The sequence below is a fragment of the Paenibacillus sp. FSL L8-0333 genome (assembly GCF_037965665.1).
In the GTDB taxonomy this organism is placed as follows: domain Bacteria; phylum Bacillota; class Bacilli; order Paenibacillales; family Paenibacillaceae; genus Paenibacillus_AQ; species Paenibacillus_AQ odorifer.
Map to the genome: position 1 here is coordinate 3,228,778 of NZ_CP150186.1, position 115,343 is coordinate 3,344,120.

Consider the following 115,343-nt stretch of genomic DNA (forward strand, 5'->3'; position numbering starts at 1 on the left):
CACGCCACTCTTTAATACCGACCCACATCTTTATGTCAGAACTGGACATCCGCTTGCCCAGAAGGAAAGGATTTCGCAGGACGATATTTTACCTTTTCCGTATATTACTTTTGAACAAGGTGAGAACAATTCACTTCACTTCTCGGAGGAAATGTTAAGTTTTTCTCAGATTGAGAAGAATATTAAAGTGAATGACCGGGCAACCTTGACCAATTTATTAATGGGCACGGACGGTTATACGGTGGGTACAGGAATCATGGCATCCGATCTGAACGGTAATGGACTGAAGACGATTCCATTTGAGAGTAATGAAGTATTCACGGTTGGTTGGATTGCACATAAAGATCGCAGACCTAGTGTGATGGCATCCAAGTATATAGAAATCTTAAATGACTTGGTTTCCGGAAGTTATTTTGATCTAAATCATTTTTTACTATAGCTGTAGGAGGATCGGTATGATTAGACCCGTAACTGGCACCCAGAGAAATGCTCCACCCTTTCGCTATGATATCGTCGGCAGCTTCTTGCGTACGGAAGAAATTAAAGCAGCCCGCCTCCAATATGAGAATGGTGAAATCACAGGAAGTGAGCTTTATGAAATAGAGAATATTGAGATTGCTAAACTACTGGAACTAGAAAAGGAAGTAGGATTATTAGCAGTTACAGATGGTGAATTTCGCCGTTCCTGGTGGCATCTTGATTTCTTTGTTGGAATTAAAGGAACTGAAAAAATTAACTTAAACCAAGGGAGTGGAAGAGCGGAAACGGTTCAGCGCGCGGAATCATTCCGAATTGTTGACCGAATTTCCTTTGAAGATCATCCGATGCTCCAGCAATTTATCAAGCTCAAGCAAATGGCGGGAGACCGAATACCCAAAATGACGATTCCTTCACCTGCATTATTTCACTTTGTGGAGGAGTTTAATGGAAATGAAGTTTACCCTGATAAGGAAACTTTATTTCAAGATATCATAGCGGTTTACCAAACTGCGATTCAAGCATTTTACGATGCAGGCTGCCGTTACCTCCAGTTAGACGATACAACTTGGGGAACGCTGAGCAGTGGTAGACATCGCGCACATTTACGCAGTAGAGGTACAGATCCAGATCAGTTAGCAAAGGATTATGTTAGGCTGATTAATGAGAGTATTGCGAAGCGTCCGCATGATATGACCATCGCTCTGCACGTATGCCGAGGTAATTTTCGCTCCACTTGGTTCGCTGCTGGTGGTTATGAGCCTGTTGCCGAGGTGCTTTTTTCCAATACAAAAGTTGATGCCTTTTTCTTGGAATATGATAATGAACGAGCTGGTGATTTCGAGCCTTTACGATTTATTAAAGACCAATTTGTAGTGTTGGGATTAGTGACAACCAAACATGGGGGTCTGGAGAGTAAAGAGCAGCTTAAGGCAAGGATCGAAGAAGCCGCGCAATATGTAGATATTGAGAAGCTGTGCCTAAGTCCTCAGTGTGGATTTGCTTCTACGGAGGAAGGAAATATTCTAACCGAAGAAGAGCAGTGGGATAAAGTACGCCTTGTGATCGAAACCGCCCGAGAGGTCTGGTTATAATTAAATAAGCTAATTTGGTGGCCTGCTATAGCGTAAGCTTATGGTAGGCCATAGTTTTTAGGAGTTACCCTGTCCTGATTGTACAGTGCTATAGTGAATTCAACAGAAAAGCACAGACAATGAAGGAGGACGAACCCCTATGAGTACCATCCAAAAAGGAAATCAAAGAACTGAAGTGCCATTCAGAGTAGATATCGTGGGCAGCTTCTTACGTCCGGAAACGATTAAGAGAGCTCGTGTCCAATATCAAAATAATGAAATCTCCTCTGATGAATTGCGCAAGGTTGAAGATACAGAGATTACCAGAGTCGTGAAAAGACAAAAAGCGGTCGGATTAAAAGGTGTAACGGATGGAGAGTTCCGCCGCTCTTGGTGGCATTTAGATTTTATGTGGGGCCTTGAAGGGGTAACAAAGAAAGTCAGCCCAGTGGGCTACCTGTTTAATGGTGTAGAGACTAGAGCGGAAACTGCAGAATTATCCGGAAAAATCCGTGGGACTAACCATCCGATGATCGCTGACTACAGACAATTGGTTAGCATAGCGGGAAATGATGTAGTAGCTCGCCAAACGATTCCTTCGCCAGCGCAGTTCCTTGCTGAACTTCAGCGCAATCAAAAGACTACTGTAGCGGTTTACAACAACCAGGATGAACTAGTGGCTGATATTGCTGCAGCTTATCGTGAAGTTATTCGCGACTTCTATGAGGCAGGTTGCCGTAATCTGCAATTGGACGACTGCACATGGGGGATGCTCTGTGATAAAGGATATTGGGAAGCTCGTCAAAAAGAGGGTGTAGATGTTAACGAAATCGCTAAGCTATACGCATTTGTAAATAACGAAGCGATAAAAGATCATCCAGCAGATATGGTAATTACGATGCATGTATGCCGTGGGAACTATGCGTCCACTTGGGCAGCATCCGGCGGATACGAGCCTATCGCAGAAGTGTTATTCGGAACGGTGGATGTAGATGGTTTCTATCTGGAGTTCGATACGGATCGGGCCGGAGATTTTGCACCCCTTAGATTTATTAAAGATCAACAAGTGGTTTTAGGTTTGTTCAGTTCGAAGTCAGGTGAGCTTGAGAATAAAGAAGAAATCATAGGACGGATTAAAGAAGCTTCGCAATATGTGGATATCAATCAGTTGTGCCTGAGCCCACAATGTGGTTTTGCCTCTACGGAAGAAGGAAACCATCTGACAGATCAACAACAATGGGACAAACTGCAGTTTATTAAAGGGATTGCAGATGAAATATGGCAGTAATCTATAAAAAATTAGCAGGCTCCTGATTGAATCAGAAGCCTTTTTCTATGCGTATTGTGACAGCTTAGAGGATTAACCTACTACTGCACTTTACTAGAGCTATCGAAGAAGGGTATAATAAGTAACAATTGTTTTTAATTCATGTTGAAAGAGAGCGGGAACAATATGGGTCGTAAGTGGAATAATATTAAAGAAAAGAAAGCTTCCAAAGATGCAAACACAAGTCGTGTTTATGCAAAGTTTGGTGTTGAGATTTATGTAGCAGCAAAGAAGGGTGAACCCGATCCAGAAGCGAACCGGGCTCTGAAAGTTGTATTAGAACGTGCAAAAACTTACAATGTACCAAAAGCGATCATTGACCGTGCGCTTGATAAAGCTAAAGGCAGCGCTGAAGAAAATTATGAAGAGCTTCGTTATGAAGGATTTGGACCTAGCGGTTCAATGATCATCGTTGATGCGCTCACAAATAACGTTAATCGGACAGCTCCATTGATCCGTTCAACCTTCAGTAAGAATGGCGGAAATATGGGTGTCAGCGGATCAGTAGCTTACATGTTTGACTCTACGGCCGTTATAGGTGTGGAAGGTAAAACTGCTGATGAAGTAATTGAAATGATGTTTGATGCAGAACTTGATGTGCGCGATGTGCTGGAAGAGGATGATGCAGTTATTGTTTATGCAGAGCCTGATCAGTTCAATGCAGTGCAAGAAGTATTCAAAAATGCAGGCATCACTGAATTTACTGTTGCTGAGTTAAACATGCTTCCACAAAACTATGTGGCACTCCCAGAAGATGCTCAAGCTCAATTCGAGAAATTGATTGATGCTTTGGAAGACCTGGAAGATGTTCAACAAGTGTATCATAACGTAGATTCAGAAGAAGAATAATTTAAGTTTTATAAAGGGCGATGGAGTTCGCCATAACTGTCTCTCTGAGACTAATGACTCCTACCAGTGTGAGCTTCCCTGGTAGGGGTCTGTTTTATTGTTGAGACTAATTTATTTTGTCCTTAGGAGCTGTCGAGATGAATCCATGGTCTACCCGATGGTTTGAAATCACTAAGAAGCGAAGTTATTTTGCACTTTGGAGTACTTTTATCAAATGGATTGTGCTTGGTAGTGTGGTTGGCATTTTATCCGGCACCGCCTCTGCTTTTTTTCTGAAAAGCTTGGATTACGTTACAGATGTACGTTTAGAGCATCCGTGGCTACTTTATTTGTTGCCTCTTGGGGGAGTACTTGTTAGTTTCTTATATATGCGATATGGCAAGAACAGTTCTAAAGGCAATAACCTCATTCTAGAACAAATTCAGGACGGACAAGAAACCATACCTTTGCGAATGGCTCCATTGGTGTTGTTCGGAACATTAGTAACCCACTTATTCGGTGGATCCGCTGGGCGTGAAGGGACAGCTGTTCAAATGGGCGGAAGCCTTGCGGAATGGTTCGGAAAGCTGATTAAAATCAGTCCTATGGATCGCAAAATATTGTTAATGTGCGGAATTAGCGGTGGTTTTGGATCTATATTCGGCACTCCACTAGCAGGAACTTTGTTTGGTCTAGAGGTAGTAACCATTGGACTTATTAGTCAACAGGCATTACTTCCATGTTTTGTGGCTAGCTTTGTTGGTGATCTGGTCACCACTCGATTGTGGGGCGTTCATCATACACACTATGTAGTGAATGAATTTCCAGCCTTAAGTTTAATGATTATTCTAAAAGTGGTATTGGCCTCTGTAATTTTTGGTCTCGTGAGTATGCTTTTCAGTGAACTGACTCATTTTCTAAAAAGAATCTTCACCGCCATGATAAGCAATCCAATGATAAAAGGTGCAGTAGGTGGATTAATTATCATTGCCTTAGTATTCCTTGTAGGGTCTCGTGATTACTTAGGCCTCGGAATTCCATTAATCAAGGATTCTTTTGAGGGAGATATCTCACCGTTCGCTTTTTTATGGAAGCTGATCTTTACTGCCTTTACCTTAGGAACAGGATTTCAGGGTGGTGAGGTTACTCCGTTATTTGTGATTGGTGCCACACTAGGCAATGCTTTGGCTGAAATATTACATGTGTATGGACCCTTTTTAGCTGCCCTCGGTTTTATTGCTGTCTTCTGTGGAGCTACTAGCACGCCTATCGCTTGCTTTTTAATGGGGATCGAGCTGTTTGGTTCGGAAGGAGCCATATACATGTTTATCGCTTGTGTGGTGAGTTATTTATTCTCCGGACATAGTAGTATTTATACTTCACAGCTTATCGGTGTATCGAAGAGCCAGTTCATTACAATTCCTCAAGGAACTAGGATCGGTACGGTCAAACGCACCCGCAAAAAATAAGAGGACCTCTCGGATGATGGTTGACAAGTAACTGCATGCGTTTTAAACTGTTACCAAACGAAGGGATGGTTCAACATGATTCATGTGGAAACTGAAAAATTATATACCAGAAGCTGCTCCGAACAATCGGATACAAACGATGAAACGTTGTCCGGAGCTTAATCAAAAAGCGAATCGCTTTTTATATCATCGAAAGATAGCTAGGTCATTTTAGTGTGATTATTCATGCTTATTTGATTATGCCATCTTCCGATGTTTATGATTAAGAGGCTGTAGACAATTTTCGTCTACAGCCTTTTGTGTTTATAATGTTCAGTTTCCAAACTGACAATTATCTATTTGTGCCGTCTATTCGTGCACGGATAAGCAGAAGGCTTGCGCCCAAGGGCGCGGTGTCTTCTGCTTTTTTTGTGCTTAAAAACAATTATAGAAAAGAGGAAAGTAAATGAGTTTACTTGAGGTTTCTAATTTATCACATGCTTTTGGAGATAAAGTGCTGTATAAACAGGTTTCTTTGGAAGTCTACAAAGGGGAGCATGTAGGTGTGGTGGGTCAGAATGGAACAGGGAAAAGCACATTAATTGGTATTCTGACGGGCGAGGTGATTCCTGATGGTGGAACGATTAAATGGCAGCCCAATATCAAAATAGGCCATCTTGATCAATACGCGGTTATTGATGGGTCAAGTACAGTTCAAAGTTATTTAAGGCGAGCGTTCACTGAATTATACAAAATGGAAGAAAAGATGAATGCACTTTATGCGGAATGTGCAGTTACTGGCAATGAAGTGCTTTTGCAGAAGGCAGCAGACCTTCAGGAACGACTCGAGGCGCTCAACTATTATTCTATCGAGAGCAATATCAGTAAAGTGGTTACGGGGCTAGGATTAAACGCATTGGGGATGGACCGTCCTATTGATCAGCTTAGTGGGGGGCAGCGAACCAAAGTTATATTGGCAAAGCTGTTGCTTGAACAACCTGATGTGTTATTGCTCGACGAGCCCACCAATTATCTCGACACCACGCATATTAACTGGCTTGCTGAATATCTGATAGCGTTCGATCAAGCCTTCATTGTGGTCTCTCATAACTATGCTTTTCTCGATAAAATATCAACAAGCATTTGCGATATTGAAGGGGAAACGATTAAGAAATATCATGGCAAATATGCTGATTTTTTGAGACAGAAGGAGCATTTTCGCGAGAGCCATATCCGGCAGTACCATGCACAGCAGAAAAAAATTGAAGCCACTGAGCAATATATCCGGAAAAATGGTGCTGGTGTTAATTCTAGAATTGCCCGTGGCCGTCAGAAGCAGCTGGATCGTATGGAGAGAGTCGCTGCACCGACGTTTGTCACTAAAGCATCTATCCATTTTCAAGAGCTTCCTGTTAATGCACAAGTTGCGCTTAGAGTAGACCATCTGGTGGTTGGTTACGTCAAACCGCTGCTGCCCAAATTAACATTTTCGATTCGAGGAGGACAAAAGATAGTCATAACAGGCTTTAACGGCATCGGAAAATCAACATTGCTGAAAACATTAGTTGGTCAAATCCCCTGTGTTGCCGGGTCTTTCCGCTTTGCCGAACAAGTCTCTATTGGTTACTACGAGCAAGATTTAATTTGGGAAAACGATAACATGACACCTATTGAAATCGTCTCATCGTTTTATCCAAAATTGACTATTAAGGAAATACGTCGTCATCTAGCATTATGTGTTGTAAAAGATAGTCACGTTACACAGCCTATCCGTACACTCAGCGGTGGCGAACAATCTAAAGTTAAGCTGTGTCTTTTATTGCTTACAGCATGTAATTTCTTAATCTTAGATGAGCCCACCAATCACTTAGATGCCGAAACAAAAGATGCTTTACAGAAAGCTTTAATCCAATTTAAAGGTACAGTGATTCTGGTTTCTCATGAGGAGCAATTTTATCAAGGGTGGGTGGATCGTGTAATCAATATTGTGGATGAAAATAGAAATAGAGAACTAAAGTATAGCCATAGATAAGGTTAACTAGTAACATGAAGCTGTTCCAAATTAATACAATCGTCTTCAAATGGCTTCCTGGTTTAAGTGGTTTAAGTGAATATTAAGGAGGGTTCCAATCAGACATGTACATTAATAAATCTTCGTTAGCTCAGTTTGCTCAGGGCAATAAGATCTCAGATGTAACCATGGATAGATATCTTACACAATATTTAGATCTTTACGATAAGGTAGAACCACACGTGCGTGCTTTTGTGCCAGAGGAGAACCGAGCAGATAGAATAAAAAATGAAGTGGCTGGGGTAAGAGAGAAGTATTCAGAAATTCCTAAACCATCGCTATATGGAATACCTGCTGGAATCAAAGATTTAATTCACTTAGATGGGTTGCCTACCCGTGCAGGGTCGAACCTCCCCTCACAAGCTTTGACGAAGTCTGAAGGCAGTTTTATTCAAAAGCTTCGGCAAAAAGGGGTTTGGTTCACCGGCAAAACAGTGACGGAGGAATTTGCTTATGCCGGACCTATCACAACCCGCAATCCTCATCAGCTGGATCATACGCCTGGCGGTTCTAGTGCAGGCTCTGCTGCTGCGGTTGCCGCGGGCATCTGTCCATTTGCGATAGGTACACAAACTTTGCGTTCTGTTATGGCACCTGCTTCATTTTGCGGAGTGGTCGGCTTTAAACCTAGTTATGCGCGTATCCCTATAGATGGTGTCCAATTGATGTCGCCATCTTTTGATACGTTTGGATTTTTCACTCAGGATATGGAGGGTATGGACTTTCTCGCCGCTGAGCTTGTAACGGGATGGAGACCTTTTAAAGAAGCTCGTAAACCTGTACTGGGGATACCCGAAGGTGTGTACATGACATTATTGGAGGATGACACCAAGATAACCTTTCAGAAGCAGCTTAAGAAGCTTGAGGAAGCAGGGTTCAGCATAAAAACAGTTGCGATGCCGTGGGAAGATAGCTTTATCTACGGAGATGCCATGGTGAGGTTTGTACATGGAGAAATGGCGCAAGTCCATGATCCACTATTTGATGTTTATAAAGATCTTTATGATGATACCGTACGGCAGGCTATTTTATCTGGACGAACCATTACTGAGGAAGAACTGGAAGGATATCGTAGCGGACAACTCAAGCTCAGAAATGATCTATTAGATGTGCAGAATTCACAGGGGATTGATCTGTGGGTTTCGCCGGCTCAGGCAGGAACAGCTCCGCTGTGGGGAACACGAACCGGATGGACCGGAATGACGGCCATTTGGTCATATGCTGGAGCGCCTGCGGTGAGTATTCCAGCTGCCACTATAAATAACATGCCATTAGGGTTTCAATGTATCGGGGCATATGGTAGGGATGAAGAGTTAATTTATTGGAGTAAAGATGTTTCTTTAGCGCTTCAGTGATTTTATTGCTGTAGAAATGGAAGGTGTTAAGTTGAACAGTCAAAGTGTTGTGTTTCCTGCGTTGCATACAGAAAGAATTGAATTGCGGATTTTAAATCTAGAGGATGCAAATGTAGTCTTTAGACATTTTTCTGATGAAGAAGTAACTAGATATATGGACATTGAGCCCTGCAAAGATCTAAAAGAAGCTGAAGAGATCATTCAGTATCATTTGGACGATTTGGGTTGTAGATGGGGAATGTTCGAAAAAGCGAATAATGAGTTTATCGGCACCTGCGGATATCATTATTTAAGAAGAGTAGGCAATGAATTTACAGCAGAGGTAGGCTATGATTTATCCAGAGCGTTCTGGGGCAAAGGCTACATGTACGAAGTGATGAAAGAGATTATTGATTTGGGATTCTTGAAATTGGGGTTTACTAGTATTGACGCTACAGTTGAGCCAGAGAATGTTAGATCCTTAATGCTGCTAGAGCGATTAGGGTTTGAGCAGGACGCTGAACTTCGTGATCAATTGTTGTATTTTGTTCTAAAACGTAATCGGTAGATTACACAGTAGGTCTTCGTTTTATTTGAAGATCTACTTTTTTTTGTATAAAGTGAGAGTTTTTTAAATAGGGATCGTCTATAAAGTATCGTGCTTCAAGGAGGCTTCAGGGTGAAGGGACATGTATCGAAAGTTGAAAAAGAGGATGAGAGGCTATGGATCCAAAATATTCTCGATGGACATAAAGAAGACTATTCGTATCTTGTAAATCGATATAAGAATAAAATTTATGGGCTTATGCGAGGAATGGGAGCCAATCATCAAGATGCACAAGACATAACGCAGGAGACTTTTATTAAAGCTTACCGCAAGCTGGCCTCACATGATTTGGATAAGAATTTTGCGGCGTGGCTATATGCTATCGCGACTAATTTACTGAAGGATTTGTGGAAAAAAGACCGACCGACAGCGAGTTTGCCGGACAACAATGCCGAACATTCTCTTTCGGATAATCCAGAAGAAGAATTAATGCGATCGGAGCATCGCACAGAGCTGCTTCACCTGATGCAGAAGCTCCCGTCTAATTATCGTACGGCTTTACTGCTTCGTTATACCAATGATTTAAGCTATGAAGAAATGTGTATGGTTCTAAATGTTCCATTAAGCAAGATTCAAAATGATTTATACCGGGCTAAACAGCGTTTGAAGCAGCTAATTACACTCCAGGAGGTGAAGACCGATGAGGTGCTTAAATTCCTATGAGATCGAAGAATATATTTTAAGCAAATCTATCTTACGAGATCAAGCCGTAGCTGAACATATGGCAACTTGTACGCATTGTAATATGATCTACGAAGCAGAGCTTGAAGAACAAGCAGAATGGTCGCAGGCTATGTATGAAGAGCGCTTACCAGATTCATTTACTGCTCAAGTAATGGCTTCTTTGGAACAAGTAGAGCTAGAGGAATTTACTCCAACACAAAGGAATCGCAAGCATCCGAAGCGCAATAAGTTGCTGAGATTATTTATGGGCGCGGCGTTGTTACTGGTTGTACTAAGTGCCGTGATCTTATATTCCGTTCCTACACTGGCAGAGACTTTACGTTCTCTTTTTGTAAAAAACAACATGGACATTGGCCTTCTACGAGCACAAGAATTTGGGTTAGTAGAACATCCTAATATTAAGGTGAAGGATAAGGGCTACACTATCAAAATAGATGAAGCGGTGGCAGATCCTACACGGGTAATTGTTGCGTTACAGTTGTTTGGACCGGATGGAAAGCATGATAAAAAACGCTTGGCCCTTAATGATGGGAACAGTATTGCGATTAAGGATGATCAAGGGAAGGTTGTTGGGGAGTTATACGATATAGGATTTACCAGTGACTTTTACTATTTGATCGCTAATTTCACTGAACCTCTGCAAACTGATCGAATTACGGTCGAAGGTCATATTACTGAATTGGGAAGTGAACGCAAGAACATCCCTACTCTTAAAGGCGATTGGAATTTCAATTTTTCGATGGATATGACGGAAGCGAATAAACAAACGACCTCCATGCCACTAACGGGTAGCTACACCTCCCCGGACGGTTTAACTGTGACCTTGAAAAAATTAACTCATATGGTGCAAGGTGTTCGTTTTGAGTTCGATACTCAATTGAGTGAAGAGGCGTTGACCCGTTCTCCAGGCGAACTATGGAAGCAACAGGGCTTGAAATTCCATTTTGAGGATACAGCAGGAGAAGAGATTCACAGTGTTAATGCTAGAAAGTTTCCTAATAAGAATAGCGTGATGTCCTACTCTAACATTCCCGGGGCAACAAAGGGACTTATGCACTGGAGCTATACGTTTAAATATTTACCACAGGATACGCCTTATACTTTCGTATTGGATGGATATTTTATCCCAGAGAAGGATGGTTCTAGTGTGCAATTTGAGCCAGCCAAGTTGAAAGAACATCCGATTCCCTTTGCTTTTGACGGGGATGAGCTGATGTTAAATGATTTTATAGTGGAATCGTCTCCCGATAACAATGTATCAGCGAAGGAAGGTGTATTACATTTTAGCGGAAGATTGAAAAATGAATTTATGAATGATGAATGGATGTTCAAGACAATGGATGGCAAGGAATACAAACTCACTAAACAAGGAGCGCATTCTATCAAAGGGGAAGGATGGAAGGATGGTTATATTATAATTGTTCAATCTCAGTCAAATAATCAAAAGAAATATTTCCAATTTCGTGCCGAAGGCCTTACACAAATTCCCGAGCAGCTTCAATTAATACGCACGATAAACAATCGAATGTATACTAATGTAGACTGGTCCGTTCCTATCATGGAAGCTAGCAAAAAAGAGTAAATATAGTTATTTGGTTTCCGGATTGTACAAGCAAATAAGGGGGAATAAGCATCTCATATACTATCACAATCGAAAAGAGGTGGTAGTTTATGACTGCTGCAGAGAAGAGAAAAATTCAAAGAGCTTTGAACGCATTGCGTAAGCAAAGAGTGATTCTGAAAGAAAGTCTTAAAAGAATTGAAGCCATTCTTTGCAGGTTGCCTATTGGCAGTCGTGAAAGATTTGAATTGTTAGCAGTAAGAGACTCAATAGTAGAAGCGCTTCGACTAAATGCAATTGCCATTAGAAATTTAAAAGATGCTACTTGTTCTTGTTAATTACCCTAATACCAGTTCTACGCAGCTTTTGCGTGGAGCTGGTTTTTTTGAAATAATAAGATTCACACTATCCGTTATGATACTATAAACTTAATATGTCGATAACGTAAAAAGAGAGGAAACCATTTATGACCAACAAATTATACTACAATTCAACATACCTGACTGATTGGCAAACCCGTGTGACTGAAACCATAGAACGAGAAGATGGTCTTTATGTTCTTTTGGAGGAGACGGCTTTTTATCCGCATGGTGGTGGACAACCCTGTGATCTAGGATCTATTCAGGGAATTCCTGTGCTTGATGTAATCAGTGAGGAAGAGCTTGTACTACATAAGCTGGAACGTTTACCTAATGATGAATCGGTAGCTTGCCAGCTCGATTGGAATAGAAGATTTGACCATATGCAGCAGCATAGTGGGCAGCATTTGCTCTCAGCGGTTTGTCTAGAAAAACATAACTTTATGATCTTAAGCTTTCATTTAGGTGAGGATTATTGCACCATTGATATAGAAGTGCCAGAACTGAATGCTGGTCAACTGTCCTCGATAGAGAGAGAAGTTAATCGGCAGATTTACTTAAATCACAATATTCTCAGCTATTTCGTAACAGGGGAAGAGGCTTCACAGCTTAAATTGGTTAAACAGCCAAAAGTGACAGAGAACATCAGGATTGTTGAGATCAAAGATGTTGAATACAACGCTTGTGGGGGGACACATGTGTCCTCAACAGGTGAAATTGGAATGATTAAGCTTCTGAAAGCTGAAAAAATAAAAGGGAATACGCGGATTTATTTTAAATGTGGATACCGGGCTTTAGAGGAATTTAATACCAGTCAGCAAATCCTTGGTACACTATCTTCCAAATTCAATACAGGCAAAGATGAAATTATCGATCGAATTGAAAAATGGGAAAATGAACAAAAGCTTCTGCAAGCTGAAATTAACCTGCTTAAAGAAAAAAATGACGACTATGTCGTGCAAGAGCTTTTAAATGAGCAAGCGGGAAAGATAATCGCACAAGTATTTGAGGATAAATCGCTAAAAGATCTACAGAGCTTAGCTAATAAGTTGACTTCGAAATGTGATCTTCCTGTATTATTAGCTACTTCTGCGGAGAATAAGGTTGTGTTTGCGCAGAATGGGAGCCTGGAGATTTCCTGTGGAGCTTTTTTCAAAGCTCATCTAGGCAGCTACAACGGTAAAGGCGGGGGCAGCGATAAACTGGCGCAAGCAGGATTCCCAACTTGGGAGGATGCTTTGGCTTTTTATGAGTTTGCTAGAGAGTGAAATGAAACTTTTTCCATTATCTTCCGTCTAATTACATATGATTATAATGTCGAAGGAGACGGATAGAAATGAATAAATGGAAAGTAACGCTAGGGATCTTTGCTGTTTTGATTTTAAGTACTGGGTATGGATCGGCATCTGCGCAAGCAGACAAGCAAATTCAATTCAACTATAAAGAAATTGGAATCAGCAGTAAACAAGTCATCGCGGAGAATACAACTTTTGTACCTTTGAAATCACTTGCAGATGCTATGGGTTATACGTTATCGTGGGATCAAAAATTAAAAACGGCCAAGCTGGTACGTCCAGAGCGTGAAGTCATCTTCACTGCGGGTGCTGCAACGTCAAAAGTGAACGGGGGAGCGATGGGATTAACAAAATCTCCGCGTATCATAAAAGGTTCATTGTACGTGCCATTGGTCTCTGCGGTCAGTGTACTTGGGGGTAAAGCGGGGCTAAATAAAACGGATGGAATTATCCACATCGTAGATGAACCTAGATTTGTTGCCGCTTCTGTAGAAGGAAGATCCTATTGGATATCTCAAAAAAACGGTGATTTATATTACCGGGCTACAGCAGCTGGGAAACCAGTAATTATTGGCCAACTACCGCTCAAGGGATCCGCTTACAATCATGGATTTGAGATCAAGAAATTTGGAAATGGCAAGTACTTGCTCCAGTTAACAGACAATCACTATGCTATGTTTAATGATTTCAGCAACAGCTATCAGGTACTAGTTCAAGCAGGTACAATAATTCAGCAAATGGATTATCATTATATGATCTCTGCTTATCCTCATGCGCCTCAAGTGCCCTCCACTCAGGTGTATATGACCGATGGGAAGAACGTTCAGTATATTACTAACGATGGCGGTTTGGGCAAGTTGTTTGAGATGGAGAAATTAACCGGGGCAACCGGTGATTTCATAGTGGAGTACGCCGCGGAGGATGTGGCACTCGTTCGCTTATTAGATACAACACAATTATATATTGTCTACAGCAGTACAGGAGAAATCGTCAATCTCAGTGAACAACTGATTACTAGTGAGGATCGTAAAGAATGGGATAAAGTAAATGATGGCAGAGATCAATACATTCTGAGCAGAATGTTAGGGATGAAAAGCCGTAAGGGGAATGTACTGACCTTCACCTACACGCCAATCCTTGAGGAAAAAGCAAAAACAGTGACATATACACTTCAAGCGAAATAATTCGGAATCACATCAATATAATTAGTACAAAAAAAGAGCGATGTTGAACATCGCTCTTTTTTATGTATTTATGATTATTTCGTCGTCATCATACTTCCACCCTTAATCTGAACGGGTTGATCATTTATAGATACCCAAACATCTATGGCAGAATTGTTGCGGATAATCGTTTTGTCGGCACTTAATTTCAGTGAATACAGGGCAGTGACATAATCATAAATCTCAATATTAGTAGCGTACCAAATATCTGTATGTCCACCTGCTTGTTGGCAAAAGGTTTCGATTAGCTCCCAATTGTTCTGCTGTGCGAACTCATAGCTATGGCCCCAAACATAACAGAGTCTTAGTTTCTGGGAGGGTCCTTCCATTGTGAATCGCTCCCAAACCTGATGCAGATCTTCAATATGGTGGCAGGTTGGATGCCATTCCATGAAATTAAGAGGCATATCAAATTGTTTAGTAGAGTGAACAGTGCGGCTGTATTCAATTCCTACGGACTGAAGTGGTGCAATTATCTCCTGAGAGTATGTACCGTAGGGGTAGGACATGCCTCGCACTGGATAATCCACCAGCTTTTCCAATCGTTTACGGTCTTCGAACAGCTCTTCAATTACCATCGGTAAAGGAAGACGCTCTAGATGTGGGTGAGTAACGGAATGGGCGGACACTTCATGATTCCTGAGCGAATGCTTAACATCAGCGGGCGATAAGAACCCAGGTGCATTGATCATTGCACTATTTAAATGGAAGGTCCCTTTGATTCCATATTGATCAAAAATACCAGCCAAGCGGATATCGTGTTTCTGGCCGTCATCATAGCTCATAGTGAGCGCCTTAGATAATCCGCCTGGGAATAAGTTGAATTGAAGTTTCATGAATTCACACTCCTATAATTTGGTAATCTCGAAATTACTTCTTCCAATTATAAACAATTAACGTTATAATCAGATTCCACGTTTAAAAAGGAAAGAGTTTTCAGTGAGAAATATACACTTAAGGAGAGATGCTATCTGCCTGACTTTCTCTACGTTGTAAAACTGCTCTATGTAAAAGACAAAAGAAACTCACTTTTATATTTTATCACTAACCTGCTGAGCCCACCAATTCTATTTGCAGAGCTGTTCATAACGAAATATGTGGTTGACCTCATTCAGAACTTCACGACTAACGCCTACCTACATATCTTACTATTGGTAAGTTCACTGATGTTAATTTTATATCTGGCTGGCATCAATGGTTCTCTTCGAGCCATTTCTGTAACCAATTTAACGGCAACCAGTATTTATGAACTGGAACATAGTATTTTGGCTAAGACCTCTAAATTATCGACGGCTTTATTGGAAGACCCCGCAACAAAAACGATTAGAGAAAAAGCAAAACGGCTTTCCCTGATCGATTTATTAGATCAATGGACCGGAGTGACAATCCACTTTATAACATTAATCGCACTAATCGTAGTTCTATCCTGTTATGGCTTTTATATCCTGGCAGTGTTCATTTTAGTTGTACAAATTCTGCAGCTTTACCTCATGAGATGGATGTCTCGGAAAGTAGAGGCCATTTCAGCGAATCAAACCTCCTCTGTACGAATGATTAATTATATCGTTGATTTGCTGGTTAGTAGAAATACCCTCCCGGAAGTAAGAATGTACGGAATGTCCTCCTACTTGGTTACCACAATGAAAGAAATCTTCAATGGAAATTTCAAACAAATGCACCGAAAAGTTATTTTATCTGAGACCTTAAGCTTCTCCCAAAGTATAATAATGACTTTATTAAACGGGCTTACGATTGCTATTTTAGCAATTACGCTTGGAGGTAGCGGGCAGAGCGCCGGACTTTTCGTATTATTACTTCAGATATCTAGTCAAATATTTATTGTCATACCTGCACTAACAAGGATGTATTCTGATCTGACCAAAAGTCGTTTGCGCTTCAATGAGTATAGTGCGTATTTGGAACTTGAAGAGCAAGTTCAAAGAGATCCGGAAGATTCCATAAGGAATACCGATGCGATGCAGATCACAATTCAGCAGTTGAATTTTCGTTATGCAACCAATGCACAGGACACGCTTAATAGTATAAACATGACTCTCAATCCTGGTGAACGAGTTGCCTTTGTAGGTGAGAATGGTTCCGGAAAATCCACGCTCATCAAGCTGATAGCAGGGTTATATCATCCAACAGCGGGAAACATCCAGTGGTTTAATGGAGAGCAGGAAGTGCTGGCTCATAACGTCACAAAGGGTGTGAGAGTTGTTTTTCAGGATTTCACTAAATTACATAGACCAATTCGAGAAAACATAGCCATGGGGAATATTGCTGCCATGTATGACGATTCAAGATTATTAGCTGCGATGAGAAAAGTAGAAGCTGATTCCTATGGTGTTGCGTTGGACACTTTAGTAGGTCCACAGTTTGGGGGGATCGATCTGTCTGGTGGACAATGGCAAAGACTTGCGATCGCACGTGCTTATCTCAACAACGGCTCGCTTACGATTTTTGATGAACCTACTGCAGCCCTCGATCCTTACGCGGAACAGCAGGCGTTTGAAACCTTTATGAAATTAGGAGAGCAGCAGACCTCCATTATTGTGACACATCGGCTATATATGTCCAAATTCGTAGATAGAATTTTTCTGTTTGAGCATGGAGAAATCGTTGAAAGTGGAACACATGAAGAATTAATGAAGTTGGATGGTAAGTACAGGGGAATGTTTAACCGCCAGTCCTCTTTATATGGCTGAGAAAGGAGAGATTCTGCTGAGAAGAGACCTTAAGAATATTTTAACGATACTGGCACGGATGATTGGAAAAAGTCCAGTAATCTCAATAATAACGATCATAGTTCCTATAATCAGTGGATTATTAACTTTTTATTCGTATTCTGTTCAAGTTCATATCATTAATGCAGTAGCTGCTGGTGCGATAACCTTTATTCCGATTCTATGGTTTGTTTTAATTCATGGAGTACAAGCCTGTTCATTGAGTATAACCAACATAATGAAAAGTCGAATGAATGCGGAACTAACTCTCGCTTTCCAATCCGAGCTGATAGATATTGCAAACCAAGTTGACTTTGAGGATTTTGATGATGAAGAGTTTGGGAACAAGCTGCAAAGAGCTAAAACAATAGTTGGAGAAGATTTAGAGGGAATTACTGGTTTTTTGTTGTCCAGTGTAGGAAATATCTCAGGACTTATAAGTATCATCTGGTTATCGGCTACAAGTGGATATTTTTTAGTCACACTGGTGGTGGGTTTAATGATCGTATCTACTTTATCTTTTCGAATGTTTACAGAGATTAAAGTTAGAAGAACAGGGCGAGAGCTTACTTTTGACGGCAGAATGGGGGATTATCTAGCTGTAACTTTGGAAGATCCTAATGCGATTAGGGAAATGCGAATCTATAACTCTATCTTCTATTTTACGGATCTCTGGGCAAAGCTTATGAAGAAGCAGCATGATAAAAGGTATAGTGCGAGGAAATTCGAAATCAAAACAGGGATGATTGTGGCTATGGTTCAGACGAGTGCTATTTTTATCGTATTGGTCTATCTGTTAAGTAAAATGGGGGAGTCAAATACAGTTACTGTGGGGACAATCTCAGTATTATTTCTGGCTTTGTTAACTTGTGGTGGTAAAATCATGAGTTTGACCTGGCCGCTAAGCAAGCTTTACATCAGCAGCAGTAAATTATATGACTTAAATGAAGTGCTTACCTATAAAAATAGAGATTTCCGAAAAAATAATATCAATAATAGCTCTGAATCTATGCTTCCTATTACCGTTTCAAATGTTTATTTTAAATACGCCAAATCCAGTAAGTATGTTTTATCTAACATCAATATGGTCATAAAGCCCGGTGAGAAAATAGCCATCGTTGGAGAAAATGGAGCAGGAAAGTCTACCTTGATCAAATTGTTATTAGGGCAGTACACTGCTAGTTCTGGATCTATTTACTGGAAAGACAGTCCAGAACCTCAAGGTAAAGTATCCGTCGTGTACCAGCATTCTATTAAATTCGAAATGACACTAAGAGAAAACATCCTGTTGGGTGATGCCAAATCTTCGCCGGACGATGTGAAAATACTAAGTATTCTGGAAAAATGTGAGCTGATGGATTTGTTTTACGAATTAGGGGGACTAGATGTAAGGTTAGGTCAAATGCTTGAAGGAAGCAGGCAGCTATCAGGCGGACAGTGGCAAAAGCTGGCGATAGCGCGTGCGTTATATAATGATGCGGATCTTATAGTGTTTGACGAACCTACTTCTGCGATTGATCCGAATGCTGAGATGCAGATCTATACACAATTATTAGATATCTGCCAAGATAAAGCTGCGATCTTCATTTCACATAGACTGGGCTGGGCGAAAAATGTTGATACGATCTATGTTATTGATAATGGAAGTATAGCTGAAGTGGGGCAGCATCAAGACTTAATAAATAATAAAGGGATTTATGCAGATATGTACGCTTTACAATCATCTTGGTATAACTAAAAATGCTTAGCATTGTAGTTTTTACCTTAATTATATCCATGAGGTTTACTAAAAAAATCCACAGCAAATTTCCGGAAATGTATAGCTGCTTGCGATAAAAAGTGCTTTCTGCTCCATGCGATGCCAAAAGAGCGTTGACATAACGGATCTGTTATTTTTAATTGAACAATTTCGGTATTTTGACTTCTTCTGCCTAAGGAGAGAGGGAGGGTGAAGGTGATTCCTAGTCCCATTTCTACTAGGGTTTGAATGGCGCTTACTTCTTCAAGCTCGAACGTAATTTGAGGTTCAAATCCAGCTTGTCGGCAAAATTCATCTGAAATTTCACGGAAATTATATCTAGAAGATAAAGAAATGAAATTCTCACCTGCTGCTTCTATCAAAGAAATACTCTTTCGATCAGCAAAGCGATGATTCTTGGGCACAGTCAAACATAATTCTTCTTCTGCTAAGGTAAGCCACTCGATATCTGGTCCGGTAACAGGTGTAGATGATATGCAAAAATCAATCGCTGCACTCTCTAAATCATTTCTCATTTCTAACGCAGAGCCAAGCTGGCGTTGGATGATCCGTACATGCGGATGAAGGGTAAGAAATTCTTTTAGTAAAGTGGGCAATACATACGGGAGTGTGGCCGCAATGGAAATTACTCCATGTTCAAGTCCAGCCATATCTGTGAGCTCACGCTGTCCTTCTTCAAGTTCCATAAAAGCTTGCTCGACGCGTTGCAGATAGGTTTTGCCGAATTCGTTCAATTTTATATTTCTGCCTTGTCGCTCGAATAAGGGAACACCTAAGTTTTTCTCTAAACGCTGTATGGAATTACTAAGGGAGGGCTGAGATACATTTAATTCTTTTGCGGCCTTAGTCATGTGTTCATGGCGTGCAACTGCCTGAAAATATTGAAGCTGAAGGAATTCCATAACAAAAACCTCACTTTACTTATAACTCTAATGTGATCTATCGATCATATAATATGTATTTTACTTAATTAATTTTCAGTCCTATACTATTGTAACATATAAAAAGTTATAGGTAGGATGGAGAGAGTCTGTTGTGATTAGAGAGAAAATATGGACCCGGAATTTTATTGTTGTTTGCTTAAGTAGTTTTTTTATGTTCCTGACCTTTTACATTCTGGCAACTGCATTCCCGTTATACGTAAAGGAAAGTTTGCACGGGAATCAGCAGCAAATGGGGTTAGCGATTACTATCTATGTAATAGGGGGAGTATTGATCCGTCCTTTTTCGGGACAATGGGTCGATAAATTCGGTAAAAAGAAAATGGCGGTTATTGGCCTAACCATTTTTCTAATCGCCTGTATTGGTTACTTCGGATCTAATGGAATTGTATTATTCCTGGTGATTCGTTTCCTACACGGAATGAGTTATGCTGTTGCCTCTACAGCTACAAGTACAATAGCCTCGACGCTAATTCCTTATTCACGTCAAGGAGAAGGCATCGGTTATTTTAGCATGTTTATGAGCATTGCTATGGTCATTGGACCCGCATTGGGGCTTTTTCTCTGGAAAGATGAGAATATTAATGTATTACTGTTAGGTGTATGTGTGATTGCTGCTCTTTCGCTGTTATTCACGTTAGGTGTTCGGATGCCAAAAGAAGATAAGGCTAACGTTATTGAAGCTATTAAGGAACCTGCGAAGACGCGAAAAGGGCTCCGCTGGAGAGACGTAATCGAGCCAAAAGCCTTGCCGATTTCACTTGTCGGATTTACACTTGCTTTTTCCTATAGCTCATTGTCTGGATTTATAGCTTCTTTTACGAAAGAAATTCATCAATCACAGCTTACTGGTTATTTTTTTGTGGCTTTTGCAATTATGATTGTATTGTTTCGTCCGGTTATAGGTAAAGTATTCGATAAATATAATGAGCATATTCTCATCTATCCCGGAATTCTTATCTTCGCCGTTGGATTGCTTAGTTTAAGTCAAGCTCGGTCTGGTTTGATGTTAATGATGTCTGGTGTCATTATGGGAATTGGATATGGTGCACTTATGCCATGTTTCCAGACTCTTGCGCTTAAATTAGCGGCTAAAGATCGTAGAGGTAGTGCGAATGGGACCTTTTTCTTGTTATTTGATTTGGGTTATGGAGCGGGCTCCTATTTCATGGGTTTAATTGCTTCTTATACGGATTACCGAATGATGTATGAGGTTGCAGGGGGAGTAACACTTCTTTCTCTTGCTGCGTACTATTTGCTCCATCATGTACCTCAGGCCAAAGCTAAGCTGCACATACAAAAATCAAATATAGACGTTGTATAAATAGATGGTCTTGGCTGTATGATATAATTATCAGAAAAAATATGGGGAGAACTGTATGACTACTATCATTGATAAAATTGCATGGATTCATATTCAGAATGGACAAGTTTTGTGTGCGCGTTCCACAGGGAAAGATACCTATTATTTGCCTGGAGGAAAAAGAGAAGCTGGAGAAACAGACGAGGAGACGCTCGTGCGCGAAATCGAGGAAGAGATCTCTGTTCGTATTAAACCAGAAACCATCTCCTATTTTGGAACCTTTGAAGCGGAAGCTCACGGTAAAGAGGAAGGCGTCATAGTTAAAATGACATGTTATATCGCCGATTTTGAAGGTACACTTAGTCCTGCGTCGGAAATTGAAGAGTTATCCTGGTTATCTTATAAGGATCGAAATGGTGTTTCAGTCGTTACACAGATCATTTTTGATCAATTGCATGAGCATAAATTACTTTCCTAATCCACAATTTAAAGTTCTGAAAGCCCGTTTTAAGCCTAAGAGATGGCTTGAGGCGGTCTTTTTTTTGAAAATATATGAAAGGCTTATAGGGGCAACAACATCGTTTATTTTGGTTTAGGACAGATGTCCTTTTTTAAAGGCCTGAATTGCTTTTTAATATGTAAGAGATCGAAGTTGAGGAGAGAGAGAAATGAGAGGAATTATATTTGCGTTTTTAGCGGGGGCTTGTATCACTCTGCAAGGAGTATCTAATGCTCGAATTAGTCAAGATATTGGGACTTGGCAAGCTGCGACAATTACACAGCTAACTGGGTTTATAATGTCCTTATTAATCCTGCTATTCGTCCGAGATGGCAAATCACAGGGCTTTAAACAGGTAAAACCTTTATATTTGATTGGCGGCGCCTTTGCCGCAGTCATTATTTTCAGTGAGGTAACAGCTATTCAGCAGATTGGTGTAACGTTTACGATATCCACATTGCTGATTGCTCAGCTATGCTTGACCTTCATCATCGATATTAAAGGCTGGTTCGGGATGGAAAAACGAAAGATGAGACTGCCACAATTTATCGGTATCGCGTTAATGATTGCTGGCGTCGTGATCCTGAAATTCTAAATGATCCTGATGGACAATCGATAAATGGAGGAATGAAGTTATGATTATAGGTTTGATATTAGCGCTTATCGCGGGCTCACTAGTGAGCCTGCAAAATATATTTAATACGAAGGTTAATGAGAAGGTTGGATCTTGGGCTACAACGACATTAGTGTTAGGCATGGGATTTCTGGCTTCTTTTATCATGAGTCTTATCTTTGAAGGCAACCGTATATTTACTTTGCGAAACATGGAGCCCTGGTATTGGATCAGCGGATTGATCGGAGTGGGAGTTGTAATCTGTCTCGTGCAAGGGACCAAGCGGCTTGGACCAACCTATGCGATCTCTATCGTGTTAATCTCTCAGCTTGGATTCGCTTTATTGTGGGATTCCCTCGGCTGGTTAGGGCTTGAGAAGGTTCCTTTCACTTGGAAGCAGTTGGTCGGAGTACTTGTGATTGTTGGCGGTATTCTAGTGTTTAAGCTAGGCGGTGCCCGGGAGACTCAAAAGTCGGCTTAAATCAATCCTCTAAATAGAGCTAATAAATTTGTAAGCGTGAACCCATAGGGTTCATGCTTTTTTTTGTTATGGATAACCTATTCTCGGACGCATGACTGTCAAATTAGAAGTGATGGCAGTCACACGAGAGGAGAAGAAAATCGATTTATACTTTGCCAAAGCAGTAAATCTGGAGCATAGAAGGAAAGGAGAAATTATCTAATGTCGGGAGCGGAATTGTTAGTTGACTTGTTATTGAGGAAAGGTGTTTCAACGATTTTTGGTTACCCCGGTGGGGCCGTACTGCCTGTATATGATGCATTGTTCGATTGTGAAGGATTAGAGCATATTTTAGTACGGCATGAACAGGCTGCAGTACATGCCGCAGATGGTTACGCGAGAGCGACTGGAAGTGTAGGCGTTACACTCGTAACTAGTGGTCCTGGAGCCACCAATGCTATAACTGGGATAGCGACAGCTTTTATGGACTCCATTCCACTGATTGTACTAACTGGTCAGGTCCCCACGGATATGATTGGATTAGACAGCTTTCAGGAGGTTGATATTTATGGCATGACCATGTCCATCACGAAGCATAATTACATAGTAATGAATAAGAGTGATCTCCCACGCATCATTGATGAAGCTTTTTATTTGGCAACTACAGGACGTCCTGGCCCAGTTCTTATTGATCTGCCTAAAAATGTTATGATGGACACAACTCCAATAATATACGAAATTCCCGAACAACAATCATTTGTTTCTATTCGTGGATATTCAGTTGCTAATCAGTCTAATGGGAATGACTTGGATACGATGGCGGAGAAACTTCGGAATGCTGCCAGACCCTTACTATTGATCGGCGGGGGATGTGTAGCAGGTGAAACCCCTTCCTTATTGCTTAATTTGGCAGAACGCCTCGATCTTCCAGTTGCTTCTACTCTGATGGGTATAGGGGCGTTTCCATCTGATCATCCATTGCACTTAGGAATGGTAGGTATGCATGGAACGGTGGCCGCGAACCGCGCTATACAAGCAGCTGATGTTCTAGTTTGTCTCGGCGTCAGATTTAGTGATCGTGTAACAGGAAAACGCAGAGCGTTCTCTCCTCATTCGTATAAAATCCAAGTGGACATAGATGAAGCTGAATTTGATAAAAATATAGAGATGGATCTAGCTCTTTGTGATTCTATAACAAACGTATTACAGGAAATGCTTAATCGCTTATCAGATAGAAAGATTCCTGAATGGCATGACCAGATCAATAAATGGAGCAGATGTCCAATTCAACCATTTAGAGATCATCATGAATCGAGATTGACACCTCAAGACGTTATTCGGTACGTTGATCATGCAACTGTCTCCGATGCTATTATTTCCACGGATGTAGGACAACATCAAATCTGGACAGCACATCACTATAATTTTAAAAAGCCGCGTACCTTTCTAACCTCTGGAGGATTGGGTACTATGGGTTACGGGTTTCCTGCAGCTATTGGAGCAGCAGTTGCTTTTCCGGAACGGCAGGTTGTATGTATAAGTGGGGATGGAAGCTTTCAAATGAATATGCAGGAAATCATGACAGCTGTAGATTTGCAGCTCAATGTAAAAGTAGTTATTTTGAAAAATGGTTATTTAGGAATGGTGCGTCAGTGGCAGGAACTATTCTTGAACAAAAGATACTCAGCCGTACAGATTAGTTCACCTGACTTTGCCGCACTCGCTAAATCCTTTGGTGCACAAGGTTATCAAGCCAGCACTAAAGAAGAGGCTAAAGCCATAATCCAACATGCTATGAATACCGAAGGTCCTGCTATTATGGAATTTGATGTCATCGAAGAAACAAATGTCTATCCAATTGTCCCGCCTGGGGCAAGCAACGATGAATCGATTGAAGGGTAGTCTAAATTACAAAATAAGGAGTAGAGTATCTTATGCACATAGAACTAAACGCACTAACAGTAGATAAGTTAAAAGAGAACCTTGGGGAACGGCCAGGTGATTTTAAATTGTTCTTCGATACAGAGGGTTGTGGTTGTAATGGCGTGATCGTAATTCAGATCATTAGTGAACCCTATGCTACAGATATTGAAGTTCAGAAAGAGCCTTTTACATTTTTTGTTGATCGTCAACAGGAATCTTTATTTGATGAACAGATGCGACTTGAAGCAGATGCAAATTACCCTACATTTAAATTAAGTAGTGATGCCAGTCTGTTAGGAAATAATATTCGAGTAAAAGATATTCGCTGAGTAGAGCACTGCTACACTAAAAAACCAGAGCATTTGAGATCATCTCTCAATGCTCTGGTTTCTTGAATTTTTGTTTCCGTATTAGCTGCTTGCGTTTCGTTTCTTATCCATTTGATTTTTTCATAAACGCTATATGGTCTATTTTGCTGTTAACCAGTGTAATTAACTGTTCTGCCATATAGCTCGCCGAATATTTGAAATTGACTTCAGCCCAGTGCATAATGACACCTACTGTAGCAGACATTTGGTAACTCAACATAATTTCATAATCCACGGGAGCAGCATCAGCTTCTATCTCAATCCGCATATCCTCACGCATGGATTCCCGTAAACGGTCGAACAGTTCAACAGTCATTTTCCCACGTTCCACAGCGGATAAGGCCAAAAACTCAGCTTTATGCCCCTCAATATATTCGAACAATTGCAAAATGGAAGGGAAAACCTCTGTTGCCTCAATACGATCCAATCCCTCATAAGGGTCTATTAGCGCTTCACCTATGCCCTGTAGAAATTCATCATGTATTTCCTTAAGCAAAGCCTCTTTACTCTCAAAATGCTTATAAAAAGTCCCTCGATTGTAATCCGCTCGATTAGTCACGTCCAATATCGTAACTGAATCATAACTATTTTCCAATATTAGTTCAACGAATGCAGATTTCAGAGCTTGGCGTGTTCTTCTGGTTCTTCTGTCTTCATGCTCTTCCTGTATCAAAAAAAACTACCCCCAGCTATGATCTTTTTATCGTTCATTTATAATTCCTACTTTAAAAGTAACAAAAGATCAGCCAATGTTCAAGATTTAGACATAAGTAAACACAGAGATCAGTTCTGTTGGTTAGGCGACATTGATTAAAATTCTGATTATTGAACAGATTAACTAATGGGGTGTACTCTAGTAATAGAGATAGGTTATCCCATCTCCTAAGACTATAATATATAGCCAATTCATAACAAAGGATGCGAATATACAATGAGTGAATCATATGTAAAAACTGCTGTAATTACTGGAGCTGCAGGAGGAATCGGTAAGGAGCTTGCCCGTCGATTGTCTGATCGTAAACTGAATCTTGTACTTGTCGATCTGAATGAAGAAGCGATAAAAAATGTTATCCAAGATTTAGGCTTAAATGAATCTAACTCTTTAGCTGTAGCTGCGGATGTCTCTAATGAAGAAGACGTTCAGAATTATGTTAATAAAGCGGTAGAAAAATTTGGTGCCATTGATTATTTTGCAAACAATGCCGGAATTGAAGGTCCAGCAGGTCAAATCGAAGAGCTTAACGTCAAAGCACTTGATCTTGTATACAACGTCAATGTACGTGGTGTATTTCTTGGACTACACTATGTAATTCCTGTGATGAAAAAACAAAACTCAGGTGCTATTCTGAACACTTCTTCTCTGGCAGGACTCATGGGCGCACCAGGCATGGCCCCTTACATTATGTCTAAGCATGCTGTAATTGGTCTGACTCGCGTAGCTGCAAATGAGCTTGCACCACTTGGCATTCGTGTTAATGCGGTACTGCCAGGAACGATCAATACACAAATGATGCGTAAAATTGAGAATAATTTCGGAAGTGCAGAAGAATACAAGGCAGCTAACGAAGCTGCAACACCAATGGGTCGCTACGGTGAACCGCAAGAAGTTGCCGCTGTGATGAACTTCCTTCTGTCGGATGAGGCTTCATTCGTAACGGGTTCTCTATATACAGTCGACGGTGGTATGATAGGTCAATAATGCAAGCTGATTTCGGTCATCATGGATACTCCAAATAAAGGATTGGGCCTGTGCGTTAAGCATTGGGTTCAATTCTTTTTTATTTAGGATACCCGGATCGGATTTAATAATAAGCAATCTGTTGAATTATCTTATAGAATATACAAAGGGGAATTATTCTTTTAAGTATTGCTCAGTTATTTAGATAAATTGTTGGCGAGGAGTGTTCATATGCTTGAATTATCTCAACAGGATTTTATTGAAGTGAAACCGTTACTTACAGGTGCTCCTATTCATCCTGAAATTCTCTCCATCATCGAGGGAAATAATCCGGGCTGGATTTTTGTAGATCAACTTGTAACACCGAAAAGCGCGTTGGTATGGAGTAAGGGGATGCAAGGATTTTATATTATAGGCGATCACACCAATGAGATATTTATCAAAAGCTTAGATAGTTATGTATCCAGTCATATTGCACCGAGGATGAAAAAGCTTGGGCTGGAGTATTTTGAAGTCTCAGGTCAACACGATGAATGGAATCTGGCATTGATGTTTCCTTCTAGGAAGCTATATCCTTTTGAACAAATGGTGTTCAAGTTATTCCACAAGCCCGCTGAGTCCCTTAATAATGGGATTAGAACTATAAATCTTAAAATACAGGATTGGGAGAACTTAGATTTAAAGCACATGGAATTTGTACATGAGAATATTGATTTATTCTGGTCATCGAAAAAAGGCTTTAAGGCAACAGGCTATGGATATGCTGCTATTGAGGGAGCTGAGATCATTGGTGTATGTTATTCTAGTTTCGTTACTGTGGATACTCATGCTATCGGAATTGAAACCCTCTCCAAGTATCAGAATAGAGGAGTGGGGACCCATTTAGCGGCTTTAGTAGCGGGAGATATACTTGCAAATGGTTTTACACCTTATTGGGACTGTTCATTAGATAATGAAGCTTCCCAAAAGCTAGCTCTTCGTTTAGGATTTCAGCAAATTCATCAATATAAGTGTAGCGCTTTTTCAATATGACGGTTTCGCAAATTATTAGGTTAGGATGAACATATATGAAAATATTGCTCGTAGAGGACGATAGAACCATTGCGTCAGGACTTGAATATTCCTTGCAGCAGGATCATTTTGAAACTATTTTATGTTATGATGCAACCTCTGCTAGGAGGGTGTTGGCGGAGCAGATATCTGAAGTAACACTTTGCATTTTTGATCTCTCTCTACCGGATGGCAGCGGATATGATCTGTGTAAGATCGTGAAGGAGCGGAGCGATATTCCGGTCATCTTTTTAACTGCGATTGATGATGAGGTCAATGTAGTGATGGGACTTGATATGGGAGCAGACGATTACATAACTAAGCCATTTCGGATTCGTGAGCTGTTATCACGCATTAAATCGGTGTTAAGGAGATATAACAAGCAGGCTCAGACCCCGTCTAATTTTGAACTAGAGAATGTACGGATTAATACGCTAGAAGGAAAAGTGTATAAGAACGGCAATGAAGTTCTGCTAACAGCATTAGAATATCGTCTGCTTCTGATATTTGCTAATCATGTGGGACAAGTCCTTTCCAGAAATCAATTGTTAGAGCGGATTTGGGATGTCGCCGGAGAATTTGTAAATGATAATACATTGTCTGTGTATATTAAACGCTTACGGGAAAAGTTAGAGGATAACCCGCAAGAGCCCACCTTAATCAAAACAGTACGCGGTTTAGGGTATAAGGTTGGTGATTAGGATGTTACGTAACAAAGAATTTAGATGGTTATTACTAACGATGTCTACGATCAGCCTTCTGGCGATTATAGTAACGGCATTTATTTCATCAGGGGCGATGGGGATCACGGCGGTAACTTCAGTTCTGCTTATAGGTTGTTGTTTATTATTTACCCGCTGGAGATACCGCGAAATTGAGAAGCTTTCAGGGTATCTACGTCAAATTAGCAGCGGTAATTATTCGCTCGATGTTCGTGATAATCAGGAAGGCGAGCTTAGTATTCTGAAAAATGATATTTATAAGGTGACGTTGATGTTATCGGAGCAGCGTTTGCTGTTGCAAGAGGATAAAATAAAGCTTACCAATGCGATCTCCGACATCTCCCATCAGCTCAAAACACCACTTACCTCCATGACCGTGATGGCAGATTTATTAAGCGACCCTGAACTGAACGTTGAGAAAAGAATGGAATTTACGCGGAAAATCAGTCTTCAGCTCGATCGGATTGGCTGGCTGGTTTCTTCATTATTAAAGTTCTCAAAGATCGATGCCGGAACCATTCAATTTAAAAAAGATTCAATAAAAGTAAAGAGGCTTGTTCAGAAATCTATGGAGCCCATACTGATTCCAATGGATATTAAGGAGCAACGGATCCAAATCGAAGGAGAAGACGCTACCTCATTCATAGGCGATTACAATTGGACAACTGAGGCGATGATTAATATTCTGAAAAACTGTGTAGAGCATACACCTGCTGGGGGAGTGATCACGATTTCTTTTGCAGAAAACACGCTGTTCACGGAAATTGTCATTACTGATAATGGCAAAGGAATTCCTAAGGCAGAGATCCCCTATATTTTCAAACGATTCTACAAGGGGACAAATGCAAACGAAGACAGCATTGGAATTGGACTTGCCTTGGCGCAAAGTATTATCACTGAACAAAACGGAACGATTGATGTGATGAGTGAAGTAGGGAAGGGTACACAATTTCAGATCAAATTTTACAAGCAAGTGATTTAACACTTATAGCTTAGTGACTAGAATGTCACTTAAGAGTCACTGGAGAGTCATTGTAGACAGATATACTGATCTCATCAACAAATGGAGGTCTAACAATGGATATTTTAAAGATTGAACATCTGTCTAAAACATATGGTAAAGGCGAGACTGCAGTAAAGGCTCTGGATGACGTATCGTTTTCAATTAAAAAAGGTGAATTCGTAGCGATTATCGGACCATCCGGCTCAGGAAAATCAACCATTTTGCATTTATTAGGTGGAGTGGATAGACCGACAAGCGGCAAAGTATTTGTAGATAACACGGATATTTACGATTTGAATGAAACACAACTGGCGATCTTTAGACGCAGACAAATTGGTCTGATTTATCAGTTCTATAATCTCATACCGGTGTTGACGGTCGAAGAGAATATCACACTACCGTTACTGCTCGATCAGCATAAGGTGGATAAGAAACAGTTTGCGGATACCGTGAAGGCGTTGAATCTGGACAATCGTTTAAAACATCTGCCGAATCAGCTATCAGGCGGACAGCAGCAGCGGGTATCCATAGGCAGAGCGTTAATTAGTAATCCTGCAATTATGCTGGCAGATGAGCCAACTGGTAATCTAGATAGCAAGAATAGTAGTGAAATTATTGAATTATTAAAAATGTTTAATAAAACGTATAATCAAACACTTATTGTTATTACTCACGATGAACGTATTGCCTTGCAAGCAGATCGGGTCATTACTATTGAAGATGGAAGGATCGCTAAAGATGAGGTGATTCGTCCGTGAATATCGTAAACAAATTAACTATAAGACATTTGAAACAGAATAAGCGAAGAACATTGGTTACTATCATTGGAGTCATTATTTCTGTAGCTATGGTAACGGCTGTCGCGACCTTAGGTTTTTCTTTTATGGAATTAATGAAGAAGCAAAGTATCTCGACAAATGGAGAATGGCATGTCCAATATAGAAATGTTACTAAAGCTCAGCTCAAAGCGATAGAAACAGATGATGCGACAAAAGCACTAGTGATCTCCAACGATCGTGGTTACGCCCCTTTAGAGGGTGGGAAGAATGAGAATAAACCTTATTGGTATATCAAGGAATATAATGCAGCTGGTTTTAAACAATTTCCGATTGAACTGCTGGAAGGTAGACTCCCGAAGACAAACCACGAAGTAGTCATTTCTGAGGAGATTGCAAAGAATGCAAAAGTCACTTACAAGATGGGGGAAACTTTAACGCTTGATGTTGGTGAACGTGTCACTAGCGATGGTGAAAATAGTGGCCAACCCCTATCTCAGAATGAACGATTACGGACTGAAGAGGACACCCTGCTTGAAAAGATTATTCATAAAAAAACAATGAACTATACGATTGTGGGAGTGATAAAGCGTCCTACTTGGGAACCAACATGGTCTCCGGGCTATACTGCCTTAAGTTATGTGGATGAAAGCTTGATTGGAGCAGCCGAAAAAACCACAGCGACGGTAGTATTAAACAAGGTGGATAGCTCCATATACAAGCATGCAGAGGAATTGGCAAAAGAAAACAATATCGAGTCGATCTCTTATAATAATAGTCTGCTCCGCTACTATGGTGTGACGAATAACGATGGCTTACGTAACACACTTCTTTCATTGTCAGTGATCATTATGGTTGTGATTATCATTGGTTCCGTTTCATTAATCTATAATGCTTTTGCGATCTCTGTCTCGGAGCGTGCACGTCATTTAGGGATGCTCTCCAGCGTAGGGGCTACAAAGTGGCAGAAGCAGAATTCAGTGTTTTTTGAAGGAATGATTATCGGTTTAATTAGTATCCCCATTGGGATCATTTGCGGAATAGCAGGCATCGGGATCACTTTTATGTTTATCAATTCGATGATTCAAGATGTATTAGGCATAACAGAAAGATTAACGTTGGTTGTTACACCTCTGTCTCTACTAACCGCTTGTTTAGTTTCAATACTGACAATTTTTATATCCACCTATCTTCCAGCCAGAAAGGCTTCAAAGATCTCGGCTATTGATGCGATCAGACAAACAACCGATGTTAGGCTCTCTGGTAAAGCTGTGAAAACATCCAAGTTCGTGCGCAGATTGTTTGGTATTGAAGCAGAAATTGGTTTGAAGAATTTAAAGAGAAATAAACGCAGGTACCAAGCAACCGTGTTCTCACTTGTCATTAGTATCGTTTTGTTTTTATCTGTATCAGCGTTCACTTCTAATATGACAAGGTCGGTAGAACTCTCACAGGATGGGTTGAACTATGATATCCAAGTATTTATGGGGACTGAGGACGCTCAAAAAGTGGATCGGTTGACGAAATCGATATCCAAATTACCTAATATAACGGAATATAATGTGACTAGGGAACTTAGTGTGAGTTCATGGATTGATGAAAAAAATATGGCGAAAGAATTGCAAGAGATTGTGCAGGCGGATAAGAGTGTTCTAAAGAACGGGAAATATCCTTACTACATTCAGATTTATGCACTAAATGAACAGAGTTTGAAAACCTATGCAGAAACGGTCGGCACAAATTATGAACAACTAACGAAGCTTGATCAGATGACTGCTATTGTGAATGATACGGTTACTTTTGAGGATGAGAAAGCCAAAAAAATTGTCGAGACCAAAGCTTTTCACTCTGAAGTCGGCCAAAAGCTTGATCTTTTTTATACGGATTGGGATACAAAAAAAGAGACGGATTTATTACCCGTAAAAATTGCCGCTCTAACTGATAAACGTCCCATGGGTGTACATTCAGCAATGGTTGGTGGAATAAACATCATCGTCTCTGAACAAGTCTTCGATAAACTAACAAATGATACGATGAGTAAAGATATTCAAAGTCGGCTTAACTTGAACAGCACAGACCCATTAGCGACACAACAAGCCATAGAGGAAATGAAAGAGCGGAATATCTATGTTCAAAATGTGTATCAAAATAGACAAAATAGTGAGCAGATGATCATGTTAATGTCTATTTTCACCTATGGTTTTATTGCTTTGATTACTTTAATATCAATTGCGAATATTTTTAATACGATATCAACCAGCATATCCCTTCGTAAAAGAGAGTTCGCAATGCTGAAGTCTGTGGGGATGACACCAAATGGTTTTAATAAAATGATTAATTACGAAAGTGTTTTTTATGGAATAAAGTCACTACTATACGGGCTTCCGATTAGTATCGTTATTATGTACTTGATCTATAGATCAATGATGAGCAGCTTCTCTTATGGATTCACACTTCCGTGGATGAGTATCTTGTGTGTCATAGCGGCTGTATTTATCATCGTTAGCGCAGCCATGTTATATTCAAGCTCAAAAGTGAAAAAAGAGAATATTATTGATGCATTAAAACAGGAAAATATATAATTATTAGCCCATCATTGCCGCGTTTAACGCGGCTTTTTTGTGTCATATCTGACACGTGGGTATGTAAATTCTTATAAATTCCTATGATATAATGTACACAATTGAATTGATACAGATTATAACCACGAGGTAGGTGTCAACGAATTGAGAACAGTTGTCGTGATTGGCGGGGGAATTACTGGATTGTCTACCGCTTACTATTTACAGAAATCTATTGAGCATAACAAGCTAGATGTAAAAATTATTTTGGTTGAAGCCAGCGATAGACTGGGCGGCAAAATCAGAACACTAAAACAAGAAGACTTCATTATGGAGTCTGGGGCAGATTCTATTGTCACTCGCAAAACGAATGTTGCACCTCTGATTGAAGAATTGGGTATACAACATGAGGTCGTATATAACGCGACAGGAATATCCTTTATTTATACGGAAGGTAAGCTGAAGCAAATTCCTAAAGATGCAGTCTTTGGCATTCCACTCAGTATGGAGTCGCTTGCTACAACAGAACTGATCTCAGCTGAAGGAAAGGTTGAAGCACTCAAAGATTTCTACACACCCAATAATAAGTTTACGAAAAACGATTCCGTGGGTGATTTTCTAGAAGCTTTTTTAGGAAAGGAACTTGTCGAGAAGCAAATTTCACCTGTTCTTTCAGGTGTATATTCCGGGAAGTTGAGTGAACTTACAATTGCTTCGACACTGCCTTATTTGATTGATTATAAGAATGAATACGGCAGTATTATTCAGGGTTTATCCGCTAATAAAGCCAAATTTCAAGGAAATGGCGATAAGAAGTTCATGTCATTCAAGGGAGGTGTATCTGCCTTGATCGATTCTATGGAAGAACATCTTTCTAATTCGGAGATCATCAAAGGGATTCGTGCCGAGAGAATTGAGAAACGTGGAGAGCAGTACCGGGTAACTTTGGCAGATGGACGAATCATAGACTCCGATGTTGTCGTACTTGGAACGATGCATTCTACAGCACAAGCGCTACTTCAAGACGAAGAACTAAATGAAGATTTCAATCAGTTATATAATAGTTCAATGATTAGTGTATATTTAGGATTTAATATCCCTGATAGTCAGTTGCCTGCGAATGGCACAGGGTTCATCACTGCCAACAGCGATGATGTTCTATGTAATGCGTGTACGTGGACAAGTCGCAAGTGGGAGCATACGTCAGGACAACAGCGTCTGCTTGTCAGACTCTTTTATAAGAGCTCAAACCCTCATTATGATTCGTTGATCAAGCTATCTGAAGAGGAACTATTGAAGGTGGCTTTGAAAGATATACAGACCAGTCTCGGGATAACAGGACAGCCAGCTACCTATGATGTGACCAAATGGCATGATGTAATGCCAAATTACCATAAACTTCATCATCAAATTGTAGTATCCTTAGAGAAGAAGATGACAGATAGGTATCCTAATGTTATCCTTGCCGGATGCTCTTATTATGGAGTTGGTATTCCGGATTGTATTGCGAATGGAGAAAAGACAGCTGAGCGTATTTTGGAACAAGTAACTATACAATAAAAAGGAGGGTGTACAATCGTGAGAAGATTAGCGATCAGCTCTATGCAAAGTCTAGACTTATAAACAACGGCGGTTGTTTGTATAGAGCGAAAAATTGAGTTTACCGCTAGTGCAGTGTGCATGGGTTGTTTACAGAATAGACTTTGCTACCTTCAAACTCATTAAAAAGTTTAAGGAGCAGAGCGATTATGAAATATGTAAATGCAGATACGATTTTCCCAAAAGAATTATTAGAGGAAATTCAGAAATATATCAACGGTGGTATGGTTTATATCCCTAAGCCTGAAGAATCACATGTAAAATGGGGCGAAAAATCAGGGAGCAGAAAATACTTAAGATCTAGAAATATCGAAATCTGTCTAAGATTTGCTGTTGGTGCAACGGTTGACCAGCTTTCAGATGAATATTGCCTTTCTAGAGATAGTATCAAGAAAATTGTTTATTCAAAAAAATAGCTTATCATCCAAAAAAACCACGTTAGAGGAAACTCTGACGTGGTTTTTGGAATTTGATTATAATTTAATCTTAAATACCATATTTTTTCCGATATTTATTGATCCCATCTACAAACTGTCCTTCATACTTCACGCCTTCATCCATCTTTTTATTTGCGGCATTAATAGCTGTACTAGAAACCTTTGTTTTGTATAGTGCTTCTTTCATCATTGTCATTGCTTCTAATTGCAACTTAATCGCTTTTAAATAGATTTCATGTAACGCCTGCAATTCTGTATTGGGTGCTTTGATCTTTTTCGCCTCTATTACCAACTTAGTGTAATTGGGAATGATCACATTATTAAACGCTGTATAGCGTTGTTTTCTATTGTTACCTGTATCTATTCTGTTCTTTACATATGCCTCAGAGGCAATTTCGTCAAATTTAAAAATCGCTGCTATTTGATTAGAATAGGTTGTGAAATCTATTACTTCTTGTGGCGTTTTCATCTTTTCTTCATAATCTGCCTCAGATAGAACGGTAATAGGGAATCTTTCTTTAGACCAACCAGGAATGTTGAAGACTACTTCTGCAGAACCTTCTTGAACTCCTGTAATAATATAATCTGAGTAACCATCCAATTCAATGGTAAGTATAGATTCATCAGAAACTTCAGGTGTCAATTTTGCATATGTAAGACTGGTCATTTCGGCTAGTAAGCGAACTTTTATTTTTGTGGTTCCACCCACGGGAATAACATCACTAGACAAAGTAATACTCGCTTCGTTGAGCAATTTCTTATCAGCAGCAAACACAGTGGATGGCATTAATAGAGCAATAACCATAGTGCATAGTATCAAATATCGACCAAACCTTTTCATTTTCAATCATCCTTATCTATTGATTTTGTATTTACTGGTAGCAATCCCGCATTCCATAAACTTACTATTCCTCCCTGAGTTTTACTATAAAGTGTTTTTTCTCAAATACCAACTACTTTTTGTGCTTTAAATCTCTATACATCGATTGGGAATGGATTACTGAATTAAATGAAGTCAAATATAAAGATAGATAGGGCGACAACCTGTATTTTTTGATACAAGTTGCCGTCCTATCCATTAAATATGTAATGCTATACGATTTGTTTATTCATATTCAAAGAGGCTTCAAATGCATCAATTATATACAGGAATCGTTCTGCTTCTCGGAATACATGATCCGCAAGTAATGGATGGATGATGCTCTTTATTCGACATTCCTCAATAAGATCTCGTGCCGTTTTCTTAAAGTCACGGAGAGATTTAACTGAGACTTTATTCTCGTCAAGTTGCTGACTGAGCAGGGGTTTGGTTTGGGATTGAGGACGCATGGAGCTAAGATCAATAGCTTGATACAGCAAAACATCAAAGTCATGGCTGAAATTTCTTGCTTGTTCAACAAGTTGACGTTCAGAAGGGTCCAATAAATGACCAATGAATTTAGCATGGTCTGCCATTATACGTAGGAAGAATACATTTTCATTAATAATTGCGTCTGGTAAAGGATCTAACCTACCCTGATTCAGTTCTTCCAGTCGATTTCGAAAATAGTTGGCTTCCCTACTGACATGATCCACTAATAAGGGGAAGTTCGTTCCGCCTGGAAGCTTACATTGTAGAATTAGACCTAGTATTTTTCTTTTGAACGCCCAGATATGTGAAGCTGCACTATGAACTTCCTCATTAAACTTCCGTATTACTGCTGGATCAGAATCCACAGTAAATCCGAGTGATCTATTCTCTATGGCTTCGAATGTGGCATAGAAATGGTTTGCTTCATTAATTAGTTGCGTGTCTTCACAACGAAACCCTAATTTAAGAAAAAAAGAGTGTTCTTTCATGATTCGTGACCAGAATCGTATTTCATCTAGAGATCTCGAAACAAAAGGATCCGGCATATCTGAGCACACCTCCCATTTTTATACAATTATAATATGCTAGAGGTTTGTACTATATCCGCAAAAGTTAAGGCGAGTCGAGTATATAGAAGTACAGGTACGCTTAACTTAATTATCAAATATAAATGGTGACATTATATAAAAATTAATTCTAATCGAATATGGCATATAACTAGAGCGAGGTCGTAATTATACTGAGAAAAGAAGTAATTATTGAGAAGAAATTGTGGGGGATGATGGAGATTAAGTTTGTTCCTGAACCGTTGAAGATAAAAAGTTATTCTGCCATAATATTTTAACGGAAAGTACTTACAGAGTATACAAAAGATAATTATACAGAATGTTATTTGAGTGATCTCCATTAATATATTCAAAAATTCGATAGAAGGTAGGAAGGTAACGATATGAATATCACAATCACCTTAACTGATAGTGCCTCGAAGTTTATTATTAACAACCTCTACCCACTATACTTACACGATCTATCAGAAATATGGGGGACGATTCCTAATCGATACGGGGTATTCGAGGAGGACGAGACACAGACACTGAAGGAACAGAATAAAGTCTTCGACATTTGGTGGGAGAAAGCTGGCGTTTTGTATCCTTATTTAATAAAAGAAAATGATATTCCAGTAGGGTTTGCATTAGTTGCTACACCGCCTTACACACCGTCTGCTTGTGAATTCTATTTGAATGAATTTTTTATTCTACGGCCCTTCCGTGGTAAGGGAATTGCTGAATATGCAGCTAAGGAAGTCTTTAAGCTTCATTTGGGTAACTGGGAGTTGCAAACAAATCTCACGGGCACAAATAGGAGAGCACAGCATTTTTGGAGGAAAACTTTAAAAGAATACACTGGTGATAGTTATTTAGAGGAATGCGGGAAGTCATATGATGATGAATTAAAGATGATTTTTACATTTAGTAACCAATCAAAATTATCGAATCCATAAAAGGGGATTATTTCGAAGTTATGTTTAAGAATTCATTCCTAAAAGCGAAAGCTTATAAGTACAGTTCTTTGCAATATTTGGATGTTGAAGAGCTGGAACTACAGGCGCCTGAGGATATTCTTATTGATGAACCTGGTGTGTTTATATTATGTAAATCGGTTGATGAGGGTCATAATATTCATTGGGCTGCCGAGTCTACAGAATTATTTAGGACTGCACTAATAGATCTGACTAGTAAGTTTATTCAATTACCTGTGGGTGGAACTCATAGAATGTATATCGAATTTATACATCTAGATCTCATGCCAGTTATGGAGTCTTTGGGGTTCAAGGTAGTTAGTCAATTTATTGATTTCTGGAATGAGGATATCTCAAAGAAGATCACCGATCAAGCAGAATCACCATTCATAAGAAACATTGAGCCTAAAGACTATTTACAGGTTAGTATGATCACCAAAGCATGTATAAATCTTTCAAGAGGTTTCTATGGTGAAGAGTTGGATTTCATACAAACATGGAATGAATCGGATCATTCTTGTATTCTTGTAGCAGAATTGAATAAAAGCATTGTTGGAGTATGTTTATTGAACATCTACGGATTTGAAAATGAAATGGGACCTGTGTTATGGATTAGAGAATTAGCTGTAGATCCGAAATATCATAACCAAGGTATCGGACATAAGTTAGCTGTTGAAGGTATACGCTGGGGGAATAACAATGGTGCTAAGCGGAGTTTTCTAGCAGCAGATAAAGAAAATCGAAATGCGATCAGAATCTATAATAAATTGGGGTATAACCATAAGGACGAAGTAGGGCAGATTAATATGGCTTTAGTGCTTGGAATTGAAGAGCCGATCTAACTATCATAGTTAGATCGGCTTTTGTTGATCTTAGCTATTTGATGCGTTTAACTCGCAAATATATGCTTACCAATTTTTAAGTTTTGCGGACGTGACCAGATCCATGCACTTGTTGCTGTATCCGGATTGAAATAATAGATTGAATGGTTTGTGGGGTCCCAACCTCGAACAGCATCAAGAGCAGCTAAATAAGCTGTCTGATTTGGTGTAAGCCAATACTGGCCGTCAGATACGGCTGTGAAAGCTCCTTTTTGGAATACAACTTCTTTAATATTATTAGGAAATTGACTTGATTGTATACGATTCATGACTACTGCACCCACTGCAACTTGTCCTACATAAGGCTCACCGCGAGACTCACTGTAGATAACTTTAGCCAAAATATCCATTTCATTAATATTAAGCGTGTGTTTTTTTAAAATATTCCAAGTTTTTGTCCCCGAAATTCCATCAGCGCTTATTCCATAGGCCTTTTGAAAACTAGTAACCGCTGCTTTCGTTTGTGATCCGTATACCCCATCTAAGGGCTCAGTATAGAAATCAAGGGTTTTTAATCTATATTGTAGATCCCATACATCTCCTGAAGAACTTCCTATGGTTAATACCGGAGCTGCATTAGCAGAACCGATCATAGTAGCCATGCTCACCAGACCCCAAAGAAGCAACAAAGTGAATATTTTAGTCTTCATTATAGCAGCCTCCTTTCAGAAAACATTATAAATATAGTTTAATCATTGAGACAACACTCATTTAATGGAAAATAAATTACTGTTTTACAAACTGTGAATCCTTAGTTCAGTTTGTGATTTTCTGAAATGGGTAAAATAATACTTATAGGCAGATAAAATTTCGGAGGTCTTTTATATGAAAAAGCAATTATTTCTACTAGTCGTCGCAGCTGCTTTCAGCTTAAGTGCTTGTAGTAATGACAATAGCTATGGCAATCAAATGTCTTCTAACGATACACAAATGGAACATAACTCACATTCAAGTTCAGGTGAAGTTCCAAAAGATCTGCGGGTAGCGGAGAATCCTACTTACAAAGTAGGAAGTGAAGCTGTGATCCAAACAGACCATATGGAAGGGATGAAGGGAGCCATTGCGACAATTGTGGGAGCTTATGAGACGACAGCATATAATGTTTCCTATAGACCTACTACAGGAGGTCAGCCGGTCACAAATCATAAGTGGATTATTCATGAAGAAATAAAAGAAGCAGATGATATATCCTATCAACCAGGCTCAGAGGTTATTATGGAATCTGATCATATGAAGGATATGAAGGGTGCAACGGCTCAGATTAACTCCGCAGAAAAAACCACTGTCTATATGATTAATTACAAACCTACTACGGGTGGAGATGAAGTGAAAAATCATAAGTGGGTAACAGAAGATGAGCTTTCACCTGTAAAATAATAGATCAACACAAAAACTGCAACTTACTCAGTTACGCATGAGTACGTTGCAGTTTTTGTTGTTTTATAGTCAGCTTCAAAGTAATTTGCGGTTAGGCTTTATCCACTGCAAGTTTTGAAGATTTCATGTTTGACGGGTCCTGTTCAGCTTCTTCAGGAACTGGCATTTGGTTAGAAGTACGAAGTGGAAGCTCCTTCAGGAAGAAGACAAGCACGAAAGCTACAACAAGCACAATGGTCCCGGTTAAGAACACGGATGACAATGTCTGTCCTAAAGCGTCACGGATACCCTCAATCATTTGTAAGAAGATAGGCTGTACATCGGTTGGCAGACTAGCTTGAGTCTGTTCAAGCAATGGTTTGTTCATTAATGCCTGTGGATTAGCGAAGGAGAGCATTTGCTCAGCAAGTTTTGGATCTATCTGTGTGAAATCCGGTGCTGATGACGATTGCAGAGCTTCCTTCAAGTTTTTGGTAAGACTATTTGACATAACGGTACCCATGACTGCGATACCGATCGTACCGCCTAAATTACGGAATAATTGTGAGGAGGCCGTTACTACACCCAGTTCTGTGTGTGAAACCGCATTTTGAGTAGCTAGTGAGAATACTGGCATTCCCAATCCTAACCCAAGACCAAACACAATCATACTTAGGACAGCCATCGGTACATTATTCATAAATACCATTATTGTCATACCAGCAATCATAATGGGTATTCCAATTAATGCGTAACGTTTATACTTCCCTTTTTTCGCCATCTTTTGTCCGGTAAGGGCACTGGCTACAACCATAACGATCGACATTGGCATAGTAACATACCCTGCATATGTCGCGGAGATCCCCAGAACACCTTGTACGAAGAAGGAAAGATAGATCATAGCTCCCATCATACCGAAGTTCATAATAAAACCAATAATATTAGATATGGTAACTACGCTATTCTTAAATAGATGAAGCGGAAGAATTGGATTTTTAGCTTGAGATTCGACAAAAATAAAGAGAAGTGCCGAAACGACCGTTCCCGCCAACAGGCCGAGAATTTGCGAAGAACCCCAATCATATTCTGTACCTGCCCAGGTGAAGGCAAGCAGTAGAGGCACGATGGTAGTTGTCATTAGCAAGGAACCTAAATAGTCGATGCTTGTTGACTCCCCACGTTTGCCTTTAGGAAATAAGGTAAGAATCATCACGAAGGCTACTACACCAAGCGGTAGGAAGATCCAGAACAGCCAATGCCAATCCATATTGTCAATCAAAAAGCCACCAAGCGTTGGTCCAAGCACACTGGAGAAGCCGAATACTGCCATCATCAACCCCATCCATTTACCACGTTCACGCGGAGGGAATAAGTCACCTACGGCAGTAAATGCGGTGGATTGAATAATACCTGCACCTACCCCTTGAATCCCACGGTAAATGATAAATTGATAAACATCGGAAGATGTACCTGTCAGAAAAGCCCCAACCATAAATAAGAGAATACCTGCTAATAGAAAGGGTTTACGTCCGAACATATCAGATAACTTACCGACAAGAACGGTTGCTATTGTTGATGTTAATAAGTAAATGTTAATAGTCCAAGTATAGTAATCCATGCCATCAAGAATTGCGATTATACGCGGCATAGCAGTACTTGTAATTGTCTGATTAATCGCTGCGAACAGCATTGCAGCCATTATTGCTATCATAATACTAAGTTTTCGTTTGCTGGATAAATGTTCCATTTGATTGTTTCCCCGCCACTTTTTAAATTTTATCTCTTGTCTAAATCAGAAATTATTACTGCGAAAATTCTTCTTAAATGCTCAATATCTTCATCGGGCAGTATCTTAAAGTAAGATTCCATAAGTTCTTGATGGCGTTCCTGCACCTCTTTAATCGTTGCTTCTCCTTTCTGCGTAATGGTGATGTGTACAACCCTTCGATCATCTTTGGCGCGTTCCTTATTTACGTAATCTTCAGCGATTAATTGGTCTGTTACGCCTGTAATTGCTGCTGAGGTAATACCCAGAGCTGCAGCAATCTGTGATACGTTTTGTGGACCGTTCTTAGATAAAGTCCTGAGGGTTTTGAACTGTGTAATATTTAAGGGGTAGTCTTGTTTGTTCCAATCTTGGGAGATTCCTTTTAAAAAGGATTTGAACATAGTAGAAATCTGAAGAAAATCTTCATTATTAGCCAAATCACGCCTCCTAAAGTTATGAAATAGGGCGGAATAAGTAATTCCATTAAATTTTAGATAACAACTAAATGATTAACTACTTAATTATTAAAGCGTGAAACAATATATCATCCTTTTTTATATCTCGTCAAGAAAAGGTTTGTTTTTTTCGAATGAAATAGAGTGTTGTTGTTGAAGTTCGTTCCTGAGCTAATGAATTATTTGTTATACTGTGTATAGTTATCTTTATTATTATTTCATTAAAAAGGAGCATTTATTTGAATTTAGCAACTCCTGTAACACCTATTCAACTTATGCAAGTACTTCTAAACGTTTCTGTGATTCGCCCTGTTTTTATCTGGGGGGCGCCTGGTATTGGGAAATCTTCGCTAGTAGAAGCTTTTGCTGATCAGGTGGGTCTTCCTTGTGTGTCACTATTAGGTTCTCAATTAGCACCTGAAGACATCATTGGAGTCCCGCAAATCGTTAACGGTAAGAGCCAATTCTGTCCTCCAAAAATGATTGCTCGGGATGAACCATATTGTTTGTTCCTAGACGAGCTTAATGCCTGTTCTCAAGAGGTGCAAAAAGCTTTTTATAGTCTCATCCACGAACGCCGCATCGGCGATTATCACCTACCTGAGGGCTCTATAGTAATAGGAGCTGGTAACCGTGCACAAGATAGTGCAATTGTTAAACCTATGTCCTCCGCGCTTATCAATCGGATGTTCCATATACAGTTAAATGTATCGTTTCAGAATTGGATCTCTTGGGCATATGAGCATAGCATTCATCCTATGGTTATTGAATATCTGGAATTGCGTCCCGATCATTTGTGGAGTGCACCTCCAAAGACTGAAGAGCCTTTCTCCACGCCACGCTCTTGGCATATGCTTAGTGATGCACTACATGAGTTTGGCGATGATGTAAATGTGGATACCGTGGGGATTTTAGCGAATGGCTCACTGACACCTTCTCACGCCACACAATTCAGGGCTTTTTATAAAAATCTAACTGGAAAATATGAACTTAATCAAATTATAGATGGTAAATCCTCATTTCCAACGGCTCCAGAAGATCGGGATCTCCTGTATTTTCTGGCGCAATCCTTGCGTGCCCAGATTATCAAAGAACTCCCTCCGATTAAAGATAACGTACGAGATGGACATCGCCAATTTGCACATACGGTTAAAAAGCTGATTAAAGACTTGTCCGTCATTAGCTTCGAAATTGCACAGCTAGTAGTTGCTAAGCAGGAGCAAAGTGATAATATTCCAGATTGGTTAATGGTTGAAATTGTACGTGATTTACCACGTCTTGCAATAAAAGAGCGGGGGTAAATATGGCTAAAAAAACAACTCCAGATAATCCCGCTTTGAAAAATTTTAATGAAGCATGTTCGTTAATCGCGGATCATCCTATTTTTGCGCCGTTATCTGTTCGAGCTTCGATTATCCATAATGAAAATAGTCCCTATCCTGAAGACGGCTGGGCAATTGTCACTAATAACGGTTATATTTACACTCATCCTAAACGGCGTGGCGAGGTTGCTGAATGGATGTACGTTTTGGCACATTGTTTTCTTCATTTAGGTCTTGGACATTTAAAGATTAAAGAGAATCAAGTGGCGTGGAACGTTGCATGTGATGTGTACATAGCAAAGTTTTTAAATGACTTGAAGTTTGGGAAAGTACCCGCAGATATGGAGTCGCGAATTGATCTTACAATTAAAGATGAACAACAGCTTTACGAGCAATTTATGATAAAAGGAATTCCGGACAACTCCAGATATTTTGGGACTGCGGGTGTTTCAAAGCCGGACATGAATGTTCGAGAAACCACCAAAAGATACTGGGGAAAAGCGCCGGATTGGGAAGCCTATTTTGCTTATGGGTTATCTAATGCTGTGACGAATGCAGTAAGTGTTGCTGGAGGACATGCTAATACTATTAGTGACCCTGCACTTTCTTTAACAGCTCCACAACGGGCAAAACGATGGTTTATGGACAGATATCCTTTATTAGGAGCGCTTGCCGCCGGCTTTGAGATTATAGAAGATCCAGCGATATGTCGGCGATTAGATATTTCCATAGCTGCCATTGACGTTATTGATCGCAAAATATTCATGAACCCTGCAGCTGGACTAAACGATGAGGAGTGTATTTTCGTGATGGCGCATGAGCTTCTGCATGCAGGGCTTCAGCATCACGAGCGGTGTCTTGGCCGGGATCATTATCTTTGGAATGTGGCTTGTGACTACGTTATAAATTTATGGCTAGTGGAAATGAGTGTAGGGGAGTATCCGCGAATTGGACTCTTATCAGATCCTGAGCTTAAAGGTTTATCTGCTGAAACGATTTATGATCGTATGGTCGGAGATATCCGCACTTATAAGAAACTGGCAACCTTGAGAGGGAATGGACTCGGTGACATTTTAGATAACGGTTCATCAAGTTTTTGGGATGCGAGAGAAGGACAAACGTTAGATGATTTCTGTAAAAATGCTATGCAACAGGGACTTATGTATCATGAAGAGCAAAGTCGCGGTCTTTTGCCATCAGGCCTAGTTGAAGAGATTAGAGCGCTGGGCCAGCCACCTATTAAATGGGATGTAGAGCTTGCACGGTGGTTTGATCATTATTTTTCACCGCTTGAGAAGACCAGATCTTATTCACGAATTAGCAGACGTCAATCTTCTACGCCTGATATCCCTCGACCACAGTGGGTTCATAGCGGTGCTGCAGATGATGGCCGTACTTTTGGAGTTATTTTAGATACCTCAGGCTCAATGGATAAAAAACTTCTGGCCAAAGCATTAGGGGCTATTTCAAGTTATGCGCAGGCTCGTGATGTTACTTTTGCACGGATTATCTTTTGTGATGCTTGTCCTTATGATGCAGGTTACATGCCCCCCGAGGCTATCGCGGATCGGGTACAAGTGAAGGGAAGAGGGGGAACGATCTTACAACCAGCTATTGATTTGATTCAACAAGCTGAGGATTTCCCGAAAAAAGGACCGCTTCTAATTATTACAGATGGTTATTGTGACAAGCTGATCCTTAAAAGAGACCATGCTTATATTTTGCCCAAGGGTAATGACTTGCCTTTCTCACCCAAAGGACCTGTATTCAGAATTAATTAGGGCTTAGAATAAATTTAGAGCGAGGTAACAATGGATATGAATCCCCCCAAACATATTCTTTCAGCAGCTACAGTTGTATTCAATGATCAAGAAGAAATCTTATTAATAAAAGGTCCACGTAGAGGCTGGGAGATGCCAGGCGGACAGGTTGAAGAGGAGGAGTCCCTTATAGAAGCAGCAATCAGGGAAGCCAAAGAAGAATCGGGCATTGATATAGAGATTAATAAGTTCTGCGGAGTTTTTCAAAATGTTGATCGATCTATTTGTACTAACCTATTTCTAGGGAAAGCCATCGGCGGCGAACCTGCTACTAGTTCCGAGAGCTTAGAAGTTGGGTTTTTCTCGATAGAACAAGCATTAGAAATGGTCACATGGAAAAACCTCAGACTGCGGCTGGAGTATTGTCTAAATGATGAGGTACAGCCTTTTTACGTAGAGTTACGGGGTACAGAAGTTGAAGAAATTATATTTAATAAATTAGAAAACCAGCAAACTTTTTAGAGGTCCTCCTGCGTCCTAGCTAATGAGTGTCATCGGAAGGCACTTATAAATAGAGATGGAGGATGACGAGATATGAACAAAAGAACAAAAAATCTATTTAAAATGAGTGCAGTTGGATGTGTAGCCATTATGGGAGTGAGTGCAGCTTCTTTACCGGTTCATGCTATGGTTCCCACACAAGTAACAGCTAATGTTTCTGCGGCTTTACCGTCCAAGACACCAGCCCTTGCTGGCATTAAAGTACAAGAAAAAGTACTTAACACAACAAGTAAATACCTGATTGCAGATTTAAAAGTACCACAGCTAACAGGAATGCTGGATACTCATTATCAAGATGAACTGAACGATATTATCCTCTCTCATGCTGAAAAGGATCTGGCACAGTGGGAGAAAGACGCTGCAGAAATGGGCAAAAAAGCACAGGCTGATCAAATGGAATTTCATCCTTATACTCTTTACATTACTTATGATCTGAAATCAGATGGAACAGGTTCTCCAGCAGGCGTTATCTCCTTGACTGTTACTACTGAAGGCTCTGAAGGTGGAACAAGCATGCCGCGGATCGATACTTATAATGTGAAAAATATAGCTGAGGCAGAACCTGTTACACTAACGGATCTACTGGGAGCTAACTACAAAGAGAAGCTCGATGCAGACATTCTGGCAGAAATTAAAAAGGATTCAGATAAGTATTTCTTAGAAGAGTACACAGGAACTTCAACTGAGCAGTCGTTCTATATCGATAAAGGTAACTTAGTAATCGTATTCCCTAAATACAGCATTGCACCAGGTTATGTAGGTTCACCAGAGTTTCGGTTCAGCTTAAATCATAGTTCAACGGATACAACCAAGCTAGATTTGAAAAAAGTAGCTACTTTCACGAATAAGAAAGGCGTGCGCATGGTATCGCTTCGTGATGTGGCCAGTCAACTAAACTATGAATTGAAATGGAATCAGTCTACCAAAACCGCTGAATTGATGAAAGGTGCACAGTGGACAAGTGTTACGCTTAACAAAGATTCTTACTTCTTCGCAAAAACGACTCCTAAAGCTTTAGGTGCTGCCCCTGTTCTGCAAGATAACAAAACCTATGTACCTGTTCAATTCGTATCAGAAATTCTACAGGTTGAAGTTCAGAAATAACCTTTTAGAAGTTTGTGAAAGTAGTTAGATTTTTTAAAAACATCCCGCAGGGTAATTCTTGCGCGGGTGTTTTTTTACTTTTGATAACAGAATAACCAGTTAAAAGAACTTTTTGTGCTACTCCTGCGTCCTGCCTATGAACAACAAATTAAGGGTAAGGACTGAAACAGAATGAATGACAACAAGCGTTATATGCCTGGAATTGATGGACTAAGAGCTTTTTCTGTACTCGCTGTCATAGCCTATCATTTGAATTTGAAATGGGCTGGGGGTGGACTGCTGGGAGTGGGAATCTTTTTTGTGATCTCGGGTTATCTCATCACAGACCAAATCATTAACCAATGGGAGCGTCATCGAAGATTGGACCTTCTGGACTTTTGGATACGTAGAGCACGGAGGTTGCTGCCGGCGACGATAGTCATGCTGATCGTTGTCACCTTATGGCTCTTAATCATAGATCCCACGAGATTAAATGGGCTGACAGGAGATTTCATGTCATCACTATTTTACGTTAATAACTGGTGGTTAATATTTCATGATGTTTCGTACTTCGAAAGCTTTGGACCTCCTTCACCGATCGGACATTTATGGTCACTTTCTATTGAAGAACAGTTTTATATTCTATGGCCGCTGCTGCTCGTATTAGGACTAAAGATCATACCTCGTCGAGGTAAACTTATTGCCTGGATTCTGGCTTGTGCTGCTGTCTCAGCTTTAGCCATGGCTATGTTCTATGTACCGGGCACAGATCCAAGCAGGGTCTATTATGGAACAGATACTCGCATATTTGCACTTCTAGTTGGAGCGGCGCTTGCCGTTGCATGGCCTAGTCAGAAACTTAAAAATACAGTCACAGAAAGATCTCGTTATATGTTTGATATCATTGGTGCTCTGGGACTGCTGGTATTAATGGTGCTAGTTTACCGGATTAACGAATTTGATGAATCACTATATCGTGGTGGATTTTTGATCATCTCTATCATTACTGCAGTAGTGATTGCCGTGCTTGCTCATCCTGCCAGTTCTCTTGGCCGGAAAATAGGCTGCAAACCTTTGCGATGGATAGGTGTACGTTCATATAGCTTATACCTTTGGCATTATCCCGTAATTATTCTTACCAGCCCTAATGGGAATCCAGATGAGAGCGGCGTGCTTCGTATGATCCTTCAGTTAGCAGGAAGTTTTCTACTGGCAGCCTTATCATACAAATATGTGGAGGAGCCGCTCCGGCGGAAATCATTAAGAAACATTTGGAACCATTGGAGTGCGAAACAACGCCGCAGCTACCGCCCAGTCTTTCTTATGACCATGATCTTTTTGATTCTTATTCCGATTGCCTGCAATGGATATTTATCCAATGCTGAATCTGACACGCGTCCAATCGAAGTTGCAGATAAGGAGAATGTACAGCAAGAGGGAACAGTGCAAGATCCAATAGATCACAACTCATTGGCACCACCCGTAGAAAAAGATACGACGGATGTTGAGAAGCAAAAACCTGACACTGAAGAGAAACAAGCTGAACCAGAAAGAAACATAGCGGTAACCGAAAAAAATCAAACCGGAAAGAATATTACGGCCATTGGCGATTCTGTCATTTTGGATGCGGCACCATTTTTGGTAGAAAGTCTCCCTGGTATTGTTATCGATGGAAAGGTCGGCAGACAGATGATGCAGGCACAGGAGGTGGTTGATCAGCTTAGAGCACAAGGACGGTTAGGGAAGCGGATGATCATAGAGCTGGGGACGAATGGAGCTTTTAACTCCAAGCAATTACGTAAACTATTAAACTCGTTAAGCGATGCGGAGCAGATTATTTTGGTCAATACACGTGTGCCGAGAAAGTGGGAGCAGACTGTGAATTCCACCCTTTCAAAAGTTTCCAGTGAATTCAGGAATACGACCATAGTAGACTGGTACTCAGCTAGTGAAGGAAAAGACGACTACTTCTACAAAGATGGTGTTCATCTGAAACGTGAGGGTGCCAAGTATTATGCATCAATTCTAATTAAAGCTTTGGAAAAAGAAAATAAATAATTTATTTGGAATCTCCAAACTTTTTTATACTCACCAAACGTCTTACTCCTGTTACAACACCAGATCACAAACAGAGAAGGATAATCGACCATGTTGAATAGGAAAACCGAGAAAATATTGACGCGATGTATCAAAGAAAACAAAGAAAATGTATACCGGCTTGCTTACAGTTATGTGAAAAACAAAGAGGATGCCCTCGACATTGTGCAGGATTCTATTTATAAAGCGATGACACGAATGGATTTGCTAAAGGATCACGATGCCGTGAAAAGCTGGTTTTACAGGATTGTCGTGAATACCTCTTTAGACTTTTTGCGCAGAAACAAGAAGGTTCAGACGATGGAGCCAGAGATAATAGAAACCTATAGTCCGGCTGTTGAGGATAACTATACAGATATGGATTTGAAAAGAACACTGGAAGAGCTGCCGGCGAAATACCGAAGTGTGATCGTGCTTAGATATTTTGAGGATATGAAGATTAATGAAGTGGCTGAAGTTCTTAATGAGAACACCAATACAATAAAGACAAGGCTGTATCAGGCCCTTCAGTTATTGCGGGTGAAGCTGAATGATGAAGCCTTAAAGGAGATAAAGTAAGATGGACGAAAGAATACAAGAATTACATAAAGAGTATACCGATATTCCCATTCCGGATGAACTTGATTTGATTGTAAACCGCTCTATAAAGCAGTCACTTAAAGCCAATAGAAAAAAACACACGACAACTAAGTGGGTGGCTAGTGTTGGTGCGGCCGCAGTTATTTTTCTAGTAGCCATAAACACCAGTACAACCGTAGCTAGTGCATTATCTTCCATTCCAGGCGTTGATCGGATAATAAAAGTGCTGACTATTAAAGAATACGTTGTAGAAGAAGAGAACTACGATGCAAATATCAAGGTTCCAGCCGTTACGGATATGGAAAACAAAGAACTGGAGCTTGGATTGAACAGCAAATATTTAAGTGAGAATAAAGCACTATACGAAAAGTTCCAAGCGGAGATCGAAGCGTTGAAGGAACAAGGTGGGGGCCATTTGGGGCTGGATGTAGGTTATGAAGTGAAAACGGATAATGAGCGCATTTTCTCCATTGGCAGATATGTTGAGGAAACCGCTGGTTCATCTTCAATGGAAGTTACTTTTGATACGATAGACAAAGTGAACCAGATCCTTATTACATTGCCAATGCTATTTAAAGATGATCAATACATTGAACGCATTAGCGAAAATATTAAAGAACAGATGATTGCTCAAATGAAAGCAGACTCTGAGAAAGTTTACTGGATCCCTGAGTATGGCGATGATGTGCCAACGGATCAGTTTACCTCCATTACGAAGGATCAAAGCTTTTATATCAATACCGAAGGTAAGCTTGTGATTGTGTTTAATAAATACGATGTCGCACCGGGTTATATGGGCTCCGTTGAATTTGTGATACCCACCGCGGTGCTTGCTGATGATTTAGTCAGTCAGAAGTATATTCAATAAAAGAATTCTGGGAATAACGTCATCTGCGTTCCGAAACTCTGCGCAAAAGTTGATAAATGTGGAACTAGCGTCATCTGAGTCCAAAAGTTTAGCCAAAACTCTTTGTCAAAGCCTTAAACATCGTTTGATGTCAATATTTTACGGGGGACGCAGCAGCTATCGGACTCAGCTGACCCTAAACGCAGCATTATCGCACTTTTGCAATCCTAACGGACCGCATCGTCGCTATTGGCACGAAAAACACTCCCCAAGCACTCTTTTCTAACGAATAGCTGCACTGGGGTCCGAAACTCTGCGCAAAAGCTGATAAAAGCGGAAATAACGTCATCTGGGTCCGAAAGTTTAGACGTAAATAAATCGCTCTACTGCCGCAACGGTAGCATTAATATCCGGGTTAGAATTATCGATCAACGCAATATTTTCAGCCGGGAGCGGCCATGCTACCGTACGGTTGCCAAGAGAAGTGCGGAATTCATTCCAATGCTGGAACTTCCATTCATCTAGTGGTGATTGTCTGTCTTGAATTCGTTCCCGGTACAATTCCTCGTTGGCTAAACCTACCAAGACAACCTTGACTTCAACATCAAGGAGGGAACGTCCGATCCGAACTAACTCATTGCTGATCCAGTCAGGATTGGCCGCCTCTTTGGTGAAGGGACCAACCACAAAAGCATCGACGTACAAGCCTATATTATCCAGCGCAGCATCCATAGTGATTCGATAACCTAAATCGCGGCATAACCTTTTGTACTCTGCTGAGTCTCTATCTGCCGGATCCAGTCCGTGTAAAGTCATTATGGCGTCGGCAGCAGGCCGTAGCAGAATATCCATATCGAAAAATGGTATTTTGCGCCGCGAAGCAATCGCTTTAGCTAACGTTGTTTTGCCTGCTCCAGCTGGACCAAGAAAAAATACAAGTTTATTCATTTCTAATTCTCCTTAGTTCTCAAGTCAACTCCAAAGTGTATCTATGCATACTATCATATAAAAGATGACGAGCGATCGCCAGCGCAAACCTAATCTCGGCAAGTGACGGTCCACAAAAACTAAAATTGTTCGCAAATTAGCCTGAAAAATGATAATTTTTTGCTTCTCCATTGAGTTTTTAGTTAATCCTGCTTATAATATAGCGAGAAAAATAAGAAAAAGGTGTCCATAAATGAGCATATTAAATGTTGAAGGATTAAGTCATGGCTTTGGGGATCGTGCGATTTTTAAGGATGTTTCATTCCGTCTCCTAAAAGGCGAGCATATCGGATTATTCGGCGCTAACGGCGAAGGAAAATCCACTTTTATGAATATTGTTACAGGCAAACTGCAACCTGATGAGGGTAAAGTCGAATGGTCCAAGCGGGTGCGTGTTGGCTACCTCGATCAGCATGCTGTGTTAACCAAAGGAATGACGATTCAAGACGTACTCAGAAGTGCCTTTCAATACCTGTTTGATCTGGAGCAAGAGATGAATGATATGTACGGCAGAATGGGTGACGTTTCACCTGAAGAGCTGGAAAAGCTGCTTGAAGAAGTAGGTACCATCCAAGATACACTTACAAATCAAGATTTTTACATGATTGATGCGAAAGTACAAGAAACTGCGCGTGGACTAGGGATCACTGACATTGGATTGGATCGTGATGTAGCCGATCTTAGTGGTGGTCAACGTACCAAAATCTTGCTTGCGAAGCTATTGCTTGAAAAACCAGATATTTTGCTCCTCGATGAGCCTACCAACTATCTGGATGAGCAGCATATTGAGTGGCTGAGACGTTATCTTCAAGAGTATGATAATGCCTTTATTCTGATCTCTCACGATATGCCATTCTTGAACAGCGTTATTAACCTGATCTACCATATGGAAAATCAAAAGCTGACCCGCTATGTGGGTGATTATGAGCAATTCCAACAAGTCTACGAAATGAGAAAACAACAGCTTGAATCTGCTTATAATCGTCAAAAGCAAGAAATAGCAGAGCTGAAGGATTTCGTAGCTCGTAATAAAGCCAGCGTGGCAACCCGTAATATGGCAATGTCCAGACAGAAGAAGCTCGACAAGATGGAGATCATCGAGATTGCCAAGGAGAAACCGAAACCACAGTTTAACTTTAAAGAAGGTAAAACTGCGGGCAAGATGATTTTCGAAGCAAAAGAATTGGTTATCGGCTACGATTCTCCATTGTCCAGACCGCTTAATTTGCTGATGGAGCGTGGACAGAAGATCGCGTTGGTTGGGGCAAACGGAATTGGTAAAACAACTTTGCTGCGCAGCATTTTAGGTGAAATCTCTGCATTGTCCGGTTCGGTAGAACGTGGATACCATCAGGAGATTGGCTATTTTGAGCAAGAGATGAAGGAAGGCAATTACAAGACTTGTATTGAGGAAATCTGGGACACGTTCCCGTCTCTGTCACAATTCGAAGTACGTGCTGCCCTTGCTAAATGCGGATTAACTACGAAGCATATTGAGAGTAAGATTGCTGTTCTAAGTGGTGGGGAAAAAGCCAAAGTGCGTCTATGTAAGCTCATTAATAGCGAAACCAATATTCTCGTATTAGATGAGCCGACAAACCACTTGGATATCGATGCCAAAGATGAACTGAAACGCGCTCTAAAAGCATACAAAGGAAGCATTCTTATGATTTCTCACGAACCCGATTTTTATCAGGACATCGTAACAGATATCTGGAATTGCGAAGATTGGACGACGAAAGTATTCTAATTATACGAGTTCAATTAACGAATCTTAAATAGGATACCTTACTTCGATTCTCCGAAGGGTATCCTGTTTTTTTATCCCGAGGCACCATCTGCATTAACTGTGACGATTAAAATTGGCGTCTGAGGCAATGATTCCATCTCTCTGAGAAATCTTGAACAGTAACGCAAAAACACCACTGAGGATGGATAATGTAACTACACAAGGTTACTAGGATACCGATGATCCAGCCTGCAAGATGGGAGACACTTTCAATGCAGATGCCTTTTATAAAATCGACTGATTTATATTTCATCCGTACCTCAAGATAGGCGTAGATGATTACAAATAGCATAAATAGACCACACCAGAGGTAAAAGTATTTTGGCAGATTCCCAGATAACAAATCCGTCAAAAATTGAATGGCCGTCTTCATGATTTCCATAATTAACACAAACAATAGATCACTCCTCAAAACTTTCCGCCGGTAAGCAAACTTTAGGCTTCAAACTTCAGATTCTGCGGTTCCGTCGGAAATTCTTCTGTCCGTGCACGGGAATCAGTGACGGGAACGTCCAGGCCTACTTCTTCAAAGGTGCAGTCATCCAGCCAAATCTTTCCGGATCCGGATAGGAGAATACCTATGTTGATACAATCCGCCTCTGCCGGGATATCCAGCACACAAGCGTAAAAATTCCAGGAAGCAGTTCCTTTAATACTTCTGTACTGCATGTTGTCAAAACCCAGCATATTCTGGAGCTTGTCATCAATACGCATCCATAAGCCGCACCAGTCGCTTACTTCTTCGGTCCGGATAAAGCCGGCAAACCGCATCCGTTTCCCAAGATAATTTTTTGCGTCAAACTGCTGCATTAGAGTACCGAATTCGTTCCCTTCGAGTGGTTCAGTTTCTGCGCATTCCAGTGATACAGAGTTCCTTCCCTTATGGTAAATCTGCATATCTAATGATGCCTTATATTTGCTGGGAGATGTTCCGGTGATGAACCAACCTTTAATTTCGGACATGGTAAATTCCTCTCTTTCCTGAATCAATAGTTTTATCTGTGACCTGTATTGGGCTGGGGGGAGAACATAATGTCCTTTAAAAGCTCTTGTAAAAGCCTCTTGACTATCAAAACCATAAAGAAGTGCAATATCTAGAATGCGTTCTTCGGAATAGAGCAGCAGTTGGGCAGCAGAACTCAACCTACGGGAACGAATGTATTCAGCTACACTTTTGCCGACATATTTCTGAAAGAGCCGATGGAAATGATATTTGGAGAATCCAGCCTCTTTCGCAATTCTGTCCAGATTCAATTCTTCTTCTTCCAAATGGTTCTCAATAAATTCAATACTATTGTGAATCATCTTGTAATACAGCCTGATCACCTCCTTGTTCTGGTCTTAATATACCTCATCTATTTAAAGGGATTTTGATAATTCTTGCTTAGTTGTACTTCAGTATGTAGAAATTTGCACCTGAATCTAATACTATCAGCAGAATATATAAAAGAAGAGTATTAAAACTATAAAACACAAAAAGGCGAATTCTTACTCATAATGGAGTGAGAATCCGCCAATATCTATTTGGATGCATTCCTACATTAAACCTCAATGATGATTGGAAGGATCATTGGACGCCGTTTCGTTTTCTCGTATAGGAACTTACTTAATGATTCTTTGATGGTCTGCTTGATGATATTCCATTGGCCGAGATCAGTTTCGTTCATCTTTTTAAGGGTCGATGTTACATGCTGGTTGATCTCGTCCATTAAATTATCGGAGTTACGGACATAAACGAATCCCCTGGAAATGGTGTCCGGCTCATTTAATAGACGTCCATCGGTTTGGCTCAGTGTAATCACCGTAATCAGTATGCCGTCTGCTGACAGCTGGCGACGATCGCGAAGCACAACATTTCCAATATCACCGATCCCAAGGCCATCCACTAGAATTTGCCCAGCAGTCACTCGACCGGATTGGCGGACAACACCAGACGATGACTCGACGATGTCCCCATTTTTTAGAATAAAGATATTTTCTGGTTTGACGCCTACCGCCTCCGCTAACAAGCTGTGATGATGCAGCATGCGGTATTCACCATGGATCGGAATAAAGTATTCAGGTTTCATTAGAGTCAGCATTAGCTTAAGTTCCTCTTGGCTACCATGCCCTGAGACGTGAAGCTCACTGCGTGAACCATAGATGACTTTAGCACCCAGCATATATAAATTATCGACAATCCTTGAAACATTTCTTTCATTTCCTGGGATGGGATTGGCTGCGAGCAGAACCGTGTCCCCAGCCTGGATCTCCATCAATCGATGGCTTGAGTTCGCTAAGCGTGAGAGGGCGGCCATGGGCTCTCCTTGACTGCCTGTACATAAAACAGTTACCTGAGCCGGAGGAAGCTTAGCAGCTTCTGCAGGTTCGATCAGCATATTGTCCGGAATGTTTAAGTAACCGAGCTCTTGGGCTACTCCGACTACATTAACCATACTTCTGCCGAGTAAGGTCAATTTACGTTCAGTTAAATGAGAAGCATCAATGATCTGCTGTAGACGATGTACATTTGAGGCGAAGGTAGAAATAAAAATTCTACGTTCTGCTTTTAAAAAGGCTTCTTCTATGTGAGCGCCAACAAGCTTCTCAGAAGGGGTGAAGCCAGGGCGCTCAGCATTGGTGCTTTCTGAAAGCAGGATCTTTACACCCTTTTTACCGATATCGGCCATTTTATGTATATCTGGATACTGCTTGTTGACGGGCGTCATGTCAAATTTGAAGTCTCCCGTATGAACTACGGTACCTTCAGGTGTATCGAATACTACGCCAAGGCAATCTGGAATGCTATGATTTGTATTAAAAAATGTTGTAGTAATGGCACCCAGGGTTAAAGTAGATTCTGAATCAATACAATTGAGTTTCGTTTGTCGTAAAATCCCATGTTCCCTAAGTTTATTTTCGATTAATCCTAGGGTTAAACGGGAAGCATATATCGGGATATTCAACTGTTTAAGCAGGTAAGGAATCCCACCGATATGATCCTCATGTCCATGAGTAACCACCAATGCTTGTACCTTATCAATATTATTTAATAAATACGAAACATCAGGAATAATTAGGTCAATTCCTAAAAGACTTTCATCTGGAAATTTAGAGCCGCAATCAATAACGACAATGTCATCTGCGTATTGCAGGATATACATATTTTTACCGATTTCATGAACCCCGCCTAATGCTGCAATCGAGAGCTGCTTAGCTGCCATTTTCATTGAAGCCCCTCCTAAATAAATTTCTCTATATTATGTTTGATTCCCATTATAATTATCCATTCTGAAGGCTGATACAATATAATAACTGAAGAAAGCTAATCGAAAGATAGGAGAACGTTACTCATGAATATCCGACTATTACAAATGAAAGATAATAGCTCCATTGAAAAGGTCATCAGGGACTGCCTAATTGAGTTTGGCGGGAATCGCGCGGGTCTCGCCTGGGAGGATGACAGCCTGCATCATTTATCAGATTATTATAATCATAGTGAGAATCGGGCTTATTGGGTTGTTGAAGAGGGAGGGGAAGTATTGGGAGGTTGTGGAATTGCTCCTTTCGGGAATGATGACAAGATATGTGAGTTGCAAAAAATGTATTTATCTCAGTCGATTAGAGGTAACGGGATAGCCAACGAACTTTTAAATACAGCGCTGGACTTTGCCAAGCTTCATTACAACCAATGTTATTTGGAGACACTGCAAAACATGCACGCAGCCAACCGTTTCTACACAAAAAATGGATTTGAGCTTTTAGAAAAACCACTTGCTGGGTCGGAGCATTTTGCTTGTGATGCTTGGTATATTAAAAATTTAATGTAATTGATTTAAAAATGTTGGAGGCCTGGATTACCAGGCTTTTTTTGCTCTAAGATAATGATTTTTTATTTGACAATAAAACCGTCCAGACGGTATAGTAAATAACAGAGGTGATTATCGTGAACAGTAATTCAAAACGAAGTAGTATTTTATTAGCAGCTTCTATTGTTGTTAAAAATAATGGGGTGGAGAAGCTTACGCTTGAAGCTGTTGCCAAAGAAGCCGGGGTCAGTAAAGGTGGACTGCTGCACCATTTTCCGAATAAGGAAGCTTTAATAAAAAGTATGGTGGAAGAGTTAACAAGCGATTTTTTCAGTAATGTTCAAGAAAGAGTAGCGAATGCATCTAGAGAAACGGGGAAGTGGGGACGAGCGTTTGTTCAGGCGATTGACGACGATCTTAAGGAAGAGCAGGAGATTAGCACAGCGCTTTCGGCTGCTCTTTTTACGAATCCGGATATCCTTAAGAAATTTCAAGATCAATACTCAGTATGGCAAAACAATATAGAGAACGATGGAATAGATCCTGTACGTTCAACGATTGTCAGGCTGGCAGCGGACGGTTTATGGTATTCAGAAATGTTCGGATTAGGAGTTTTAGATAAGGAGTTACGCAGTAAAGTGATTCAAGAATTAATAAACATGACGGAGTAAGGAGGGGCTATTGTTGAATTCATATCTGTTACTGGCAACAGCGATTATCTGCGAGGTATTTGGTAGCTCCATGCTTAAGGTTTCTAACGGGTTTAAAAAGATTTTACCTTCAATAGGAGTCGTACTCGGCATGGGTTCAGCCTTTTATTGTCTTTCTTTAGCGCTTTCAACGATTCCTCTAGGGACGGCTTATGCTATTTGGTCGGGGGTAGGTACGGCTTTAACTGCGTTAATAGGAGTAATCATTTATAAAGAAAAATTCAATCTGAAGAAATTACTCGGTCTGATTCTTATCATTGGTGGAGTAGTCATTATGAAACTTTCTGGTGGATCTCATTAGAGCTTGGAGGAATTATTATGAACAAGAATAAGGGTTTTTTGGTACTAGGGGTAGCTATTATAAGCGAAGTAATAGGTACAACTATGCTGAAAATGTCAGAAGGGTTCACACAAATATTGCCTACTATAGGTGTTATTATTGGTTTTATAATCGCATTTTATAGTTTGTCTATAAGTCTCAGAGTTTTACCTTTAAGCTTAGCTTATGCGATTTGGGCAGGTGTAGGTACAGTTCTAACCGCTATCGTTGGCAAAGTAATATGGGGGGATCCATTTAGTGTGCTTACACTTGCAGGCATAGTATTAATAGTTGGAGGTGTAGTTTTATTAAACTCTCCAGATTCAGCTGATGAAAAAGAACTTAAAACCACAAGCTAATCTTTATAAAAAACAAGGGCCTGAGAAATCAGGCCTATATTTGATTGGCGTGATGTTGATAGATTCCATATTTAGGGTAGTTTGGCGATATTGGTATCACATATCTTTTCCGTAGAATTACATCTTATAGCTTGAACTGTTCTTTCTCTATAATGAAAGTGTCTCACATTGAAAGGAGGATCGGTTGTTATTTAATGTGCTCTGAGATGAATTTGAATGTAAACGCTATCATTTGAGCACTCAGATAGGGTGACACGTTAGTGATAATCTACATTAAGAGGAGGATTATAATGCGCAACAAGTATGTCGTATGGTCGCTTGTAGTAACCCTGTTGATTTCAAGTTTATACCTGGCAGCGGGTCCGTTCACATTTGTTAGTGCCTCTGGTGGCGCGAATTTGACGCTGGGCAAAACTGTAACGGCTAGCGGTCAATCACAAACGTACAGTCCAAACAATGTGAAAGACAGCAATCAAGAGACGTATTGGGAAAGCAGCAATAATGCATTTCCGCAATGGATCCAAGTTGATCTCGGTACAGAGACAAGTATTGACCAAATCGTATTGAAGCTGCCAACGGGCTGGGAGACGCGTACGCAAACACTCGCCGTTCAAGGCAGCACAAATGGATCTACATTCACTGACATTGTTGGTTCAGCTGATTATGTGTTCAATCCTTCAGCAGGAGGGAACACCGTTAAGATTGATTTTTCAGCAACCAGCACTCGTTATGTACGCCTGAATGTAACAGGCAATACGGGTTGGCCGGCAGCGCAAGTATCTGAATTCGAAATTTATGGAGCTAGCACACCAACACCGACGCCAACAGCCACACCGACAGCCACACCAAGTCCAACAGCCACACCAACGCCAACTGTCACACCAACGCCAACAGCCATACCGACAGCAACGCCAACGCCAACAGCCACACCGACAGCCATACCAACGCCAACAGCCACACCAACGCCAACTGTCACACCAACGCCAACAGCCATACCGACAGCAACGCCAACGGCTACGCCTGTTGCGGGCAGTAATATCGCGGTTGGCAAATCGATTACCGCATCCTCTAATACGCAATCATTTGTGGCAGCAAATGCTAATGACAACAACACCAACACATACTGGGAAGGTGGCAGTAATCCTAGTTCATTGATACTTGACCTGGGGTCAAACTACAATGTTTCCTCAATCGTTCTAAAGTTAAATCCAACCGCTGCATGGGGAGCACGTACCCAAACGATTCAAGTGCTCGGTCACAATCAAAACACAACGACATTTGGGAATCTGGTGTCAGCACAATCGTATTCGTTTAATCCAGCTTCAGGAAATACAGTAACCATTCCTGTTACCGCAACTGTCAAACGTCTACAGCTTAATATTACTGCCAACTCGGGTGCTCCAGCTGGACAGATCGCCGAATTTGAAGTGTACGGTACTCCAGCTCCGAATCCGGATTTGGTGATTGCTGGCATGTCCTGGTCACCAACGAATCCGGTTGAGTCTAATGCGATTACGCTGAATGCAATCGTAAAGAATATCGGCAATGCCAACTCATCAGCTACTACTGTTAATTTCTATTTGAATAATGAGCTTGTAGGCTCAGCTCCGGTAGGTGTACTAGCAACTGGAGCATCGACAACAGCATCGATGACACTTACCGCAGGAGTTAAGCCTGCCGCAACGTATTCAGTTAGTGCCAAAGTTGATGAAGACAACCTAGTTATCGAACAAAATGAAGCGAATAACAGCTACACGAACCCAGCCTCACTTATTATCGCTCCAGTGTCCAGCTCTGACTTAGTGGGAACTGTTACATGGACGCCAAGTAATCCTGTTGCTAATAACAATGTAACGTTCAATGTAAATCTTAAGAATCAAGGAACCATCACCACTGCAAGTGGTTCACATGGTCTAAGCGTTGTTCTTAAAAACTCTGCGGGTTCCACTATTCAAACCTTTAATGGATCTTATAACGGTGCCTTAGCAGCGGGGGCATCAGTTAATGTTGCGATTCCAGGGACTTGGACAGCGATTAATGGTAACTACACAGTCACCACTACTGTTGAAGTGGATGCTACTGAGATAGCTGCCAAGCAAGCGAATAATGTAAGTGTTTCTAATCTCGTTGTCTATGCTGCGCGTGGTGCAAGCATGCCGTATAGTCGATATGATACCGAGGATGCTACTCTCGGGGGTGGCGCGACATTGAAATCGGCGCCAACCTTTGATCAAGCATTAATCGCTTCTGAAGCTTCTGGCCAGCGTTATATAGCTCTTCCTTCGAATGGTTCGAACTTAGAGTGGACGGTCAGACAGGGTCAAGGCGGCGCAGGTGTAACGATGAGATTTACAATGCCTGACTCTGCAGATGGGATGGGATTGAATGGTTCACTGGATGTGTATGTGAATGGAGCGAAAGTAAAAACAGTTTCCTTAACCTCATACTACAGCTGGCAGTATTTCTCAGGTGATATGCCTGGCGATACACCTAGTGCAGGACGTCCACTATTCCGTTTTGATGAAGTTCACTGGAAGATGGATACACCCCTCCAACCTGGGGACAAGATTCGAATCCAGAAGAACAATGGAGATAGCTTGGAATATGGTGTGGATTTCATTGAAATTGAATCTGTTCCAACAGCAATTGCCCGCCCAGCTAACTCCGTATCTGTAACAGATTACGGTGCTGTGGCAAACGACGGACAAGATGATCTGGCAGCTTTTAAAGCTACTGTAAATGCAGCCGTGGCAAGCGGAAAGTCTATTTATATTCCAGCAGGAACCTTTAATCTTAGCAGTATGTGGGAGATTGGTTCTGCTAGTAATATGATCAATAACCTCACTATTACTGGTGCTGGTCTCTGGCACACCAATATTCAGTTCACCAATCCTAATGCTGCGGGCGGTGGTATTTCACTCCGTATTTCAGGTAGGCTAGATTTCAGTAATGTATATATGAATTCTAATTTGCGCTCACGTTATGGGCAAAATGCAATTTACAAAGGTTTTATGGATAACTTTGGAACCAACTCTATTATCCATGATGTCTGGGTAGAGCATTTTGAATGCGGAATGTGGGTAGGCGACTACGCTCATACACCTGCGATTTATGCTAACGGGCTGGTAGTTGAAAACAGTCGGATTCGGAACAATCTTGCAGACGGCATCAACTTCTCGCAAGGTACTAGCAATTCAATTGTACGCAATAGCAGTGTGCGAAATAATGGTGACGATGGTCTTGCAGTATGGACCAGTAACACAAATGGTGCACCTGCTGGTGTGAATAATACCTTCTCGTATAACACCATTGAGAATAACTGGCGTGCGGCAGCGATTGCTTTCTTTGGAGGAAGTGGTCATAAGGCTGATCATAACTATATCATTGATACAGTTGGTGGTTCCGGCATACGTATGAATACCGTTTTTCCAGGTTATCATTTCCAGAATAATACGGGTGTAGTTTTCTCAGATACAACCATTATTAACAGTGGCACGAGTAAAGATCTTTATGGGGGTGAACGTGGCGCAATTGATCTTGAAGCATCAAATGATGCTATCAAGAACGTTACATTTAACAACATAGACATCATTAATACCCAGCGTGATGCGATTCAATTTGGATATGGTGGTGGATTCGAGAACATCGTGTTCAACAACATCAATATTAACGGTACAGGACTTGATGGAATAACAACTTCACGGTTCTCAGGTCCACATAAAGGTGCAGCTATTTACACCTATACAGGCAATGGTGCGGCAACCTTTAATAACCTGACAACTTCCAACATTGCTTATCCGAATCTGAATTATATTCAGAGCGGTTTTAATCTAACGATTCATTAATTTTATGTACGAGGTTAAGGGAGAAGCTCTTAGGAGCTTTTCCCTTTTTAGCTTGTAACGAGCTGGATATCTCTAATTTGCCAGAAGGATAATGACTACATGAACAAGAAATTAATATATGGGGAATTTAAACTATTAAATTTTTGAAATTCTTTTGCAGATGTGTTGATTTCATCATCTTATGTTCGTCATAGCAGATGCGTCGGATCTCAAAGGACCTCCTGATTTTGTTAAACAACTTACTGCGCTTATTCAGGCAAACCATTTAATTACTTAAAGGGAGAGATGAAAAATGAATCAGGAAGTAATCGATTTTATTGAAGCGCTAAAAGAATCATGGCAGGTGGAGTTGTCCACCTCACTACGTGAGGTTGTTCATCAGGCTATACCGGATGTGCAGGAACGTATTCAGTATAAGAAACCTCATTTTTTGAAAAATGGAAAATACGCTGCGGCCATCTCGACATCAAAAGACGCAGTCAGCTTTGTAATCTTTAATACAACCGAGCTAACGCTTCCAGAGGGAGCATTTGAGGGACCACCTGAAAGGAAAACCTTAAAGCTTCGAAAAGGAGACACATTTGATTCTGCACAGTTGGTCTCTTTAGTTGCTCAAGCTTCAGCTTCTCTTTGATCCATACTTATATTAAAAGGACGATATCTCAAAGTCATTTGACTTCATGGGATATCGTCCTTTTTTGATGATTATACAGTTTTAGTTACTAGTTGTAGTGCTGAGATAATGAATCTGCTCTTCCAGGATGGTACTTGCTTTGCCTAAAAATGTTGTTATCAACTCAAGCTCCTGCTCAGTAAAGGAAGACGCCAGTTTAACCATCTTAGTGTGCAAAGGAAGGTAGGCATTTCCAACCTCGTTATTCTCATATAAAGGGACAATGATCACCTTACGACGGTCATTTGGGTCATGTTCTCTGCGAACAAAGCCGTTTTTTTCAAGTCGATCAACTAATGTGGTAATGCTGCCTGTAGTAAGTCCAGTTAATTTGGATAGCTCGCCGGCGGTGATAGGACCTTTTTCCTGAAGGATATCTATAGATAGAAAATCGTTATTGTATAACCCCAAAGAAGTTGCTACTTTTTGCTGATACAAAACCGTTCGGCTGCCTAGGCCCCGCATGCGTAAAGTTAAGTCTTCCTGCTGAATTGTAACTTGATTGTGTCGATCTCTTGACAAAAGAGGACCCTCCTTTTAAAATGTTTATATCTTGATAGTCAAGATAATTAATAAACAAGATGCTTGATGAACATCTAATTAATTGTCTTGATTTTATCGAATTATTCACTAATTTGCAAAGGATATAACATCACGTGGTTTGGAATGAAGCCTGTGCACAATCCTTTAACAATTAGAGTAGAACTAAACATTTGGGAAAAGTGGAGGAGAAAAAGGAGCATGGAAAAGAAAAATAAAGTTGGGGTTATTATAGTAGCTCTATTGTTGGCCACCCTTATGGCATCAATGGATAATACTATACTTGCAACCGCAATGGGAACCATTGTAGGTGACCTTGGCGGTTTTGACAAATTGATGTGGGTTACGTCCGCTTATATGATAGCTGAGATGGCGGGTATGCCGATTTTCGGTAAATTATCGGATATGTATGGACGTAAGCGATTTTTTATTTTCGGTATTATTGTCTTTATGATTGGTTCAGCTTTATGTGGTACGGCAAATTCTATTGTCCAGCTTAGTATTTATCGGGCAATTCAGGGTATTGGTGGAGGGGCACTCGTTCCTATTGCATTCACGATTATGTTCGATGTAGTGGCCCCAGAAAAACGGGGGAAAATCGGGGGGTTATTCGGTGCTGCCTATGGTATTTCCAGTATTTTTGGTCCTCTTATTGGCGCTTATATAGCGGATTATATTCATTGGTCTTGGGTCTTTTATATCAATTTACCCATTGGTGTTATTGCATTCTTTATGATCGCTTTCTTCTACAAAGAATCTGTTGAGCATTCCAAAGAGAAAATTGATTATCTTGGGGCTTTTACACTTGTAGCTTCAATCCTTTGTCTCATGTTTGCGATTGAGCTCGGGGGTAAGAAATATGCTTGGGACTCGACAATGATTCTGGGATTATTTATGGCTTTTGTTGTGTTTTTAATTGGTTTTATTTTTATTGAACGTCGTGCAGAAGAGCCAATCATTACCTTTGGCATGTTCAAGAATCGTCTCTATTCTACGAGTAATGTTATGGCGATATTTAGCGGAGCGGCATTTATTACAGCCTCGGTGTACATTCCAATTTATATTCAAGGGGTTCTTGGCGGGTCTGCCACAAATTCGGGGCTTGTTCTACTTCCGATGATGATTGGTTCTGTTATCACTGCTGCTGGCGGAGGATTCTTGCTCTCTAAATTTAATTATCGCACGATCATGATTTCTACGTTAGTACTCCTTGTTGCAGGTATTGCTCTGCTTACCACACTAACACCAGACTCCTCCCGGTTTATGGTCACTATTTTTATGTTTCTGGTGGGTCTTGGCATAGGTTCATCATTTTCTGTTCTAAGCAATGCAGCGATTCATGGATTTACAGCAAGACAACGGGGTTCTGCAAGTTCGACACTTAGCTTCACACGGGAGCTGGGAATGACACTTGGTATTACGGTATTTGGTATTATTCAAAGTCACATTTTTTCGAATAAATTAACTTCCATGTTCAGTAAAGGAGGCGCGGCACCAGAAGGTGTTAATCTAAGTGATCCAAGTACAATTTTGACTCCCGACACACGGGCCAAAATTCCCTCTGAGGTTCTTGATAAAATCACCGAAGGATTATCTTCTTCTCTTGTTCATACCTTTGCTTGGGCGATTATTCCATCAGTTATAGCTCTAATGGCAGCATTTGTGATGAGCAGGGAGAAGTTTGATCCTGCTTCTGAGCTGGAAGAATTTACGGCATCGCATTAAGGAAATAAAAGATAAAATAAAAGCCTAAGTCCTTTGTTAATAAAGGCTTGGGCTTTTTTGATAAGAAGCTCGGCGATCCTATTTCTCTGAAATGCTATATCGAGAATGTAAATGCCAGATAAGCTCTCTACGGCTGCTGACACCTGCTTTAGCGAAAATGGATTTTAAATGATCCTGAACCGTGTAAGCAGAAATATGTAACTCAGCAGCCAATTCTTTAGTAGATAATCCACGAATTACTCCTTCAAGTAAATGCTGTTCCCGTTTCGTCAGATCATACGCTTCTGCAATGATAGGAAGCATATCTGCTGGACGTGCAGGCTCGAATGAAATAGCGATTTGCGTCTGACCGTCGTATGCATGAAGCCGGCTAGCCCGGATCACTAGATAAGGTCCTTCTGACATCCGGATACAGGACTTAGCCATCCCCGAAGATTCAGAGGGACTATTGATTGCTTGTGTGCTCACCGCCCGAATTGGACGTGGCAGGATATGGTGATCAATTTTTTCTAATGAACGAAGTTTCTCTAACCAGCGGTCTGCTGTAGGATTGGAGGAGAGGAGCACTAGTTGATCAGAAAGGACAGCAATTCCGGAACCGTAATCTTCTTCCAGCCAAGTCTGATTTCTCTCAGGCAACTCAAGACTGAAAGCCCGCATTCTTGCGGCAATCTCAGGAAGCATTAAGGCTATCCACTCACAATCCTCCCGCGAAAATACAGGCTGACCCGACTTTCTGTAAAGTGTCAGATACCCCCAACACGCATCTCCATGAACAAGTACAGCGCGTAATTCATCCTCAAATCCTGCCGGAGACAGTACTTTTTGATAGCGGGCACTCAAATCTGGCTGCCCTTCGGTTGCTTCATATAAAGTAGCTACGTGCACTTTACTATGAACCATTTGCTCATAGGGATTAATATCGTCTTCACCGTATTCGATCTGGAACAAGTGATGGTGAATGGATTCCACGTTATCTTCTGTAACTGCACCTGTCGAGAGTAGTGTACGTGGATCAACATGGGTACAGCAGGCAGCATCAAAGGGTACAGCATCGCGTAAAATCGACAGTAATGAAGTACGGTAGCTATGTGAAGAATCAGAAACAGCACCGAACCTTATGATTTGTTGTTTAATATGATTAAGTTGTCTTATGGTTTTCATAGGTAAGCCCTCTAGTCATGGAGTATAAAAACAGGTATCCCACATTTATGGGATAGTGAATGTAAACCATATCCGTATAATTGAGAATGGTTCTTAATTATTTCTATTATATAGGATGCGGTGATAAAATGCAGAGAAAAGAAGATATTGTAGTCGTCGGTGGATATGGCCATGTAGGGCGTACCATTTGTGAAATCTTAGAGAAAAAATATCCTGGAAAGGTATATGCTGCAGGGCGAAGCCTTGTAAAAGCAAAGCAATTCAGTCAAGCAACTGATGGGAAAATTAAGCCGATGCAGGTGGATATTAATAAACCTTTACCTACTGATAAGTTAGAACGAGTTAAATTAATCATTATGTGCTTAGATCAAACGGATACAGATTTTGTAAGAGCTGTGTTTCGAAGCGGTATTCATTATGTGGATGTATCTGCGAACGGTTTGTTTTTGAATGAAATTGAGAAATACAAGAGAGAGGCTGAAGATAATGGGTCAAGTGCTGTCTTAAGTGTAGGACTTGCTCCCGGCATCACTAATCTCCTGGCCCTTGAAGCAGAGCGGCAGATGGATCAGATCGAGGAGATAGAAATTGCAATTATGCTCGGACTAGGTGATTCTCATGGCAAAGCGGCGCTAGAATGGACAGTCGACAGTTTAGCAGCTAAGTTCGAAGTGAAGCAGGGTAATCGCCAGGTTGAGGTGGAGAGCTTTACAGACAGAAGGTTATATCATTTTGGTGATAAGATGGGTAATCGATATGCTTACCGTTTTCCATTCTCAGATCAACAGACACTGAGCAGAACACTGAAAGCATCGTCTATCTCCACACGATTTTGTCTTGATTCAGCTATGGTTACTAAAATACTGGCAATAACGAAAAAAACAGGAGCCGTTCGCTTACTGCAAATAGGCTGGCTGAAGAATTTAATTGTTCGTGCTATGGGGCGGCTGCATTTGGGGGATGATGGGTTCGCTATTAAGGTTGAGGCAAGTGGAAGAAATTTAGAAGGTAAATTACTTCATGCGGATTTTTTATTACAAGGAAAGAATCAATCTATCATTACGGCAAAAGTAACAGCGGCAGTAGCAAAACATCTATATGATTCACCACCCCCAGGTGGAGTTTACCATATTGAGCAGCTGACTGATATAGCGTATATACAGAAGGAATTAGGATCAGCAATTTCTCTCAAGACTGCGGTAAACTAGTATAATATTAATCATATAGAAAGGGGCGTCATAGAATGAATAGAAAAGATTGGGAGCTGTTGAACGGTCATAAAGCGGGCGTGTTTTGGTTCACAGGATTATCAGGTTCAGGAAAAAGTACACTAGCACAACAAGCTGAAAAAGAATTGTTTAAGCAAGGCATAAGATGTGCTGTGATCGACGGCGACCAGCTAAGAAAAGGTTTAAATATCGATTTAGGTTTTTCAGAAGAGGATCGTAAAGAAAATATGCGGCGCGCGGCCGAAGTAGCGTCTATGTTTTTGGACCTTGGCTTTATAGTGCTTGTCCCGATGATTTCACCTTCTTCAGCTGCTAGAGAAGCGATTAGATATCGTTTTCAGTCTGGCGAGTTTGCAGAGATTTATGTGCAATGTTCATTAGAAACCTGCGAACAACGTGATCCTAAAGGGTTGTATAAGAAAGCTAGAAAAGGTGAAATTCGTGAGTTTACAGGTATTGATGCTATTTATGAACCCCCTAAACATGCCGAATTGACAGTTGACACAGAGATTTACAATATGGAGAGCAGTGTGAATCTGCTAGTTGATTTTGTTACACATAATTACGCTAAAAAGATATAGTGGGAAGTTAACAGAAGCCTAATTAAGTAGGGCTTCTTTTTTTGCATTCTCAAATGGAATTTTATCGCATAAAGGGAATCAAGGTGCTACAATATGAATGAACAAAAATAAATTCATTCATATTTATCGGGATTATTCAAAATATGCGATATATGGAGGACTCCAAATGAAAAAAGTTACTGCATTTATTGGGAATCAGCAAAAGCATGCGACCTTTGAAGCGGTTTGTGAATTTGGCAATAATTTAAAAGCATATGGTGATATTGAATTTGAGTATGTCTTTTTAAAAGATTATCGGCTTGAATATTGCCGGGGCTGTAAGATATGTTTCAATAAAGGTGAGGAGTATTGTCCACTAAAGGATGATCGTGATGTATTGATGGAGAAAATGATTCATTCTGACGGGGTTATTTTCGCTACCCCTAATTATGCATTTCATGTATCGGCACCGATGAAGAACCTCTTGGATCGGCTTGCCTTTGTATTTCATAGACCTCGTTTCTTCGGAAAAACCTTCACGGCTATTGTCAATCAGGGGATCTTTGGAGGCAACAAAATTGAAAAATATCTTAGTAATATGGGCGAGAATTTCGGATTTCAAGTCACAAAAGGCTGTGTCTTGACTACTTTGGAACCAAGAACAGAAGTTGCGCAGAAAAAAATGACGAGAGAAATTAAGAAAGCCTCCGAAAGATTCTATAAGGACCTCATGTCACCTAAGACTCCGGTTCCTTCATTTTTCAGGTTAATGCTGTTTCGAATGTCACGTACAAGTATAAAAACAATGCTTGATGATCATTCCAGGGATTACCGGTATTACAAAGAACAAGGCTGGTTTGAGTCTGGTTATTATTATCCTGTTTCATTGGGTCTTATAAAAAGGACAGCGGGTCTGATCTTTGACTTTATTGGGAAACGTATGGCGAAGAATTCGTAACCATAAAGACACTTCCCCGTATAAGATATGAACATGACCGACAATTAACCAAAAGAGAAGTTGAGGTAATCCACCTATGAATGTAAATTTAACCGATCATGCCGATTCAGCCTATTCGCTAGCCGAGCAGAGGGCGGCTCAGTATTTTGTTTCACTGCATATGCAGTTCAAAGAAAAAACGTATGTATCTACTCTGACTGAAGATATTCAATTATGGAAAAAACATCATATTCATCACCGCTCATGGTTGTCCTTTTTCTCTAGAGGGAAGAGGAAACCTGATTCTCAGGATTATCATAAGTATATAGGGTGGCTGAATCTTTCCGGTAAATTGGATGATTATTTAGATCGCAGCGTTTCCTATTTATATATGAGAGATCTGGGCAAAGCCTTGGATTCTCCTGACACACAAAACAGGATTAAGCGAATGGTTGCTGACATTAGATCTCAATTGATCCCAGACGGTTCAACAATGATAAGAGAACAATCAGAATTTATGAGCTTGGCAGGAGTATATCGCTGGGCGCAAAAAGAAGGCGTCGAGACCGCCACCATCTGGGTGATCGACAAGCTAAAGAACGTATCAACCCATATTCCGCAGGAAATGAATGCCGAACAAGCGCAGCGTAAGTTAATTAAGATCATTATCGGGGTCATTCTGCATGTAATGGAGGAAATGGGGGAGAGTACCCCACCTTTGGAACGTTCTAAGAAGCTTAGTGAAGCCATTAGACTTGGTTATTCTTATGGGCTGACTTACCCTTTTATTGATGATCTTCTCGATTCCAGTGTCTTAACGCTTCAAGAAAAAGAGCAATATTCCCTCATGATACGCGACGCTATCCTTACTAGATCTGTGCCTGAGCTTGGAGAATGGTCCGGAGAGAACATGGAATTCATTCGATACGTACATTCGGAGCTTAGTGAAGCTTTCCAATATATTAAAAGCTATCAACGTCCAGAAATGCAGAACATATTTTTCGAGCAATCCTTTGTGTTTTTTCAATCTCAGGAGCTGGACCGTGTTAAGGAACTCTCCAACGCTAAATACACCAATGAAGAGCTTTATATCCCCATTATCTTAAAATCCTCTTCTTCCCGTTTAATTGTCCGATCCGTTATTAGTGCTCCTACAGATGATGGATTTGATCAACGTACTTTTTATTATGGTCTTTACAATCAACTGGCTGATGATTTTGCGGATATGTTTGACGATATGAAAGAGGGAGCGGTAACGCCGTATACCTATTTTCTGAAATACCGTGATCAACGTTCAGAATTGATAAACCCTTTTGAATTATACTGGACCGTCATCTCTCATCTAATCCATTCCGTATATCACTCCGATGCCAAAACCCGTGAAGTGATTCTAGATCGAGCAATTAACGGTTTGAAGCGTTGTAAAGAACGTGTGGGTACTGAAAAGTATAAAGAGATTATGCAGATCTTTGCTTCGGGTCAACCCGAATTTAATCATCTCGTGCAGCAAATGGTGTTGAAAGCTGATGATGTGGATTTTTTTGACAAACTACTAAGAGATCAACTGCTTACGAATTTAAAAAACAACAAGCAGGAAAAGGTGGATTTTCACAATACGATTCAAAAGGTTCGTGGTGAAATCAACAATCAATTGCCGATTAATAAACCTGTTGGGACACCAGCTATGAAAGAAATGTTAATTGATGCAGCCAATTATAGTTTAGAGGGTGATGGCAAGCGAATACGACCTATCCTGACTTGGGTTATGGGTGTGAACGAATACGGATTAGACAGCGCAGCAATTGTGCCGCTTTTGAGGTCTTTGGAATATATGCATACTGCATCCTTAATTTTCGATGATCTGCCCTCTCAGGATAATGCCCCCACTCGAAGAGGCCGTTCAACTCTACATGAGGTGTATAATAGCGCTACGGCGGAATTGACAGGACTCTTTCTAATTCAGAAGTCGATTGAGGAACAGGCATCCCTTCATACATTCGATGCTAAATCCGTAATTGCTTTAATGCAATATTCAGCTCAAAAGGCGGAAGATACCTGCATGGGGCAAGCGATGGATTTGAATTCTAAAGGAAAAGCATTGACGCTAGAGCAATTAAATATGATTTGTTTCTATAAGACGGGCATTGCGTTCGAAGCTTCACTAGTTATGCCAGCGATTCTTGCACAGGTTAAGGAGACAGAAATAGAAGCTTTGAAGAAATTCGCTTATCATGCGGGGATTGCTTTTCAGATTAAAGATGATTTACTCGACTTGGAAGGGGATTTACAATTACTAGGTAAGCCGACAGGGCAGGATGTTGAGAATAACAATGCAACGTTTGTCTCCATTCTGGGTTCAGAAGGTGCTAGAAAAGAGATGTGGGAGCACTATTGTCTTGCCATGGAGGCGTTAAAAGAGATCCCCCGCAATATCAATTTTTTAAAACATCTATTGAATTATATGGTTAATCGTGATCGATAAATATGAAAATGGAGTGTTGGCATCTTTGCCAGCACTTTTTTATGAAAAAAATCAATCGTTTTTACGTTCAGCTCCGTCTTACTTATAAGAACATCAGAACGATGACTTTATCCTAATACCGACACTGACAAAAAAAGAGGGGGTGTAGTGAGTGGTGGATAGGACGATGGACGAGGTCAGAATGGTTGATTTTGCCCGTATGGATGAGGAAGTTTTCTTTAAACGCCTGTATGTGGAGCATCGGAAAATGTACACCGTCGCTTATAGTTATCTACGAACAGAAGCGGACGCGTTAGAAGTTGTACAAGAGGCTTCATGTCGGGCCTGGATGAAACGTAAGAAGCTTAAAGATGAACAGTCATTTACACCTTGGTTGATTCGAATTACGATCAATTGCTGTATGGATGAACTACGACGAAAAAAACGAGTGATTCCTACGGAGAAGCTGGCAGAGGTTGCAACTCAGGAAATGAAAAGCAACGACCGGATTGATCTGGAACGCGCTATGAACAGGTTAAAGCCCAAATATCGGCATGTGGTACTTCTTAAATATTACAATGACATGACTACAATCGAAATCGCAAAAGTGCTAAAAAAACCAGAAGGTACAATCAAAACCTGGTTACGTGAGGGACTTAAACAGCTTCGTAATGTGCTGAAGTGATATGGGAGGTGAACAGAGTGACAGATAAAGAAGATCGTATTTTGCAGAAAAATGTTGATGAAATGAATCAGAATACTGAAACTTTACAGGAAATGAAAATATATAACGCGATGCGAAAGGGAATTATGGAAGGAAAAAAACGTGAGAAACGCCGTGTTTATACCGCAGGTTTGGGAGTGATTGCAGCTGCAGCCGTAGCCCTATTATTTACATACTCTTCAATCGGATTACCGGCCAAGGAAGTGGCCCAACCTTCAGTTCAAACCGCCAGCCCTAAAAATACAGATGATTTTGCAGCTTATCGCTCATTTTCAAGGTTAGAACCAGCACTTGCAAGTGCTCTGGAACAGAATCTCGTGATGCCGGTGGGTCAGAGCGCGGAAAACAAGGGGTACCGAGTGGATGTAACTGGTGCAGTAACAGATGGAAGGAAGGTGTATATTCTATACAGTGTTCAGAACAATACAGACAAAGAAGTTATACATGCGGATTTTGCGCTTCAATATGAAGGCATACAGGAGTCGAATCTACATAAAGGTGCTGCACTAAGTATGCTTGCCAGCGATAACCGAATTCAACCAGGCCAGTCTAAGGATTTTATATACACCACTAGTCTTTCACCAACGATTAAATATCCAAAGGAAGTAAACTATAATGTCATTCTCACTGAAACTTCAGATAAGGCGCTACAATCCAGTAGTAATAAATACCGGACTAATCTGGATGTTGCTTTCGAACTTAATCCTGATATGCTCAAAGCACAGGAAAGAATTCTAAAAACGGATAAAACGCTGACAGTTGACGGGCAAAAGATTAAAGTGAATCTAGTGCAATATACACCGCTTAGTACCTATGCAGATTTGGAGTATGATCTGAACAATGATAAACAAATTTTCCAATTGATTAATCCAGTTCTGATTAGTACAAATGGGGGTGCTACCGAAAAATTATTTTACCCCGACATCGTCAACTCTGACAATTCTGAAGTCTATTCGGACAACACCAAGTTTACGCTGGTGTTCAGGAACAGCCAGAGCGGCCTAAAGCATCAGCCAGACACCGTTTCATTAAAAACCTTTGGTATCTCGGCAGTCGAAAAAAATAAAATGAAAATTGTTGTCGATCTCAATAGGCAGCAAATCATTGAAGCACCGGGAAGCGGCCTTGAGCTTGTTGCTCCAACGCAAGAGAATTATGCAGATGAAGGAGAGATCTTGTTGCGGCATACAATTACTGATGCCGAATATTTAAAATACTACACTAGACTTGCTGAGACTTTTACTGATGCGGAAGGAAATGTGCATAAAAGAGCAATCAAAACAACTTCGGCAGGAAACTTCGGTGGCTACATGACTTCAAAGGATGGTACAGCCGTGGATGAAATGCGTTATACTTTTGGAAAGGGAGCGAAAGATTATCCTCAACCACTAACGATTACGCTAGAGAAATATATCAATCCGATTATGGATACGCAAGCCGTAGAGTTATTTTCTAAGTAATAGATTAAGCTTAACGATTAATAATCTTGTATTTGTTGTAATCCTATAGGAGGTAGTTATGCGTAAATATAACACTGTAATCTTTGATGTGGATGGAACCTTAATTGATACAGAAATTGCTGTTTTGAGTTCTCTGCAAAAGATGTTAAAGGTGGATCACAACAAAGAGTATGAATTGTCAGAGCTTAATTTTGTGTTAGGTATTCCAGGTTCAGCTTCATTACCGCAACTTGGGATCGAAGATATTCATGAGGGCAATGAGAGATGGAATGTTTTCATGAAAGATTTCTATGATACTATTAACATCTTTGACGGAATTGTAGATGTAATGAGTTCATTACAGTCAAAAGAGATCGTTCAAGGAATTGTGACTTCCAAGACAAGAGATGAGCTAAATGACGATTTCGCTCCATTTGGCTTAACTAAATATTTATCATATACCGTTATCGCAGAAGATACAGCAAAGCATAAGCCACATCCAGACCCCTTGCTAGAATTTATTAGAGTATCAAAAGCAAACCCTGAATCATCTATTTACATAGGGGACACGATTTATGATTATGAATGTGCACGAGATGCTGGTGTCGATTTTGGATTAGCTTTATGGGGATGCAAGCAGCATGAGCATATTCCCGCGAAATATAAATTTGAAACTCCGCAGGATATTTTAAAGCTGCAATTGTAAAGTGAATAGGATGAATATAAAGCAGAGCGGCATTTTGCCCTCTGTTTTTTAATGGAAAAACCTTCATTGTATGTTCTTAACATTGACTCTTCTCTATCTTATCGTTAATATTACCTCTGTGCTTCATTGCCCAAAAGCCTAAAAGCTTAAAAGCTTAAAAGTAAGGAAGCGCCGCATTCTTCGGATTTTATCCCAATCACAATGTTAAGGAGCACTATCGTTATGGACCGTCAGCTTAGTTTTTCAAAAAGTATGATTATCATCGCCTTTATTCTTGCATTTCTTTTTGTATCTATTTTCCTATTAAAAGCAGAACCTCATATCCCGCTTCTCGCAACCACAGTTGGCACAGCAGTCTTATTGGGTTTATTTGGTGTGTCATGGAAAGATATTGAGGCAGCTATCATCAAAGGCATACAAACAGCTATAATGCCCATTCTTATTCTCATGCTAATCGGAATATTGATCGCTGTATGGATGATGAGTGGTACGGTGCCTACACTTTTATTTTATGGTATGGATTATATTAATCCGAACTACTTTGCAGTAAGCGCGTTATATGTCACAATTGTCGTCTCTATGTTTACTGGAAGCTCATTCACCACCGTTAGCACGATTGGTGTAGCTTTGATGGGTATTGCTTTGACGACAGGGATTTCTCCAACACTTGCTGCTGGAGCGATTATTTGTGGAGCTTGTTTTGGTGATAAAATGTCACCTTTATCTGATACTACAAATTTCGCACCTGCAGTGGTAGGTATATCCTTGTTCACACATATTCGTAATATGATGTACACAACGATTCCAGCGCTTATTATAACTACTGTCTTTTTCTTGTTCGCACCAAAAGCCGATGCGATTGATTTATCGTCGATTCAGGGGATTAAGTTTGCTCTACAGGATGGATTTAGTATTCACTGGTTAACGTTGATCTCACCACTTGCCGTTATTATTTGCTCAATCAAACGAATCCCAATCCTTCCTACACTGATGGTTGGCATTGTCACTGGTCTTCTGGTGACCGCTATTATTCAGCAGCAGACAGAAATCGGTGTCTGGTTCAGTGTGATGCAGAATGGATACGAAAGTACTATTGCCAATGAAACCGTTGCTTCTATCGTTAACCGAGGTGGAATGCAATCAATGATGAGCTCCGTTTCACTTATCTTGATTGCTTTATCATTAGGCGGGCTAATACAATATTGTGGTGTCATAGAGGCTTTTTTTCGCAAAATCATTCAACCTCTCAAACGTAAAAGCAGTATCGTGCTTATGAGCGGCGCATCATCCATTGCGGTTAATGGGATGACTGGTGAACAGTATCTTTCTATTTTGCTGCCCGGTCAAATGTTCAAAGATGAATATAATCGCCGAGGCATTCCAGCAAAGACACTATCCCGTACGTTAGAGGATTGTGGAACCCTTGTTAATCCTTTAATTCCTTGGGGAGTTAGCGGTGCTTTTTTCGCAGCTACACTAGGTGTACCGGTAATTGAATATATACCTTATGCCACCCTTCTGTGGTTAAGCCCATTCATCACGTTTGCGTATGCTTTGATCCCGAAGCTGCAAAAGAACTCGTTAGGCTAACCTTCTCTGAAAGAATGTATTTATTGAACGGATATAAAGAATAATAAGAGTGATTTCTGATTTATATCTGGGTAATTCAGCGGGGGTATTGATAGTGAGTCGCAATAAGTTGCAGGATAGAATCAGGTTAGCAAATGTCGAGACTAAACATGCAGAGCAATTTAATAATTTATTACGTTATGTATTTCAAGTGACGAATCGTGATTTACAAATCTTTGGTTGGGAAAATCGTGAAATCACCCAAGCGAAGCTGCCAGTTCTAAAGTATGCTGATGTAGTCGGTTGGTTTGATGGTGATAAATTGATTTCACAGTTAGCAGTATACCCATTTCAAGTAAATATTTTTGGGCGAATTTATGAGATGGGTGGCCTGACGGGTGTTGGAACCTATCCCGAATATGCTAATTTAGGTTTAATGAATAAGCTGATGCTGCATGCATTAACTAAAATGCGGGGCCGCAAGCAATCAATTTCTTATCTATTTCCGTATTCCATTCCATATTATAGGCGGAAAGGCTGGGAGATCATTACCGATAAAATCTCATTTGAAGTTCCGGATACTCAGCTGCCGAAAACTAAAAAAGTTCCTGGGAACGTGGAGCGGGTAACTATTGAACATCCGGATATCAAGGAGATATATGATCAGTTCTCCATGCAGCATCATGGAGCTATGCTTCGAAATAAGTTGGCTTGGGAAGAATATTTACGCTGGGATCTGGATGAAATGACGGTAGGCATCTATTATAACAATGATGATTTGCCCACGGGGTATTTGTTGTATTGGGTTGCTGAGGAGATCTTTTATATCAAAGAAATGGTATATATTAACGAAGAAGCTCGGGTGGGATTATGGAACTTTATAAGTGCACATTTTTCGATGATTACTCTTGTCAAAGGGGATATTTATAAAGGGGAGCCGCTTTCCTTCGTTTTAGATGATGGTGACATCAAGGAAACCATTGCTCCTTATTTTATGGCCCGGATAGTGGATGTACAATTATTTATCGAACAGTATCCGTTTAAAAAACAGGATAAAGAGGGTTGCCTTATCTTCACCTTGAGTGATCCGATGCTGGAATGGAACCGGGGTACATTTACGCTTAATGTGGATAAAGATGGAACAGGTGTTTTGCACGCAGGAGGGACTAACCCTTCCTTGTTGATTGACATTCCGACTTTAACCACGATGTTAATGGGCTATAAGCGACCTACCTATTTGGCTAGGATCGGTCGGATCCAGGCAGATGAAGCGACAGTTCAATTCCTGGAAGGGTTAATCAGGCCAGAACATCCTTATTTCTCTGATTATTTTTAAAAAGCATACTCTAATGAGTGTGCTTTTTTGTTCTTTTATAGTAGAATTGATTCTCGGCAACACTAAATGATATGGGGTGTAAGAATGGCGATTAATTTCACCAAACCAATGATCCAAAGGTTAGAACAAGAAATCATAGAGGTAGAGAGCAAGCTCAAAAACGTGAAGAACAAAAAGGAAAAATCCAAATTCAAAATTAATCAATTAGAACAGGATATGAAATTTAGCAAGTCTCACACAGATTTGAGCAGTAAAATGACGCGAATCAAAAAGCTTAACGATGAAATTAAAAACATGAATCGCCTGCAAGCTGATCTTTCCAAAGAATTAACAGCAAAGAAAAACTCGTTAAAAAAACTCCAGGTAAATGGAACCGCGCCTACTACAATTGATTCCACAAAAGGATAATCGATGATGGTTGCACAGATAAAAAACCGCGTAACTGGCGGTTTTTATTTTTTTACCAGCTCATCTGTATCTCCCCTTAACAAGGAAATCTCATGCTTATAGGGTGCGTTTACATATTTCTTTTCACCGATGGAGGGAGTCTCTAAGAGTTTGGGAATAGCTGGAAGTTATTCAAAAGAGACTCCACATTCACTACCTTTTCCAGCCATAGTTTCTAATGAAACCTGAACATTTCGTTTATCTGTTAGCACTTCGTTTAAGCCTTCCACGATCCGAGAGATGCCGGCTTGAGAGCCAGGATGTAGGACGATTTGGGTTGAACCCAAAGCTTCTGTTCTTATGATTTCTGATTGAAGAAACTCTATACTATGCTCAAAGACCTGTGCCGAAAGTGTATTTCCTAAGTTAACAATAAATGGAGCGTGTACAATAATATTAGAAATACCGTTATCTCTCATATGAGCATGTCCTGCTTCAATATTCAAAGCTTCAATGGGTTTGCGGCGTGTATTTTGTGGGGCTCCGGTATAAAAAAGGAAGGTGGTCGCTCCATAAGAAGCTGCCTCTTCACTAGCTCGAAGGAGCATTTTTGTTCCGGTCATAGACACATGAGAGCCTAGGAGTAAAGACATCGGGGTTGACACTTCCTTTCCTCAGAATACAGGAAGTTTTTTAGGGAAGATCAAGGTTGTCTTATCTGATCTATTATTTATGAGAGACAACCTTAGCGACCCGGAATTTAGCGCTAATTAGCGGCGAAAATAGTCTCGCCTTGAATTGGTTTTAAATCTTGCTCCCATTTAACTCTGATTGCCCGGGAAGTGAATAGATCAGCTCCATCTGAGATTTGGAAGTGTAGATGGGCCTCGCTCGTATTACCAGAATTACCTGTTAAGCCAATAACCTCCCCTTTTTCGACTTTATCCCCCGGTTTTACAGTAACTGACCCTTGTTTGAGATGCGCCAAATGACTATATTCCCCGCCATGATCAATGACAACGATATTTCCGGTAGCTTGATTCGGATTCATGACCCCAACTGGCTCATTGTCTTTAATGTCATTCACAACCGATACAACGGTGCCGTCCGCTGGAGCGAGAATGTTTTTGCCAAAGGCATAATAGCTTTCATTTCTTAGTGGGTCTCCTTTATAGGAATAGTTATCTTTGGTTTGGATAAAATCGTAAGCGTAACGCTGGATTTCTAACTCATAATGATAATTCACAAGCACATTCTCACCACCCCAAAACACATACCAATCTCCCTCAAACGGCAGCGCGTATTCATGTTTACTTAGTACATTGTCGGTTTCAGGAGAAGGGATAAGCTCTTGAACTTGAATTAATGTAATCATCCCATCCGGATCAAACATCCCGACGAGCCCCTTATTGCCAGCATCACTAACCCATGTGCGTCGATCAAATCCATTAAGCTGCATGGTCGATGCCTTTTCCAATGTATGGATACCCTTAGTGAATTCTTTTCCTGTCTCTGCTAATTCTGCTTCACTTATTTCATCTTTTAAAGGCTGGTTAAAGCGGGCATACAACTCCTTATACTTCCCGTCCAGTAGAATCTTTGATAGTTCATCTGGAGCAAATCCGCTCAGAATGGCAGCTGTGGCCGGGTTTGTTGTCTGCTCCGCCTTTTCAGTAGTCGGCACATCAGCATTCTCTCCTCCACAGGCAGCCATTAATAAAGACAATGACCCTACAGCCAAGACAGTTCTTGTATTCAAAATAACTTTATGAATGATTTTTTTAGGTTTTTTGTTCATATATATCGCCTCCCAGTATTACGATTGTAGCAGTCTATCCTTAGCTCTTCTGAAATTCTATATTAACACTTACATAATTTACTAGCTATTTAATGAATACGAATTAAGCTTCCGTTAAGATTAGTAAGATTGCTAGCCAAAAAAATCATGCTATGATGATAAAAACGTCTATTGTGAAAGGGAAAATTTATATGAATGAGGCTTCAATTTTATTGGTTGATGATGAGGTATCGCTTTTAGACATTATGGAGACAGTGCTGCGTAAGGAAGGCTACGTCAATATAGATACAGTGCAAACAGGTGAAGAAGCAGTAAGTGCCTGTGAATCCAAAAAATATGATTTAATTGTGCTGGATGTAATGCTGCCCGGACGAAGTGGCATCGAAATCTGCCCTTTTATCCGGCAGACGACGGATGCTCCTATTCTTTTTCTGACTGCTCGGACGTCTGATTTCGATAAATTAACGGGCTTTGCTATAGGTGGAGATGATTATATCACCAAGCCCTTTAACCCGCTTGAAGTGGTGGCTCGTATAAGAGCACAGCTGCGGAGATATTTTGCTTCTGCTAACCAACAGGCTACTGGCAAGAGTGTAGAAATAGTCCCCCATAAATCTGCAAATGTATATGATTACGGAAGGTTTAAGCTAGATGAGACAGCGGGAGAACTCCTGGTAGAGGGTCAGTCTGTTGCTTGTCCGGCACTTGTATTTCAACTGCTGGTCTTCCTATGCAAACATCCCAATCAGATTTTCAGCAAAAGTGAGTTATATGAGAAAGTATGGGGCGATGAAGCACTGAGTGATGATAATACGGTCATGGTTCATATTCATCGAATTAGAGAACGTATCGAAGCAGACCCGTCCGATCCAAAATTTATTGTTAACGTTAGGGGCCTTGGTTATAAGCTGGTGAAGGTAGACCGCCAGGAGTTGTCCATGCCATGAATATCAAACGCCGGTTAACGTTAAGGTTCGTTCTACAGCTAGCAATTACGGGAATGGTTGTTCTCGCTATTGCAGCAGTAACGTTTACTTGGATGCTGTTGCGTTTTCTCGATATCAGTATTACGCGTGATTTTGCTAATGTTGGCTTAGAGCAACTGGTTGAATCCTCCAAAATTGATGAGAAGGGCATTCAATTTTCCCCGAGCTTGCTGGAGCAAGTGAAGAAGAATAAGGGCTGGCTGCAAAACATCGATGAAAATGGAAAAGTTGAAAGTGCCTACAACACTCCAAAAGATGTCCCAATTCAATATGGACCGGGTGAAGTAGTTGCCTATTGGACAGGGACTCAGCCTTTTCCGTATACTCTGGCTGTATGGATTCAAGAGAAAAATGGGAGACAATTCACGCTTCTTTATGGCGCGCCAAATATACTAGATCCTCTGTTAAAAAAAATGAGCGAAGGTACATTTGATGCAGTAGATGGAGATCTGGTTCTGCCTGATTCGATTGAAAGAGAAATTAAATCATCACAGGCTTTTGTTCAACTCATTGATTCATCGGGTACGGAGCTGCTCTCCTATAATAGGCCAAAGATGATTCCCACCAAGTACTCAGTGCCAGAGCTAGCACTACGCACTCTCTACAGTGAACGTTACGGCTATCATGTCCGATCTTCTTTTGATAAACAAACCGGCCAAACATGGATCGTTGGACAACCAAACGTAAAGGGAGCAGATACAGGCCAAAAGGTATGGGTACCTGAAGAGGTTAAAATTGTCATTAAAGGCTCATTAGCAATGCTCGCGGCTTTATTGCTTGCATTTATATTGCTTTCTTTATGGCAAGCTCATAGGTTTGGAGCGCCAATGCTGCATATGCTTGTATGGCTCGATTCCATTGGAAATGCCATATATACAGAGCCTATGGACCGTAAAGGAAATCGTCGTAGTCGAACACACGTAGGTAAATGGAGACGGAGATACCGGGTTTTTTCTGATGTTATGGTATCCATAGAGAAATTATCTGCTAATTTGCAGAGAGATCAAGCGTTGCGGCAACAAACAGAGAATTTGAGGGAAGAATGGATCGCAGGTGTTACTCATGATTTAAAAACTCCTTTATCTTCTATAACTGGTTATGCCCATTTACTGGCGGAGCCTTCGTATGATTGGTCGAAAGAGGAAGTTCGCAAGTTTACAAGGACTATGCTGGATAAATCAGCCCATATGGACATGCTTATTAGTGATCTTGCCATGACCTATCGGCTAAAAACAGGGATCAAGCCACCAGAGCTGATGGAGGTGGAATTGAACACTTGGCTACATCAAGCCCTTGATCAAGCTGCTGCAAATCCCGAATACGGGAAGCAACGAATTATATTTGTGCCGGCACCAAACGAAGTGAGAGCTCGATTGTATACTCCATGGCTAGAGCGGGTGGTCAACAATTTGACTGCGAATGCTTTACTTCATAACCCCTCAGATACGATTTTAACGGTTTCGCTTACTATGAATGATGAGGACAGTGGATTTACTATTCAATTTTCCGATGATGGCGATGGAATGGATGAAGTCACACTTAACCGTCTATTTGAACGTTATTATCGAGGAACGGACACCGTATCTAGCTCCAACGGATCCGGCCTTGGCATGGCGATCTCCAAGGGATTAATCGAATGTATGGAGGGCAGGATTGCTGTTGAGAGTAGCCCTGGACAAGGGACCATTATTAAGTTGATATGGAGCTGATCATAGAACCAGCGTTTTTCCTAACGGAAATGACGGTGGTTTTTTTGTTGTGAATATAGTTTTTTAATTCTTCTGTGTATTATCCAGCCAGAGTTGGGATCATAAATAAGTTGACATCTAAACTGATTGTAACTAAAATAGTTACAGGTAGTGGTTAAAAATAAATTTATCATCCTAATTTGAGGAGGAAGTAAAAATGAAAATAGCAATAACAGGAGCAACAGGTCAATTCGGATCATTGGTGATAGAAGCTTTACTTAAAACTGTACCCGCAGGTGATCTTGTAGTTAGTGTGCGGAACCCAGAAAAAGCAAGTGATCTTCAGGCGCGTGGAGTGGAAGTCCGTCATGGTGATTTTGATCAACCTGAGACGCTGGAATCAGCATTTGCCGGTGTGGATCGACTATTAATTGTATCTGCAGATGGTGATAATGAAACCCGGATTCGTCAACATAAAGCAGCTGTTGCTGCTGCGGAAAAAGCAGGCGTTGGCTTCATTGCCTACACAAGTGTAGGACAAGCAGACAATAGTGAACTATTTCTTGCTGAAGTTCACCGCATCACCGAAGAAGCTATTCGCACAACAGGCATTCCTTACAGCTTCCTCCGTAATAACTGGTATTTGGAGAATGAGATCGGCTCCATTCAAGGCGCTCTAGCGGGTGCCCCATGGGTGACTTCAGCAGGGAATGGTAAAGTTGGCTGGGCTACACGCGGAGATTATGCAGAAGCTGCAGCAAATGTTCTGACAGGTGACGGACATGAGAACACAGTGTATGAATTGTCTGGCAACCCTTTAACACAAGAGGAATTGACTGAGATCATAGGCAGTGTAATCGGTAAAGAAATCAAAGTAATCCAGGTTGACGACGAGGCTTATGCCAAGACCATGTCGGAGGTGGGTGTCCCAGAAGCTGCGCTTCCAATAGTTGTAGCTATACAACGTGGGATTCGTGAAGGTTGGCTTAATATTGAAAGTAGCGATTTAGAGAAACTGCTGAAACGTTCAGCTACTCCTCTTGCGGATGTCATTCGTGTTATGGTCGGTAATTTACAAGCATAATAATATAAAAGATAAAAGGCTTCCTCGAGGTTGAAAAACCAGTGAGGAGGCCTTTTTTTTGTGTTGATAGAGGATGAATCAAATACATAACTTTTCACTATTTTGCCTTGTTCATAATTGTGTTAGTTTAGTTTAACTAGTTATACTAAAAGAAATGGAAGATACTTTGAGGGAGTACATAATCTGGCGAATAAGCGAAGGAGATGATTACAAATGAAAAGAAATATCTTGGTGGTATCGGGAGCGGCGGTTGTTGCATTAGGTGCGTATTTGTTATTGGGAGGTATCGATAAGGATACGCCTTCAGCACAAGATACAACCGACATTAAGCAATTAGTGCAAGAATATAGTTCAAGCAGTATGGAAAACCTGTCCGCTTCTATCACTTCTGAGCAACTTATTGTAACCGATAGTAACAATAAAGAGAAAACTTACGACTTGCCTAAAGATGAGTTTTTTGTTTCTATAGCTCCATATGTGGAGAATACGCATCCTTGCGCAACACATAGCTTGACTGGCTGCCAAGGGGAATTAACGGATGATGAGTTTAAAGTATATATCGAAGACAGCGAAGGCAATGTGATTGTGGATCAAGAAATGAAATCGCTATCTAACGGATTTATTGATCTTTGGTTACCCCGGGACAAACAATATAACGTAACCATTGAGCAGGATGGAAAAGCAGCAAAATCTGAGCTTTCCACTTTTAAGAGTGATAATACATGTGTTACCACTATGCAATTGGCAGAAAGTATCTAAAAAGTTGTAGAGAGAAGACTTGGAAAGCGAATGCTCAGGAGGATGTTTCTTAAGCGATGTCGAATTCGTTATTCATAATCCGATTTGATCTTCCTTCTGATGTATTCTGTGTCGGACTTTCGCCAAATGTCCATCGTATCGGACTCCATTGCAGCTATTTTAGATTTTCGCAGCATTTTTCAAGCTTATCGGACTGCATAGCTCTTATTGGGTTGTAATGGCACAGAATCGGAGTGTTTTTAGGGAAATAGCTGCATCTGGGTCCGATAACCTGGTGAAATGCCATAAATCTTCGAAATAAGAGCCCCACGGTCCGATCCAGCGGAGAGTTAGAAACTGTTTGGGAAAAGGAACAAAAGTATCACACGAATGATCAAAAGAAATTGCTTTACAGAAGAGAGGAGAGGGATGAATGGTTAAAGAGCTGATCATTGGGGATGTTTTGCAGGAGTTGGCTGGTACGCGTCGGATACTGGAGAAGCTGCCTCAGGAGCATATGACATGGAAACCACACTCTAAGTCAATGAGCCTGGGTGGGCTGGCCACACATCTTGTTACCCTTCTGAGCTGGCAATCCGCAATTCTTCTTTACTCGGAGTTTGATTTGGCATCCGTGGCATACCGACGAGAAGCACTGGAGAGTCCCGATGCGGTTCTACAAGAGTTCGACCTGAAAGCTCGTGAGATTGAGGAATTAATTACTGCAAGCAATGTGGAGATGCTCGGCGCCGAGTGGACCTTGCGGAACGGGGAGCAGATCATCCGTCGTCAGACCCGGGCTGCTGCGCTTCGTACCATCGGATTGAATCACATGGTTCACCACCGGGCACAGCTTGGAGTATATTTGCGGCTGCTTGACGTGCCGGTACCTGGTCTTTATGGACCCTCGGCTGATGAATTAGAATTAGCAAACGGGGAAGTTTGATTAGTGAGGAAGCCCTACACTGCCAAGTAAGTTCAAGATATAGCTCTTACCTTATATATTGGAGTATTAAGTTACTTCCAAACATACGGTAATGGGCTTATTTGCTTTTTTCTAGCACTACACTAAATAAAACTCATGGAGGATCGGGAGGTTTGGGTTGACACTTTAGTTAATTTGGAGATATTATAGATTCATTAAATCTATGATGTAACAGATATTTTTTTGATTTAATAATAGATAAAAAGAGTCTTTAATATCTGCATATAGGAGATGATTCATATGATTTACGATTGCATTATTGTTGGTGGTGGACCCGCAGGCTTGAACGCAGCCCTTGTTCTTGGTAGGGCAAGACGAAAAGTAGCTTTAATTGATAATAATCAGCCAAGAAATGCTGTTACCCATGCGTCACATGGTTTTATTACAAGAGACGGGGTTACACCAGCCGAGTTTCGTCGTATTGCGTATGAGGAGGTACTACGTTATCCGTCAGTTGAGCATATCCAGACTGAGATTATTTCGATTAACAAAAATGATTCTGGATTTGCAGTACTTGATTCGTTTGGTCGTCACATTGAAGCTCGCAGATTGATTTTGGCGACTGGGTTAAAGGAGGTCCTTCCTGAGATAGAGGGCCTACGTCCATTATACGGAAAAAGTCTGTTTAATTGCCCGTATTGTGACGGCTGGGAATTACGAGATCAACCCCTTGTCGTTGTTTGCGAAAATCCACATATTTTTCATATGGCAAAGATGCTGCTCAATTGGAGTAAAGATTTGGTTATCTGCACGAACGGCAAGACATTCCTTTCAGATGAACAGAAAAAAAGTCTTGAGGCCAAGGGGGTTGTAGTCAAAGAATCATTAGTTTCCTCTTTTATGGGTCATGACGGGCAACTTCAGGCGGTTCGTTTTGCGGATGGTACTGAGATCATAAGAACGGGAGGGTTTATTGCTCCGAATTTGATCCAAACGGCATCGATCGTAGATCATTTGGCTGTAGAGCGGAATGATTCTGGTGGGTTTAGCACAGATGGTGCGGGGAGAACCTCGATTCCAGGATTATATTCGGCTGGAGATGTTTCTTATTTTATGCCTTCTCAGTTAGTGTTTGCCGCGGCTGACGGGAGTCGGACAGCTATGAGTGTAAATATGGATCTTACAGAAGAAGAATTTGAACTTTTTTAACGAATTATGGGTAGGAAGTTGAAAATAATAAGTATGCATGATAACATAATTACAAATTAATGATCGGAGTTGAAAAGTATAGTGTAGTAATTATTCTTGCGTCCTATGATGAATAAAACAACAACAATGGTTTATTTCGTTTGTTTTATTCTTTGTATGCAAGAAAGTTACTACTTCTTTTCACTCGAAAATATATCCATATCTAACTCCATTTGGGGCTGGATTTGCTGTATTTATTTGAGTCACAAGAAAGTAACTTTCTTGTGGCTTTTATTTTTTAAAATACAGGAGGATTATTTTATGTCATTAATAAATGTCACAAATCTAACCTTTGCCTATGAAGGCAGCTACGATAACATATTTGAGAACGTAAACTTTCAAATCGATACCGATTGGAAATTAGGTTTCACAGGGAGAAATGGTCGAGGAAAGACTACATTTCTTAGCTTATTGCTTGGAAAGCATGAATACAGCGGTAATATTTCTGCTCATGTCAGCTTTGAATATTTCCCTTTTCAGGTGAATAACAAGGAGCTTAACACCATAGATGTGATCAGCGAGATTTTTCCGGATTATATTCATTGGAAGTTAATGCGTGAGCTTTCTTTGCTAAAGGTTTCTGAGGATGTGTTATATCGTCCCTTTGATTCATTGTCTAACGGAGAGCAGACGAAAGTGCTGTTAGCCACATTATTCATAAAGGAAAATAGCTTCCTGTTGATTGATGAACCTACAAATCATTTGGATATGACGGCAAGAAAGCTTGTCAGTGATTACCTCAATTCAAAAAGTGGATATATTCTGGTCTCTCACGACAGATCCTTTCTAGATAATTGTGTGGATCACATCTTATCGATTAATAAAACTAATATAGAGATTCAAAAGGGCAATTTTTCTAGCTGGTGGGAGAATAAAGTCAGACAAGATAACTTTGAGTTAGCAGAGGACGAAAAACTTAGAAGAGATATCAAACGCTTGTCAGCATCATCTAAACGGACAGGTAACTGGTCACATGAGGTGGAAAAAACTAAAAACGGAACTAGAAATTCTGGATCTAAGTTAGATAAAGGTTATGTTGGGCACAAGGCCGCTAAAATGATGAAACGCTCTAAAGCCATCGAGCAAAGACAGCAATCTGCCATCAACGAAAAGTCTAAGCTTCTTAAAAATATTGAAAATTCTGAGAACTTAGAGATTACGCAGCTTGCTTATCATAAACGTCATCTTGCGGAGCTGGACAATGTTTCGGTTTTTTACGGAGAGAAAAGGGTATGTTCAGAAGTAAGCTTTACCATTGAGCAGGGGGAGAGAATAGCACTCTCGGGTAAAAATGGTTCCGGGAAATCAAGTATCATCAAATTGATCTGCGGTGAGGAGATAGATTATACCGGCTCCTTCACTAAGGATAGCCAGCTTATCATTTCCTACGTATCACAAGACACTTCAGATCTACGGGGCGATTTAACAGATTATGCTAGAGAGAATGGGATAGATGAAAGTCTTTTTAAATCTATTCTGCGAAAGCTTGATTTCTCCAGAATTCAATTTGATAAGGATATTTCCACATACAGTGGCGGCCAAAAGAAAAAAGTCCTGATCGCCAAAAGTCTTAGTGAAAAAGCTCATTTGTATATTTGGGATGAACCGCTTAATTTTATTGATGTTATTTCACGTATGCAAATTGAAGAGCTATTGCTTGAATATACCCCAACACTCGTTTTTGTGGAGCATGATCGCGAATTTTGCCATAATGTTGCCACGAAGATCATTGAACTTAGCTGATATTTTTAACATCGATTGAAAATTTCCAACTCTAACAGACCAATATTATTATATTAATAAAGATAATTATTATATATATTACAGTTATCCAATGTACTATAATGGTATAGTTAAACTTTATGATATGTAATTGATGCCTAAAGAAACAACCTATAGAATTGAACAACAGGAGGAAACAAGTTGAGTACACAGAGTGTGGGAATTCCATTAGAAGGTTTTGCAGAATTTAGCCGAACGGTAGCCGCTGAAGGTGCGGTACTGTTGAAGAATGATCATCAGGTGCTTCCGCTTGGTGAAAATGATAATGTTGCTGTATTTGGCAGAACTCAAGTGAATTATTATCGCAGTGGTACTGGTTCGGGCGGTAGTGTTCATGTTACTTATACGACCAACCTGCTAGGCGGTCTTCGCAGTAAAAAGAACCTTACGGTCAACGAAGATTTGGCAGCAGTATATGAGAAGTGGATTGCGCAAAATCCATTTGATAATGGTGGCGGCGTTTGGGCTGCAGAGCCATGGAACCAGAAGGAAATGCTTTTATCCGACGAATTGGTAGCAGAGGCTAGAAGAAAATCGAACAAAGCAATCATTGTAATCGGACGTACAGCAGGAGAAGATCAGGATAATGTCGATGGTTCAGGGAGCTACCAACTAACAGCTGATGAAAAGGCGATGCTGAAGCAGGTAACTACATATTTTGAGCAAACGATTGTTGTACTGAACGTCTCTAATATTATTGATATGAGCTGGCTGAACGATGAAAGTTATAAAAATCCGATTTCGTCTGTCATCTACTCTTGGCAGGGGGGAATGGAAGGTGGTAATGCAATTGCGGACGTGCTGGCCGGAGAAGTGACTCCAAGCGGTAAATTAACAGACACGATCGCATATTCCATCAACGATTACCCGTCAACACATAACTACGGCAATGAATTTACAAACCTTTATCAGGAAGATATCTATGTTGGTTATCGCTATTTCGAGACATTTTGCCCAGAAAAGGTTCAATATGAGTTTGGTTATGGAATATCGTATACCAAGTTTAAGCTCGAGCCAGAAGAAGCAAAACTTATTAACAAAGCTGGCGAACTAAATGTTGAAGTCGGCGTAACCGTAACCAATATAGGAACTACCTTTGCTGGAAAAGAGGTCGTTCAGGTCTATTATGAAGCTCCACAAGGAAAATTGGGACAGCCTGCTAAAGCTTTGGCAGCATTCGCAAAAACAAAAGTCCTTCAGCCAGGCGAAGCTCAACGTCTTACTGTGAGTTTTCCTGTTCATTCTATGGCTTCCTATGATGACGCTGGTGTGACAGGGCATGCTTCTGCTTATGTGCTAGAAGAAGGCACGTACCGCGTGTTTGCGGGAACGAGTGTTAAAAAAGTGGAGGAAGTCAAGGTTGAAGGGAATAGCGGCTATGTCGTGGAAACTCTTCAAGTTGTGGAACAGTTACAAGAAGCTCTTGCACCAACGCAAAGCTTTACAAGAATGCAACCTGGCGTTCAAAATGCAGACGGTTCGTATGAACTTCTGTATGTAGAGGTTCCAACACGCAAGATTTCGTTAGCAGAACGGATCGAGAGCAATCTACCAACAACGATCTCCCAGACAGGCAATCAAGGGCATAAATTAAGAGATGTATTTGAACAAAAAGTTAGTATGGAAGCTTTTATTGCCCAGCTTAGTGACGATGACTTGGCTGCCATTGTCCGGGGTGAAGGCATGAGCAGTCCTTTAGTTACACCGGGTACAGCTTCTGCATTTGGAGGAGTAAGTGATAGTCTATATAACTTAGGAATCCCTGTTGCATGTACGGCAGATGGTCCTTCAGGAATTCGTATGGATAGTGGAGCAAAAGCGACTCAGGTTGCGATCGGAACGCTTCTTGCAGCTACTTGGAATGCCGAATTAGTCGAAGAGCTGTATGTGTTAGAAGGACAAGAGTTGGTAAGAAACAACATAGACACCTTGCTTGGACCAGGTCTGAATATTCGTCGCAGCCCGCTTAATGGCCGCAACTTTGAATATTTTTCTGAAGATCCTTTGATCTCTGGGGTGTTTGCCGCTGCATGTACACGTGGGATTATGAAAGGTGGCTCTAATGCCACACTGAAGCATTTTGCCTGCAATAATCAGGAGAAACATCGCAGTAAGGTTGACGCTGTTGTGTCGGAACGTGCGCTTCGCGAGATTTATTTGAAAGGTTTCGAAATTGCTGTGAAGCAGGGTGGGGCAAATTCAATTATGACCTCTTATAACCCTGTTAATGGACATTGGGCCGCTTCAAATTACGATTTGAACACTACAATTCTCCGCGGAGAATGGGGCTTCAAAGGTATTGTCATGACAGACTGGTGGGCCATCATGAATGATGTCGTTAATGGTGGAGCTGCAGACCGGAAATTTACAAATTGGATGGTCCGTGCACAAAATGACCTGTACATGGTTGTAGCTAACTATGGCGCCGAAATTAATGGATGGAATGACAACACCATTGAATCCTTGGAAAATGGATCTTTGACTAGAGGAGAGCTGCAACGTTCTGCAATGAATATTTGTGAGTTCATCATATATGCTCCAGTATTCTCGAGAAAACAGCAAATTATTGAAACGGTTGAGTCCTTTAAGGCCAATCCTTCACTTACTGCAGAACAAGTACAATCTTTATCTCAAAATCCACAGGTTAAGCCAGCCGTTGAAGGATCGACTTTCTTTGAAGTTGGCCAAGCTGGTCAATATCGGATCCTCGTGCATATCATGTCAACAGAGCCTGAGCTGGCTCAAAGTGCATGCAATGTTAATTTGAATGATCAATTGATGACAACCATTCAAACCAACGGGACAGAAGGTCAATGGATTAGACAAAAGCTTGTGAAAGTAGAACTCGAAGCAGGTCTTTATGAAATGAAACTGGAATTCATTAAACCAGGTTTACAGATCGACTGGATCGAATTTAATAAAGTTGACTAAGTAGCTCTAAATATAAGTTAAAGGAAAAACCCTGTGCTAATGCGCAGGGTTTTCTTTTGGTAAGCGATTAGTTTAAAGTTGAAACTACCTTATTCTACTTGGAACTGGAACCACTTAAAGTCAAACTGGCTCCCCGGTAGAAATATAAAGGTGACGGTTTGTGGACCGGTTACGCGCTCCAACACAAATTCTCTTTCGCAATAATCACTTGACTGTGTAAACTCCACAAGCTGTCTCTTTTCACCCTCTGGTCCGCTAAATAGAATATGCAGAGTATTTTTATCGATAGGCGAATGCCCGCATAAGGTTAGTTTAGTGCTTCCAGTATCACCGAAGTCCATATCTTTAAAGATGAGAGAGACGTTGTTACCAATATTTTTGATTTGTCCATCTGCCAGTGTAAAGGAATCCCCATAAATCTGATTGTATTCCAGAACGTTAAGTTGTTCGTACGCTTTTAAAGGTTTGTTAAACTGAAAGCCCTTGAGATGAATCTTTTTATGAAGAACAAAACAAAGGGTGGTGACACCTTTTATTCGCTCAGGTAATGAGTAGGTTTCCTCTTGATATACATTCCATATAGAAGGTTTTTGATAGGTTACCTGTGTCAGCAGAGCTGCGTTTGGAGCATCCGGAGTACCTTTCCATATATCAATCGTATATTTATCGTTATCTAGCGCGAAGATAGGAAGGGTAAGTTCAGTAGCTCCATAATCACCGAAATCGATGTTGTCGAAACAGATCCAGCTTTCACCTTCTCTTGCAGTAGCCACTCCGCGTTCATTCCCATTTGTTAAGTTCCGGCTCGTATTGCTATGATAACCAGCGGAAACAAACTCATAAGGATTCAAAAAGGCCGCTCCCATATCTCGAATATGGAATTCCATAAGCGAGTACAGGCGCACTTGATCTGCACCGTTTTTCGTTGCACACCGTACATAGACGTCTCCGTCTCCCAAAGCCGATATTACTGCTTCATGCCCATTTGCCTCAAGAACGGCTATATTGGCGTCAATGCCGGCAGCATTCGTAACTCGCCATTCAATTTCCTGATAGGTTGCGTTCTCTGGATGAATTTGCACACGAACCGGAAGTGCTCGGGTGTCCTTCGTTAGTTGATTTCCTTGTGGGCATATGATTTCCAGCTTGCGAACGGGAATTTCATCTGATAAATAGTCTTGGGATAACTCGCTCACATCCGATAGTGATTGTGACGAATGCTGATAAAGTACAAGCTCTTCGTCCTTAGAATGATCTAGCTCTCGTGCTTCGGCAGTCAGTGTAAGCTCAGCGGACTGTAAGCCTTGGGAAGATGCACGTACAACGATTTTACCTGGCTCCAATGAAGAGGCAATGACTGCAAGCAATTTTCCACTGAACATCCGGCGACTTGTTCCTTTATATGAATCGTAGTCAGTGCTGTCACCATTATCCAAACCAACAAGACGCCCCGGTCCTTCTACAGAGATTTGGATACGATTATTGGCGTTCTCCACGGGACGTCCTTCTTGATCGAGGGTCGAGATCTCAACAAATACCAAGTCCGATCCGTCAGCAGTGATCTGAGTTTTATCAGGCTTCATGACCACAGTAGTTGAATCTCCGAAAGAAGTTACCGTATCTTCAGCGATCTGTACTCCGTGTTCATCATAAGCGACTGCTCGTAGAGTACCTTCGCTAAATGGGAGCTGCCATTCCCCAAGCAGCTTTTTACCATGTTTATGGTCAATGTTAAAAGTGCCCATGGATTGATCATTAAAGAACAATTCGATTTGTGGTGCGTTGGAGCATACTCGCACATCAATAAGCTGCCCTTCAGAGAAATCCCAGTATGGAAAAATATGAATCATCGGGGCGACCTTGTAATCCGTCCATTCTGCTTGATAAATATAATAGGAATCCTTTTTGAATCCCGCGGTATCCAGTTGACCGAAATACGAGTTTTTAGTGAAGTACGGGGTCGGCTCCCCGATATAGTCAAATCCAGTCCAAATAAATTGTCCCGGTGAGTAGGTCGCATCACGATCTGCAATGATGCAAGCTTCTGTGTTCTTGGCACCCCAGCTAGTGGAGCTATTTCCTAAAGCTGAGCATTGTTCATCATCGTCAGACAATACAGACTGAGCAAAAGGGAAGTGATAGATGCCTCTGCTCTGTACAGTAGACGATGTTTCACTGCCATAAATAATCCAGTCTGGATGTTCCTCATGATGCTGATCATAGTATTTTTCGGCATAGTTATACCCTGCGAACTTCACTAGATCTGCGCATTTCTGTGCATTCTCCCAAGGCATATAGTTGGAACCGATAGTAACCACTGCATTTCCTTTAGGGTCATGAACCTGCACCAGATCACGTAATTCTATGGTTAACTCTTGGCCGCGTTCATCGGCATGGGTGTCGTATATTTCATTTCCGATACTCCACATGAGCATGGAGGGGCGATTTCTATCCCGGCGTACCCAGCTGGCAATATCTTGTTTCCACCAATCCGGATAAAATCTGGCGTAGTCAAAAGGAGTTTTACTGCGTTCCCACATATCGAATGCTTCGGAAACTATGAGCACGCCCATCTCATCGGCTAGTTCCATCAATTCAACGGCTGGCATATTGTGGGCCGTACGAATAGCGTTTACGCCCATCTCCTGCAGGAGGATAATCTGTCTTTTTAGAGCTGTTTTATTCACCGCAGCCCCCAAACATCCCAAATCATGATGTTGGCATACGCCATGAATCTTCACCTTTCGGCCATTCAATAAGAAACCTTGTTGGCTGTCAAACTCCATCGTACGGAATCCGAAGGTTTGGACTTCTTCCTCGATCACTTGTTCGTTCTCTAACAGCTCCGTTTTTAGGTTATAACAGTAAGGCTGGTTAATATCCCAGAGCATTGGATTATTGATGGATAAGAGGGCAGAGCTGGGTACAGCAGACCCGACTTGTACTGGAATTTCATTTTCTACATGAGAGATACAAGTTCCTGAAGCATCTAGTATACTGTGACGAATTATGTAGTGCTTTGCGCTTTGCAATAGATCATTGCACAATACTTCGGTATCTACCTCAACATTCCAGGCATCCTCTTTTTTGCGAGTAGAGATATAAATACCATCAGGCACAATATGTGTCCCTGGATACGTCTTCAGCCATACACTCCGATAGATGCCCGCACCGGAATACCAGCGTGAGTTAGGAGACTCATGAACCACTTGAACATAGATTTCGTTGATACCTTCAATAATGTATGGCGTGATATCTAATTCAAAAGTGGAGTATCCATTTTTCCAGACGCCTGCGATATGGCCGTTCACATAGAGAGTGGAGTCCATGTATACGCCTTCAAAACGAAGCGACACACGGCTATTTGGCACGTGCTCATCTATAACTATGCTTTTACGGTACCAGCCTTCTCCGCTTTCATATAGATTATGTGTATCAAAAATTAGCCAGTCATGGGGTAAGGTTACGTCGATCCACTCCGAATCAGCTGCTATCACCGATTCTAAAGTAGACTTAAGCGGCTGTTTGCTGAATAACCAGTCATTATTTAATCTTGTTTTCTGACTCATGAATGAAGTTCTCCTTTATCTTTGAAAAATTTAGAAGTGGTTATTATCGATGTGAATGATTTCCGTAAAGCCTTTTCTATTCTTTTTTATCATATCAAAGATTTTGCAAAAAGACATTCACGAAGAAGAGTAAAAAAACCGTTATAACAAAGCTATTGAAATCGCATTCAAAATGATAACATGCCATTGGTAAATTATCTATTTATTTCTTAATATATCTTTTATTGCGGAGGATGAAATTTATACAAAAACAGTACTAATGAGCGATACAGAGGAGTATCTCTGGTCTATGAAAAATGTTTTTGCTACAGAAGATAATGAAAGTGAGGGAAATTGCCTGGTATACCAACTAAGATGTGGCGGCTTATTGCTGATTAAATACTTTACAAATACTTGTCTGCATGTACTTGTGTTTGTTCGAATAAGTTAGAAAGAAGGACAGGACAAACCATAGGTGGAGATGCGTATAAATGGGGATGCGTAAACAAAGTTTTATTCGTGGCACGTTCATATTAACCGTGTCGTCATTTTTCACAAAAGGGCTTGGTTTTTTGAACGGAGTCTTGCTGGCACGTTTTTTGGGAGCAGAGGGAGTAGGGCTGCTTATGATTGCTCATCCACTGCTTCCTTTATTTATTACGCTGACAGAGCTGGGGCTTCCTGTTGCGATTTCAAAGCTTGTATCGGAAGCTGAGGTTAAGCAGGATGAAGCGCGAGTAAAGCGTATTCTCACTGTATCCTTAAGCATTACGGGTACGTTGAGTATTATATTAACTTTAGTGGCTCTATTTGGCTCCAAATGGATCGCATCGATTTTTTTGGCCGATCAGCGGGCGTATTATGCTATGGTTGCTATTACGCCGATCATTCCAATTATTGCGATGTCTGCTGTACTGAAAGGTTATTTTCGTGGAAAACAGAACATGAACCCACTTGCCTTTTCCGATATTATTGAGAATCTGGCGCAAATCATTGTCATTATCGGTGTTGTCAACGTTTTGCTGCCCTACGGTATTGCCTATGCGGCTGCTGGCGCGATGGCTGCCTCCGTTGTTGGAGAAGGTTTTGGTTTGCTCTACTTGTTTGCAGTTTTCAAATGGGCTAATCGAGGTAAGATCAAAACCTCTCCACCACATACGTCAAGAATTTCACTTAAAGGAGACAGTACGTTAAGAGATTTGCTGCGCATCGGCTTACCGATGACAGGCAGCGGTTTTATTCATTCGCTCTATCATGCCTTTTTACCACTGCTGATTACGAAAAGTCTAGTACTGTTTGGTGTAGGTGTTGAGATGGCAACCAAGCAATTCGGACTTCTGGCGGGTTATGCTCTTCCCATGTTGTTTCTCCCCAGCTTCTTCACACAATCGTTGTCGACTGCATTAATTCCGGCGATCAGCGAAGCAAGTGTGAGCAACAATAGCAAGCTTATGCATAGTCGGATGGATATGGCTATGCGATCCGCGCTTATAGTAGGTTTTCCATGTACAATCATCCTGTACCTATGGGCTGTACCCTTAACGACTATGATCTACCATTCGCCAGAAGCGGGCGAGCTGCTAAGGTTAATTGCACCCTTATTTTTTCTTTATTATTTTGGAGCGCCACTGCAAGCAATTTTGCTTGGTTTGGGGAAAGCATCAACCGTTATGTGGAACCATATTCTTACGAATATTTTCGAAGTGATTGCGATCTTTGTTCTTGGTTCTAATATTGGAATCGAAGGGGTGGCCATGGGATTCGGACTGGGACTCTTGCTGCTGACACTGTTGAATTTTTTATCTGTGGCAGGAACGATCGGATTTTATTTTGACTTTCGTATTGTATTTAAGGTGGGAGCAGGAGGAATTGTCATGGCGCTTAGCGGGCTGGCGGCTCACGGAATTCTGGAACGATTGGACCTGGGGCAGATCATTGAACTGTTCGGAGCGTTGCTCGTTTCGTTAATCACCTATGCAGCAACATTGCAGGTAACCCGTGCTTGGGAAAGAGCACCGAAACCACCAACGATTACGCCTGTTTCTTGAATGGTGATCTTTCGGTACCGTGCTCCAAAAAGTAAATCGAGCAATGATGCAACCCTCTGTGTGCCAGTATGGAGGCGGATGAAGGAAATGGGAAGCAGCAATGTGTTTAACTGTATTTTGTACAGCTATAATCGTTCAAAGCAGTTGCGCATTGAAAATAGCTGTATTTCTTACATCTATTCACATGAGATTAAGGCTTCTAGGTGATTTCTCTTGATTTTAATTGTATAGAATGCAGTTAAAGTCGAAGTTATTCCCTAGCAATATGGATTAAGTGTATAAAATGCAGTTATTTCATTAAATTGCGTGAAAATCTTGCGCTACAAATATACGGAGTGGGGATATCAGACGTTACAGTCATAATTGCTCAGGCAAAACGCCAGTGACCCAAAATATCAGGCAGCGATCCTTGATTATCGGAGATCGCTGCCTGATTCTAATTAGCTTTATGCTAACTATGCTCGATTGACTCAAATGCAAAAATGGAGCTAGCTCATAAGTAATTTAAGTAATTTAAGTAATTTAAGTAATTTAAGTAATTCCTATAGGGCTGATCCAAATGGCAAGTTGGCTTGATAGGTAACATTTTGCGCACACGTATTTGCTATCGGACTCAGCTGACCTTAAGAGCAGATTTAGCTTACAATTGGAATTTTAACGGACACTATCGCAGTTATTACTATGAAAAACATCCGAAATGACTCTCTTTTTAAGGAATAGTTGCACTGGAGTCCTTAATCTAACTCAAAAGCCTACGCAAATAGCGTCTTCTGAGTCCGAAAAGCTCTATACTTGATCAAGACTGGGTGATTTAGGTAGGTGCAACGGACAAAAGCATTCAACTCTCGATTCATAACATCAGAGCAACGAGATTCTCCAGTAACGGACGATTGCTGCTCTGGCGATCCAAACTTTTTCGAGACAGTTAAGAAGTGGAGCAGGACAACGCAAGATATTACCGAGTATTATCCTTGACCGTATTTTTTTCTGTAATGACTCAATGTGAGTAGTGGCCAGATATAGCGGTAACTATGATAATTGGAATAGAAATTACCGGGGAGTCCACCGCCAGTTGGATAAGAAGTTTTCCAATCTTCTTCATGAATAGACGTGATTAGTCTTTGAATCCCTTTTTCCACCGCTGCTGTTGGCTCCGGCTGAACCGCGATGAGTGCATCAAGTGCCCAGGCGGTTTGAGAAGGTGTGCTTTCTCCTAAAGGAACATATTGTAGAAGCCGATCACTGTGACAAGACTCCCCCCAGCCGCCGTCCGAGTTCTGAATGCTTAGGAGCCACTTCACTCCTTTTTGCAACGTATCATGATTTATAGGGAGCCCAACAGCCTGCAGGCCTGTTAATGATGCCCAAGTGCCATAAATATAACAAACACCCCATCTTCCATACCACGAACCATCCTTCTCCTGATGTTGAATCAGCCATTTCGTACCCCGTTTAATGAACTCGTGTTGTGTATTTAAACCAGCGAAGTTTCCGAGAAACTCCAAAGTTCGTCCGGTAAGATCTGCTTCCGAAGGATCAATGGCTGCAGATTTAGCACCATCGATAGCGAGCCATGTGAGCATTTCTTTATTGGTGTTTTTTTCGAATGCCGGCCAGCCGCCGTCGTTATTTTGCATCGATAGGACCCAATTCAGACCGCGATTCCATGATTCCAGATATGAAGGGTGAATTGTTGATAAGCTTCGGATGGCTCGCAAGGCTGCCGTTGTATCATCTACGTCCGGATTGATTGTATTGGACTCAGAGAATCCCCACCCACCGGGAACTGTATCCGGATTATGGATGCTCCAATCAGCAGTTTGATGATGCTGTTTATCCAGAAGATAAGATGCAGCGTGTTTTATTCCTTTGTGATCAACCGGAATTTGAGCCTCTTGTAAAGCATAGGAGATTAACGCTGTATCCCATATTGTAGATGGAGAGTTTTGAATTGTAGTTTTATGATTTGATTGGCATTGCAGCGCGGTGAGACCTTGAATGGCCTGTGTAATTATTGGATGCTGCCGATCATAATCGAGAGCAAGCAGGGCAAAAACCATAAGAATTGTACTGCTGGCATAGCTGTAAAAGGTACCGTCGGATTCGATTCGCTGGAGCATATATTGCTCTGCTTTGTTTTTGGCAGCTTCATGTATGTAGTGTGGACTCCCGAGTAATCTGCTCAAACCCATTTGAATAACATCCTGCAGCTCCTGATATCCACGGGTAGGCGATTCATTTGCATCCAACCGTGTCTCCATAAGATCTGACAGATCAGGAGCATGGGCTGTAGTGATCGAAAATCGCCGATCGGCCATAATGAGCATAGGAGTGAGGTGTACCCTAGAGTAGCCAGAGAATTCGAAATAGTTAATAGGGAAGTAAGACGGAAACAAAAGCACCTCCAGTGGAATCGAAGAAATTGCTAAAGGCCACTTGCTTTGACCCGTTGCGGCGAGAATGACTCTAGTTAAGATACTTGTGACTTTGCCTAATCCACCTTTAGACAGTATATAACGCTTAGCACGCTGTATTGGCTCGTCTGTTATCTTACTGTACCCAGAGTAGAGCAGGGCATAATAAGCTTCGACCGATGTGGATAAGTTCCCAGCTTCTTCGTCCTTATATAACTGCCAGAAACCCTCTCGCTGTTGTGCGTCAAGAATGCGTTCATGTAGCTGCCGAATGAGGGTTTCATTCTGTCGGTTCAACACCCTAAAGAGAATGATCATATAAGCATCGATCACAATCCCGTTCTCAAAACAAAAATGCCATGAGCCGTCATCCTTCTGCTGTTGTTGCAAGAACGTTGTCAAACGTTCGATTTCTTTATCTACTTTTCTTAGTATATCCGTCATTTTTTGGGTTCCTCCGAAGGCATCATTTTTAACATTATATGAAGTCGGAGAACAGGTCATGAAAAAGAGCTGCTTAGTCGCTTTTACGCAACTTTGCAGCTCTCTCAGCATTATAAAACGGTTAATTTTCAATCACAATACGATGTAGCTTGAGATTAACCGGAGCAGCAATGGTGTCACCTACAGGGCATTTGCTCTCCAGAAATTGTACGAACTGTTCGACCTTCTCAGCAGGGGATGGAGTCTTTATGTAGAATGTATACCGAATATCGGAATAGCCAGGACGTACTTCAGAGCGGTTGAAGAATCCGTCGAGATCCAAGTCACCTTCCACATCTACTCTGAAATCTTCAAGCTCCACCTCAAATTTAGAGGCGTAGACCCGAGCTACAATGGATTGGCAGGCACCCAAAGAAGCGAGCAAAGCTTCAACAGGATTCATTCCTGTATCCGTACCCCCTAGACTTGTCGGTTCGTCGATGACCAGCTCGAATTGTCTTACATTAGTAACGACCCTAACGCCGTCTTGCAAATGAGCAGTTGCTTTGAAAGTTTGAACATTTGGCATGTGTTTACACTCCTTCTTGTGGACAAACTAAGGATGATTTAATGTTTCTTATTTTTTATAATTCATAGTATGTTTCTAGGAATTGTATAGATTATAGTTCTATTCTGTATACCCGTCAATACATGATTAAAATAATAGTTAGGAGGCAGCTAGAGTGTCGATCGAAATTGAGAGCTATTTGGACTATCCTATGGTTGCAATTCCAGGGGGAGAAATAGAATTAAGAGACGATCGGATAAAGCGTAGATGGAAAGCAGAAATCAAACCGTTTCTTCTTGCACCTTATCCTGTAACTGTGGATCTATACAATGCTATAATTAACAACTCATCTCACGGAGATCTAAAACCGGTTGTGAATATTTCATGGTTTGAAGCCATCTCTTTTTGCAATCTGCTTTCCCAGAAAGCTGGATTTATAGAAGCTTATACTATAGGTGAAGATGGTAAACTCATTACTTGGGATAAGGAATCAAACGGATATCGACTTTCAACAGAAGCAGAGTGGCAATATGCATGTAAAGCAGGAACTTCCGGTTATCAATATGGAGAACTGGATAAAATTGCTTGGTATAATGAAAATTCAGGTGGCGAACTCCACGAAATAGGACAAAAGGAACCCAATGCTTGGGGACTTTATGATATGTTAGGAAATGTATGGGAATGGTGCTGGGATTTATATGATGAACAAGTGTATGGCTCCTATCGAATTTTTCGGGGAGGCAGCTGGGCAGAAGAGGACAGAGGATGTGGAGCCACATGCCGCCGTCGTAGTCATCCAACATTTAGCGTAGATGATCTTGGCTTCCGTCTTGCCCGGTCTTATTAATGGGCCATACATTTGTAATCGGAGTTAGAGGAGGAAATAACATGCGCGAAGGACACATAGAAATGCACGGTTATAACGAGTATCGAGAACACGGAGAGCATGGAGAAATGAATATAAATGGAGTCAAGGAGGGTTCGGAGCATCCTCACAAAAGTGCTCAGACCTTTCGTCGAGCTAGGGCTATCGCATTTTTGGACAAGCTAATGATTAATCGTTCGGCGTTGCAGCAGCAGCTAAAAGAGTCAGAGTTTGAATCTGCAAAACAGCTCATTAGTGGTGAATTAAAAGCTACGGAAGCGATCATCGATGAGTTCATTCATATGTTTCAGATTCATGAGATAACTTCTGATAATAGAGAAGATAGAACCTAAGCCACTCAGCTATATAGAGGTGTTCATGCCCTAGGTTTTGATATGAATGAAAAAAGAAGACTTCTGAAGAAATCAGAGGTCTTCTTTATGTGTAGTTAATAAAGAAAAATGTCTAATGTAAAGAGAATACATCATAAAGTAAAACGCTTTCATGTTCACTTGATAAATTGATTTATATAATTAGTCCTGTAAGCAATATAAAAATGGGGGGCGAAAAAGAATGAAAAAAGTCAACAAAAAAAGGATGAACCTAACTCTAACAGTGTTGATGGCTATGTCCATGCTTATCACTGCTTGTGGTGGGAACAACGGGAATAACGTGAATTCCGAGGCTAATGCAAACGCAGGCAATACGGGAAAAACAACTGCGGCGGAAGAGAAGCTCAAGATTACCATGTGGTCTCAATTCGCGGATCCAAATTCTAAAGATGGTGGGTTTGTTGGTTTTTATAAAGCACTTGAGGCAACCAAGGCTAAATTCCCTAATGTAGAAATCGAGCATGTAGGTGTTGGGGGCGAATCTTATAAAACAAAAGTGAAAGCGGCTTCAGCAGCCAATGAACTGCCCGACATTTTTTACACCTGGGGTGGCGGATTCTCTGAGCCATTTATAGCGGGGAACCGGATTCTGTCCATTGATGATCTCGCAAAAGATGGAACGCTGGACCAAATCGTACCAGGTACGACAGACAATTTCGTCTTCGATAGCAAGCTTTACGGTCTGCCGATCAATATAGCTACTGCTCAAATGTACGTTAATAAAGAACTATTTGAGCAAGCAGGAGCAAAAATTCCGGAAACATGGGATGAGCTTGTTGCTGCGATTGAAGCACTAAAAGCAAAAGGTATTCAGCCGATTGCACTTGGGGCTAAAGACAGATGGCCAGCCATGCAATGGAACGCGATTCTAGCCATCCGGATGGCAGGCGTGGATGCTGTAAATGCCGCTTTAACGAAAACAGGATCATTCGACACACCTGAATTCACAGAAGCTGCCGCGAAATACAAACAATTGATTGATGCGGACTCCTTCGGCAAACATTTTGTTGGAACTTCTTATGATGACGCGACAAATATGTTCCTATCAGGCAAAGCAGCTATGATGTTCATGGGTGCTTGGGTCAACGGACAGATTGAAGATGATAACTCTCTGGTCAAAGGTAAAGTGGTACCGATTAAATTTCCAACCATTCCAGGGGGGAAAGGAAATGCTGACGAGTGGTTCGGAGGTTCGGGTGAAACATTCGTGCTCAATGCCGATCTGAAAAACAAGGAAAGAATATGGGAAGTATACAAGTTCTTTATTGAGACCATGTCTAAAGAAGTATTTCTGGCTGGTTCAGGCTCCTCAGCATGGAAAGTTGATGTAGGTGACACTTCTCAAATGAATCCACTGGCTCTGCAAATTGGTGAGTTGTCTTCTTCAGCAACAGGTTTCTCCTACTGGTGGGATCAAATGCTGAATGGTAATGACACTGAATCTATGTTCGGCTCGCTGATGAAATTCGTTGCCGGAAAAACAACACCTGAAGACTACACGAAAGAATTACAGAGCAAGGTCAATCAAGGACAATAATCTGCGTCAGGCGGCGAGAATTGTTCGCCGCCTGATCGATTTAAAGGTGGAGTGAAGCATGCATCAAGTATTCGGAAACAAAAAGGCTATCGCCGTATTTGTTGTTCCTGCTTTGATTTTATACATTCTTGTTGGTTTTTTCCCGATCCTTCAGTCCATGTATTACAGTCTGCTGGACTGGGATGGGATTCAACCGGCTAAATTTATCGGTTTAGCTTCTTATAAGGATTTATTTTTTACAGATACGTACGGCATGGATTTTAATCATTCGATACTTAATACATTGTATCTGGCAGTTCTTTCTGTTTTCATGCAACTTCCGATAGCTCTGGTGCTCGCTCTGGTTCTTGCCAGAGGGGTGTGGGGTGAAAAGCTGTATCGTACTTTGTATTTCATTCCAGTCTTGGTATCCTCCTCTGTCATCGGGGTTATGTTTCTGAAAATCTATCAGCCTGAATATGGCTTGCTGAATACGATACTCAATCAACTAGGCTTGTCCTCCTGGACACATGATTGGTTAACGGAAAGCGGAACAGCACTAATTAGTGTTATGATTCCAATCGTTTGGCAATATATCGGCTACCATATGCTTCTAATGTACGCTGCCATCAAAGGGATTCCTGAAGATTTGTACGAGGCTGCAAAAATTGACGGAGCATCAAGTATAAGAACCGCCTTCTCTATCACCATTCCACTTATTTCACCAATCCTGAAGGTATGCGTCATATTTGCTGTATTGGGATCATTGAAGTTTTTCGATTTAGTCTTCATTATGAGCAATGGCTACCCAACACCGGAAACTAATGTTCCAAGTACGTTGATGTATTCATCGATTTTTAATCGCAATATGTATGGGTACGGCAGTGCGATGGCCGTGTTTATGGTTGTGGAATGTCTCTTTTTCTACTTAGTTCTACAAAAACTGATCAGAACCTACGATGATAAGGAGGAGAGCTAATGACAACAACACATAACCGCCGCTGGCCAAAGGTTGTTTTGCAGCTTGCGTTTCTAATCTTCGCCGTTATTCAATTGTATCCGCTCGTGTGGCTTGTATTTTCATCCTTTAAAACAAACATAGAAATTACAGGCTCAAATGTGATGGGCTTGCCTAATGAGTGGCGGTGGGCGAATTACGACTACGCACTTTTTAAGGCGAATATCGCACGTAACTTTTTGAACAGCCTTATGTATACAACGGTAACTGTCATTATTTCTGCTCTGTTATCGGCAATGGTTTCTTTTGCTGTCGCAAGAATGAAGTGGAAGCTTAATAATGTGGTGCTTACTTTCTTTATGCTGGGATTGATGATCCCCGTACATGCTACGCTGCTACCTGTCTTTCAGATGTTAAAAATGACAAGTTTGCTGAATACACCGTGGGCTTTAATCATTCCTTATACCGTTAGTGCACTTCCTACTACAATCTTTATCATGATTGGTTTTTTTAGAGCGCTGCCAGGGGAGTTGGAAGAAGCCAGCGTTGTAGACGGCTGCAATATTTATCAGGTTTTTTTCCGTATTATGCTTCCGCTTGTAAAGCCGGCTATCGTAACCACTTCCATCTTTACTTTTTTATCCGCTTGGAACGAACTGATGTTTGCTAATACGTTCATTAATGATCCTGACTTAGCAACAATTACCGTCGCCATCAATTCGTTTAAAAGTGCCTATGCCACAGAATTCGGACCTATGTTCGCTGGAATGGTTGTGGCTACACTACCCATGATCATTATCTACTTGTTCCTAAGTAACCAAGTCCAAAAAAGCATTATTGCCGGGGCAGTTAAGGGCTAAAGCAATGGGATAGGAATCCTTCGAAAAATGCTATACTAGTATCGTATTGAAGTAGCTATAAATAAAGGTCCGTATTCGCTTAATTGTCGGCCAGGAGGTTACCGATGAGGTTTGCACGTATCCGATCACAAATCGTTTTTTACTACTTGGCCTTATTAGTGGTTTCCATGATTGCAAGCGGTATTATGTACCAACGAATCAATGAGAAATTCACCGAGGAAAAGGTAGGTGAGGTATCGCTTCAAACCTTAAACGCCATGAATTCCGGAATCGAATCACTTCTTGACAGCACGAATAATTATTCCAAGATGATCGTGTCGAACAATACAGTTCAGGAAGTTCTGGGCAGTGATCTGGCGGGTAACGACATCGGAATTTTAACTTACAAGCTAGAGGTGGCTCTGTCAGATTTTATGCTCGCAGAGCCCTCTATCTCTTCTGTCTATCTATTCGATAATGCAGGACGTAAGTTTGCGATTGATTTGCAGTCTGCAAAACCGATCAGAACGGATGGGATCGAGTCAGCGGAATGGTATTCCGAGGCGGTCGCCTTGGACGGAAAAGCAATTTGGAGGAAAAATGCCGGAGGTATCTTCAATTTTGAGACGAAGGAACCCCAGCAGGATCCACAATATATTTCTCTGATTCGTATCGTAAACGACATGAACACTTCCAAGAAAATAGGAGTATTAGTCGTGAACATTACGGTTCAGGAGCTGAAAAAAAGCTATGAACGTTCGATCAACGATAATAAACCTGATTTAATGATCGAAACTGGATATGAGACACTCCTTGATTTTACAAAACCTGAATTATCGACTTATACAAACTCTTCTATGCTTGATGTGCCGCTCGGCAGTAGCAAAATCGTAAAGATCAAAGATCATAATTATCTGATCTCTTCTCTGGTTTCAATGGATCGTGGTTGGAAGTTTACTAGCGCTCAGCCTCTGGGGGAATGGGAAAGCCCCTATCGTCAATTTAATCTAATGCTGTTAATGATTATGCTGTTTAATTTCATTTCTATATTTTTAGGTTCCGTCTGGATTTCTAGATTCATTACAACACCTATTTTACATATGCTGCGATCCATGAAAAAAGTGGAGATTGGAGAGTTTAGTTTGGTTCGGTACGAGGCGAGAACTGATGAGCTGAACCAGTTGAAAGATAGGTATAACAATATGATTGTGACCATTGAGCAAGCGCTGAAGCGGGAGAAAGAAGAACAGAAATTGATTCGGAAACTCGAATTGGATATTTTGCAGCAGCAAATTAAACCACATTTTTTATATAACACGTTAGAATCAGCTGGCTATTTAACTTTGTCAGGAAATAATAATGAGGCGTACCAGATTATTTCTGAGCTTGCAGCCTTCTATCGTCAGAGTCTTAGTAAGGGCAGTGATGTAGTAACGTTAAGAGAAGAAGTAGAGATCACTAAAAGTTATTTGAGTATACAAAATATTCGCTATCCAGAAATTTTCACCAGTGAAATTGAGGTGCCGGAAGAAGCTGAGTATGTTCGGATACCCAAATTGACGCTTCAGCCGCTTGTAGAAAATGCGCTTTATCATGGTATTCGCCCTTTAGGGGAGTGTGGTAAGATTCGCATCCTTGCCCGAATTCAGGGGAATCGACTGAAGTTAATCGTGGAAGACGATGGTGTGGGCATGAATGAAGACAAACGCCGGGAAATGCAAGCTGAGCCCTATGGGCAAAATGAGTCCAGTTTTGGGTTGCGCGGTACTTTGATGCGTCTGAAGCTGTACTATGGGGCGGATATGAATTGTAGTTTGGTCAGTGCACCGGGAGAAGGAACTCGGATTGAATTGGAACTACCGCTTGAGGAGGGGAATAGTCATGGAGCTTGAACTGCTCAGAGCCATTATTGTGGATGATGAAATTAATGCGAGAAAAATTGTTCCCATCATTATAGATTGGCAAGCGGTTGGTTACAGATTCGTAGGTGAGGCCTCGAATGGAAGCGAAGCGTTAGATCTGATCGAAACGATGAAACCGGATGTAGTATTTACAGATATCAGTATGCCTTTTATGGATGGACTGGAATTAAGCCGGTTGATAAAAGAAAGGTATCCGCTAGTCAAAATTGTGATCATCACTGCACATCCCGAATTCGAATATGCAAAGAGAAGCCTGGACATTGGAGTACAAAATTTTATCTTGAAGCCGCTTCAATCCGAGGAAGTACGAAGAGTTGCGGTAGATCTTCATGGGAAAATCCGGGAAGAGACAGAGCGGTGGAACGAATATCAGGAACTGAATCGACAGTTAAAAGAAAACGCCGTTCAACTAAAAGAAAAATTTCTAAATGATTTGCTATCAGGCCTCTGGGACCCCGATCAGCTGGACAGCCGGTTCCATTACTTTTTTCCTGACTCAGCGAACAGCCTGTTTTCAATCATGCTCATTGAACTTCAAATCTCCTTAGAAGAAGGGGAGGAACAACGAATCCTGCAGTCTTTGCGTTGTAAGAGGTTTATTGATTACGCGCTTGAAGAGTATGAGGGAATCGAAGTTTTTTTTGATAACAGTCAACGCATTGTCCTTCTTAATAGAAAAGATAATCAGAATCTTACGAAGATTGGAGAGTGGCTGGCCCAATCGCTCCATGAAAAGCTTGAATGCAAAGCTTGCATTGGCGTAGGTAGTACCTGTACGGATTTCAATAGGATCAAAGAATCCTATAAAGAGGCGCTGGAGGCAGTTAGATATGGTAAGTTAAAGGGCAGTAACGCCATCTATTTTTTTAATGATGAAATTCATTTCGGGGGCCGATCCTGGGAAGTTAAGACGAATGAAATTGAGGAAATTTTGTTTTTTGTAAAAGCTGGTGTCTTAGACAAGGCTATGCAATCCATCGAGAAAATGTTTCAGGATTTGGAGAAGTCCAAGGCTTTTTCTGTGGAACGAGCTAGGTTGGTTTCCGCCCAATTTGTCTCCACATTAATCAATTCACTCGCTGAAATGGGAGTTATAATAGATAATAATCTTTCTTTCGATATTTCGCCATATAAAAGGATTTTTGAGCTCGATAGCCTGCCAGACATGCAACAGACATTACTTGAACTCACAGAGAAGGTAACCTCTCAAGTAACCCGGGCACGTAGCAAAAAAACCAATAATATTATCCATGAAGTTAAAGAATTTATTCAACAGGAGATGCACATTCCGGAGATGTCTTTATCCTATGTATCGAATAAATTCCACATGAATTCCAGTTACTTTAGCCGGATCTTTAAGCAGGACATAGGGATTAGCTTTACGGATTATCTTCTCAAGTGCAGAATGGAAAAAGCGGTGAAGCTTCTGAATGAAACGGATTGGAAAGCTTATCAAATTGCTGAAAAGGTAGGCATTAAAGATCCATTTTACTTCAGTAACTGTTTTAAAAAAGTAATGGGAGTATCCGTTCAGGAGTATAAGAAAAATAGTTTTTCCCTATAAATCACTCCGTTGAATTTGATGATTTTTCTCTTTAAGCCCGCACTTTATGCGGGTTTTTATTGTTTTTTCAGATATAAAATGAGCAATTATGATGTTACAAAATGGAAAATGATCTTGACAGAAATGGATTCTATCGTATACATTTGTATACATGAAGAACGCGTATACAAATGTATACACTACTGCAAAAGGAGGAAATAAAATGCGTGAAGGACATATCGGCAAACGTGGCGGTCATAGGGAGCATGGAGAACACAGAGATCGAGGCTTTATGAAACATGGGATGACAGAACCGATGGATCAACATCCTAAAAGTGCTCAAACTTTTCGCCGTGGCAGAGCCATCGCTTTTTTAGATAAGCTTATGGTTAACCGGGCTACATTACAGCGGCAGTTAAATCAGCCTGAGCTTGAATCGATTAAACAAGTGGTTAGCGGTGAATTAAAAGCAACGGAAGCGATCATTGAAGAGTTTAAACAAATCTTTCAGATTCATGAGATCGCTCCAGAAGATACAACATCAAATGTTAAAAAAGAGGAGAGTAAAGAAAAAGATGAAAATAACTGAGCTCATTAAAACCCGTAGAAGTATAAAACAATTCAAACAGACTCCAATAGGTGAAGAGGAGTTACATTCATGGCTGGAGGCTGCAAGTTACGCTCCTAATCATCGTATGACCGAACCTTGGGAGCTTCTTTTCATCGGACCCAATACTAGAGCGAAATTAAAACATAAGACGGATTTTGGCAACGCACCTGTTGTTTTTGCAGTTCTGTCTAAGCCTGCCGCAACTGCGTTTGAACGCGATGAGAATGTTATGGCTGCTGCTTGTTTCGTACAAAATTTCCTATTAGCTGCACATGAAGCAGGTGTAGGTACGTATTGGGCTTCGCTGGGGGCTTTGCCTCATAATCGTGAGATTCTTAATGTTCAAGAAAATTACGATGTTATTGGGATATTTGGAATGGGTTATCCGGAGGAAATGCCGAATGCGAAACCCAGAACACCGATTAGTTCTAAAATCACGTATTTATCTTAAACAATTGAAGGTGGCGGAATGTGGAAGCTTAAGCATTATTTGAGGCCATATTGGGTGTGGTGTGTGTTGGCACCATTGCTGATGCTGGTCGAAGTGACTATGGATTTACTGCAGCCCACGCTCATGGCGAGCATTGTGGATAAGGGTGTTATGACAAAAGATTTGTCTCATATTTTCTCGACCGGACTGATTATGCTTGGTGTAGCGTTTATCGGTCTAATTGGTGGGGTGGGCTGCACTATTTTTTCGAGTATTGCTTCTCAAAACTTCGGTAATGATTTGCGGATTAGCTTGTTTGAACATATTCAGAAATTTTCTAACAAGAACCTGGATCAATTGAAGACGGGCTCACTGATTACGCGGTTAACAAATGATGTGGTGCAGCTGCAAACCTTTGTGCAAATGATTTTGCGGAGTATTCGATCTCCATTGCTATTAGTCGGAAGCTTGGTGATGGCCATCCGGATTAGTCCTATGCTGACCCTCATCCTAGCCGTTGCCGTGCCACTCTTGAGTTTAATATTGTATGGGTTAATCCGACTTTCTTTTCCTTTGTTTCAAAAAATGCAGGTCAAATTAGACGGTGTGAACACAGTGTTGCAGGAAAATTTATCCGGCATCCGTGTAGTCAAAGCATTCGTCCGCGCTAATCATGAACAGAAACGCTTTAATACAGCTAACAAGGATTATACAGAAATTGCGATAAAAGCGGTACGGTTAATGTCATTAAATATGCCGCTAATGATGCTTGTACTAAATGCCAGTATTGTTGCTGTACTATGGTTTGGGGGAGTGCAAAGCTGGAACGGTGGGCTGCCAGTTGGTCAGCTGATCGCTTTTATTAACTATATAACCCAATTGTTGATGTCAATGCTGATGTTAAGCAATATGTTGACCTTCTTCTCACGAGCCAAGGTTTCTGCCGATCGGGAGAATGAAGTATTTTCCACCATTAGTGAGATTACAGAAGTTGCCAACGCTAAAAAAGATGCCATACACAACGGTCGGATCGTATTTGACAATGTATCTTTTGCTTATGATCCTACGGATGAAAATCTAGTGTTAGACGGTATTAATTTCACTGCGGAGCCAGGAGAAACAGTCGCCATTCTTGGTGCCACCGGTACTGGTAAATCATCATTGGTCAGCCTCATTCCCCGGTTTTACGAAGTGTCCTCTGGATCCATCTCAATTGATGGCTCCGACACTCGTATGATTGCTCTGGAAGATTTGCGCAGCAGAATCGGATATGTTATGCAGCAGGCTATTCTGTTCAGCGGTACTATCCGCGATAATATCCGATATGGCAGACCGGATGCCACAGATGAGGAAGTGGAAGAAGCAGCAATCGCCGCTGAAGCTCACAATTTCATTTTAGAACTTCCACAGGGTTACGATACAGAGCTCGGCCAGCGTGGCATTAACCTGTCCGGTGGGCAAAAGCAGCGGCTTTCGATTGCACGGGCACTTTTAATTCAGCCAACAATCCTCATTATGGATGACAGCACTAGTGCGCTCGATGCAGCGACAGAGTCACGAATCCGGCAGATGTTAAAAACACGGCTGCGCAGCAGCACGAATATTTTGATAGCTCAGCGTGTCACCTCTGTAATTGACGCTGATCGCATTCTGGTATTAGAAAACGGCCGAATTGCTGTACAAGGTACACATGAGGGGCTGATGAACAGCAGTGAAATATACAGAGATATTTGGAGATCACAGATGAAGGGAGAGGAGGTGCCTTATGTCAAAGCTTAATAACGGCATGAACACCACTCCTTTTAATCGATCAGGCGGATTCGGACCGGGACCTGGATCTGGACCGGGATCTGGTCCCGGACGCGGCGGAGCTGTGCCGATCGTACGTGCTAAGAATCAAGCGGGCACACTCAAACGCATTTGGACGTATTTGAACCGCCAGCGGTTCGGGTTAATCATTGTATATGTATTTACAGTGTTGAATGCAATCCTTTCGTTGATTGGGCCTTATCTAATCGGTAAAGCGATTGATACTGCCGTAATTCCCCACGATTATCAGGGTCTAATTCGCTTTTGTCTACTCCTAATTGGTATTTATGGGCTAAGCAGTGTGGTTGCTTGGGTGCAAGCCTATGTTATGACCTCCGTTTCACAAAATACCGTATTCGAGCTGCGTCGTGATTTGTTCAGCAAATATCAACAGCTACCGATTAAGTTTTTTGACACGCAAGCTAACGGAGAACTAATGAGCCGGGCAACCAACGACATAGAGAGCGTATCCAGTACACTTAATCAGAGTGTGACCCAGTTATTAAACAGTTTGATCACACTAAGCGGTTCACTAGTGATCATGTTAATGATGAACGTTCCGTTGACCGTAGTTTCACTGATAACGATCCCTCTTGTGTTATTGTCCAGCCGTAAAATCATAGGTTTAAGTCGAACTTATTTTAAAAATCAGCAACGCCATTTAGGTGAGTTGGGTGGATTTATCGAAGAAACCATCAGCGGACAAAAAGTGGTCAAACAATACAGCAGGGAAGAGACAGAAGTGAAACGGTTCCGCAAAATCAGCGGAGAGCTGAATAAAGTCGGCGTTAAGGCACAAATTGTTTCCGGATTAGTGGGACCGGTTATGAACATGATTAATAACCTTGGATTTGCAATCATTGCCGGGGTGGGTGGCTGGATGGCTTTTCATAACATGGCTACGGTTGGTGTAATCGTTAGCTTCCTTACGTATTCCAAACAGTTCGGACGACCGATCTCCGATCTTGCTAACCAGTACAATCTAATTCAGTCGGCAATTGCTGGTGCGGAGCGAGTGTTTGAAGTCATGGATATGCCATCCGAATACGGTGACGGTGATGAACAAAGTGACGATCTGCCGAGGTTAAAAGGGAATGTTGTTTTCAAAGACGTTTCATTTGCTTACAAGCCGGATTCACCAATTCTGAGTGAGGTTACGTTTGAAGCAAAACCCGGAGAGAAAATTGCGCTTGTTGGCCCAACGGGTGCTGGGAAAACGACCATTGTGAACTTGCTGATCAGATTCTACGATTTGAGCGGCGGCTCCATATTCATTGATGGACGCGAGATTGGAGAGCTGGATAAAAACGCACTTCGTAGTCAATTGGGAATGGTATTGCAAGACGCGCATGTATTCTCGGGTACGATTCGGGAAAATATTCGTTTTGGCCGTCTTGATGCGACAGACCAAGAGGTAGAGGAAGCGGCAAGATTGGCCAATGCAGATGCCTTTATCAATAGACTGCCGCATGGATATGAGACTATTCTCCATGCGGAAGGCAGTAATTTGAGCCACGGCCAGCGCCAGCTTTTAACGATTGCCCGCGCCATTCTAGCTGATCCAGCTATTTTGATCCTAGATGAGGCAACCAGCAGTGTGGATACGCGTACGGAAATGCATATTCAACAGGCGATGGAAAAGCTAATGAAGGGACGAACAAGCTTTGTGATCGCCCATAGGCTTAGTACCATCCAGGATGCTGATCGTATACTCGTTATTCAGGGTGGCGGAATTGCTGAGCAAGGCAGTCATAAAGAGCTTCTTGCGCTGCAAGGTGTTTATTACGAGCTGTACAATACCCAGTTCAAACGAGCGATTTAAAAGAATCTTTACTTGAACCGATAACATTTGTAAGTAGATGCTTTTATCGGACTCATCTGACCTTAAAGGCGAGATTTTCTGATTTTCAGAATGTTAAAGGACCCCACTGCAGCTATTGGGGTGAAGGAATAGCATCCCAGGGTCCGAAGTCCTTAAAAAGATGTGTAATCTATTGCGTAATTAATGCCCGATAAAAAAGAGCGACGATTCACCTATTATAGGAGAATCGCCGCTCTTTTTATAAATTCCTCTCTAATAACGTTCCGAGTTGTTCAGCCAAGACTTGATGTGCTACAGGTCTTTCATTCTTGAACCACCATTCCACTACCCCTGCATAAGCCGATGCAACAAAACTAATAATAACCTCTTCATTTAACCCTTGGTTTATTCCTGCGGTGACATTTACTTCATGCCGAAACTCATCGAGAAGAAAGCTTAAGAAACGATTTCGAAAATAAGGAGCACCTTTACTCGCTAACATCATAGAGAAGAAAGAATAATTTTTATCGAAGTATTCCGTCCAGATCAACGTTGCCTCGATAAAATCCAATTCAGACGCCGATTCACAAAGTGCTCTTAGGACCTCTATATGTTCTTCGATAAGTTTATCTAACAAATCATATTTATCCAGATAATGAAGGTAGATCGTTCCCCGGCTTACATTTGCTGTGTCGGAGAGATCCTGTATGGTAATGTCGTCAAAATTTTTCTTAGTCATCAGTTCAATGACGGCCTTTTTAAGCGCATCTTGAGATTTGAGTATTCTTCTATCCACTTTAGACATTCGGGGCTCACCTTACTTTCTAAAAATAATAAACACATTTATAGGATCTGTTTAGTATTGAACAAAACAGACTCATCGTACAATTGAATGTATTCTGTAACTGTTTATAATAATAGATTATAGTCTATTAATAAATCAATATACAATATCGAAAGGGTGTTTTTTCACATGCCAAATATCAAAGATAAAGTCGTAATTATTACAGGTGCTTCTAGTGGGATTGGGGAAGCCGCCGCGAAAGAACTAGCCTCTAAAGGTGCTAAGCTTGTCCTAGCCGCTCGTCGTGAGGAACGTCTTCAAAAGCTTCAAGGAGAAATTGAACAAAGTGGTGGAACAGCCATCTACAAAGTGACAGATGTGACTTCCCAAGCACAAATGGAAGAACTGGCTGCTTGTGCACTTAAAGAGTTTGGCAAAATTGATGTATTAGTTAATAATGCGGGAATCATGCCACAAGCTTTTCTTTTTAAGAAAAAGGTGGATGAATGGGATCAAATGATTGACGTAAATATCAAAGGGGTTTTATATGCGATTGCAGCTGTTCTCCCATCAATGAGAGAGCAAAAATCTGGTCATATTATTAACTTATCATCGGTTGCTGGCCATAACATTTACCCAGGGGGTACAGTATATTGTGGCACCAAGCATGCGGTTAGAGCAATTTCTGAAGGGCTTCGTCAAGAAGAAGCGATGAGTGGAACCAATATTCGTGTTACCAATGTTTCTCCAGGAGCCGTCAGCAGCGAATTGTTAGATACTACCTCAGATGCAGAGTCAAAAGCTGGCTTGAATGAATTTTACAAAATAGCCATTGATGCAGACAGCATCGCTCGTGCCATCACATTTGCCATTGAGCAACCTTCAGATGTGGCTATCAATGAAATGATTATTCGCCCAACAGTTCAAGTAGGTTAAAAGGGGGTCGTTATGGACAGGCCCTATATTATTTGCCATATGCTTATCTCATTGGATGGTAAAACCATCGGAGATTACTTGGATGAAGAACGGACTGCCTATTTTATTGATGAGTACGAAAACATTCATGATCGTTATGGATGTAAAGCTTGGATATGTGGCAGGATTACCATGGAGGAAAATTTTACGTTAGGCAATAAATTAGAATTAGAGCAGAGTAACACTTCAAGCATTCCTAGAACAGACTTTATCGCTCAAAATGATGCCTCAACATATGCAGTAGCTGTAGATCCCTCGGGAAAACTGGGCTGGACCAAAAACTACATTTCAGAAGGAAGTCACAATAGAACAGAGCATCATATCATTGAAGTGCTTACAGAACAGGTATCTGATGCTTATCTAGCTTATCTGAAAAATCTAGGAATCTCATATATATTCGGTGGAAAAGAACGATTGAATTTTTCTGTAGTCGTGAGAAAGCTGAAACAATTATTCTCAATCGATGAATTGATGCTGGAGGGTGGGGGCGTTTTAAACGGCTCTTTCCTGAACGAAAACTTAATTGATGAGTTAAGCTTGGTTATTGTTCCCATCGTAGATGGAGCCTCTAATTCTGTGACCTTATTTGAAATGGATTCATCTATGAAACAACAGCCCTCAGCAAATTTCAGCTTAAAAAGTGTAGAAAAACTTGCGGATGATGGGCTATGGTTGAAGTATGTAACACGGCGTGATTAAATCTATGTTTCTTAAAAAGCGCAAAGCAAAATATGCTTTGCGCTTTTTGAATTCGAGAAAGTAGTAAGCAAGCTTCTCATTCCAAGCCTGCCAGATGCATCGTTTGTTTCAGACGATCTACGTTCACATAGATGTCTTCCAGTCCTGGAAAACGAATCGCAGGATCTGCTACACCTTGCCCGTACACCATATAATATTCGAGATTATTATGGTTGCTGATCATCCAATAGGTTGGAACAACATGCTGGGCATGGAAAATTTCAATGACCAGTGTTCCAGGCTGGCAAAAAGCCAGATTAGCGAGTCCAGCACCATGCGGACCTACGATTACTTTCGCTGAGGCGAATAATTGGATTTGCTGGGCAACCGTCCAGTCTTCTAGACAAATCGGTACGATATTAAATTTCTCTAGGCAGCGGATGACATCATCTTCATTAACCAACCTTCTTGAGCTTGCTTTTTTTCGTGAGATATAAATTCGTTCTGGA

The 115,343-nt window shown here is 41.0% G+C and carries 99 protein-coding genes, 1 pseudogene and 1 riboswitch (2 of these 101 only partly in view); of the genes and pseudogenes, 79 read left to right on the forward strand and 21 right to left on the reverse strand.

Translation table 11 applies throughout. The features are described 5' to 3' along the window. The 13 genes from NYE72_RS14480 to NYE72_RS14540 form a co-directional block, all read left to right on the forward strand. Window positions 1-439, forward strand: the end of a protein-coding gene (locus tag NYE72_RS14480; protein WP_076105621.1) for a LysR family transcriptional regulator. The gene continues 494 nt to the left of window position 1, outside the view; the window shows 439 of its 933 coding nt (coding positions 495-933); its start codon lies off the left edge, out of view; it ends in the stop codon at window positions 437-439. 16 nt (window positions 440-455) lie between these two features. Further along, on the forward strand, window positions 456-1,571 hold the full coding sequence (locus NYE72_RS14485) for a 5-methyltetrahydropteroyltriglutamate--homocysteine S-methyltransferase (protein WP_036678098.1): 1,116 nt from the start codon (window positions 456-458) through the stop codon (window positions 1,569-1,571). A gap of 139 nt (window positions 1,572-1,710) precedes the next feature. Further along, window positions 1,711-2,838, forward strand: a complete 1,128-nt coding sequence (locus tag NYE72_RS14490; RefSeq protein ID WP_076316212.1) for a 5-methyltetrahydropteroyltriglutamate--homocysteine S-methyltransferase — start codon at window positions 1,711-1,713, stop codon at window positions 2,836-2,838. A 165-nt stretch (window positions 2,839-3,003) separates the two neighbouring features. After that, on the forward strand, window positions 3,004-3,726 hold the full coding sequence (locus NYE72_RS14495) for a YebC/PmpR family DNA-binding transcriptional regulator (protein ID WP_036678376.1): 723 nt from the start codon (window positions 3,004-3,006) through the stop codon (window positions 3,724-3,726). A gap of 7 nt (window positions 3,727-3,733) precedes the next feature. Further along, window positions 3,734-3,796, forward strand: a riboswitch (Fluoride riboswitch). 67 nt (window positions 3,797-3,863) lie between these two features. Beyond that, complete coding sequence (locus NYE72_RS14500) at window positions 3,864-5,174, forward strand: voltage-gated chloride channel family protein (RefSeq protein ID WP_036678092.1); 1,311 nt, start codon at window positions 3,864-3,866, stop codon at window positions 5,172-5,174. Between the two features lie 445 nt (window positions 5,175-5,619). After that, complete coding sequence (locus NYE72_RS14505) at window positions 5,620-7,185, forward strand: ABC-F family ATP-binding cassette domain-containing protein (RefSeq protein ID WP_339211975.1); 1,566 nt, start codon at window positions 5,620-5,622, stop codon at window positions 7,183-7,185. A 104-nt stretch (window positions 7,186-7,289) separates the two neighbouring features. Further along, complete coding sequence (locus NYE72_RS14510) at window positions 7,290-8,579, forward strand: amidase (protein WP_339211976.1); 1,290 nt, start codon at window positions 7,290-7,292, stop codon at window positions 8,577-8,579. A gap of 31 nt (window positions 8,580-8,610) precedes the next feature. Continuing rightward, the gene (locus tag NYE72_RS14515) at window positions 8,611-9,126 is read left to right on the forward strand and encodes a GNAT family N-acetyltransferase (RefSeq protein WP_256716978.1); all 516 of its coding nucleotides are present in this window, start codon (window positions 8,611-8,613) and stop codon (window positions 9,124-9,126) included. A 111-nt stretch (window positions 9,127-9,237) separates the two neighbouring features. Continuing rightward, window positions 9,238-9,828 (forward strand): sigma-70 family RNA polymerase sigma factor, encoded by a 591-nt coding sequence (locus NYE72_RS14520; protein ID WP_339211978.1) that lies wholly within the window; start codon window positions 9,238-9,240, stop codon window positions 9,826-9,828. After that, complete coding sequence (locus tag NYE72_RS14525; protein WP_339211979.1) at window positions 9,806-11,431, forward strand: DUF4179 domain-containing protein; 1,626 nt, start codon at window positions 9,806-9,808, stop codon at window positions 11,429-11,431. Before NYE72_RS14520 ends, NYE72_RS14525 begins: the two co-directional genes overlap by 23 nt. A gap of 89 nt (window positions 11,432-11,520) precedes the next feature. Continuing rightward, window positions 11,521-11,748: a hypothetical protein gene (locus NYE72_RS14530; RefSeq protein ID WP_036678084.1), complete on the forward strand. Its 228-nt coding sequence runs from the start codon at window positions 11,521-11,523 to the stop codon at window positions 11,746-11,748. Window positions 11,749-11,876: 128 nt separating this feature from the next. Then, window positions 11,877-13,037: a DHHA1 domain-containing protein gene (locus tag NYE72_RS14535; RefSeq protein ID WP_076141667.1), complete on the forward strand. Its 1,161-nt coding sequence runs from the start codon at window positions 11,877-11,879 to the stop codon at window positions 13,035-13,037. A 68-nt stretch (window positions 13,038-13,105) separates the two neighbouring features. After that, a complete protein-coding gene (locus tag NYE72_RS14540) occupies window positions 13,106-14,248 on the forward strand; it encodes a copper amine oxidase N-terminal domain-containing protein (RefSeq protein ID WP_076141666.1) in 1,143 nt (380 codons plus the stop codon). 74 nt (window positions 14,249-14,322) lie between these two features. Here NYE72_RS14540 and NYE72_RS14545 read toward each other — a convergent pair whose 3' ends face one another. After that, window positions 14,323-15,123 (reverse strand): polysaccharide deacetylase family protein, encoded by an 801-nt coding sequence (locus tag NYE72_RS14545; protein ID WP_076105627.1) that lies wholly within the window; start codon window positions 15,121-15,123, stop codon window positions 14,323-14,325. Between the two features lie 330 nt (window positions 15,124-15,453). Here NYE72_RS14545 and NYE72_RS14550 point away from each other — a divergent pair, with 330 nt between their 5' ends. Then, window positions 15,454-16,995 carry an ABC transporter ATP-binding protein gene (locus tag NYE72_RS14550; protein WP_339211981.1) on the forward strand — a complete coding sequence of 514 codons (1,542 nt, stop codon included), beginning with the start codon at window positions 15,454-15,456 and terminating at the stop codon, window positions 16,993-16,995. Next, window positions 16,988-18,751 (forward strand): ABC transporter ATP-binding protein, encoded by a 1,764-nt coding sequence (locus NYE72_RS14555; protein WP_076141663.1) that lies wholly within the window; start codon window positions 16,988-16,990, stop codon window positions 18,749-18,751. The genes NYE72_RS14550 and NYE72_RS14555 overlap by 8 nt, the downstream gene beginning before the upstream one ends. 26 nt (window positions 18,752-18,777) lie before the next feature. On the opposite strand, the gene NYE72_RS14560 is transcribed toward NYE72_RS14555, so the two are convergent. Then, complete coding sequence (locus NYE72_RS14560; RefSeq protein WP_076141662.1) at window positions 18,778-19,674, reverse strand: LysR family transcriptional regulator; 897 nt, start codon at window positions 19,672-19,674, stop codon at window positions 18,778-18,780. A gap of 133 nt (window positions 19,675-19,807) precedes the next feature. Between NYE72_RS14560 and NYE72_RS14565 the strand changes: the two genes are divergently transcribed. The 6 genes from NYE72_RS14565 to NYE72_RS14590 all read left to right on the forward strand — a co-directional run bounded on the left by NYE72_RS14565 (window position 19,808) and on the right by NYE72_RS14590 (window position 24,840). Further along, the gene (locus tag NYE72_RS14565) at window positions 19,808-21,037 is read left to right on the forward strand and encodes an MFS transporter (RefSeq protein ID WP_339211983.1); all 1,230 of its coding nucleotides are present in this window, start codon (window positions 19,808-19,810) and stop codon (window positions 21,035-21,037) included. Between the two features lie 55 nt (window positions 21,038-21,092). Continuing rightward, window positions 21,093-21,494 carry an NUDIX domain-containing protein gene (locus tag NYE72_RS14570; protein ID WP_339211985.1) on the forward strand — a complete coding sequence of 134 codons (402 nt, stop codon included), beginning with the start codon at window positions 21,093-21,095 and terminating at the stop codon, window positions 21,492-21,494. 190 nt (window positions 21,495-21,684) lie between these two features. Further along, window positions 21,685-22,110, forward strand: coding sequence for a DMT family transporter (locus tag NYE72_RS14575; protein WP_036678064.1), 426 nt, complete (start codon window positions 21,685-21,687; stop codon window positions 22,108-22,110). Window positions 22,111-22,150: 40 nt separating this feature from the next. Next, entirely contained in the window at window positions 22,151-22,609 is a 459-nt protein-coding gene (locus NYE72_RS14580) for a DMT family transporter (RefSeq protein ID WP_036678062.1), read from the forward strand. A 201-nt stretch (window positions 22,610-22,810) separates the two neighbouring features. After that, a complete protein-coding gene (gene ilvB, locus NYE72_RS14585) occupies window positions 22,811-24,490 on the forward strand; it encodes a biosynthetic-type acetolactate synthase large subunit (protein ID WP_339211986.1) in 1,680 nt (559 codons plus the stop codon). Window positions 24,491-24,522: 32 nt separating this feature from the next. After that, a complete protein-coding gene (locus NYE72_RS14590) occupies window positions 24,523-24,840 on the forward strand; it encodes an iron-sulfur cluster biosynthesis family protein (RefSeq protein WP_038570840.1) in 318 nt (105 codons plus the stop codon). A gap of 103 nt (window positions 24,841-24,943) precedes the next feature. Here NYE72_RS14590 and NYE72_RS14595 read toward each other — a convergent pair whose 3' ends face one another. Beyond that, the gene (locus NYE72_RS14595) at window positions 24,944-25,552 is read right to left on the reverse strand and encodes a TetR/AcrR family transcriptional regulator (RefSeq protein ID WP_038570842.1); all 609 of its coding nucleotides are present in this window, start codon (window positions 25,550-25,552) and stop codon (window positions 24,944-24,946) included. Window positions 25,553-25,810: 258 nt separating this feature from the next. Here NYE72_RS14595 and NYE72_RS14600 point away from each other — a divergent pair, with 258 nt between their 5' ends. The 8 genes from NYE72_RS14600 (at window position 25,811) to NYE72_RS14635 (ending at window position 34,684) form a co-directional block, all read left to right on the forward strand. Continuing rightward, window positions 25,811-26,578 (forward strand): SDR family NAD(P)-dependent oxidoreductase, encoded by a 768-nt coding sequence (locus NYE72_RS14600; RefSeq protein WP_036678050.1) that lies wholly within the window; start codon window positions 25,811-25,813, stop codon window positions 26,576-26,578. Between the two features lie 210 nt (window positions 26,579-26,788). Beyond that, window positions 26,789-27,589 (forward strand): GNAT family N-acetyltransferase, encoded by an 801-nt coding sequence (locus NYE72_RS14605; RefSeq protein WP_076099297.1) that lies wholly within the window; start codon window positions 26,789-26,791, stop codon window positions 27,587-27,589. Between the two features lie 35 nt (window positions 27,590-27,624). Further along, window positions 27,625-28,308: a response regulator transcription factor gene (locus NYE72_RS14610; RefSeq protein WP_036678046.1), complete on the forward strand. Its 684-nt coding sequence runs from the start codon at window positions 27,625-27,627 to the stop codon at window positions 28,306-28,308. A 1-nt stretch (window position 28,309) separates the two neighbouring features. After that, window positions 28,310-29,311, forward strand: a complete 1,002-nt coding sequence (locus NYE72_RS14615) for a HAMP domain-containing sensor histidine kinase (protein ID WP_038570849.1) — start codon at window positions 28,310-28,312, stop codon at window positions 29,309-29,311. A 95-nt stretch (window positions 29,312-29,406) separates the two neighbouring features. Next, window positions 29,407-30,090: an ABC transporter ATP-binding protein gene (locus tag NYE72_RS14620; RefSeq protein ID WP_036678042.1), complete on the forward strand. Its 684-nt coding sequence runs from the start codon at window positions 29,407-29,409 to the stop codon at window positions 30,088-30,090. Further along, the gene (locus tag NYE72_RS14625) at window positions 30,087-32,690 is read left to right on the forward strand and encodes an ABC transporter permease (RefSeq protein ID WP_076099296.1); all 2,604 of its coding nucleotides are present in this window, start codon (window positions 30,087-30,089) and stop codon (window positions 32,688-32,690) included. Before NYE72_RS14620 ends, NYE72_RS14625 begins: the two co-directional genes overlap by 4 nt. A 144-nt stretch (window positions 32,691-32,834) precedes the next feature. After that, on the forward strand, window positions 32,835-34,229 hold the full coding sequence (locus NYE72_RS14630; RefSeq protein WP_076099295.1) for a protoporphyrinogen oxidase: 1,395 nt from the start codon (window positions 32,835-32,837) through the stop codon (window positions 34,227-34,229). Window positions 34,230-34,417: 188 nt separating this feature from the next. Then, window positions 34,418-34,684 carry a CD3324 family protein gene (locus NYE72_RS14635; protein ID WP_038570858.1) on the forward strand — a complete coding sequence of 89 codons (267 nt, stop codon included), beginning with the start codon at window positions 34,418-34,420 and terminating at the stop codon, window positions 34,682-34,684. A 70-nt stretch (window positions 34,685-34,754) separates the two neighbouring features. On the opposite strand, the gene NYE72_RS14640 is transcribed toward NYE72_RS14635, so the two are convergent. Then, a complete protein-coding gene (locus NYE72_RS14640; RefSeq protein ID WP_076099294.1) occupies window positions 34,755-35,546 on the reverse strand; it encodes a hypothetical protein in 792 nt (263 codons plus the stop codon). Window positions 35,547-35,797: 251 nt separating this feature from the next. Further along, the gene (locus NYE72_RS14645) at window positions 35,798-36,601 is read right to left on the reverse strand and encodes a DUF2935 domain-containing protein (RefSeq protein ID WP_036678028.1); all 804 of its coding nucleotides are present in this window, start codon (window positions 36,599-36,601) and stop codon (window positions 35,798-35,800) included. Window positions 36,602-37,005: 404 nt separating this feature from the next. Between NYE72_RS14645 and NYE72_RS14650 the strand changes: the two genes are divergently transcribed. Both NYE72_RS14650 and NYE72_RS14655 read left to right on the forward strand, forming a co-directional pair. Then, window positions 37,006-37,557 (forward strand): GNAT family N-acetyltransferase, encoded by a 552-nt coding sequence (locus NYE72_RS14650; protein WP_038570863.1) that lies wholly within the window; start codon window positions 37,006-37,008, stop codon window positions 37,555-37,557. A gap of 20 nt (window positions 37,558-37,577) precedes the next feature. Continuing rightward, window positions 37,578-38,417, forward strand: coding sequence for a GNAT family N-acetyltransferase (locus tag NYE72_RS14655; RefSeq protein ID WP_076179847.1), 840 nt, complete (start codon window positions 37,578-37,580; stop codon window positions 38,415-38,417). Window positions 38,418-38,464: 47 nt separating this feature from the next. Here the strand turns inward: NYE72_RS14655 and sleB are convergent, their stop codons facing one another. After that, window positions 38,465-39,058 (reverse strand): spore cortex-lytic enzyme, encoded by a 594-nt coding sequence (gene sleB, locus NYE72_RS14660; protein ID WP_256715518.1) that lies wholly within the window; start codon window positions 39,056-39,058, stop codon window positions 38,465-38,467. Window positions 39,059-39,281: 223 nt separating this feature from the next. Here sleB and NYE72_RS14665 point away from each other — a divergent pair, with 223 nt between their 5' ends. Further along, window positions 39,282-39,833, forward strand: coding sequence for a YdhK family protein (locus NYE72_RS14665; RefSeq protein WP_076105643.1), 552 nt, complete (start codon window positions 39,282-39,284; stop codon window positions 39,831-39,833). A gap of 91 nt (window positions 39,834-39,924) precedes the next feature. Here NYE72_RS14665 and NYE72_RS14670 read toward each other — a convergent pair whose 3' ends face one another. After that, window positions 39,925-41,559, reverse strand: a complete 1,635-nt coding sequence (locus NYE72_RS14670) for an MDR family MFS transporter (RefSeq protein WP_339211988.1) — start codon at window positions 41,557-41,559, stop codon at window positions 39,925-39,927. A 29-nt stretch (window positions 41,560-41,588) separates the two neighbouring features. Beyond that, entirely contained in the window at window positions 41,589-42,017 is a 429-nt protein-coding gene (locus NYE72_RS14675; RefSeq protein WP_036678010.1) for a MarR family transcriptional regulator, read from the reverse strand. Between the two features lie 257 nt (window positions 42,018-42,274). Between NYE72_RS14675 and NYE72_RS14680 the strand changes: the two genes are divergently transcribed. The 7 genes from NYE72_RS14680 to NYE72_RS14710 all read left to right on the forward strand — a co-directional run bounded on the left by NYE72_RS14680 (window position 42,275) and on the right by NYE72_RS14710 (window position 50,305). After that, window positions 42,275-43,336 (forward strand): MoxR family ATPase, encoded by a 1,062-nt coding sequence (locus NYE72_RS14680; RefSeq protein WP_076105644.1) that lies wholly within the window; start codon window positions 42,275-42,277, stop codon window positions 43,334-43,336. 2 nt (window positions 43,337-43,338) lie between these two features. Continuing rightward, the gene (locus NYE72_RS14685; protein WP_339211990.1) at window positions 43,339-45,138 is read left to right on the forward strand and encodes a peptidase; all 1,800 of its coding nucleotides are present in this window, start codon (window positions 43,339-43,341) and stop codon (window positions 45,136-45,138) included. A 36-nt stretch (window positions 45,139-45,174) separates the two neighbouring features. Continuing rightward, window positions 45,175-45,639: an NUDIX hydrolase gene (locus tag NYE72_RS14690; protein WP_339212084.1), complete on the forward strand. Its 465-nt coding sequence runs from the start codon at window positions 45,175-45,177 to the stop codon at window positions 45,637-45,639. 72 nt (window positions 45,640-45,711) lie between these two features. After that, complete coding sequence (locus NYE72_RS14695) at window positions 45,712-46,782, forward strand: stalk domain-containing protein (protein WP_339211992.1); 1,071 nt, start codon at window positions 45,712-45,714, stop codon at window positions 46,780-46,782. Window positions 46,783-46,953: 171 nt separating this feature from the next. Next, the gene (locus NYE72_RS14700) at window positions 46,954-48,819 is read left to right on the forward strand and encodes an acyltransferase family protein (RefSeq protein ID WP_339211993.1); all 1,866 of its coding nucleotides are present in this window, start codon (window positions 46,954-46,956) and stop codon (window positions 48,817-48,819) included. 90 nt (window positions 48,820-48,909) lie between these two features. Then, entirely contained in the window at window positions 48,910-49,416 is a 507-nt protein-coding gene (locus tag NYE72_RS14705; RefSeq protein WP_038570883.1) for a sigma-70 family RNA polymerase sigma factor, read from the forward strand. 1 nt (window position 49,417) lies between these two features. After that, on the forward strand, window positions 49,418-50,305 hold the full coding sequence (locus NYE72_RS14710) for an RsiV family protein (protein ID WP_076217533.1): 888 nt from the start codon (window positions 49,418-49,420) through the stop codon (window positions 50,303-50,305). 342 nt (window positions 50,306-50,647) lie between these two features. On the opposite strand, the gene NYE72_RS14715 is transcribed toward NYE72_RS14710, so the two are convergent. Next, window positions 50,648-51,232, reverse strand: a complete 585-nt coding sequence (locus NYE72_RS14715; RefSeq protein ID WP_038570886.1) for an AAA family ATPase — start codon at window positions 51,230-51,232, stop codon at window positions 50,648-50,650. 232 nt (window positions 51,233-51,464) lie between these two features. Between NYE72_RS14715 and NYE72_RS14720 the strand changes: the two genes are divergently transcribed. Next, window positions 51,465-53,021, forward strand: a complete 1,557-nt coding sequence (locus NYE72_RS14720; protein ID WP_036677991.1) for an ABC-F family ATP-binding cassette domain-containing protein — start codon at window positions 51,465-51,467, stop codon at window positions 53,019-53,021. Window positions 53,022-53,127: 106 nt separating this feature from the next. Here NYE72_RS14720 and NYE72_RS14725 read toward each other — a convergent pair whose 3' ends face one another. From NYE72_RS14725 to NYE72_RS14735, 3 genes are all read right to left on the reverse strand, one after another. Beyond that, the gene (locus tag NYE72_RS14725) at window positions 53,128-53,451 is read right to left on the reverse strand and encodes a DUF5823 family protein (protein ID WP_235219403.1); all 324 of its coding nucleotides are present in this window, start codon (window positions 53,449-53,451) and stop codon (window positions 53,128-53,130) included. 44 nt (window positions 53,452-53,495) lie between these two features. Beyond that, window positions 53,496-54,365 (reverse strand): helix-turn-helix domain-containing protein, encoded by an 870-nt coding sequence (locus NYE72_RS14730; RefSeq protein ID WP_038570889.1) that lies wholly within the window; start codon window positions 54,363-54,365, stop codon window positions 53,496-53,498. 236 nt (window positions 54,366-54,601) lie between these two features. Continuing rightward, window positions 54,602-56,263 (reverse strand): ribonuclease J, encoded by a 1,662-nt coding sequence (locus NYE72_RS14735; RefSeq protein WP_038574458.1) that lies wholly within the window; start codon window positions 56,261-56,263, stop codon window positions 54,602-54,604. A gap of 129 nt (window positions 56,264-56,392) precedes the next feature. Between NYE72_RS14735 and NYE72_RS14740 the strand changes: the two genes are divergently transcribed. The 6 genes from NYE72_RS14740 (at window position 56,393) to NYE72_RS14765 (ending at window position 62,715) form a co-directional block, all read left to right on the forward strand. Beyond that, window positions 56,393-56,869: a GNAT family N-acetyltransferase gene (locus NYE72_RS14740; protein ID WP_038570891.1), complete on the forward strand. Its 477-nt coding sequence runs from the start codon at window positions 56,393-56,395 to the stop codon at window positions 56,867-56,869. A 116-nt stretch (window positions 56,870-56,985) separates the two neighbouring features. Beyond that, a complete protein-coding gene (locus tag NYE72_RS14745; RefSeq protein WP_036677976.1) occupies window positions 56,986-57,519 on the forward strand; it encodes a TetR/AcrR family transcriptional regulator in 534 nt (177 codons plus the stop codon). 13 nt (window positions 57,520-57,532) lie between these two features. Further along, window positions 57,533-57,859, forward strand: a complete 327-nt coding sequence (locus NYE72_RS14750) for a multidrug efflux SMR transporter (protein ID WP_038570894.1) — start codon at window positions 57,533-57,535, stop codon at window positions 57,857-57,859. Window positions 57,860-57,876: 17 nt separating this feature from the next. Further along, window positions 57,877-58,236 carry a multidrug efflux SMR transporter gene (locus tag NYE72_RS14755; protein WP_339211996.1) on the forward strand — a complete coding sequence of 120 codons (360 nt, stop codon included), beginning with the start codon at window positions 57,877-57,879 and terminating at the stop codon, window positions 58,234-58,236. Window positions 58,237-58,526: 290 nt separating this feature from the next. After that, entirely contained in the window at window positions 58,527-62,081 is a 3,555-nt protein-coding gene (locus NYE72_RS14760) for a discoidin domain-containing protein (RefSeq protein ID WP_038570899.1), read from the forward strand. Window positions 62,082-62,373: 292 nt separating this feature from the next. Next, window positions 62,374-62,715, forward strand: a complete 342-nt coding sequence (locus NYE72_RS14765) for a DUF1801 domain-containing protein (RefSeq protein ID WP_036677965.1) — start codon at window positions 62,374-62,376, stop codon at window positions 62,713-62,715. An 81-nt stretch (window positions 62,716-62,796) separates the two neighbouring features. Here NYE72_RS14765 and NYE72_RS14770 read toward each other — a convergent pair whose 3' ends face one another. Continuing rightward, window positions 62,797-63,219 (reverse strand): MarR family transcriptional regulator, encoded by a 423-nt coding sequence (locus tag NYE72_RS14770; protein WP_169744822.1) that lies wholly within the window; start codon window positions 63,217-63,219, stop codon window positions 62,797-62,799. Between the two features lie 276 nt (window positions 63,220-63,495). Here NYE72_RS14770 and NYE72_RS14775 point away from each other — a divergent pair, with 276 nt between their 5' ends. Continuing rightward, entirely contained in the window at window positions 63,496-65,019 is a 1,524-nt protein-coding gene (locus tag NYE72_RS14775; protein WP_038570903.1) for an MDR family MFS transporter, read from the forward strand. A 78-nt stretch (window positions 65,020-65,097) separates the two neighbouring features. On the opposite strand, the gene NYE72_RS14780 is transcribed toward NYE72_RS14775, so the two are convergent. Then, the gene (locus NYE72_RS14780) at window positions 65,098-66,183 is read right to left on the reverse strand and encodes a helix-turn-helix transcriptional regulator (RefSeq protein WP_038570906.1); all 1,086 of its coding nucleotides are present in this window, start codon (window positions 66,181-66,183) and stop codon (window positions 65,098-65,100) included. Window positions 66,184-66,311: 128 nt separating this feature from the next. Between NYE72_RS14780 and NYE72_RS14785 the strand changes: the two genes are divergently transcribed. The 10 genes from NYE72_RS14785 to NYE72_RS14830 all read left to right on the forward strand — a co-directional run bounded on the left by NYE72_RS14785 (window position 66,312) and on the right by NYE72_RS14830 (window position 77,552). Further along, complete coding sequence (locus tag NYE72_RS14785) at window positions 66,312-67,391, forward strand: saccharopine dehydrogenase NADP-binding domain-containing protein (protein WP_036677954.1); 1,080 nt, start codon at window positions 66,312-66,314, stop codon at window positions 67,389-67,391. A gap of 35 nt (window positions 67,392-67,426) precedes the next feature. Continuing rightward, window positions 67,427-67,993 (forward strand): adenylyl-sulfate kinase, encoded by a 567-nt coding sequence (cysC, locus tag NYE72_RS14790; RefSeq protein ID WP_038570909.1) that lies wholly within the window; start codon window positions 67,427-67,429, stop codon window positions 67,991-67,993. A 166-nt stretch (window positions 67,994-68,159) separates the two neighbouring features. Beyond that, window positions 68,160-68,930, forward strand: coding sequence for a flavodoxin family protein (locus NYE72_RS14795; protein ID WP_038570912.1), 771 nt, complete (start codon window positions 68,160-68,162; stop codon window positions 68,928-68,930). 76 nt (window positions 68,931-69,006) lie between these two features. After that, window positions 69,007-71,391: a polyprenyl synthetase family protein gene (locus NYE72_RS14800; protein WP_339211998.1), complete on the forward strand. Its 2,385-nt coding sequence runs from the start codon at window positions 69,007-69,009 to the stop codon at window positions 71,389-71,391. A gap of 166 nt (window positions 71,392-71,557) precedes the next feature. Further along, window positions 71,558-72,055 (forward strand): RNA polymerase sigma factor, encoded by a 498-nt coding sequence (locus NYE72_RS14805; RefSeq protein ID WP_036678355.1) that lies wholly within the window; start codon window positions 71,558-71,560, stop codon window positions 72,053-72,055. A 17-nt stretch (window positions 72,056-72,072) separates the two neighbouring features. Then, window positions 72,073-73,554, forward strand: coding sequence for a DUF4179 domain-containing protein (locus NYE72_RS14810; protein ID WP_038570918.1), 1,482 nt, complete (start codon window positions 72,073-72,075; stop codon window positions 73,552-73,554). A 58-nt stretch (window positions 73,555-73,612) separates the two neighbouring features. After that, window positions 73,613-74,239 carry an HAD family hydrolase gene (locus tag NYE72_RS14815; RefSeq protein ID WP_038570921.1) on the forward strand — a complete coding sequence of 209 codons (627 nt, stop codon included), beginning with the start codon at window positions 73,613-73,615 and terminating at the stop codon, window positions 74,237-74,239. A gap of 222 nt (window positions 74,240-74,461) precedes the next feature. Continuing rightward, on the forward strand, window positions 74,462-75,829 hold the full coding sequence (gene nhaC, locus NYE72_RS14820; RefSeq protein ID WP_038570924.1) for a Na+/H+ antiporter NhaC: 1,368 nt from the start codon (window positions 74,462-74,464) through the stop codon (window positions 75,827-75,829). Between the two features lie 94 nt (window positions 75,830-75,923). After that, window positions 75,924-77,144: a GNAT family N-acetyltransferase gene (locus tag NYE72_RS14825; RefSeq protein ID WP_036677937.1), complete on the forward strand. Its 1,221-nt coding sequence runs from the start codon at window positions 75,924-75,926 to the stop codon at window positions 77,142-77,144. An 84-nt stretch (window positions 77,145-77,228) separates the two neighbouring features. Beyond that, a complete protein-coding gene (locus NYE72_RS14830) occupies window positions 77,229-77,552 on the forward strand; it encodes a hypothetical protein (protein ID WP_036677934.1) in 324 nt (107 codons plus the stop codon). Window positions 77,553-77,596: 44 nt separating this feature from the next. Here the strand turns inward: NYE72_RS14830 and NYE72_RS14835 are convergent. Further along, window positions 77,597-78,184 (reverse strand): annotated as a pseudogene (locus NYE72_RS14835) (TIM barrel protein). 113 nt (window positions 78,185-78,297) lie between these two features. Further along, window positions 78,298-79,329 carry a M23 family metallopeptidase gene (locus tag NYE72_RS14840; protein ID WP_339212000.1) on the reverse strand — a complete coding sequence of 344 codons (1,032 nt, stop codon included), beginning with the start codon at window positions 79,327-79,329 and terminating at the stop codon, window positions 78,298-78,300. 191 nt (window positions 79,330-79,520) lie between these two features. Between NYE72_RS14840 and NYE72_RS14845 the strand changes: the two genes are divergently transcribed. The 8 genes from NYE72_RS14845 to NYE72_RS14880 all read left to right on the forward strand — a co-directional run bounded on the left by NYE72_RS14845 (window position 79,521) and on the right by NYE72_RS14880 (window position 90,711). After that, entirely contained in the window at window positions 79,521-80,276 is a 756-nt protein-coding gene (locus tag NYE72_RS14845; protein WP_036677929.1) for a response regulator transcription factor, read from the forward strand. After that, entirely contained in the window at window positions 80,273-82,024 is a 1,752-nt protein-coding gene (locus NYE72_RS14850) for a HAMP domain-containing sensor histidine kinase (protein ID WP_339212001.1), read from the forward strand. Before NYE72_RS14845 ends, NYE72_RS14850 begins: the two co-directional genes overlap by 4 nt. 196 nt (window positions 82,025-82,220) lie before the next feature. After that, window positions 82,221-83,087, forward strand: coding sequence for an SDR family oxidoreductase (locus tag NYE72_RS14855; protein ID WP_339212002.1), 867 nt, complete (start codon window positions 82,221-82,223; stop codon window positions 83,085-83,087). A 213-nt stretch (window positions 83,088-83,300) separates the two neighbouring features. After that, window positions 83,301-83,846 carry a CueP family metal-binding protein gene (locus tag NYE72_RS14860; protein WP_339212003.1) on the forward strand — a complete coding sequence of 182 codons (546 nt, stop codon included), beginning with the start codon at window positions 83,301-83,303 and terminating at the stop codon, window positions 83,844-83,846. Window positions 83,847-84,258: 412 nt separating this feature from the next. Continuing rightward, entirely contained in the window at window positions 84,259-84,771 is a 513-nt protein-coding gene (locus tag NYE72_RS14865; protein ID WP_076105661.1) for a DinB family protein, read from the forward strand. A 279-nt stretch (window positions 84,772-85,050) separates the two neighbouring features. Further along, window positions 85,051-85,959 (forward strand): NAD(P)/FAD-dependent oxidoreductase, encoded by a 909-nt coding sequence (locus NYE72_RS14870; RefSeq protein ID WP_036677918.1) that lies wholly within the window; start codon window positions 85,051-85,053, stop codon window positions 85,957-85,959. Between the two features lie 300 nt (window positions 85,960-86,259). Further along, window positions 86,260-87,741, forward strand: a complete 1,482-nt coding sequence (locus NYE72_RS14875) for an Lsa family ABC-F type ribosomal protection protein (RefSeq protein WP_036677916.1) — start codon at window positions 86,260-86,262, stop codon at window positions 87,739-87,741. A 180-nt stretch (window positions 87,742-87,921) separates the two neighbouring features. Beyond that, window positions 87,922-90,711, forward strand: a complete 2,790-nt coding sequence (locus NYE72_RS14880) for a glycoside hydrolase family 3 C-terminal domain-containing protein (RefSeq protein ID WP_076099272.1) — start codon at window positions 87,922-87,924, stop codon at window positions 90,709-90,711. Between the two features lie 89 nt (window positions 90,712-90,800). Here the strand turns inward: NYE72_RS14880 and NYE72_RS14885 are convergent, their stop codons facing one another. Then, complete coding sequence (locus tag NYE72_RS14885) at window positions 90,801-94,280, reverse strand: glycoside hydrolase family 2 (protein WP_076099271.1); 3,480 nt, start codon at window positions 94,278-94,280, stop codon at window positions 90,801-90,803. A gap of 470 nt (window positions 94,281-94,750) precedes the next feature. On the opposite strand from NYE72_RS14885, the gene spoVB reads away from it, so the two are divergent. Then, window positions 94,751-96,307, forward strand: a complete 1,557-nt coding sequence (gene spoVB / locus NYE72_RS14890) for a stage V sporulation protein B (RefSeq protein WP_076099270.1) — start codon at window positions 94,751-94,753, stop codon at window positions 96,305-96,307. A 965-nt stretch (window positions 96,308-97,272) separates the two neighbouring features. On the opposite strand, the gene shc is transcribed toward spoVB, so the two are convergent. Together shc and NYE72_RS14900 are read right to left on the reverse strand one after the other, a co-directional pair. Continuing rightward, a complete protein-coding gene (gene shc / locus NYE72_RS14895; protein WP_076099269.1) occupies window positions 97,273-99,165 on the reverse strand; it encodes a squalene--hopene cyclase in 1,893 nt (630 codons plus the stop codon). A 121-nt stretch (window positions 99,166-99,286) separates the two neighbouring features. Then, window positions 99,287-99,733, reverse strand: a complete 447-nt coding sequence (locus tag NYE72_RS14900; RefSeq protein ID WP_036677906.1) for an OsmC family protein — start codon at window positions 99,731-99,733, stop codon at window positions 99,287-99,289. 190 nt (window positions 99,734-99,923) lie between these two features. On the opposite strand from NYE72_RS14900, the gene NYE72_RS14905 reads away from it, so the two are divergent. The 11 genes from NYE72_RS14905 to NYE72_RS14955 all read left to right on the forward strand — a co-directional run bounded on the left by NYE72_RS14905 (window position 99,924) and on the right by NYE72_RS14955 (window position 112,418). Then, the gene (locus tag NYE72_RS14905) at window positions 99,924-100,559 is read left to right on the forward strand and encodes an SUMF1/EgtB/PvdO family nonheme iron enzyme (protein WP_176462527.1); all 636 of its coding nucleotides are present in this window, start codon (window positions 99,924-99,926) and stop codon (window positions 100,557-100,559) included. A 41-nt stretch (window positions 100,560-100,600) separates the two neighbouring features. After that, the gene (locus NYE72_RS14910; protein WP_256715514.1) at window positions 100,601-100,930 is read left to right on the forward strand and encodes a hypothetical protein; all 330 of its coding nucleotides are present in this window, start codon (window positions 100,601-100,603) and stop codon (window positions 100,928-100,930) included. Window positions 100,931-101,150: 220 nt separating this feature from the next. Further along, window positions 101,151-102,506, forward strand: coding sequence for an extracellular solute-binding protein (locus tag NYE72_RS14915; RefSeq protein ID WP_038570948.1), 1,356 nt, complete (start codon window positions 101,151-101,153; stop codon window positions 102,504-102,506). Between the two features lie 58 nt (window positions 102,507-102,564). After that, on the forward strand, window positions 102,565-103,464 hold the full coding sequence (locus tag NYE72_RS14920) for a sugar ABC transporter permease (protein ID WP_076099267.1): 900 nt from the start codon (window positions 102,565-102,567) through the stop codon (window positions 103,462-103,464). After that, entirely contained in the window at window positions 103,464-104,303 is an 840-nt protein-coding gene (locus NYE72_RS14925; protein WP_076105666.1) for a carbohydrate ABC transporter permease, read from the forward strand. The genes NYE72_RS14920 and NYE72_RS14925 overlap by 1 nt, the downstream gene beginning before the upstream one ends. 104 nt (window positions 104,304-104,407) lie before the next feature. Beyond that, a complete protein-coding gene (locus NYE72_RS14930) occupies window positions 104,408-106,174 on the forward strand; it encodes a sensor histidine kinase (RefSeq protein WP_076222532.1) in 1,767 nt (588 codons plus the stop codon). After that, a complete protein-coding gene (locus NYE72_RS14935; protein WP_076222530.1) occupies window positions 106,164-107,768 on the forward strand; it encodes a response regulator in 1,605 nt (534 codons plus the stop codon). The genes NYE72_RS14930 and NYE72_RS14935 overlap by 11 nt, the downstream gene beginning before the upstream one ends. A gap of 202 nt (window positions 107,769-107,970) precedes the next feature. Next, window positions 107,971-108,336 carry a hypothetical protein gene (locus tag NYE72_RS14940; RefSeq protein ID WP_052097030.1) on the forward strand — a complete coding sequence of 122 codons (366 nt, stop codon included), beginning with the start codon at window positions 107,971-107,973 and terminating at the stop codon, window positions 108,334-108,336. After that, a complete protein-coding gene (locus tag NYE72_RS14945) occupies window positions 108,323-108,808 on the forward strand; it encodes a nitroreductase (protein WP_036677894.1) in 486 nt (161 codons plus the stop codon). Before NYE72_RS14940 ends, NYE72_RS14945 begins: the two co-directional genes overlap by 14 nt. An 18-nt stretch (window positions 108,809-108,826) precedes the next feature. Then, window positions 108,827-110,566, forward strand: coding sequence for an ABC transporter ATP-binding protein (locus NYE72_RS14950; protein WP_339212006.1), 1,740 nt, complete (start codon window positions 108,827-108,829; stop codon window positions 110,564-110,566). Continuing rightward, window positions 110,553-112,418, forward strand: coding sequence for an ABC transporter ATP-binding protein (locus NYE72_RS14955; protein ID WP_339212008.1), 1,866 nt, complete (start codon window positions 110,553-110,555; stop codon window positions 112,416-112,418). The genes NYE72_RS14950 and NYE72_RS14955 overlap by 14 nt, the downstream gene beginning before the upstream one ends. Window positions 112,419-112,656: 238 nt before the next feature. On the opposite strand, the gene NYE72_RS14960 is transcribed toward NYE72_RS14955, so the two are convergent. Then, window positions 112,657-113,202: a TetR/AcrR family transcriptional regulator gene (locus tag NYE72_RS14960; RefSeq protein WP_076105670.1), complete on the reverse strand. Its 546-nt coding sequence runs from the start codon at window positions 113,200-113,202 to the stop codon at window positions 112,657-112,659. A gap of 168 nt (window positions 113,203-113,370) precedes the next feature. Here NYE72_RS14960 and NYE72_RS14965 point away from each other — a divergent pair, with 168 nt between their 5' ends. Beyond that, window positions 113,371-114,117, forward strand: a complete 747-nt coding sequence (locus NYE72_RS14965) for an SDR family oxidoreductase (RefSeq protein WP_339212009.1) — start codon at window positions 113,371-113,373, stop codon at window positions 114,115-114,117. A 12-nt stretch (window positions 114,118-114,129) separates the two neighbouring features. Continuing rightward, complete coding sequence (locus NYE72_RS14970; RefSeq protein ID WP_339212011.1) at window positions 114,130-114,855, forward strand: RibD family protein; 726 nt, start codon at window positions 114,130-114,132, stop codon at window positions 114,853-114,855. Between the two features lie 76 nt (window positions 114,856-114,931). Here the strand turns inward: NYE72_RS14970 and NYE72_RS14975 are convergent, their stop codons facing one another. Further along, a protein-coding gene (locus NYE72_RS14975) for a glycosyltransferase family 61 protein (RefSeq protein ID WP_081388157.1) crosses the window boundary here: on the reverse strand, window positions 114,932-115,343 show its 3' end. Its footprint extends 719 nt past the window's final position; only the last 412 of its 1,131 coding nucleotides appear in the window; its start codon lies beyond the right edge, outside the window; its stop codon occupies window positions 114,932-114,934.

Excerpts from the sequence above, each read along its gene's own strand:
- NYE72_RS14485 (WP_036678098.1), top strand. The coding sequence starts at position 456 with ATGATTAGACCCGTAACTGGCACCCAGAGAAATGCTCCACCCTTTCGC.
- NYE72_RS14490 (WP_076316212.1), top strand. The coding sequence starts at position 1,711 with ATGAGTACCATCCAAAAAGGAAATCAAAGAACTGAAGTGCCATTCAGA.
- NYE72_RS14495 (WP_036678376.1), top strand. The coding sequence starts at position 3,004 with ATGGGTCGTAAGTGGAATAATATTAAAGAAAAGAAAGCTTCCAAAGAT.
- NYE72_RS14500 (WP_036678092.1), top strand. The coding sequence starts at position 3,864 with ATGAATCCATGGTCTACCCGATGGTTTGAAATCACTAAGAAGCGAAGT.
- NYE72_RS14505 (WP_339211975.1), top strand. The coding sequence starts at position 5,620 with ATGAGTTTACTTGAGGTTTCTAATTTATCACATGCTTTTGGAGATAAA.
- NYE72_RS14510 (WP_339211976.1), top strand. The coding sequence starts at position 7,290 with ATGTACATTAATAAATCTTCGTTAGCTCAGTTTGCTCAGGGCAATAAG.
- NYE72_RS14525 (WP_339211979.1), top strand. The coding sequence starts at position 9,806 with ATGAGGTGCTTAAATTCCTATGAGATCGAAGAATATATTTTAAGCAAA.
- NYE72_RS14530 (WP_036678084.1), top strand. The coding sequence starts at position 11,521 with ATGACTGCTGCAGAGAAGAGAAAAATTCAAAGAGCTTTGAACGCATTG.
- NYE72_RS14535 (WP_076141667.1), top strand. The coding sequence starts at position 11,877 with ATGACCAACAAATTATACTACAATTCAACATACCTGACTGATTGGCAA.
- NYE72_RS14540 (WP_076141666.1), top strand. The coding sequence starts at position 13,106 with ATGAATAAATGGAAAGTAACGCTAGGGATCTTTGCTGTTTTGATTTTA.
- NYE72_RS14545 (WP_076105627.1), bottom strand. The coding sequence starts at position 15,123 with ATGAAACTTCAATTCAACTTATTCCCAGGCGGATTATCTAAGGCGCTC.
- NYE72_RS14550 (WP_339211981.1), top strand. The coding sequence starts at position 15,454 with ATGTTAATTTTATATCTGGCTGGCATCAATGGTTCTCTTCGAGCCATT.
- NYE72_RS14555 (WP_076141663.1), top strand. The coding sequence starts at position 16,988 with ATGGCTGAGAAAGGAGAGATTCTGCTGAGAAGAGACCTTAAGAATATT.
- NYE72_RS14560 (WP_076141662.1), bottom strand. The coding sequence starts at position 19,674 with ATGGAATTCCTTCAGCTTCAATATTTTCAGGCAGTTGCACGCCATGAA.
- NYE72_RS14570 (WP_339211985.1), top strand. The coding sequence starts at position 21,093 with ATGACTACTATCATTGATAAAATTGCATGGATTCATATTCAGAATGGA.
- NYE72_RS14575 (WP_036678064.1), top strand. The coding sequence starts at position 21,685 with ATGAGAGGAATTATATTTGCGTTTTTAGCGGGGGCTTGTATCACTCTG.
- NYE72_RS14580 (WP_036678062.1), top strand. The coding sequence starts at position 22,151 with ATGATTATAGGTTTGATATTAGCGCTTATCGCGGGCTCACTAGTGAGC.
- ilvB (WP_339211986.1), top strand. The coding sequence starts at position 22,811 with ATGTCGGGAGCGGAATTGTTAGTTGACTTGTTATTGAGGAAAGGTGTT.
- NYE72_RS14590 (WP_038570840.1), top strand. The coding sequence starts at position 24,523 with ATGCACATAGAACTAAACGCACTAACAGTAGATAAGTTAAAAGAGAAC.
- NYE72_RS14600 (WP_036678050.1), top strand. The coding sequence starts at position 25,811 with ATGAGTGAATCATATGTAAAAACTGCTGTAATTACTGGAGCTGCAGGA.
- NYE72_RS14605 (WP_076099297.1), top strand. The coding sequence starts at position 26,789 with ATGCTTGAATTATCTCAACAGGATTTTATTGAAGTGAAACCGTTACTT.
- NYE72_RS14610 (WP_036678046.1), top strand. The coding sequence starts at position 27,625 with ATGAAAATATTGCTCGTAGAGGACGATAGAACCATTGCGTCAGGACTT.
- NYE72_RS14615 (WP_038570849.1), top strand. The coding sequence starts at position 28,310 with ATGTTACGTAACAAAGAATTTAGATGGTTATTACTAACGATGTCTACG.
- NYE72_RS14620 (WP_036678042.1), top strand. The coding sequence starts at position 29,407 with ATGGATATTTTAAAGATTGAACATCTGTCTAAAACATATGGTAAAGGC.
- NYE72_RS14635 (WP_038570858.1), top strand. The coding sequence starts at position 34,418 with ATGAAATATGTAAATGCAGATACGATTTTCCCAAAAGAATTATTAGAG.
- NYE72_RS14640 (WP_076099294.1), bottom strand. The coding sequence starts at position 35,546 with ATGAAAAGGTTTGGTCGATATTTGATACTATGCACTATGGTTATTGCT.
- NYE72_RS14645 (WP_036678028.1), bottom strand. The coding sequence starts at position 36,601 with ATGCCGGATCCTTTTGTTTCGAGATCTCTAGATGAAATACGATTCTGG.
- NYE72_RS14650 (WP_038570863.1), top strand. The coding sequence starts at position 37,006 with ATGAATATCACAATCACCTTAACTGATAGTGCCTCGAAGTTTATTATT.
- NYE72_RS14655 (WP_076179847.1), top strand. The coding sequence starts at position 37,578 with ATGTTTAAGAATTCATTCCTAAAAGCGAAAGCTTATAAGTACAGTTCT.
- sleB (WP_256715518.1), bottom strand. The coding sequence starts at position 39,058 with ATGGCTACTATGATCGGTTCTGCTAATGCAGCTCCGGTATTAACCATA.
- NYE72_RS14665 (WP_076105643.1), top strand. The coding sequence starts at position 39,282 with ATGAAAAAGCAATTATTTCTACTAGTCGTCGCAGCTGCTTTCAGCTTA.
- NYE72_RS14670 (WP_339211988.1), bottom strand. The coding sequence starts at position 41,559 with ATGGAACATTTATCCAGCAAACGAAAACTTAGTATTATGATAGCAATA.
- NYE72_RS14685 (WP_339211990.1), top strand. The coding sequence starts at position 43,339 with ATGGCTAAAAAAACAACTCCAGATAATCCCGCTTTGAAAAATTTTAAT.
- NYE72_RS14690 (WP_339212084.1), top strand. The coding sequence starts at position 45,175 with ATGAATCCCCCCAAACATATTCTTTCAGCAGCTACAGTTGTATTCAAT.
- NYE72_RS14695 (WP_339211992.1), top strand. The coding sequence starts at position 45,712 with ATGAACAAAAGAACAAAAAATCTATTTAAAATGAGTGCAGTTGGATGT.
- NYE72_RS14700 (WP_339211993.1), top strand. The coding sequence starts at position 46,954 with ATGAATGACAACAAGCGTTATATGCCTGGAATTGATGGACTAAGAGCT.
- NYE72_RS14705 (WP_038570883.1), top strand. The coding sequence starts at position 48,910 with ATGTTGAATAGGAAAACCGAGAAAATATTGACGCGATGTATCAAAGAA.
- NYE72_RS14710 (WP_076217533.1), top strand. The coding sequence starts at position 49,418 with ATGGACGAAAGAATACAAGAATTACATAAAGAGTATACCGATATTCCC.
- NYE72_RS14715 (WP_038570886.1), bottom strand. The coding sequence starts at position 51,232 with ATGAATAAACTTGTATTTTTTCTTGGTCCAGCTGGAGCAGGCAAAACA.
- NYE72_RS14720 (WP_036677991.1), top strand. The coding sequence starts at position 51,465 with ATGAGCATATTAAATGTTGAAGGATTAAGTCATGGCTTTGGGGATCGT.
- NYE72_RS14730 (WP_038570889.1), bottom strand. The coding sequence starts at position 54,365 with ATGATTCACAATAGTATTGAATTTATTGAGAACCATTTGGAAGAAGAA.
- NYE72_RS14735 (WP_038574458.1), bottom strand. The coding sequence starts at position 56,263 with ATGGCAGCTAAGCAGCTCTCGATTGCAGCATTAGGCGGGGTTCATGAA.
- NYE72_RS14740 (WP_038570891.1), top strand. The coding sequence starts at position 56,393 with ATGAATATCCGACTATTACAAATGAAAGATAATAGCTCCATTGAAAAG.
- NYE72_RS14755 (WP_339211996.1), top strand. The coding sequence starts at position 57,877 with ATGAACAAGAATAAGGGTTTTTTGGTACTAGGGGTAGCTATTATAAGC.
- NYE72_RS14760 (WP_038570899.1), top strand. The coding sequence starts at position 58,527 with ATGCGCAACAAGTATGTCGTATGGTCGCTTGTAGTAACCCTGTTGATT.
- NYE72_RS14765 (WP_036677965.1), top strand. The coding sequence starts at position 62,374 with ATGAATCAGGAAGTAATCGATTTTATTGAAGCGCTAAAAGAATCATGG.
- NYE72_RS14770 (WP_169744822.1), bottom strand. The coding sequence starts at position 63,219 with ATGCGGGGCCTAGGCAGCCGAACGGTTTTGTATCAGCAAAAAGTAGCA.
- NYE72_RS14775 (WP_038570903.1), top strand. The coding sequence starts at position 63,496 with ATGGAAAAGAAAAATAAAGTTGGGGTTATTATAGTAGCTCTATTGTTG.
- NYE72_RS14780 (WP_038570906.1), bottom strand. The coding sequence starts at position 66,183 with ATGAAAACCATAAGACAACTTAATCATATTAAACAACAAATCATAAGG.
- NYE72_RS14785 (WP_036677954.1), top strand. The coding sequence starts at position 66,312 with ATGCAGAGAAAAGAAGATATTGTAGTCGTCGGTGGATATGGCCATGTA.
- cysC (WP_038570909.1), top strand. The coding sequence starts at position 67,427 with ATGAATAGAAAAGATTGGGAGCTGTTGAACGGTCATAAAGCGGGCGTG.
- NYE72_RS14795 (WP_038570912.1), top strand. The coding sequence starts at position 68,160 with ATGAAAAAAGTTACTGCATTTATTGGGAATCAGCAAAAGCATGCGACC.
- NYE72_RS14800 (WP_339211998.1), top strand. The coding sequence starts at position 69,007 with ATGAATGTAAATTTAACCGATCATGCCGATTCAGCCTATTCGCTAGCC.
- NYE72_RS14805 (WP_036678355.1), top strand. The coding sequence starts at position 71,558 with ATGGACGAGGTCAGAATGGTTGATTTTGCCCGTATGGATGAGGAAGTT.
- NYE72_RS14815 (WP_038570921.1), top strand. The coding sequence starts at position 73,613 with ATGCGTAAATATAACACTGTAATCTTTGATGTGGATGGAACCTTAATT.
- nhaC (WP_038570924.1), top strand. The coding sequence starts at position 74,462 with ATGGACCGTCAGCTTAGTTTTTCAAAAAGTATGATTATCATCGCCTTT.
- NYE72_RS14830 (WP_036677934.1), top strand. The coding sequence starts at position 77,229 with ATGGCGATTAATTTCACCAAACCAATGATCCAAAGGTTAGAACAAGAA.
- NYE72_RS14840 (WP_339212000.1), bottom strand. The coding sequence starts at position 79,329 with ATGAACAAAAAACCTAAAAAAATCATTCATAAAGTTATTTTGAATACA.
- NYE72_RS14845 (WP_036677929.1), top strand. The coding sequence starts at position 79,521 with ATGAATGAGGCTTCAATTTTATTGGTTGATGATGAGGTATCGCTTTTA.
- NYE72_RS14850 (WP_339212001.1), top strand. The coding sequence starts at position 80,273 with ATGAATATCAAACGCCGGTTAACGTTAAGGTTCGTTCTACAGCTAGCA.
- NYE72_RS14855 (WP_339212002.1), top strand. The coding sequence starts at position 82,221 with ATGAAAATAGCAATAACAGGAGCAACAGGTCAATTCGGATCATTGGTG.
- NYE72_RS14860 (WP_339212003.1), top strand. The coding sequence starts at position 83,301 with ATGAAAAGAAATATCTTGGTGGTATCGGGAGCGGCGGTTGTTGCATTA.
- NYE72_RS14865 (WP_076105661.1), top strand. The coding sequence starts at position 84,259 with ATGGTTAAAGAGCTGATCATTGGGGATGTTTTGCAGGAGTTGGCTGGT.
- NYE72_RS14870 (WP_036677918.1), top strand. The coding sequence starts at position 85,051 with ATGATTTACGATTGCATTATTGTTGGTGGTGGACCCGCAGGCTTGAAC.
- NYE72_RS14875 (WP_036677916.1), top strand. The coding sequence starts at position 86,260 with ATGTCATTAATAAATGTCACAAATCTAACCTTTGCCTATGAAGGCAGC.
- NYE72_RS14885 (WP_076099271.1), bottom strand. The coding sequence starts at position 94,280 with ATGAGTCAGAAAACAAGATTAAATAATGACTGGTTATTCAGCAAACAG.
- spoVB (WP_076099270.1), top strand. The coding sequence starts at position 94,751 with ATGGGGATGCGTAAACAAAGTTTTATTCGTGGCACGTTCATATTAACC.
- shc (WP_076099269.1), bottom strand. The coding sequence starts at position 99,165 with ATGACGGATATACTAAGAAAAGTAGATAAAGAAATCGAACGTTTGACA.
- NYE72_RS14900 (WP_036677906.1), bottom strand. The coding sequence starts at position 99,733 with ATGCCAAATGTTCAAACTTTCAAAGCAACTGCTCATTTGCAAGACGGC.
- NYE72_RS14905 (WP_176462527.1), top strand. The coding sequence starts at position 99,924 with ATGGTTGCAATTCCAGGGGGAGAAATAGAATTAAGAGACGATCGGATA.
- NYE72_RS14910 (WP_256715514.1), top strand. The coding sequence starts at position 100,601 with ATGCGCGAAGGACACATAGAAATGCACGGTTATAACGAGTATCGAGAA.
- NYE72_RS14915 (WP_038570948.1), top strand. The coding sequence starts at position 101,151 with ATGAAAAAAGTCAACAAAAAAAGGATGAACCTAACTCTAACAGTGTTG.
- NYE72_RS14920 (WP_076099267.1), top strand. The coding sequence starts at position 102,565 with ATGCATCAAGTATTCGGAAACAAAAAGGCTATCGCCGTATTTGTTGTT.
- NYE72_RS14925 (WP_076105666.1), top strand. The coding sequence starts at position 103,464 with ATGACAACAACACATAACCGCCGCTGGCCAAAGGTTGTTTTGCAGCTT.
- NYE72_RS14930 (WP_076222532.1), top strand. The coding sequence starts at position 104,408 with ATGAGGTTTGCACGTATCCGATCACAAATCGTTTTTTACTACTTGGCC.
- NYE72_RS14935 (WP_076222530.1), top strand. The coding sequence starts at position 106,164 with ATGGAGCTTGAACTGCTCAGAGCCATTATTGTGGATGATGAAATTAAT.
- NYE72_RS14940 (WP_052097030.1), top strand. The coding sequence starts at position 107,971 with ATGCGTGAAGGACATATCGGCAAACGTGGCGGTCATAGGGAGCATGGA.
- NYE72_RS14945 (WP_036677894.1), top strand. The coding sequence starts at position 108,323 with ATGAAAATAACTGAGCTCATTAAAACCCGTAGAAGTATAAAACAATTC.
- NYE72_RS14950 (WP_339212006.1), top strand. The coding sequence starts at position 108,827 with ATGTGGAAGCTTAAGCATTATTTGAGGCCATATTGGGTGTGGTGTGTG.
- NYE72_RS14955 (WP_339212008.1), top strand. The coding sequence starts at position 110,553 with ATGTCAAAGCTTAATAACGGCATGAACACCACTCCTTTTAATCGATCA.
- NYE72_RS14960 (WP_076105670.1), bottom strand. The coding sequence starts at position 113,202 with ATGTCTAAAGTGGATAGAAGAATACTCAAATCTCAAGATGCGCTTAAA.
- NYE72_RS14965 (WP_339212009.1), top strand. The coding sequence starts at position 113,371 with ATGCCAAATATCAAAGATAAAGTCGTAATTATTACAGGTGCTTCTAGT.
- NYE72_RS14970 (WP_339212011.1), top strand. The coding sequence starts at position 114,130 with ATGGACAGGCCCTATATTATTTGCCATATGCTTATCTCATTGGATGGT.